General features: G+C 54.5%; 107 protein-coding genes and 2 tRNA genes (2 of these 109 only partly in view). 57 read left to right on the top strand and 52 right to left on the bottom strand.

Going from position 1 to position 114,131, the window contains the following annotated elements; all coding sequences use genetic code 11:
- Together RCF31_RS10595 and aspA are read right to left on the bottom strand one after the other, a co-directional pair.
- Positions 1 to 659, bottom strand: the 5' portion of a protein-coding gene (locus tag RCF31_RS10595) for an anaerobic C4-dicarboxylate transporter (protein WP_416410288.1). The gene continues 643 nt to the left of window position 1, outside the view; 659 of the gene's 1,302 nt are visible here — the first part of the coding sequence; the start codon lies at positions 657 to 659; its stop codon lies off the left edge, out of view.
- Positions 660 to 763: 104 nt separating this feature from the next.
- A complete protein-coding gene (gene aspA / locus RCF31_RS10590; RefSeq protein ID WP_084872109.1) occupies positions 764 to 2,200 on the bottom strand; it encodes an aspartate ammonia-lyase in 1,437 nt (478 codons plus the stop codon).
- 385 nt (positions 2,201 to 2,585) lie between these two features.
- On the opposite strand from aspA, the gene RCF31_RS10585 reads away from it, so the two are divergent.
- From RCF31_RS10585 to RCF31_RS10570, 4 genes are all read left to right on the top strand, one after another.
- Complete coding sequence (locus RCF31_RS10585; protein WP_416410286.1) at positions 2,586 to 3,041, top strand: FxsA family protein; 456 nt, start codon at positions 2,586 to 2,588, stop codon at positions 3,039 to 3,041.
- A 195-nt stretch (positions 3,042 to 3,236) separates the two neighbouring features.
- Entirely contained in the window at positions 3,237 to 3,530 is a 294-nt protein-coding gene (locus RCF31_RS10580; RefSeq protein WP_013507632.1) for a co-chaperone GroES, read from the top strand.
- Between the two features lie 48 nt (positions 3,531 to 3,578).
- Positions 3,579 to 5,228 (top strand): chaperonin GroEL, encoded by a 1,650-nt coding sequence (groL, locus tag RCF31_RS10575; protein ID WP_416410283.1) that lies wholly within the window; start codon positions 3,579 to 3,581, stop codon positions 5,226 to 5,228.
- Between the two features lie 195 nt (positions 5,229 to 5,423).
- Positions 5,424 to 5,771 carry a DUF4156 domain-containing protein gene (locus tag RCF31_RS10570; RefSeq protein ID WP_299457920.1) on the top strand — a complete coding sequence of 116 codons (348 nt, stop codon included), beginning with the start codon at positions 5,424 to 5,426 and terminating at the stop codon, positions 5,769 to 5,771.
- Positions 5,772 to 5,821: 50 nt separating this feature from the next.
- Here the strand turns inward: RCF31_RS10570 and epmB are convergent, their stop codons facing one another.
- Complete coding sequence (gene epmB, locus RCF31_RS10565) at positions 5,822 to 6,850, bottom strand: EF-P beta-lysylation protein EpmB (protein WP_416410281.1); 1,029 nt, start codon at positions 6,848 to 6,850, stop codon at positions 5,822 to 5,824.
- A gap of 41 nt (positions 6,851 to 6,891) precedes the next feature.
- Between epmB and efp the strand changes: the two genes are divergently transcribed.
- The 4 genes from efp (at position 6,892) to epmA (ending at position 9,071) form a co-directional block, all read left to right on the top strand.
- Positions 6,892 to 7,458, top strand: coding sequence for an elongation factor P (gene efp, locus RCF31_RS10560; protein ID WP_084872120.1), 567 nt, complete (start codon positions 6,892 to 6,894; stop codon positions 7,456 to 7,458).
- 55 nt (positions 7,459 to 7,513) lie between these two features.
- Positions 7,514 to 7,645: an entericidin A/B family lipoprotein gene (locus RCF31_RS10555; RefSeq protein ID WP_013507637.1), complete on the top strand. Its 132-nt coding sequence runs from the start codon at positions 7,514 to 7,516 to the stop codon at positions 7,643 to 7,645.
- Between the two features lie 102 nt (positions 7,646 to 7,747).
- Complete coding sequence (locus tag RCF31_RS10550) at positions 7,748 to 7,882, top strand: entericidin A/B family lipoprotein (protein ID WP_299457914.1); 135 nt, start codon at positions 7,748 to 7,750, stop codon at positions 7,880 to 7,882.
- 211 nt (positions 7,883 to 8,093) lie between these two features.
- Entirely contained in the window at positions 8,094 to 9,071 is a 978-nt protein-coding gene (gene epmA / locus RCF31_RS10545) for an elongation factor P--(R)-beta-lysine ligase (RefSeq protein ID WP_416410278.1), read from the top strand.
- A gap of 144 nt (positions 9,072 to 9,215) precedes the next feature.
- Here epmA and degS read toward each other — a convergent pair whose 3' ends face one another.
- The 3 genes from degS to zapG form a co-directional block, all read right to left on the bottom strand.
- A complete protein-coding gene (gene degS / locus RCF31_RS10540; protein WP_416410276.1) occupies positions 9,216 to 10,277 on the bottom strand; it encodes an outer membrane-stress sensor serine endopeptidase DegS in 1,062 nt (353 codons plus the stop codon).
- A gap of 86 nt (positions 10,278 to 10,363) precedes the next feature.
- Positions 10,364 to 11,737 (bottom strand): serine endoprotease DegQ, encoded by a 1,374-nt coding sequence (gene degQ, locus RCF31_RS10535; RefSeq protein ID WP_299457910.1) that lies wholly within the window; start codon positions 11,735 to 11,737, stop codon positions 10,364 to 10,366.
- 108 nt (positions 11,738 to 11,845) lie between these two features.
- Entirely contained in the window at positions 11,846 to 12,250 is a 405-nt protein-coding gene (gene zapG, locus RCF31_RS10530) for a Z-ring associated protein ZapG (protein ID WP_299457908.1), read from the bottom strand.
- A gap of 184 nt (positions 12,251 to 12,434) precedes the next feature.
- Here zapG and zapE point away from each other — a divergent pair, with 184 nt between their 5' ends.
- The 5 genes from zapE to sspB all read left to right on the top strand — a co-directional run bounded on the left by zapE (position 12,435) and on the right by sspB (position 16,093).
- Positions 12,435 to 13,562 (top strand): cell division protein ZapE, encoded by a 1,128-nt coding sequence (gene zapE / locus RCF31_RS10525; protein WP_416410273.1) that lies wholly within the window; start codon positions 12,435 to 12,437, stop codon positions 13,560 to 13,562.
- A 236-nt stretch (positions 13,563 to 13,798) separates the two neighbouring features.
- Positions 13,799 to 14,227 carry a 50S ribosomal protein L13 gene (gene rplM, locus RCF31_RS10520; protein ID WP_084872133.1) on the top strand — a complete coding sequence of 143 codons (429 nt, stop codon included), beginning with the start codon at positions 13,799 to 13,801 and terminating at the stop codon, positions 14,225 to 14,227.
- 15 nt (positions 14,228 to 14,242) lie between these two features.
- Positions 14,243 to 14,635 carry a 30S ribosomal protein S9 gene (rpsI, locus tag RCF31_RS10515; RefSeq protein WP_013507645.1) on the top strand — a complete coding sequence of 131 codons (393 nt, stop codon included), beginning with the start codon at positions 14,243 to 14,245 and terminating at the stop codon, positions 14,633 to 14,635.
- A 327-nt stretch (positions 14,636 to 14,962) separates the two neighbouring features.
- Positions 14,963 to 15,604 (top strand): stringent starvation protein SspA, encoded by a 642-nt coding sequence (gene sspA, locus RCF31_RS10510; RefSeq protein WP_416410270.1) that lies wholly within the window; start codon positions 14,963 to 14,965, stop codon positions 15,602 to 15,604.
- A gap of 3 nt (positions 15,605 to 15,607) precedes the next feature.
- Positions 15,608 to 16,093: a ClpXP protease specificity-enhancing factor gene (gene sspB, locus RCF31_RS10505; protein ID WP_084872135.1), complete on the top strand. Its 486-nt coding sequence runs from the start codon at positions 15,608 to 15,610 to the stop codon at positions 16,091 to 16,093.
- A 79-nt stretch (positions 16,094 to 16,172) separates the two neighbouring features.
- Here sspB and RCF31_RS10500 read toward each other — a convergent pair whose 3' ends face one another.
- The 4 genes from RCF31_RS10500 to RCF31_RS10485 form a co-directional block, all read right to left on the bottom strand.
- A complete protein-coding gene (locus tag RCF31_RS10500; protein ID WP_416410268.1) occupies positions 16,173 to 17,966 on the bottom strand; it encodes a fibronectin type III domain-containing protein in 1,794 nt (597 codons plus the stop codon).
- Positions 17,967 to 18,182: 216 nt separating this feature from the next.
- Positions 18,183 to 19,940, bottom strand: coding sequence for a sulfite reductase subunit alpha (locus RCF31_RS10495; protein ID WP_299457898.1), 1,758 nt, complete (start codon positions 19,938 to 19,940; stop codon positions 18,183 to 18,185).
- A 67-nt stretch (positions 19,941 to 20,007) separates the two neighbouring features.
- Positions 20,008 to 25,539: a glutamate synthase-related protein gene (locus RCF31_RS10490; RefSeq protein ID WP_299457897.1), complete on the bottom strand. Its 5,532-nt coding sequence runs from the start codon at positions 25,537 to 25,539 to the stop codon at positions 20,008 to 20,010.
- 750 nt (positions 25,540 to 26,289) lie between these two features.
- Positions 26,290 to 26,418: a hypothetical protein gene (locus RCF31_RS10485; RefSeq protein ID WP_416410265.1), complete on the bottom strand. Its 129-nt coding sequence runs from the start codon at positions 26,416 to 26,418 to the stop codon at positions 26,290 to 26,292.
- Between the two features lie 28 nt (positions 26,419 to 26,446).
- On the opposite strand from RCF31_RS10485, the gene arcB reads away from it, so the two are divergent.
- Entirely contained in the window at positions 26,447 to 28,792 is a 2,346-nt protein-coding gene (gene arcB / locus RCF31_RS10480) for an aerobic respiration two-component sensor histidine kinase ArcB (RefSeq protein WP_416410263.1), read from the top strand.
- Positions 28,793 to 29,678: 886 nt separating this feature from the next.
- Positions 29,679 to 30,401 (top strand): monofunctional biosynthetic peptidoglycan transglycosylase, encoded by a 723-nt coding sequence (gene mtgA / locus RCF31_RS10475; protein WP_084872148.1) that lies wholly within the window; start codon positions 29,679 to 29,681, stop codon positions 30,399 to 30,401.
- Positions 30,402 to 30,406: 5 nt separating this feature from the next.
- Here the strand turns inward: mtgA and npr are convergent, their stop codons facing one another.
- The 11 genes from npr to RCF31_RS10420 all read right to left on the bottom strand — a co-directional run bounded on the left by npr (position 30,407) and on the right by RCF31_RS10420 (position 38,417).
- On the bottom strand, positions 30,407 to 30,679 hold the full coding sequence (gene npr / locus RCF31_RS10470) for a PTS phosphocarrier protein NPr (RefSeq protein ID WP_013507653.1): 273 nt from the start codon (positions 30,677 to 30,679) through the stop codon (positions 30,407 to 30,409).
- On the bottom strand, positions 30,676 to 31,530 hold the full coding sequence (rapZ, locus tag RCF31_RS10465) for an RNase adapter RapZ (RefSeq protein ID WP_084872149.1): 855 nt from the start codon (positions 31,528 to 31,530) through the stop codon (positions 30,676 to 30,678). Before rapZ ends, npr begins: the two co-directional genes overlap by 4 nt.
- A 52-nt stretch (positions 31,531 to 31,582) precedes the next feature.
- Positions 31,583 to 32,065 (bottom strand): PTS IIA-like nitrogen regulatory protein PtsN, encoded by a 483-nt coding sequence (gene ptsN / locus RCF31_RS10460; protein WP_208617305.1) that lies wholly within the window; start codon positions 32,063 to 32,065, stop codon positions 31,583 to 31,585.
- Positions 32,066 to 32,238: 173 nt separating this feature from the next.
- Positions 32,239 to 32,526, bottom strand: a complete 288-nt coding sequence (hpf, locus tag RCF31_RS10455; protein WP_013507656.1) for a ribosome hibernation promoting factor — start codon at positions 32,524 to 32,526, stop codon at positions 32,239 to 32,241.
- 21 nt (positions 32,527 to 32,547) lie between these two features.
- Positions 32,548 to 33,981 carry an RNA polymerase factor sigma-54 gene (gene rpoN / locus RCF31_RS10450; protein ID WP_416410260.1) on the bottom strand — a complete coding sequence of 478 codons (1,434 nt, stop codon included), beginning with the start codon at positions 33,979 to 33,981 and terminating at the stop codon, positions 32,548 to 32,550.
- A gap of 48 nt (positions 33,982 to 34,029) precedes the next feature.
- Entirely contained in the window at positions 34,030 to 34,755 is a 726-nt protein-coding gene (gene lptB / locus RCF31_RS10445) for an LPS export ABC transporter ATP-binding protein (protein ID WP_299457887.1), read from the bottom strand.
- Between the two features lie 5 nt (positions 34,756 to 34,760).
- Complete coding sequence (gene lptA / locus RCF31_RS10440) at positions 34,761 to 35,315, bottom strand: lipopolysaccharide ABC transporter substrate-binding protein LptA (RefSeq protein WP_299457885.1); 555 nt, start codon at positions 35,313 to 35,315, stop codon at positions 34,761 to 34,763.
- Entirely contained in the window at positions 35,284 to 35,862 is a 579-nt protein-coding gene (gene lptC, locus RCF31_RS10435; RefSeq protein ID WP_084872164.1) for an LPS export ABC transporter periplasmic protein LptC, read from the bottom strand. Before lptC ends, lptA begins: the two co-directional genes overlap by 32 nt.
- Positions 35,859 to 36,425 carry a 3-deoxy-manno-octulosonate-8-phosphatase KdsC gene (gene kdsC, locus RCF31_RS10430; RefSeq protein ID WP_416410257.1) on the bottom strand — a complete coding sequence of 189 codons (567 nt, stop codon included), beginning with the start codon at positions 36,423 to 36,425 and terminating at the stop codon, positions 35,859 to 35,861. The genes lptC and kdsC overlap by 4 nt, the downstream gene beginning before the upstream one ends.
- Positions 36,426 to 36,438: 13 nt before the next feature.
- Positions 36,439 to 37,419, bottom strand: coding sequence for an arabinose-5-phosphate isomerase KdsD (kdsD, locus tag RCF31_RS10425; RefSeq protein WP_084872170.1), 981 nt, complete (start codon positions 37,417 to 37,419; stop codon positions 36,439 to 36,441).
- A gap of 17 nt (positions 37,420 to 37,436) precedes the next feature.
- On the bottom strand, positions 37,437 to 38,417 hold the full coding sequence (locus RCF31_RS10420; protein WP_299457879.1) for a calcium/sodium antiporter: 981 nt from the start codon (positions 38,415 to 38,417) through the stop codon (positions 37,437 to 37,439).
- A gap of 226 nt (positions 38,418 to 38,643) precedes the next feature.
- On the opposite strand from RCF31_RS10420, the gene mlaF reads away from it, so the two are divergent.
- The 7 genes from mlaF to murA all read left to right on the top strand — a co-directional run bounded on the left by mlaF (position 38,644) and on the right by murA (position 43,430).
- Positions 38,644 to 39,459 (top strand): phospholipid ABC transporter ATP-binding protein MlaF, encoded by an 816-nt coding sequence (gene mlaF / locus RCF31_RS10415; RefSeq protein ID WP_416410254.1) that lies wholly within the window; start codon positions 38,644 to 38,646, stop codon positions 39,457 to 39,459.
- 4 nt (positions 39,460 to 39,463) lie between these two features.
- Complete coding sequence (gene mlaE / locus RCF31_RS10410; protein WP_084872177.1) at positions 39,464 to 40,246, top strand: lipid asymmetry maintenance ABC transporter permease subunit MlaE; 783 nt, start codon at positions 39,464 to 39,466, stop codon at positions 40,244 to 40,246.
- A gap of 4 nt (positions 40,247 to 40,250) precedes the next feature.
- Positions 40,251 to 40,778, top strand: coding sequence for an outer membrane lipid asymmetry maintenance protein MlaD (gene mlaD / locus RCF31_RS10405; protein WP_084872179.1), 528 nt, complete (start codon positions 40,251 to 40,253; stop codon positions 40,776 to 40,778).
- Between the two features lie 18 nt (positions 40,779 to 40,796).
- The gene (mlaC, locus tag RCF31_RS10400; RefSeq protein WP_416410251.1) at positions 40,797 to 41,429 is read left to right on the top strand and encodes a phospholipid-binding protein MlaC; all 633 of its coding nucleotides are present in this window, start codon (positions 40,797 to 40,799) and stop codon (positions 41,427 to 41,429) included.
- Positions 41,429 to 41,734, top strand: coding sequence for a lipid asymmetry maintenance protein MlaB (gene mlaB, locus RCF31_RS10395; RefSeq protein ID WP_313687536.1), 306 nt, complete (start codon positions 41,429 to 41,431; stop codon positions 41,732 to 41,734). The genes mlaC and mlaB overlap by 1 nt, the downstream gene beginning before the upstream one ends.
- Positions 41,735 to 41,849: 115 nt before the next feature.
- Positions 41,850 to 42,107, top strand: coding sequence for a BolA family iron metabolism protein IbaG (ibaG, locus tag RCF31_RS10390; RefSeq protein ID WP_007886637.1), 258 nt, complete (start codon positions 41,850 to 41,852; stop codon positions 42,105 to 42,107).
- 63 nt (positions 42,108 to 42,170) lie between these two features.
- Positions 42,171 to 43,430, top strand: coding sequence for a UDP-N-acetylglucosamine 1-carboxyvinyltransferase (gene murA / locus RCF31_RS10385; RefSeq protein ID WP_416410248.1), 1,260 nt, complete (start codon positions 42,171 to 42,173; stop codon positions 43,428 to 43,430).
- A 67-nt stretch (positions 43,431 to 43,497) separates the two neighbouring features.
- On the opposite strand, the gene RCF31_RS10380 is transcribed toward murA, so the two are convergent.
- A complete protein-coding gene (locus tag RCF31_RS10380) occupies positions 43,498 to 43,782 on the bottom strand; it encodes a helix-turn-helix domain-containing protein (protein WP_416410246.1) in 285 nt (94 codons plus the stop codon).
- A gap of 237 nt (positions 43,783 to 44,019) precedes the next feature.
- A complete protein-coding gene (gene ispB / locus RCF31_RS10375; protein ID WP_084872191.1) occupies positions 44,020 to 44,991 on the bottom strand; it encodes an octaprenyl diphosphate synthase in 972 nt (323 codons plus the stop codon).
- Positions 44,992 to 45,246: 255 nt separating this feature from the next.
- Here ispB and rplU point away from each other — a divergent pair, with 255 nt between their 5' ends.
- From rplU to RCF31_RS10355, 4 genes are all read left to right on the top strand, one after another.
- A complete protein-coding gene (rplU, locus tag RCF31_RS10370; RefSeq protein ID WP_013507673.1) occupies positions 45,247 to 45,558 on the top strand; it encodes a 50S ribosomal protein L21 in 312 nt (103 codons plus the stop codon).
- A gap of 15 nt (positions 45,559 to 45,573) precedes the next feature.
- On the top strand, positions 45,574 to 45,831 hold the full coding sequence (rpmA, locus tag RCF31_RS10365) for a 50S ribosomal protein L27 (RefSeq protein WP_006121751.1): 258 nt from the start codon (positions 45,574 to 45,576) through the stop codon (positions 45,829 to 45,831).
- Positions 45,832 to 46,078: 247 nt separating this feature from the next.
- The gene (gene cgtA / locus RCF31_RS10360) at positions 46,079 to 47,254 is read left to right on the top strand and encodes an Obg family GTPase CgtA (protein WP_299457846.1); all 1,176 of its coding nucleotides are present in this window, start codon (positions 46,079 to 46,081) and stop codon (positions 47,252 to 47,254) included.
- A 270-nt stretch (positions 47,255 to 47,524) separates the two neighbouring features.
- Entirely contained in the window at positions 47,525 to 50,389 is a 2,865-nt protein-coding gene (locus tag RCF31_RS10355) for an SET domain-containing protein-lysine N-methyltransferase (RefSeq protein WP_416410241.1), read from the top strand.
- A gap of 33 nt (positions 50,390 to 50,422) precedes the next feature.
- Here RCF31_RS10355 and RCF31_RS10350 read toward each other — a convergent pair whose 3' ends face one another.
- From RCF31_RS10350 to RCF31_RS10330, 5 genes are read right to left on the bottom strand one after another with little or no spacing between them, the layout of a single operon-like run.
- Entirely contained in the window at positions 50,423 to 50,839 is a 417-nt protein-coding gene (locus RCF31_RS10350; RefSeq protein WP_299457840.1) for a hotdog fold thioesterase, read from the bottom strand.
- Between the two features lie 3 nt (positions 50,840 to 50,842).
- The gene (gene dhbA / locus RCF31_RS10345) at positions 50,843 to 51,601 is read right to left on the bottom strand and encodes a 2,3-dihydro-2,3-dihydroxybenzoate dehydrogenase (RefSeq protein WP_416410238.1); all 759 of its coding nucleotides are present in this window, start codon (positions 51,599 to 51,601) and stop codon (positions 50,843 to 50,845) included.
- On the bottom strand, positions 51,601 to 52,452 hold the full coding sequence (locus RCF31_RS10340; RefSeq protein ID WP_299457834.1) for an isochorismatase family protein: 852 nt from the start codon (positions 52,450 to 52,452) through the stop codon (positions 51,601 to 51,603). The genes dhbA and RCF31_RS10340 overlap by 1 nt, the downstream gene beginning before the upstream one ends.
- A 17-nt stretch (positions 52,453 to 52,469) precedes the next feature.
- The gene (locus RCF31_RS10335; protein WP_416410236.1) at positions 52,470 to 54,086 is read right to left on the bottom strand and encodes a (2,3-dihydroxybenzoyl)adenylate synthase; all 1,617 of its coding nucleotides are present in this window, start codon (positions 54,084 to 54,086) and stop codon (positions 52,470 to 52,472) included.
- A 10-nt stretch (positions 54,087 to 54,096) separates the two neighbouring features.
- Positions 54,097 to 55,275, bottom strand: a complete 1,179-nt coding sequence (locus tag RCF31_RS10330; RefSeq protein WP_299457828.1) for an isochorismate synthase — start codon at positions 55,273 to 55,275, stop codon at positions 54,097 to 54,099.
- A 176-nt stretch (positions 55,276 to 55,451) separates the two neighbouring features.
- On the opposite strand from RCF31_RS10330, the gene fepB reads away from it, so the two are divergent.
- On the top strand, positions 55,452 to 56,417 hold the full coding sequence (fepB, locus tag RCF31_RS10325) for a Fe2+-enterobactin ABC transporter substrate-binding protein (RefSeq protein ID WP_299457825.1): 966 nt from the start codon (positions 55,452 to 55,454) through the stop codon (positions 56,415 to 56,417).
- On the opposite strand, the gene entS is transcribed toward fepB, so the two are convergent.
- On the bottom strand, positions 56,412 to 57,662 hold the full coding sequence (gene entS / locus RCF31_RS10320) for an enterobactin transporter EntS (protein ID WP_416410233.1): 1,251 nt from the start codon (positions 57,660 to 57,662) through the stop codon (positions 56,412 to 56,414). The genes fepB and entS overlap by 6 nt on opposite strands.
- 182 nt (positions 57,663 to 57,844) lie before the next feature.
- On the opposite strand from entS, the gene fepD reads away from it, so the two are divergent.
- From fepD to RCF31_RS10305, 3 genes are read left to right on the top strand one after another with little or no spacing between them, the layout of a single operon-like run.
- A complete protein-coding gene (gene fepD, locus RCF31_RS10315) occupies positions 57,845 to 58,801 on the top strand; it encodes a Fe(3+)-siderophore ABC transporter permease (RefSeq protein WP_299457819.1) in 957 nt (318 codons plus the stop codon).
- A gap of 32 nt (positions 58,802 to 58,833) precedes the next feature.
- Positions 58,834 to 59,769: an iron-enterobactin ABC transporter permease gene (gene fepG, locus RCF31_RS10310; RefSeq protein WP_416413242.1), complete on the top strand. Its 936-nt coding sequence runs from the start codon at positions 58,834 to 58,836 to the stop codon at positions 59,767 to 59,769.
- Complete coding sequence (locus tag RCF31_RS10305) at positions 59,766 to 60,560, top strand: ATP-binding cassette domain-containing protein (RefSeq protein ID WP_416410230.1); 795 nt, start codon at positions 59,766 to 59,768, stop codon at positions 60,558 to 60,560. Before fepG ends, RCF31_RS10305 begins: the two co-directional genes overlap by 4 nt.
- A 76-nt stretch (positions 60,561 to 60,636) precedes the next feature.
- On the opposite strand, the gene RCF31_RS10300 is transcribed toward RCF31_RS10305, so the two are convergent.
- From RCF31_RS10300 to fes, 3 genes are read right to left on the bottom strand one after another with little or no spacing between them, the layout of a single operon-like run.
- The gene (locus RCF31_RS10300; RefSeq protein ID WP_416410228.1) at positions 60,637 to 64,554 is read right to left on the bottom strand and encodes an enterobactin synthase subunit F; all 3,918 of its coding nucleotides are present in this window, start codon (positions 64,552 to 64,554) and stop codon (positions 60,637 to 60,639) included.
- Positions 64,547 to 64,768 carry an MbtH family protein gene (locus RCF31_RS10295; RefSeq protein ID WP_310617865.1) on the bottom strand — a complete coding sequence of 74 codons (222 nt, stop codon included), beginning with the start codon at positions 64,766 to 64,768 and terminating at the stop codon, positions 64,547 to 64,549. Before RCF31_RS10295 ends, RCF31_RS10300 begins: the two co-directional genes overlap by 8 nt.
- Before the next feature lie 16 nt (positions 64,769 to 64,784).
- Positions 64,785 to 66,002 (bottom strand): enterochelin esterase, encoded by a 1,218-nt coding sequence (gene fes, locus RCF31_RS10290; protein WP_416410225.1) that lies wholly within the window; start codon positions 66,000 to 66,002, stop codon positions 64,785 to 64,787.
- A 255-nt stretch (positions 66,003 to 66,257) separates the two neighbouring features.
- On the opposite strand from fes, the gene RCF31_RS10285 reads away from it, so the two are divergent.
- Positions 66,258 to 68,510 (top strand): TonB-dependent siderophore receptor, encoded by a 2,253-nt coding sequence (locus RCF31_RS10285; RefSeq protein ID WP_416410223.1) that lies wholly within the window; start codon positions 66,258 to 66,260, stop codon positions 68,508 to 68,510.
- Here the strand turns inward: RCF31_RS10285 and pmrB are convergent.
- The 3 genes from pmrB to dacB are packed head-to-tail and all read right to left on the bottom strand — an operon-like array spanning position 68,507 to position 71,657.
- Positions 68,507 to 69,565, bottom strand: a complete 1,059-nt coding sequence (gene pmrB, locus RCF31_RS10280; protein ID WP_299457797.1) for a two-component system sensor histidine kinase PmrB — start codon at positions 69,563 to 69,565, stop codon at positions 68,507 to 68,509. The genes RCF31_RS10285 and pmrB overlap by 4 nt on opposite strands.
- Positions 69,562 to 70,224 (bottom strand): two-component system response regulator PmrA, encoded by a 663-nt coding sequence (pmrA, locus tag RCF31_RS10275; RefSeq protein ID WP_084872237.1) that lies wholly within the window; start codon positions 70,222 to 70,224, stop codon positions 69,562 to 69,564. Before pmrA ends, pmrB begins: the two co-directional genes overlap by 4 nt.
- Positions 70,224 to 71,657, bottom strand: coding sequence for a serine-type D-Ala-D-Ala carboxypeptidase (gene dacB, locus RCF31_RS10270; RefSeq protein WP_299457793.1), 1,434 nt, complete (start codon positions 71,655 to 71,657; stop codon positions 70,224 to 70,226). The genes pmrA and dacB overlap by 1 nt, the downstream gene beginning before the upstream one ends.
- Before the next feature lie 247 nt (positions 71,658 to 71,904).
- Between dacB and greA the strand changes: the two genes are divergently transcribed.
- Complete coding sequence (greA, locus tag RCF31_RS10265) at positions 71,905 to 72,381, top strand: transcription elongation factor GreA (RefSeq protein ID WP_084872242.1); 477 nt, start codon at positions 71,905 to 71,907, stop codon at positions 72,379 to 72,381.
- A gap of 108 nt (positions 72,382 to 72,489) precedes the next feature.
- Here the strand turns inward: greA and yhbY are convergent, their stop codons facing one another.
- Positions 72,490 to 72,786 carry a ribosome assembly RNA-binding protein YhbY gene (yhbY, locus tag RCF31_RS10260; protein WP_208717052.1) on the bottom strand — a complete coding sequence of 99 codons (297 nt, stop codon included), beginning with the start codon at positions 72,784 to 72,786 and terminating at the stop codon, positions 72,490 to 72,492.
- Positions 72,787 to 72,912: 126 nt separating this feature from the next.
- Here yhbY and rlmE point away from each other — a divergent pair, with 126 nt between their 5' ends.
- The 17 genes from rlmE to RCF31_RS10175 all read left to right on the top strand — a co-directional run bounded on the left by rlmE (position 72,913) and on the right by RCF31_RS10175 (position 91,126).
- Positions 72,913 to 73,542 (top strand): 23S rRNA (uridine(2552)-2'-O)-methyltransferase RlmE, encoded by a 630-nt coding sequence (gene rlmE / locus RCF31_RS10255; protein ID WP_084872247.1) that lies wholly within the window; start codon positions 72,913 to 72,915, stop codon positions 73,540 to 73,542.
- A 174-nt stretch (positions 73,543 to 73,716) separates the two neighbouring features.
- A complete protein-coding gene (ftsH, locus tag RCF31_RS10250) occupies positions 73,717 to 75,645 on the top strand; it encodes an ATP-dependent zinc metalloprotease FtsH (RefSeq protein WP_036627470.1) in 1,929 nt (642 codons plus the stop codon).
- 85 nt (positions 75,646 to 75,730) lie between these two features.
- Positions 75,731 to 76,564, top strand: a complete 834-nt coding sequence (gene folP / locus RCF31_RS10245) for a dihydropteroate synthase (RefSeq protein ID WP_416410220.1) — start codon at positions 75,731 to 75,733, stop codon at positions 76,562 to 76,564.
- 6 nt (positions 76,565 to 76,570) lie between these two features.
- Complete coding sequence (gene glmM, locus RCF31_RS10240; RefSeq protein WP_084872251.1) at positions 76,571 to 77,905, top strand: phosphoglucosamine mutase; 1,335 nt, start codon at positions 76,571 to 76,573, stop codon at positions 77,903 to 77,905.
- Positions 77,906 to 78,123: 218 nt separating this feature from the next.
- Positions 78,124 to 78,456 carry a preprotein translocase subunit SecG gene (gene secG / locus RCF31_RS10235; protein ID WP_013507698.1) on the top strand — a complete coding sequence of 111 codons (333 nt, stop codon included), beginning with the start codon at positions 78,124 to 78,126 and terminating at the stop codon, positions 78,454 to 78,456.
- Positions 78,457 to 78,503: 47 nt separating this feature from the next.
- A tRNA-Leu gene (locus RCF31_RS10230) sits at positions 78,504 to 78,590 on the top strand.
- A gap of 59 nt (positions 78,591 to 78,649) precedes the next feature.
- Positions 78,650 to 78,726, top strand: a tRNA-Met gene (locus RCF31_RS10225).
- A 213-nt stretch (positions 78,727 to 78,939) separates the two neighbouring features.
- Positions 78,940 to 79,392 carry a ribosome maturation factor RimP gene (rimP, locus tag RCF31_RS10220; protein WP_031279732.1) on the top strand — a complete coding sequence of 151 codons (453 nt, stop codon included), beginning with the start codon at positions 78,940 to 78,942 and terminating at the stop codon, positions 79,390 to 79,392.
- Between the two features lie 24 nt (positions 79,393 to 79,416).
- The gene (gene nusA, locus RCF31_RS10215; protein ID WP_084872254.1) at positions 79,417 to 80,904 is read left to right on the top strand and encodes a transcription termination factor NusA; all 1,488 of its coding nucleotides are present in this window, start codon (positions 79,417 to 79,419) and stop codon (positions 80,902 to 80,904) included.
- Between the two features lie 17 nt (positions 80,905 to 80,921).
- Positions 80,922 to 83,615, top strand: a complete 2,694-nt coding sequence (gene infB / locus RCF31_RS10210) for a translation initiation factor IF-2 (RefSeq protein WP_299457771.1) — start codon at positions 80,922 to 80,924, stop codon at positions 83,613 to 83,615.
- A 65-nt stretch (positions 83,616 to 83,680) separates the two neighbouring features.
- On the top strand, positions 83,681 to 84,088 hold the full coding sequence (gene rbfA, locus RCF31_RS10205) for a 30S ribosome-binding factor RbfA (protein WP_084872258.1): 408 nt from the start codon (positions 83,681 to 83,683) through the stop codon (positions 84,086 to 84,088).
- Positions 84,088 to 85,032 (top strand): tRNA pseudouridine(55) synthase TruB, encoded by a 945-nt coding sequence (gene truB, locus RCF31_RS10200; protein WP_416410215.1) that lies wholly within the window; start codon positions 84,088 to 84,090, stop codon positions 85,030 to 85,032. The genes rbfA and truB overlap by 1 nt, the downstream gene beginning before the upstream one ends.
- Before the next feature lie 126 nt (positions 85,033 to 85,158).
- Positions 85,159 to 85,428: a 30S ribosomal protein S15 gene (gene rpsO / locus RCF31_RS10195; protein WP_299457756.1), complete on the top strand. Its 270-nt coding sequence runs from the start codon at positions 85,159 to 85,161 to the stop codon at positions 85,426 to 85,428.
- Between the two features lie 309 nt (positions 85,429 to 85,737).
- Positions 85,738 to 87,876: a polyribonucleotide nucleotidyltransferase gene (pnp, locus tag RCF31_RS10190; protein WP_299457753.1), complete on the top strand. Its 2,139-nt coding sequence runs from the start codon at positions 85,738 to 85,740 to the stop codon at positions 87,874 to 87,876.
- 252 nt (positions 87,877 to 88,128) lie between these two features.
- Positions 88,129 to 89,013: a lipoprotein NlpI gene (nlpI, locus tag RCF31_RS10185; protein ID WP_084872267.1), complete on the top strand. Its 885-nt coding sequence runs from the start codon at positions 88,129 to 88,131 to the stop codon at positions 89,011 to 89,013.
- A gap of 105 nt (positions 89,014 to 89,118) precedes the next feature.
- Positions 89,119 to 89,175: a protein YrbN gene (yrbN, locus tag RCF31_RS10180; protein WP_100229640.1), complete on the top strand. Its 57-nt coding sequence runs from the start codon at positions 89,119 to 89,121 to the stop codon at positions 89,173 to 89,175.
- A gap of 16 nt (positions 89,176 to 89,191) precedes the next feature.
- Complete coding sequence (locus tag RCF31_RS10175; RefSeq protein ID WP_299457750.1) at positions 89,192 to 91,126, top strand: DEAD/DEAH family ATP-dependent RNA helicase; 1,935 nt, start codon at positions 89,192 to 89,194, stop codon at positions 91,124 to 91,126.
- Positions 91,127 to 91,194: 68 nt separating this feature from the next.
- On the opposite strand, the gene RCF31_RS10170 is transcribed toward RCF31_RS10175, so the two are convergent.
- On the bottom strand, positions 91,195 to 91,941 hold the full coding sequence (locus RCF31_RS10170; RefSeq protein ID WP_299457748.1) for an SDR family NAD(P)-dependent oxidoreductase: 747 nt from the start codon (positions 91,939 to 91,941) through the stop codon (positions 91,195 to 91,197).
- Between the two features lie 183 nt (positions 91,942 to 92,124).
- Here RCF31_RS10170 and RCF31_RS10165 point away from each other — a divergent pair, with 183 nt between their 5' ends.
- A complete protein-coding gene (locus tag RCF31_RS10165) occupies positions 92,125 to 93,039 on the top strand; it encodes an AraC family transcriptional regulator N-terminal domain-containing protein (protein ID WP_416410211.1) in 915 nt (304 codons plus the stop codon).
- A 5-nt stretch (positions 93,040 to 93,044) separates the two neighbouring features.
- On the opposite strand, the gene RCF31_RS10160 is transcribed toward RCF31_RS10165, so the two are convergent.
- From RCF31_RS10160 to ubiU, 3 genes are all read right to left on the bottom strand, one after another.
- Positions 93,045 to 94,055: a luciferase-like monooxygenase gene (locus RCF31_RS10160; RefSeq protein WP_313683314.1), complete on the bottom strand. Its 1,011-nt coding sequence runs from the start codon at positions 94,053 to 94,055 to the stop codon at positions 93,045 to 93,047.
- 118 nt (positions 94,056 to 94,173) lie between these two features.
- Entirely contained in the window at positions 94,174 to 95,058 is an 885-nt protein-coding gene (locus RCF31_RS10155; protein WP_416410209.1) for a U32 family peptidase, read from the bottom strand.
- Between the two features lie 9 nt (positions 95,059 to 95,067).
- Positions 95,068 to 96,063 carry a ubiquinone anaerobic biosynthesis protein UbiU gene (ubiU, locus tag RCF31_RS10150; RefSeq protein ID WP_208713862.1) on the bottom strand — a complete coding sequence of 332 codons (996 nt, stop codon included), beginning with the start codon at positions 96,061 to 96,063 and terminating at the stop codon, positions 95,068 to 95,070.
- A 205-nt stretch (positions 96,064 to 96,268) separates the two neighbouring features.
- Here ubiU and ubiT point away from each other — a divergent pair, with 205 nt between their 5' ends.
- Positions 96,269 to 96,793: a ubiquinone anaerobic biosynthesis accessory factor UbiT gene (gene ubiT / locus RCF31_RS10145; protein WP_416410206.1), complete on the top strand. Its 525-nt coding sequence runs from the start codon at positions 96,269 to 96,271 to the stop codon at positions 96,791 to 96,793.
- Positions 96,787 to 97,293 (top strand): GNAT family N-acetyltransferase, encoded by a 507-nt coding sequence (locus RCF31_RS10140; RefSeq protein ID WP_299457739.1) that lies wholly within the window; start codon positions 96,787 to 96,789, stop codon positions 97,291 to 97,293. The genes ubiT and RCF31_RS10140 overlap by 7 nt, the downstream gene beginning before the upstream one ends.
- Here the strand turns inward: RCF31_RS10140 and RCF31_RS10135 are convergent.
- Entirely contained in the window at positions 97,277 to 97,564 is a 288-nt protein-coding gene (locus RCF31_RS10135) for a GIY-YIG nuclease family protein (RefSeq protein ID WP_084872293.1), read from the bottom strand. The two genes, RCF31_RS10140 and RCF31_RS10135, sit on opposite strands and share 17 nt — an antisense overlap.
- Positions 97,565 to 97,665: 101 nt before the next feature.
- Here RCF31_RS10135 and RCF31_RS10130 point away from each other — a divergent pair, with 101 nt between their 5' ends.
- On the top strand, positions 97,666 to 98,097 hold the full coding sequence (locus tag RCF31_RS10130) for a YhbP family protein (protein WP_084872295.1): 432 nt from the start codon (positions 97,666 to 97,668) through the stop codon (positions 98,095 to 98,097).
- A gap of 88 nt (positions 98,098 to 98,185) precedes the next feature.
- Here RCF31_RS10130 and RCF31_RS10125 read toward each other — a convergent pair whose 3' ends face one another.
- Entirely contained in the window at positions 98,186 to 98,710 is a 525-nt protein-coding gene (locus tag RCF31_RS10125; protein ID WP_299457732.1) for a type 1 glutamine amidotransferase domain-containing protein, read from the bottom strand.
- A gap of 130 nt (positions 98,711 to 98,840) precedes the next feature.
- Between RCF31_RS10125 and RCF31_RS10120 the strand changes: the two genes are divergently transcribed.
- Complete coding sequence (locus RCF31_RS10120) at positions 98,841 to 99,878, top strand: permease (RefSeq protein WP_416410202.1); 1,038 nt, start codon at positions 98,841 to 98,843, stop codon at positions 99,876 to 99,878.
- Here the strand turns inward: RCF31_RS10120 and nrdG are convergent.
- Positions 99,771 to 100,337 carry an anaerobic ribonucleoside-triphosphate reductase-activating protein gene (gene nrdG / locus RCF31_RS10115; protein WP_416410200.1) on the bottom strand — a complete coding sequence of 189 codons (567 nt, stop codon included), beginning with the start codon at positions 100,335 to 100,337 and terminating at the stop codon, positions 99,771 to 99,773. The genes RCF31_RS10120 and nrdG overlap by 108 nt on opposite strands.
- Positions 100,334 to 102,472, bottom strand: a complete 2,139-nt coding sequence (gene nrdD / locus RCF31_RS10110; RefSeq protein ID WP_416410198.1) for an anaerobic ribonucleoside-triphosphate reductase — start codon at positions 102,470 to 102,472, stop codon at positions 100,334 to 100,336. The genes nrdG and nrdD overlap by 4 nt, the downstream gene beginning before the upstream one ends.
- Positions 102,473 to 102,740: 268 nt before the next feature.
- Between nrdD and RCF31_RS10105 the strand changes: the two genes are divergently transcribed.
- Positions 102,741 to 105,125, top strand: a complete 2,385-nt coding sequence (locus RCF31_RS10105; RefSeq protein WP_416410196.1) for a beta-N-acetylhexosaminidase — start codon at positions 102,741 to 102,743, stop codon at positions 105,123 to 105,125.
- A gap of 45 nt (positions 105,126 to 105,170) precedes the next feature.
- On the opposite strand, the gene ridA is transcribed toward RCF31_RS10105, so the two are convergent.
- From ridA to argF, 4 genes are all read right to left on the bottom strand, one after another.
- Positions 105,171 to 105,557 (bottom strand): 2-iminobutanoate/2-iminopropanoate deaminase, encoded by a 387-nt coding sequence (gene ridA, locus RCF31_RS10100; protein ID WP_299457724.1) that lies wholly within the window; start codon positions 105,555 to 105,557, stop codon positions 105,171 to 105,173.
- Between the two features lie 81 nt (positions 105,558 to 105,638).
- Entirely contained in the window at positions 105,639 to 106,103 is a 465-nt protein-coding gene (pyrI, locus tag RCF31_RS10095) for an aspartate carbamoyltransferase regulatory subunit (RefSeq protein ID WP_013507722.1), read from the bottom strand.
- 13 nt (positions 106,104 to 106,116) lie between these two features.
- Positions 106,117 to 107,052 carry an aspartate carbamoyltransferase gene (gene pyrB / locus RCF31_RS10090; protein WP_084872316.1) on the bottom strand — a complete coding sequence of 312 codons (936 nt, stop codon included), beginning with the start codon at positions 107,050 to 107,052 and terminating at the stop codon, positions 106,117 to 106,119.
- Between the two features lie 243 nt (positions 107,053 to 107,295).
- Positions 107,296 to 108,303, bottom strand: coding sequence for an ornithine carbamoyltransferase (gene argF, locus RCF31_RS10085; protein ID WP_313683305.1), 1,008 nt, complete (start codon positions 108,301 to 108,303; stop codon positions 107,296 to 107,298).
- Positions 108,304 to 108,467: 164 nt separating this feature from the next.
- On the opposite strand from argF, the gene rraB reads away from it, so the two are divergent.
- Together rraB and miaE are read left to right on the top strand one after the other, a co-directional pair.
- On the top strand, positions 108,468 to 108,887 hold the full coding sequence (gene rraB, locus RCF31_RS10080) for a ribonuclease E inhibitor RraB (RefSeq protein WP_013507725.1): 420 nt from the start codon (positions 108,468 to 108,470) through the stop codon (positions 108,885 to 108,887).
- Positions 108,888 to 108,944: 57 nt separating this feature from the next.
- A complete protein-coding gene (miaE, locus tag RCF31_RS10075) occupies positions 108,945 to 109,706 on the top strand; it encodes a tRNA isopentenyl-2-thiomethyl-A-37 hydroxylase MiaE (RefSeq protein ID WP_416410192.1) in 762 nt (253 codons plus the stop codon).
- Positions 109,707 to 109,711: 5 nt separating this feature from the next.
- Here the strand turns inward: miaE and RCF31_RS10070 are convergent, their stop codons facing one another.
- The 4 genes from RCF31_RS10070 to pepA form a co-directional block, all read right to left on the bottom strand.
- Positions 109,712 to 110,215 carry a GNAT family N-acetyltransferase gene (locus RCF31_RS10070; RefSeq protein ID WP_299457711.1) on the bottom strand — a complete coding sequence of 168 codons (504 nt, stop codon included), beginning with the start codon at positions 110,213 to 110,215 and terminating at the stop codon, positions 109,712 to 109,714.
- A gap of 68 nt (positions 110,216 to 110,283) precedes the next feature.
- Positions 110,284 to 113,139, bottom strand: coding sequence for a valine--tRNA ligase (locus RCF31_RS10065; RefSeq protein ID WP_416410189.1), 2,856 nt, complete (start codon positions 113,137 to 113,139; stop codon positions 110,284 to 110,286).
- Positions 113,140 to 113,144: 5 nt separating this feature from the next.
- Positions 113,145 to 113,603, bottom strand: coding sequence for a DNA polymerase III subunit chi (locus RCF31_RS10060; RefSeq protein ID WP_084872332.1), 459 nt, complete (start codon positions 113,601 to 113,603; stop codon positions 113,145 to 113,147).
- Positions 113,604 to 113,671: 68 nt separating this feature from the next.
- A protein-coding gene (pepA, locus tag RCF31_RS10055; RefSeq protein ID WP_084872334.1) for a leucyl aminopeptidase crosses the window boundary here: on the bottom strand, positions 113,672 to 114,131 show its end. 1,052 nt of this gene lie beyond the right edge of the window; the window shows 460 of its 1,512 coding nt (coding positions 1,053–1,512); the start codon falls outside the window, past its right edge; its stop codon occupies positions 113,672 to 113,674.

Raw genomic sequence — 114,131 nt, 5'->3', positions numbered from 1 at the left:
TTGAGGTCAAACACCTGCGCACCGCGTAACGACACTTCCCCCTTCGCCAGCCGGGCCTGGTAGACTTCATCGTCTTTCAGTTCCTTACCAAGGAAATTGGTCGCTATGGCGGCGCAGAAGATCGCCAGCATAGTCGAGGGCACCGCGACGCCGAGCAGAGCCAGATAACTGACGCCGCGCGGTTCCAGCAGTGAGGCAAAAAACACCACGGCGGCTGAAATCGGTGAGGCGGTAATCGCAATCTGCGACGCCACCACGGCGATGGCCAGCGGGCGCGAAGGGCGCACACCTTGTTCTTTTGCCACTTCCGCAATGACCGGCAGCGTCGAGAAGGCGGTGTGCCCGGTGCCCGCCAGCAAGGTCATCAGATAAGTCACCAGCGGTGCCAGCAGGGTCACGTAGCGCGGATGGCGGCGTAGCAGACGCTCGGCCAGACTCACCAGATAATCCATGCCGCCTGCCACCTGCATAGCGGCAATCGCGGCGATCACCGCCATGATGATTTCAATGACATCGAAAGGGATTGCGCCGGGTTTCATGCCAAAAAAAAGCGTCAGCACCAGCACGCCGAGACCCCCGGCGAAACCAATGCCGATCCCGCCGAGACGCGCACCCAGCCAGATCGCCAGCAGGACGATCAATAACTCCACTACCACCATCTTTTTCACTCCCTGAAATGCGACATCTGTTAGTTGTAGTCGCCAAAAAAAAGCACGCCCGCATTTTATACGGGCGTGCTTACGACAACGTGATCCAGAATGGATTATTGTTCGTTTTCGTCGGTGTAGCGGCGGGCTTTATAGGCCGGGAACATCAGGTTCTGAATGGAGAAGATATCGTCCAGTTCGGCTTCGGTGAGCAGGCCACGTTCCAGCACCACTTCCCGTACGCTTTTACCGGTTTCGGCACAGATCTTCCCGACGATGTCACCGTTGTGGTGGCCGATGTACGGGTTGAGGTAAGTCACGATACCGATTGAGTTGAACACGTAGGCTTCACACACCGCTTTGTTGGCGGTGATGCCATTCACGCATTTCTCCAGCAGGTTGTAACAGGCGTTGGTCAGGATGCTGATGGATTCAAACAGCGCCTGGCCGATGACCGGCTCCATCACGTTGAGCTGCAACTGGCCCGCTTCGGCTGCCATAGTCACTGTGGTGTCGTTGCCAATCACTTTGAAGCACACCTGGTTGACCACTTCCGGCACCACCGGGTTGACTTTGGCTGGCATGATGGATGAACCGGCTTGCAGTTCAGGCAGGTTGATCTCGTTCAGACCGGCGCGAGGACCCGATGACAGCAGGCGCAGGTCGTTACAGATTTTCGACAGTTTCACCGCCAGGCGTTTCAGAGATGAATGCACCATGACGTAGGCACCGCAGTCTGAGGTGGCTTCAATCAGATCTTCCGCCGGGACCACCGGGAGGTTACTGACTTCCGCCAGACGCTGCACAGCCAGCTGCTGGTAGCCGTCAGGCGTGTTCAGACGTGTACCAATAGCGGTTGCGCCAAGGTTCACTTCCAGCAACAGTTCCGCCGTACGCAGGACGCTGCGCGTCTCTTCATTCAGCAGCACGTTGAAGGCATGAAACTCCTGACCGAGGGTCATCGGCACGGCATCCTGCAACTGGGTACGGCCCATCTTCAGAATATTTTCGAACTCGACCGCTTTGCGCTGGAAACCTTCACCCAGTTGATTGATAGCATCAATCAGTTTCAGGATGGAGGTGTAAACGGCAATACGGAAACCGGTGGGGTAAGCATCGTTGGTAGACTGACACTTATTCACGTGATCGTTAGGGTTCAGATACTGGTAGTCACCTTTATGGTGCCCCATCAGTTCCAGACCGATGTTGGCCAGCACTTCGTTGGTGTTCATGTTGACGGAGGTACCGGCACCGCCCTGGTAGACGTCAACCGGGAACTGGTCCATGCATTTGCCATTGTTCAGTACTTCATCGCAGGCCTGAATAATGGTATTGGCGATATTGCGCGGGATGGTTTGCAGCTCTTTATTAGCAAGGGCGGCGGCTTTCTTTACCATCACCATACCGCGAACGAATTCGGGTATGTCACTGATTTTACTGTTACTGATATAGAAATTTTCAATCGCACGCAGAGTATGAACACCGTAGTAGGCGTCGGCAGGTACTTCACGCATGCCTAGCAGGTCTTCTTCGATACGAATGTTGTTCGCCATGATTACCTTCTTATTATTGCTGCTGAGTGGCTGCCGGGCGTACTCTGAGGCGATCAGATTCGGACGGCGAGTCACGTGCAGGTGATGCAATTATATTGTCGTGGAATACCAGCGCCGACATTTTATCCATCTTCGGTCTGGCGAGCACGATCATATTCTGTCATTCCAGAAAAGCCTGTGCACAGATCACTTTACGGGGTTTTGCAGACGTACCGGTAATAACGATACGTGATGTTTGTCACAATTTTAACCCGGCTGGAAAAATTCGGCAGGATCGGTTGAAAACAGCGGTCCGGATGACCATCTCTTTTTATACGGTCCCTTTGACCATCCCATTCTGCTGCCTGGCATGAAGCGAGGTAGCCCTAACTCACAGGAGATATCGGTGCGCTGGTTACCGTTTGTGATTTTTTTTGTACTGGCCTGGATTGAGATCACGCTTTTCATCAAGGTCGCGCATGTGCTGGGCGTGCTGCTCACTATGCTGCTGGTGATTTTCACCTCCTGTATCGGGGTGTCACTGGTCAAAAATCAGGGCGTGAAAAACTTCATGCTGATGCAGGAGAAGCTGGCGCGTAACGAAAGCCCGGCAGCGGAGATGGTGAAAAGCGTCTCGCTGATTATTTCCGGCTTTCTGCTGCTGTTGCCGGGTTTTTTCACCGACTTCCTTGGCCTGTTACTACTGCTGCCTCCGGTGCAGAAACACCTGACGCTAAAACTGATGCCACATCTGCGCGTCTGGCGTGGGCCGGGAGCCGGGCCGGACAGTGGTTTCACCGTTGATGGTGAGTATGAGCGTAAAGACAGTGACCGTATCGGCCACGACAAAGACCAGCAATGAAAATACAAGGCGGCGCAAGCCGCCTTTTTGCTCCGTTTTTCGCCGTCTGTTACAAAAACGAAAATTTTTTCTGTTTTCCCCCTTGAAAGCCTTCTTATTAGCCCTAATCTCTTCCACCACGAGGCCGGAAGCCATGTAGCCCGGCGTTCAACCCCTAAAACTGAATGATTGGACTTTCTAAAGGAGAGCTATCACATGTCAATTCGTCCGTTACATGATCGCGTGATCGTCAAGCGTAAAGAAGTTGAAGCAAAATCAGCTGGCGGCATCGTTCTGACCGGTTCTGCGGCAGGCAAATCTACTCGCGGCGAAGTGGTTGCAGTAGGTAAAGGCCGTATCCTGGAAAACGGCAACATCCTGCCACTGGACGTTAAAGTGGGCGACGTGGTGATTTTCAACGAAGGTTACGGCGCAAAAACCGAGAAGATCGACAACGAAGAAGTCCTGATCATCTCTGAAAGCGACATTCTGGCAATTGTTGAAGCGTAATTTTTACGCGTAATTCACTGAACGAAACGAATTTAAGGGATATTTGAAATGGCAGCTAAAGACGTAAAATTCGGTAATGACGCACGCGTAAAAATGCTACGTGGCGTGAACGTACTGGCAGATGCAGTAAAAGTTACCCTGGGCCCGAAAGGCCGTAACGTGGTTCTGGATAAATCTTTTGGTGCACCGACCATCACCAAAGATGGTGTTTCTGTTGCGCGTGAAATCGAGCTGGAAGACAAGTTCGAAAACATGGGTGCGCAGATGGTGAAAGAAGTTGCCTCTAAAGCGAATGACGCAGCAGGCGACGGCACCACCACCGCTACCGTACTGGCGCAGGCTATCGTTAACGAAGGTCTGAAAGCGGTTGCGGCTGGCATGAACCCGATGGACCTGAAGCGTGGTATCGACAAAGCGGTTGTGGCTGCTGTTGAGCAGCTGAAAGCGCTGTCTGTTCCGTGCTCTGATTCCAAAGCGATTGCTCAGGTTGGTACCATTTCTGCTAACTCCGATGAAAGCGTCGGTACCCTGATCGCTCAGGCGATGGAAAAAGTGGGTAAAGAAGGCGTTATCACCGTTGAAGAAGGTACCGGTCTGCAGGACGAGCTGGACGTGGTTGAAGGTATGCAGTTCGACCGTGGCTACCTGTCTCCGTACTTCATCAACAAGCCGGAAACCGGTGCTGTTGAACTGGAAAGCCCGTTCATTCTGCTGGCTGACAAGAAAATCTCTAACATCCGCGAAATGCTGCCGGTGCTGGAAGCTGTTGCCAAAGCTGGCAAACCGCTGCTGATCATCGCTGAAGATGTGGAAGGCGAAGCGCTGGCGACGCTGGTGGTTAACACCATGCGCGGCATCGTGAAAGTGGCTGCGGTGAAAGCACCGGGCTTCGGCGACCGTCGTAAAGCGATGCTGCAGGATATCGCTATCCTGACTGGCGGTACCGTGATCTCTGAAGAGATCGGTATGGAGCTGGAAAAAGCGGCACTGGAAGATCTGGGCCAGGCAAAACGCGTTGTGATCAACAAAGACACCACCACCATCATCGACGGTGTGGGTGACGAAGTTGCTATCTCTGGTCGCGTGACGCAGATTCGTCAGCAGATCGAAGAAGCGACTTCTGACTACGACAAAGAAAAACTGCAGGAGCGTGTAGCGAAACTGGCAGGCGGCGTAGCCGTGCTGAAAGTGGGTGCCGCAACTGAAGTTGAAATGAAAGAGAAGAAAGCTCGCGTTGAAGATGCCCTGCACGCAACCCGTGCTGCGGTAGAAGAAGGCGTGGTTGCTGGTGGTGGTGTTGCCCTGGTGCGCGTTGCTGCTGAGCTGACTGAGCTGACTGGCCAGAACGAAGACCAGAACGTCGGTATCAAAGTTGCGCTGCGCGCTATGGAAGCTCCGCTGCGTCAGATCGTGTCTAACGCCGGTGAAGAGCCGTCTGTGGTTGCCAACAACGTGAAAGCGGGTGACGGTAACTACGGTTACAACGCGCAGACCGAAGAATACGGCAACATGATCGACTTCGGTATCCTGGATCCGACCAAAGTAACCCGTTCTGCTCTGCAGTACGCGGCTTCTGTGGCTGGTCTGATGATCACCACCGAATGTATGGTTACTGACCTGCCGAAAGGCGACGCACCTGACTTAGGCGGCGGCGCTGGCGGTATGGGTGGCATGGGCGGTATGGGCGGCATGATGTAATCGCCCCCCGGCTGCTTTTGTTATCTGAGAACCCCTGATCGGAAACGGTCAGGGGTTTTTCTTTTGCTGGCGAAAGGGTATAAGTAAGGGCGCAATACTTCGGCTTTCCGGGTTAGGGCAATGAATGTTCAGAAAAAATATGCGCTTTTCTGCTACGCTGCCGCCCGATACAGATGATAATAAATGGGGATTACAATGCGGATTAACCTCTTGCTCGGACTGGCAGTCGGTAGCCTTCTGCTGGCGGGCTGCAGCAGCTCAAATCAACTGAGTTCTGGCGGCGAGCGCGTGACCTTCGTCGATCAGCAGCCGGGCAGCCAATGTCAGCTTCTGGGAAATGTCACCGGTTCACAGAGTAACTGGCTGAGCGGTTCTGGCGGTGAGGGCAGTTCACTGCGCGGTGCAGCCAATGACCTGCGTAACCGTGCGGCCGAAATGGGTGGCAACACCATTTACGGTGCAACCAGCCCAACGCAGAATCTGCTGTCTGCTTTTGCCCCGCTCGACAGCAAAATGACTGGCCAGGTTTACAAGTGCCCATAAGGGTAGCGTTGTAAAAAAAGCCGCTGATGCGGCTTTTTTTTATTGGTGGGTTACTCCTGGCGTAGCTGCAAATCCAGCGGGGTTTTGCTCGGTTCGCCACCAATCTCACGGGCCAGCTTCGGCACCAGATAACCCGACACCATGGTCAGCAGCTCGCGCACCAGCGCACGGGCTTCATTGTCTGGCACAAAGAAATGCGCGGCTCCCTGGACCTTGTCCAGCACATGCAGGTAATAAGGCAGGATACCGGCATCGAACAGCGCATTGCTGAGGTCGGCCAGGCTCCGCGCATTATCGTTAACGCCACGCAGCAGCACGCTCTGATTCAGCAGGGTAACGCCCGCCCGTTTCAGCATCTGCATGCCATAGCGCAGTTCATCATCAATTTCCTGCGCATGATTGATATGGCTCACCAGCAGCACCTGCAGGCGTGTATTGGCCAGCAACTGGCACAATCCTTCGGTGATGCGCGCCGGGATAACCACCGGCAGACGGCTGTGAATGCGTAAACGCTTCAGATGCGGAATTTTTTCCAGCGCATCAACCAGCCACGCCAGTTCGTGATCCTTTGCCATCAACGGATCGCCACCCGAGAAGATGATTTCATCCAGCTCTGGATGGTCCGCAATATAATCAATCGCTACCTGCCAGTTACGCTTGTTGCCCTGATTATCCTGATAAGGGAAATGGCGACGGAAGCAGTAACGACAGTTGACCGCGCAGCCGCCTTTTACCAATAACAGCGCGCGGTTTCTATACTTATGCAGTAAACCCGGCACCACGCTGCTCTGCTCATCAAGCGGGTCGGTGCTGTAACCTGGCGCATCATTGAATTCCTGACGGCTGGTTAATACTTGCAGCAGAAGCGGGTCCTGAGCATCGCCTGTTTTCATGCGCTGAATAAACGCCCGTGGCACGCGCAGGGCAAAAAGTCGCCTTGCATCAGCGCCTTCGGCCAATTCCGCATGGCGTTCGAGAGCTAAAAGTTGCAGTAATTCAGCAGGATCGGTGACAACATCAGCAAGTTGCTGCAACCAATCTTCTCTGGAAGGGGGATTTAGGGTTACAATGTGTGCCATTTTTTTGGCTATTACCAGTTCAATATTTACAGAGGGCCTTTATGGCGACTTATCTTAGCAACGATTTTCGTTCCGGTCTTAAAATCATGTTCGAAGGCGAGCCGTATTCCATCGAATCCAGTGAGTTCGTTAAGCCGGGTAAAGGCCAGGCATTCGCACGCGTAAAAATGCGTCGTCTGCTGACCGGGTCTCGCGTTGAGAAAACCTTCAAATCAACCGACTCTGCCGAAGGCGCAGACGTTGTTGATATGACCCTGCAGTATTCTTACAACGACGGTGACTTCTTCTACTTCATGCACCCGGAAAGCTTCGAACAGTATCAGGTTGAATCTAAGGTACTGGAAGACGTGCAGAAGTGGCTGCAGGACAACGCAGATTGTATCGTTACCCTGTGGAACAACAAAGCCATTGCTGTTCAGCCGCCGAACTTTATCGAAGCTGAAGTTATCGAAACCGATCCAGGCCTGAAAGGTGATACCGCAGGTACGGGTGGTAAGCCAGCGACCCTGGCAACTGGCGCAGTGGTTAAAGTGCCGTTGTTCGTACAGATTGGCGAAGTGGTTAAAGTGGACACCCGCTCTGGCGAATACGTTTCTCGCGTAAAATAATCGTCAAATCAGGCGCATCCTTCGATGCGCCTTTTTTTTAAGTGAGTTCAGAATAATGAAAAAGCTGGCAAAATTCGTCGCCTTTGCGTTGCTGGTCTCCTCGGCATTGAGTGCCTGCAACACCTTTCACGGCTTTGGTGAAGATGTCTCCCATTTGGGTGGCGCGATCTCACGGGCTGCTAAATAAGCGACAGGACAACGCCTTTTTCTGCGGCTGACGCCGCAGCGTTGCGTATAAAGACTATGCTTTAAAAGCTGTACTTTTACTGCAACCAAAAAGGATATTGTTATGTTAAAGAAAAGTATTGTCGCGATTTTCTCGGTACTGGTCCTCTCCACCCTGCTTTCTGCCTGCAACACCACCCGTGGTGTAGGGGAAGATGTAGAAGCGGGCGGCAAGGCGATTCAACGCACCGCACAGTAAGGTTTTACCGGTGCGGAATACGTTTCGTACCGGGTTTTCATCCCACCTCTGTTTTATCTCAAATGTCTTCTGCTCCTGCCTTTGCGACTTTTAAACCCTCTGACCCTGTGGTGATATGGAATGTTCTCGTGACCGGTAAGCGCTGCGGCGTTGTTTGCCCTCGCCATTACGGGTAGACTTCCACCCCTTATCTGTATAAGGAGTCATCAACATGAGCGAAACGGCAAGCTGGCAGCCGAGCGCACCCATTGCCAATTTGTTGAAACGTGCCGCTATCATGGCGGAAATTCGACGTTTCTTTGCCGATCGCGGCGTGCTGGAGGTCGATACCCCGGCGATGAGCCAGGCGACCATTACTGACATCCATCTGGTACCGTTCCAGACGCGTTTTGTTGGCCCCGGTGCCAGTGAAGGGCGTGATCTGTGGCTGATGACCAGCCCGGAATACCATATGAAGCGCCTGCTGGCGGCGGGCAGTGGCCCGATTTACCAGATGGGGCGCTGCTTTCGTAATGAGGAAGCCGGACGTCACCACAACCCTGAATTCACCATGCTGGAGTGGTATCGCCCGCACTACGACATGTATCGCCTGATGAATGAAGTGGACGATCTGCTGCAACAGGTGCTGGAGTGCGATAGCGCAGAATCACTGTCATATCAGCAGGCGTTTATTCGCCATCTGGAACTGGACCCGTTATCCGCAGATAAAGCGCAGTTGCGTGAAGCGGCGGAAAAACTGGGTGATGGTGAGCTGGCGCGTGATGAAGAAGATCGCGACACGTTGCTGCAGCTGTTGTTTATGCTGGGCGTTGAGCCGAAAATTGGTATCGATAAGCCGACGTTTGTCTACCATTTCCCGGCCAGCCAGGCGGCACTGGCTGAGATCAGCACCGAAGATCACCGCGTCGCGGAACGTTTTGAGGTGTATTACAAAGGGGTAGAGCTGGCGAACGGTTTCCGTGAGTTAACCGACAGCCGCGAGCAACGTCAGCGCTTTGAGCAGGATAATCGCCGTCGTGTGGCGCGTGGTCTGCCACAGCACCCCATCGACACCAACCTGCTGGATGCCCTGGCGCACGGTATGCCTGCGTGTTCTGGCGTGGCACTGGGTGTGGATCGTCTGATTATGCTGGCGTTGAAAGCCGACTCGTTGAGTGAGGTTATCGCCTTCCCGGTTGATCGCAGCTAATCCCCGTCATACTTCACGCTACAGGTGCGTTGGCTACGTGTACTCACCCCAGTCACTTACCAGAGTAAGTTCCTGGGGATTCTCACCTTTACCGCCTTCCTGTAGCGTGAATTATTTAGGGGATTAGACGGGGGTTCTGCCCGGTCAGTTACCGCTTTGCGGGAACTCTTCGATTGTCACTGGCAGCGTCATTTTCTGTTCATTACGCAGAATCTGCACATCAATCACCGAGCCGGGGCGAATCTCGGCGACCTGATCCATGGTTTCCTGGGCCGAAACAGCCGGTTTACCATTGACGCTCAGCAGTACATCGTTGGTCTGAATCCCGGCACGGTCGGCGGGGCCACCTGGCGCGACGTCGCTGACAATAATGCCCTGCACGCGATCGAGAGTACTGCCCTGGCCGTGTAGCGGCGGCAGCTCACGTCCGGTAATGCCGATATAACCGCGGATTACCCGGCCATCACGAATCAGCTTATCCATGATTTTGGTTGCCAGTACGGTTGGAATGGCAAAGCCAATCCCTTCTGGTGTCTCGCCATCGTTACTTTTATCAAACGTCAGGGTGTTGATGCCCATCAGCTCACCGAGTGAGTTGATCAGAGCGCCACCGGAGTTGCCCTGGTTGATTGAGGCATCAGTTTGCAGGAAGTTCTGGCGACCAGAGGAACTGAGGCCAACGCGGCCTGTGGCGCTGATAATACCCTGGGTCACCGTCTGACCGAGGTTGTATGGGTTACCGATGGCCATCACCACATCGCCGATATGTGGCACGCGTTTGGGGTTGATCGGAATCACCGGCAGATTTGATGCACTGATCTTCAGCACTGCCAGATCGGTCATCGCGTCGGAACCGACCAGCGTCGCTTCGAAGAACCGGCCATCCTGTAAGGCGACGATAATCTGATCGGCATTATTGATGACATGCTTATTGGTAAGGATGTAACCTTTGCCGTTCATGATCACGCCGGAACCCAGCGTGGTAATACCGCGATTGTTATTACCATGCGCACTGCGGTTATAGACGTTGACTACCGCAGGCACAGCACGACGCACACCCGGATTAAAGCTGAAGGGTGCCTCATCATTGCTGCTGTCATGTTCAATCAGGGCACTGGTGCCCATACGGAGTGTTGGGATCGCTGCCAGCAAAATACCTGCAACGATCAGGCCCATCACCACAGAACGCAAAAGTTTAAGAAACATGGTGTTAGTTTAAGCCGGATATGATCGCAGGGCAGGATAGCATGAGAAAGGCGGACAAACACCTGCTTGTCCGCCAGTTATGATGATTATCGTAAGAGCAGGTAAATGCTGTCTTCGCCGCGCACCACATTGAGTGCCAGCACCGGCGGTTTAGTTTCCAGCACTTTGCGCATTTCTGCCAGGCTTTCGGTCCGGTTGCGGTTCACGCCGACAATCACATCATCTTTCTGCAGACCCACCTGTTCAGCCGGTGTGCCTTTCTCGACGGTATCGACTTTCACCCCTTTATCGCCCGCTTTGGTATTACCATCGCTTAGGGTTGCGCCCTGCAATGCCGGTGACAGCAGCTGTGCACTGGCGGTGGTTTGCGCACTTTGATCCAGCGTGACGTTAACGGTGATCGGTTTACCATCGCGTAACAAGCCCAGTTTCACCTGCTGCCCTGGGGGAGTCGTACCGATTTTCACTCGCAGTTCAGAAAAGCTGGTGATGGCCTTGTCATTCACTGAGGTGATGATATCGCCAGCCTTAATCCCCGCTTTTTCAGCTGCGGATTTCGGCAACACTTCAGAAACGAAGGCACCACGCTGGGCATCGACGTTAAATGCCTTCGCCATATCGGCGGTCATTTCCGTCCCTTTGATACCCAACTGCCCACGTCGCACTTCGCCGAACTGAATCAACTGTTGCGCCAGATTCATCGCCATATTGCTCGGGATCGCAAAGCCGATACCGATATTGCCGCCACTGGAAGCCAGAATCGCGGTGTTGATACCGATCAACTCGCCGTTGAGATTGACCAGCGCACCACCGGAGTTGCCACGGTTAATGGCGGCATCAGTCTGGATAAAGTTTTCCAGGCCTTCCAGATTAAGGCCACTGCGACCCAGTGCCGAGATGATGCCAGAGGTGGCAGTCTGACCAAGGCCAAACGGGTTACCGATGGCAACGGCGAAGTCACCCACTCTGAGGGTATCGGAATCGGCGATTTTCACCTGGGTCAGGTTTTTCGCACCCTGTATTTGAATCAGGGCGATATCGGTCTGCTCATCATGGCCAATCAGTTTGGCGTCATACTCGTTGCCATCGCTCAACTGGACGCTGATTTTGTCTGCACCATTCACCACATGATTGTTGGTCAGCACATAGCCTTTGGCGGCGTCAATAATAACGCCAGAGCCAAGCCCTTCAAAAGGCTGAGGTTGCTGGTTTTGTCCCGGCAACTGACCAAAAAAGCGTTTCAGTGGCTCAGGCAGATCCTGCCCCTGCGCGGCGGTTTCGGTGCCTTCCACATGCACACTGACCACTGCTGGTAACACTTTTTCCAGCATCGGTGCCAGGCTCGGCAGTGCCTGCCCCTGGATTTGCGCCGGGAGAGTGGCCAGTGCGTTTGGCGCGGCGACCAGACTCATCCCAATGCTCAAGGCTAATGCGCTTAACAGTCGTGCTTGTTTTTTCATTGCTACAACGCTCTCGCTACGAAAAGGGGGATTAAAAAAGTGTGACAGTTGTTTGGGGCAAGGGTTCGACAAACAAAAAGGGCACAGCGTCGCTGTGCCCCAAAAAGATTAATTACGCGGTGCGCGTTCGCCGCCACGTAACAGGCCGGAAGCGCCATCAGAATAGTCGCGCGGGATTTGCACCGGCGCCTGATCGTTATCCGCTTCCGCTTCCGTCAGCTGGTAGGCAAACGGATTTTTCTCGCCCGGCAGATTCGGCAACAGGTCGTTAGAACCTTTTGCCATATGCTGATACAGCTGGCGGTAATCACGCGCCATGTTATCCAGCAATTCTGCGCTGCGCGCGAAGTGGTTAGTCAGCTCTTCGCGGTAATCCGCCAATTCAGCCTTGGATTTTTCCAGTTCGTACTGCATGGTGCGCTGTTCGCGCAGTTTTTTGTTGCCAAAACGCATTGCGACTGCGCCGACAATAATGCCAATCACTAAACCAATCAGCCCGTATTCCCAGGTCATAATGACTCCCGTGTAATTTCCGTTGCTTCGTAGGGCATTGCTTCTGTTTCAACTTCAATAGTAGCCACTATACCCGTTAATCTATTGGAAGTGGAACTCTGGAGCGGCATCGCTTAGTGTAGAGCGGCCTAATTTTCGACAACCGACACATGAATCGGACTTTTTCAGGGACTCTGAGAGAACAATGCAAACCTCATCTCCGCTTGCGCGCTATGAGCAAGCGCTGTCGCAGGGCGAATTTCGCCCGGATGACGTACAACGGGAAGCCATCACCCGCTTAGATGCCATTCAGCAAGGATTGGTGGCGCGCCAGACAGCCGCGGCCCCCGCCAGCAAAGGCTTGTTTGGCCGTCTTTCTAAACTGATGAATAAAGAGAAAAGCAGTAAGGAAGCGCCGGTGCGTGGCCTGTATATGTGGGGCGGCGTGGGGCGTGGAAAAACCTGGGTGATGGATCTGTTTTTTCAGTCTATTCCTGGCGAGCGTAAATTACGCCTGCATTTTCACCGCTTTATGCTGCGTGTCCATGAGGAACTGACGCAGTTGCAGGGGCACAGTGACCCGCTACTGATCGTTGCTGACCGCTTTAAAGCCGAAACCGATATTCTCTGTTTCGACGAGTTTTTCGTCTCCGATATCACCGATGCCATGTTGCTTGGCACGCTAATGGAGGCGTTGTTTGATCGTGGTATTGCGCTGGTGGCGACCTCGAACATCCCACCGGATGACCTGTACCGCAACGGTTTGCAGCGTGCGCGTTTTTTGCCTGCTATCGAGCAGATTAAGCGTCACTGTGATGTGATGAACGTGGATGCGGGTATCGATTACCGTTTGCGTACCCTGACGTCGGCGCATCTGTGGAGTTTCCCACTGAATGAGGAAACCCATACGGAAATGGAGCGGATGTTCCGCGCCTTGTCCGGTAAAGCCCGCCATGATGCCCCGGTACTGGAAATTAACCATCGCAGTATGCCAACGCTGGGCGTACAGGACGGCGTCCTGGCGATTGATTTTCTGACGCTGTGCGGAGAAGGGCGTAGCCAGCATGACTATATCGAGCTATCACGCCGTTTCCACAGCGTATTGCTGTATGATGTGCCAGTGATGATTTACAAGACGGAAGATCAGGCGCGCCGCTTTTTGGCGCTGGTGGATGAATTCTACGAACGCCATGTGAAACTGGTGGTGGCCGCTGAGACGTCGTTGTTTGAGATTTATCAGGGCTCGCGTCTGAAGTTTGAATATCAGCGCTGTCTGTCGCGCCTACAGGAGATGCAGAGCGAGGAGTACCTGCGTTTACCGCATCTGCCCTGATTCGGCGCAAAAAACCTGACGTGGGGGCGTAAAAAAGTTCGATCTTTACGGGCGACTTCTCTATAATCTTGCGACCCCACGTTACGGCAGAGGTTTTTCTTCCCAGAAACCTTTGTGATCCGGTAACTCTACCTGAGGGGGTGGGCTTGCTGGGCGAAATGGTCGTGTGAGCCTCAATCGTTAACTTAGCGTTTGGGATTTCACCAACGTGTAACTTTATTTGGGTAAGCTTTTCAATGAAAACTTTTACAGCTAAACCAGAAACCGTCCAACGTGACTGGTATGTTGTTGACGCAACCGGCAAAACCCTGGGTCGCCTGGCGACTGAACTGGCGCGCCGTCTGCGTGGTAAGCATAAAGCGGAATACACTCCGCACGTTGATACCGGTGATTACATCATCGTTCTGAACGCAGAAAAAGTTGCTGTAACTGGCAACAAGCGTACTGACAAGATCTATTATCACCACACTGGTCACATCGGTGGTATCAAGCAGGCGACCTTCGAAGAGATGATTGCCCGCCGTCCTGAGCGTGTGATTGAAATCGCGGTTAAAGGCATGCTGCCGAAAGGCCCGCTGGGTCGTGCTATGTACCGTAAACTGAAAGTTTACGCAGGCAACGAGCACAACCATGCGGCGCAGCAACCGCAAGTTCTTGACATTTAATCGGGATTACAGGCAATGGCTGAAACTCAAAACTACGGCACTGGTCGCCGCAAAAGCTCATCCGCTCGCGTCTTTATCAAGCCGGGTAGCGGTAACATCGTAATTAACCAGCGCTCTCTGGAGCAGTACTTCGGTCGCGAGACTGCACGCATGGTCGTGCGTCAGCCGCTGGAGCTGGTTGATCTGGTTGGTAAACTGGACCTGTACATCACCGTTAAAGGTGGTGGTATCTCTGGTCAGGCCGGCGCGATCCGTCACGGTATCACCCGCGCTCTGATGGAGTACGACGAGTCTCTGCGTTCTGAACTGCGTAAAGCGGGCTTCGTTACCCGTGATGCGCGTCAGGTTGAACGTAAGAAAGTCGGTCTGCGTAAAGCACGCCGTCGTCCGCAGTTCTCCAAACGTTAATTGTTGCTGCTTCGGCAGTCACAGTTGGCACAAAAAACCCGCTTCGGCGGGTTTTTTGCTTTTGCCTAACAGGGATTGTTGCCACAAAAACGCGAGCTTTACCCGCATTTTGCCTGCAAATCACTTTCCCCGCCCCACAAGCTGCTTAAAATCTGGTAAACTGACTGTCACTTTGCGCCCGCGAGCCGGAGCGTTATGCGTATTATTTCCGCCAGGATGGGCGAAAAATGCCGCAAACGCTGGCTGTGTGCGAATCTGATAAGCAGGTGAGTCGCCGTGTGGTTGGCTATTCGCAGTAATTTTTTGTGAACAAACTTGGAGGTTTTCATGGCTGTCGCTGCCAACAAACGTTCGGTAATGACGCTGTTTTCTGGTCCGACTGACATTTTCAGCCATCAGGTACGTATTGTACTGGCTGAGAAAGGCGTCAGCGTGGAGATCGAGCAGGTTGAAACGGATAACCTGCCGCAGGATCTGATTGACCTCAACCCGTACCGCACAGTGCCAACGCTGGTAGATCGTGAACTGACGCTGTATGAATCCCGCATCATCATGGAATATCTTGATGAGCGTTTCCCGCATCCGCCGCTGATGCCTGTCTATCCGGTTGCTCGTGGCGAAAGCCGTCTGATGATGCACCGTATTGAGCAGGACTGGTATAGCCTGATGCGCATCATTGAAAACCGCACCGGTGCAGAAGCCGATGCCGCGCGTAAACAACTGCGTGAAGAACTGCTGGCCATTGCGCCGTTGTTCTCACGTACTCCGTTCTTTATGAGCGAAGAGTTCAGCCTGGTTGATTGCTATCTGGCACCGCTGCTGTGGCGTTTACCGTCTATGGGTGTTGAACTGGCTGGCGCCGGATCGAAAGAGCTGAAAGGCTACATGACCCGCGTATTTGAGCGTGACTCTTTCCTCGCTTCACTGACTGAAGCAGAACGTGAAATGCGCCTTCAAGCCCGGGGCTAATCTATGGAAATGTCGCAATTAACGGCCCGTCGCCCTTATCTGTTGCGTGCGTTTTATGACTGGCTGCTTGATAACCAGCTGACGCCGCATCTGGTGGTCGACATCAATCTGCCTGGTGTACAGGTGCCGCTGGAATACGCGCGTGATGGTCAGATTGTGCTGAACATTGCACCGCGTGCTGTCGGCAACCTTGAACTGGGTAACGAACGTGTGGAGTTCAATGCACGCTTCGGTGGGGTACCGCGTCAGGTTTCAGTACCGATGGCGGCAATTCTGGCTATCTATGCCCGTGAGAACGGTGCAGGCACCATGTTCGAACCGGAACCGGCCTATGAGCTGGCAGCCCAGGACGAACTGGAGGGTCAGGAAGAAACCATGATGTCAGTGATTGATGGCGATCGTCCTGACGATTCAGCTGACGATGAAACCCCACCAGATGATGAGCCGCCGCCGCGTGGTGGTCGTCCATCGCTGCGCGTGGTGAAATAAACGCCAGTTGACCGACGAGGTCAGTATAAAAAAATCCGGGAACATGACGTTTCCGGATTTTTTTTATGCGACGTAAAAATTAACCTTTATACGGCTCCCAGGCCTGTGACCAGTGTTGACCTGCATCAGGCTCGTAAGCCCATGCCGCAGCCCCACACCAGCTGGTATACGGCCAGGGTTTGCACTGATAAAGACCACCTTTATTGGACACCACATCGCCAGCTTTGTAGTTGGTGCCTTCTTTATAAGCGGGATGCTCAGAAGGGATCGAGTCACCGGCTAATGTCGTCACTTCCAGCGTTTGGCTCTTGTCAGAAACACGGTTGGTCACGCTGACAGCCGCAACCTGATACTGATATTTTGTGGCGGCAGATAATCCGCTATCAGTGAGGCGAGTCTGCGTCGTTTCTTTAATCTGCACGCCGTTACGGTAAATAACGTAGTGTTTGATCGCCACATTACCCACGGCTTCCCAGCTCAGCGTTGCACTGTCTTTATCGATAGTTTCCGCTTTTAATCCCTGAGGCGCTGCAGGTGTACAGTCTTCGCACTCAATACCCGGCGTGGTCACTGAGGTGGTCTGGCTGGGTAAAGAAACATTGCCCTGCTTATCCTGAGCAGTGACGAAATAATCGTATCTTGTCTCGGCCTTAACATTATTATCCACATAGGAAGGGATAGGGGTTGAAGCGATATTCACATCATTACGCCAAACTTGATACTGGCTAACGCCCTTGTTATCCGTTGAGGCTGTCCATGAAAGCGCGATCTTGTTGGCAGCAACATCATGAGCGATGGGATGGCCCGGTTGGCTTGGGGCTTCATGATCAATATCAGGAACAGAATTTTCATGCACCATTGCTGCATAGCGTCGCACAAATTCGTTACCGTATTGGTTGCCATTGGCACTCGAACCCGCATCCCAGTTAATTGACCAGGTCATCAAGCCTTTAATCGGCGTACCCTGAGCGTTGAGCTTGTCCCATGCAGAGCGAAGATCCGCTTCGTTACGCACATAACCGTTAGCCGCGGCATCTGGGTTACTGGGCAGGCCAATCGCCAGTTTATTCGCCGGGATCTGCATATAGGTACGGGTACCGTGGATCAAGGAGTCGGTCATATAATACAGGAAATCAGCTTTACGTGATTCGTCCCCCTGAGTAACCGATCCACCTGGGATATCATCTCCCCATATTCCAGCTCCACCCTGGTTGTAATATTGTGGAGCGATAACATCATAGTAGCCTTCTAATGACTTAATGATCGGTTCATATGCTGCGCCTCTTGCCAGGTAGGGAAACTCAGGAGCCATGCTGATAATAAATTTGGGGTACTGATTTTTAACGATTTTTAATGCCGCAGGAATTTCTGTCTGATTGGACGCTGCGGTAATCGAGTGACCTTCTAAATCAATATCGATTCCGTCGATACCATAGAGGTTAATCAGACGAATAATCTCAGTGGCAAACTTCTGTCCATCACCCGGTTTCAGTGCGATATTACGTGCTTCTGCTCCTCCCAGTGACAGCATTACAGCTTGTCCACGTCCATTAAGGATGGCGACTTCGTTACGAAACTCTTCGTCACTCATGTTATGAGGTTCAAAAGTCGGGATGCCGTTATCAGTCATAAATGCGACCGTCACAACATCATATTCCGCCGGGACTGATGATAATTTCATATAAGGCGCGGTTCCGCCTTGATAACCATCATCTTTACTTGCCCAGTTATGCCAGAAACCAATCATAATTGGCTTCTGACTAATATCCGGCATAACTGATTCGGCACCGGCGGCAAAAGCAGCCTGGCTGCCGAGTCCTGCAGCTAATAAAATAGCACCCGCCAGAAATTTCTTTTTGAAAATGTTCTTCATGAAGATTAAGACCTTTTAAATAAGCGAAATGATCTCCTGTAGTGTATTTAAAAAGCGAAACAGGCTATTTAGGGGGTATCCCTGAATAAAAGCGAACTGTCTTTATTTGATCGGTGGTATGACGGATGGGGTGAAGAATTCTCTTAACGCCAAAGAAAAATGCCAGTCAGCATTCACTGACTGGCATTCAACAAACGAAGCGCTTATGTCGCCGTCTTAGTAGACGTCACGCAGGTAACGCTTGTCTTTCTTCAACTGGTCGATATAGGCAGCGGCACGCTCGCTGGACAAGCCACCGAACTGACGAACCACTTCATACAGCGCGGAATCGACATCTTTCGCCATGCGTGATGCATCACCACACACGTAGAAATACGCACCTTCCTGCAGCCAGGCGTACAGCTCAGCGCCTTTCTCCAGCATGCGGTTCTGCACGTAAATTTTTTCTTCCTGATCGCGAGAGAACGCCAGATCAAGATGCGTCAACAGGCCACTTTGCTGCCACTCGTTCAGCTCATCCTGATAGATGTAATCGTGTTCCTGATGCTGGTCACCAAAGAACAACCAGTTTTTGCCTTCGGCACCGGTGACTTTGCGTTCCTGCAGGAAAGCACGGAACGGCGCAATACCGGTACCTGGGCCAACCATGATCAGTGGTGCATTGTTGTTGGCGGGTACGCGGAAAGCTTTATTCGGTGAAATAAAGATTGCCGGTTTCTCGCCGCGACGCACACGTTCAGCCAGGTAGGTGGAGCAAACGCCGTTACGGGCGCGGCCAGCGCTGTGATAACGCACAGACGCGATGGTCAGATGGACCTGGTTCGGATGCGCTTTCGAGCTGGAAGAGATGGAATAAGCACGGTGTTGCAGCGGACGCAGCATCGCCACAAATTCCGGCACCGACAGGCTACGCGTCAGCTCCAGTTGCAGCAGGTCCAGGGTGTCTTTGCCCCACAACCACACGCCAAGGGTATCTTTGTCATCGTGCTGTAATACGTGGCGCAGTTCCTGGTTAGTGGTGTTCTGGCCCACCCACTCAATCAGTTTGCGTGACGGTTCCGAGATTTCGAACTGATAAGTCAGCAAGTCACCGAGGTTACGGTCAAAGCCCGGCACCGGCGTTTCATAATCAGCGTTCAGCTGGGTCAGCAGCAGCGTCACCAGCGCAGGGTCATTTACTGGGATCACGCCCAGTGCATCGCCCGCTTCGTACTTTAGTCCGCTGTCCGTCAGATCAAACTCAAAGTGACGGATATCTTTGCCTGACTGCTCACCGGAAAGACGTTTATTGGTCACCAGCGCAGCGGCATACGGGTTCTGTTTATTGCTACCCGGAATGACCGGTGCTTCCGGCGCGCTCTCCAGCACCGTGCCGCTGCTGCCCGCACTGGCGGCAAACTGTGGCATGGTGCTGCCGATCCAGGCGCTGGATGGTTCTTCGTAATCAATATCACAGTCGATACGGTCAACGACGCGTTTCGCACCCAGCTGCTCCAGACGCATATCGATAAATTTACCGGCCTGACAGAAGCCGTCATAACCGGTATCACCAATCGCCAGTATGGCGAAGTGCATCTGCTCCAGACGTGGCGCAGTGCTGGCAGAAATGGCCTGCCAGAACAGCTGTGCGTTGTCCGGCATTTCGCCTTCACCGTAGGTAGACGTGACGATCAACACATGACGCATGGTGGCGAAGACATCAATATCCACTTCACCCAGCGCCTGAACCACCGGCACCAGGCCTTTGGCACGTGCTGCTTTCGCTGCCGTCTGGGCCAGCGCTTCGGCATTGCCGGTCTGCGAACCGAACAGGATATGCAACTGGGTGGTGGTCGCCGCACCAGCCGCCGGAGCAGTCTGCTGCTTGTCTTCTAACACCAACAGGCGCGAGTGGAGACCGGCGAGAAAACCCGCCAGCCAGTATTTTTGATCACCATTGAAAGGTGCATCTTCAGGAATGTAAGGAATCTTCATGGGTACTTTTACTCAATCCCGTTCAGTCATATTCAGTCGATAATACACAAATTCAATAGCTCAGCTATCAGGATAATTTTCCGACAGCCGCTGCGATTTCCGGCAACGCCGCGCGGGCGAACAGCTCTTCAAAATCAGGCAGATGACCCAGAACATCACGGTTGCGCGCGTCCTGATAGATGATCCAGCCATAGGTCGCCAGGCTATCCATTGAGCGGATATTACGTTGCGTCAGTGCCGCTTTGTAATCCGACATACGTTTGGAGGCGATCAGGCTTGCCAGTTCGTCATCGTTGTAGTTCTCGATAGCGGAGCGCGCATGACGTTGCAGCTTGCTCACCAGCGAGAAATCTTCTGTCATCAGCAGGTTACGCACCGCTTTCTCAACAGCCGGATCTTCCACCGAGGTTCCTTTTGGCAGCTTGCTCAGTGCCAGCTGCTGCGCGAAGCTCAGCACGGTGTAGTTGTTGAGCAGCACGAACATTTCCAGCGTATCGGTGGCACCGTAAGCCGGGACGGCACCATTAGCGATGGTTTTACCGGCACGCCAGGCCGCTTTAAACTTCGCAACCTGATGTGCAGCCAGCGACGTTGACAGCTCTTCCAGCAAATCTTTACGTGACTTGGCCTTCAGAATCTCACCGCCATCCTGATAGAGCAACAGCGAACGCGGCATGACATAGACAAAGTGGTGACACTCAGTTTCCCAGTTCGCCAGCAGCCATGCGGCACGCGGCGAGTTGGTCGCTTCCAGATGCCAGTTCAGCATGGTCAGCACCGCTTGTTTGTGCACTTTCGCCATTTCGTCTTCATCGGCGATGGAGCCAAACAACACCGAGTCTCCGGCGGCGTGCGCAGCCAGCGACCCGTACGGATCGTACTGGTAAGCAAAACCGCCGCTCATGCCGTTACCAAAGCCTTTACCGAAGGTGCCGAGGTTGAGAATGGCACCGTTGGTCATGTATTCACAGCAGAAGTCACCGACGCCTTCAACCACAGCGGTCGCGCCTGAGTTACGTACCGCGAAGCGGTCGCCCGCCTGGCCCTGTACAAACAGACGGCCACCGGTGGCGCCAAACAGCGCAAAGTTACCGATCAGCACGTTACCATCGCTGTCCTGTGCGCCGCCGCCTGGAGACATTACCACCAGTTCGCCGCCGCACTGACCTTTACCGACGCCATCGTTACAGGTGCCATAGTGTTTCATCTGCATGCCATCGTTGCAGAAGGCACCAAATGACTGTCCGGCGGAACCGGAGGTATGGATCTGTACGGTGGCCGGAGCCAGATAATGACGACCGCGATCGTCTTTAAACACTGCCGGGATGGCCGCTAATTGTTGCGCTGACAGCTCATGGTTCAGCATGCGTTCGATATCGATCGCCAGCTGGCCGCCCACGCTTTTGTTACGGTTGTTAAGGGTGATGCCTGCGCCCAGTTCAATGGCACGGCTGCCTTTGGCAACCAGTTGATCTTTCAGTTCTTCCACCCAGCCATCATCCAGGGAGAAATCTTTTTCCAGATACACCGGTTTGGCGATCTTCTGCTCCGGGACCACGGTCAGCATGGCGCGCAGGTCCAGCTTGCCGACTTCCAGCGGGTGATCCATCAGGTGCAGCAGGTCAGAACGGCCACGTGCTTCACGCAGTGAACGCAGACCGAGGCGTGCGAGGAACTCACGCACTTCCTGCGCCACGTTGATGAAGTACTGCGCCAGCTGACGCGGGTCACCATCAAAGGCTTCGGCGTTGGTGGTCAGACCGGCCGGGCATTTCACGTTACAGTTTTTCGCCATGACGCATTTCAGCATCATCAGCGCAGTGGTACCAAACTCGAAGCTGTCGCCGCCGAGCAAGGCAGATTTGATCACGTCGCTACCGGTCTGCTGTGCGCCGGAGCAACGCAGCTGGACTTTATCGCGCAGACCATTGGCACACAGCGCCTGATGGACTTCCGCGATGCCGATTTCCGCCACACGACCGGTATATTTCAGGCTGGTAACGGATGCCGCACCGGTACCACCGGTGTTACCGGCGACGTTGATGACATCCGCACCTGCTTTGGCTACGCCAACCGCGATGGTGCCGATACCTTCGGAGGACACCAGCTTAACGATGACGCGCACGCGTGCTGCTTTACAGTCGTGAATCAGCTGCGCCAGGTCTTCGATGGAATAGGTATCGTGATGTGGCGGCGGTGAAACCAGCTCCACACCCGGTGTACCACCACGAGCAGCCGCAATTTCTACCGTTACTTTCGGTGCCGGTAACTGGCCGCCTTCACCTGGTTTTGCCCCCTGGCCGATTTTAATCTCCAGCTCTTCCAGCATCGGATCGGCAAGGTAGGCCGCCCAGACGCCGAAGCGACCAGATGCCAGCTGTTTGATGCGTGAGGCACGGATGGTGCCGTGGCGTGAATAGTGTTCGCCACCTTCACCACAGTTACTCATGCCGCCAACCATGTTGGTGCCGTGAGCCACCGCTTCGTGTGCCGGTGCCACCAGCGCACCATGGCTCATCGCACCCGACGCGAAGGTACGGGTGATTTCGTGCGCCGGCTGAATCTCTTCCAGCGGCAGCGAAGGCAGGGCAGTAAACAGGCGTGACAGGTAGTCAGCGGCTTTGCCGTAAGCGGTGATGTGCAATGCGCTATTCACCACTTCGCTACTTTCAATCTCGTCGGCGAAACGGGTTTTCAGTGCGCGCGCCAGTGCTGCCAGACGCTCGCTTTCCGGTTTCAGGCCCGCGATGGCATCAACCAGACGCAGGGTAAACTGGTTCAGGCTACCGTTAACCGCTTCACATTGCAGGCCGCGCGTTGCGAAACCGTTGTTGACCAGCGAATAGCGACCCAGTTTGCGGCCAAATTCGGCTTCGCTATCAACGTGGGTCAGGTCACACGGCAGCGCAAGGATATCGCGCAGCGCCGCCGGACGGCGTTTACGTTCGGCATACATCAGGCTGGAGAACTGACGATAATCCGGCGTGATGGCAAAGTTATCGATGACATCGTTCGGAATGCGTTCGAAGCTGCTGTCTTTAAAGGAGTCAGCTTTAATGCTGAAAGCGTTATCCAGTTTCGCCAGCGTCATCAGACGAATAAAGTTATCCTCTTCGCGTGCTTTGTCAGCAAAGCGAATCGGCTGCTCCGTCATATCAATAAAGGTACGCACGGCGATGGTGCCGTAAGAGTGGCCTGCGCCTTCGGCACGTTCTTTAAACAGGCCGAGCAACGGCACTTCTGCCTCACCCTGAATTTTCAGCGAGCTTTGATGCCAGTCAACCGCCATCTGGGCGATAGCCGGGAAGCCCGCGCCACCGACCGGCGTTTTGATATTCGGGAAGTATTTTTTCAGCACCGGATCATTGGTATCGAGGAAGTTCGGCTCGAAGAACTCACCGCAGCTGTAGCTTTCCACGGTACACAGACCCACTTTGCCCATGGTTTTCATCAGCGCTTTTTCTGCGGCTTTGGCATAGCGTTTAAAGGCTTTGTTGCCTTCTTCGCCTTCGCCAAATTTCTCTTCGGCACGCATCTGCACGCCCAGCGGGTACACGGCGGATGCGCCGAAGCCCAGTGTGGCGGCGATATGGTGTGAAGAGATGCTCTGGCCGCTTTCCACCACCAGTGAAACATCCAGACGCAGACCTTCCTGCACCAGACGCTGGTTGATGGCAGACACCATCAGCAGCATCGGGATCGCTGCATGGGTCGAGGAGATATGGCGGTCAGTCAGTACCGCGATACCGCCCTGTTGACGGGCGAAATCCACCACCTGCTGTGCCAGGTCATCAATGGCTTTTTCCAGTGCCGCCGCGTTAGCCGCACGGCTGACGATATCTTTGCCGATAACCGGTTGGTACAGCATCTCAAAGCGCTGGTACGGAGCCACTTTCTGCTCGCGCAGACGCAGCATATCGAGGTGAGTCAGGATGGGGGTCGGCACCACAATCTGCTGGCCTTTGCTGCGGCCCAGATGCGGCTTGGCTCCCAGGGCCACGCGCAGCGTCATACCGTCCGCTTCACGGATGGAGTCGAGCGGTGGGTTGGTGACCTGAGCAAAGCGCTGCGAGAAGTAATGCGCCATACCACCTTCATGATCGGACAGGCCATTAATGGCATTGCCGTAACCCATGGCTGAAATTTTCTCAGCACCGGTTTGCAGCATCGGATCCATCATGAATTTGAAGCTTTCCTGGTTGTAGTAGTAGGCGACAAAACGCTGATAGGTTTTGAGGTCTCCACTATAACGCAGCGGCGATCCGAGTTTCTCCGCCGGGATCTCCGGCAGATCTTGCAGGTCAATACGGGCTGCACTCAGCAGGGCCGGGTAGTCTTTCTCAGCGGCCAGCTTTTCCAGTGCTTCAACCGTGGTGAAGGAGCGTTTTTCACGGTGATCGTAATACAGCATACCGCCCGCTTCGATACGACCACGGCGCAGGACGCTTTCCGGCGGGAAGGCAATCTGGCCCGCTTCAGACATGGCACCGATATATTCTGCGGTCTCGACGGAACGCAGTGGACGCAGACCGAGACGGTCCAGACGCGCGCCAATCACTTCACCGTTACCAAAGATCAATGCTGCCGGGCCATCGTTCTTCTCTTCATACAGGGAGAAATATTCCAGCATGGCGCGCACTTCAGTTGAGAGCGAGGTGTCGTTCTCCCAGGCTGGCGGCATCATGGAAACCACGGCGTTGATCAGGTCAAGATTGTCTTCCATCAGGCGGCTGTGGATGCTCTGGTCCAGACGTGAGCTGTCTGACTGGCCGTTCGGACGAACGATCTTTTTACCACGCGCCAGCGCCAGTGCGGATTCGGCAATGCGGTTTTTACGGTCAGTGTTCAGTTCACCGTTATGGGCCATCAGGCGGAACGGCTGCGCCATGGTGGTGTGTGGGTCGGTGTTAGTCGAGAAACGAGTATGGAAAAACAGACCGCGAACATGGTGGTCCGGGTCGGTTAAATCTTTAAAATACGGAATGACTTCATTGGAGTTCAGGCGCGCTTTAAAGACCTGGGTGCGCGAGGAAAGCGACAGCGGGTAGAGACCGCCGAATTCGCTTTCAGTAAAGGCCTGAGCTTCAATGTCCAGCAGCGCACGATAGATGCGTTGCTCAAATTCGTTCTGGCTGGCGATGTCCTGCGGGGCAGCAAACACCCATTGCACAATCGGCAGCTGGAATTGCAGGGCAGCCGGGCGCGTTACGCTGCCGTCCAGCGGCATGTCGCGTTTTACCAGCACCGGGAAGTTATAGGCTGCCAGGGTTTCTTCGACCAGACGTTCGGCATTGGCGCGCAGTTCGCCATCTTTAGGCACAAAGAAGTTACCCACGCCAAAACGGCCGGCTTCCAGCGGCTGGCCCGTGATTTTGCGGAAGAAGTGCAGAGAAAGGTCGACGTTTACGCCAGCACCATCACCCACGCCTTCTGCCGACATCCCGCCACGGTGCGGCACTGTGCATAGTGCGCTGTGCGCCATTTGCAGGATCTCATGAGTCTGCTCGCCGTCCTTACGTGTAATGAAACCTACACCACAGCTATCACTGCCCGCTGTTGGATCATACAAGCCATAGGGATAAGGTTTTTGAGTGGACATTGAGGGTTCTCCTTAAACAAACTGCTTTGACATTACCTGCATTATTTCAAGCACAGAGCACTGCTGAGTCAGCTCACAGGCGCTGTATCAATTTCTACCCCGCCCGGCAATGAGCGGGCGTCGCAACACCGAGCAATTCCTCTCAAGACATAGTATGGACGTCCTTGGTGAGTTGCTCTTAAATCCGGGTCTCTTAACTGGAGATAACTTGCATCTAGAGGGAGTCTTCTTGCTGCATAGATATGCCGAGACACTGGCCCGACAGGAAAGCATCCAGCGGAGTTCCAACTTATCGGGAAAGCGTACTCAGGTCAAATTGCCAGCTTTATTGAGGGTAATCTGCTTTTTTGTTGGTTAAAGATATGATTTTAATGGGTTATTTAAGAAAAAAGTTGTCGATGTACCGGTTGGCAATCCCGCAAGAAGTGTGAGCCGTCTCACTGTGGTGCAGCCTTCAAATCTCTGCACCATGCTGGGGCTGGTGGTGTTTTCAGCATAAAATGCTGTTAAGGACACTTCGTGCACAGGATGTATCTGTTTTTCTTATGGCGTCATATTTGAATCAGGATAGGGGGTGTCATTAGTAAAATTAATCATGCTGGGCGTGCTTAAAACATCGCTTAAGTTGAATGGATATGCAAAAAGGAACAGCAACCATTGGACAATATGGCTGCCAGGGTACTGATTAGCACGGCGTGCTGAGAAATGGGCCGCAAAAGCGCGGCCCTCCAGATTATTCAGTTGGCAGAATTAGTCAAGCGCTTTACGCATAAACACCGTAACGTCGGCGAAATTGCGCTGCAATGCACCATTACGGGGCATAACAACAGCGATACGGCGCGGCCAGTCAGCGCGTATCCCCAATAATTGCGCTATCATGAGCCAGATTTCGTTCAGGGAGTGGGTAATGAAACAGATTCGTCTTTTAGCGCAATACTACGTTGATTTGATGGTCAAACTGGGGCTGGTGCGATTTTCGCTTCTGCTGGCCTCGGCACTGGTGGTGCTGGCGATGGTGGTACAGATGGCCGTCACTATGGTGTTGCGTGGCCATGTCGAGAGCATCGATGTGGTGCGTTCGGTATTCTTTGGTCTGCTGATTACACCCTGGGCGGTCTATTTCCTCTCAGTGGTGGTTGATCAACTGGAAGAGTCGCGTCAGCGCCTCTCACGGCTGGTGGATAAGCTGGAAGAGATGCGCACGCGCGATCTTGAGCTGAATCAGCAGATGAAAGAAACGATTACTCAGCTCAACCAGGAAATCGCTGACCGTATTAAAGCCGAGCAGGCGCGTGAGCAGGTGATGGATAAGCTGCGCGAAGAAATGGCGCGCCGTGAGCAGGCACAAATCGAACTTGAACAGCAATCCTCCTTCCTGCGTTCTTTCCTTGATGCTTCGCCGGACCTGGTGTTTTACCGCAATATCGATAAGCAATTCTCTGGCTGTAACCGCGCGATGGAGCTGCTCACCGGATTGAGTGAAAAGCAGCTCATTGGTCTGACGCCACGTGATATCTATGATGAAGATGCCGCCACCAAGGTGCTGGAAACCGATGAGAAGGTGTTCCGCCATAATGTGTCGCTGACTTACGAACAGTGGCTGCAATATCCCGATGGGCGCAAAGCCTGCTTCGAAATCCGTAAAGTCCCTTATTACGATCGCGTCGGGAAGCGCAGTGGCCTGATGGGCTTTGGCCGCGATATTACCGAGCGTAAGCGCTACCAGGACGCGCTGGAGAATGCCAGCCGTGAAAAGACCACCTTTATTTCCACCATCAGCCACGAGTTGCGTACCCCACTGAACGGGATTGTCGGGCTGAGCCGTATTCTGCTGGATACCGATCTGAATCAGGAGCAACTTAAATACCTGAAAACCATCCATGTGTCGGCCATCACCCTCGGCAACATCTTTAATGATGTGATCGAGGTGGACAAGATTGAGCGGCGTAAAGTGCAGCTGGATAACCAGCCGCTCGATTTCACCGGTTTCCTGTCCGATCTGGAAAACCTCTCCGGCCTGCTGGCGCAGCCGAAAGGGCTGAAGTTCGTCATGTCACCTGAGCTGCCGCTGCCACACAAAATTTGTGCCGATGGCACGCGCCTGCGACAGATCCTGTGGAACCTGATTGGCAATGCAGTGAAGTTCACCCAGCAGGGCGAAATCGTGGTGCGTGTCGCTTATGGTCAGGATGAAACCCTGCGTTTTGAGGTGGAAGACTCCGGCATGGGTATCCCGCAGGAGGAACAGGACAAAATCTTCGCCATGTATTATCAGGTAAAAGACCAGCATGGTGGCAAACCGGCAACGGGCACCGGTATCGGGCTGGCAGTGTCACGCCGCCTGGCACAGGCGATGGGCGGCGATATCAGCGTGCGTAGCGTGCAGGGGCAGGGTTCCTGCTTCATTGTCGAGATCAAGGCTCCACGCGTCGCGGAAGAGGTTGAGGATGACAACCTTGACGACAGCATGCCGCTGCCCGCGCTGCACGTCCTGTTAGTGGAGGATATTGAGCTGAACGTGATCGTGGCACGTTCGGTGCTGGAGAAACTGGGTTGCAGCGTTGAAGTGGCGATGACCGGTACCGCAGCACTGGAGATGTTCGATCCTGAGGAGTTCGATCTGGTGCTGCTGGATATTCAGCTGCCGGACATGACAGGCCTTGACGTATCGCGCGCCATTCATCAGCGTCATGCGGGTGAGATATTGCCACCGCTGGTGGCACTGACTGCCAACGTGCTGAAAGACAAAAAAGAGTATCTGGATGCGGGCATGGATGAGGTGCTGAGTAAACCGCTGGCGGTACCGGCGCTGACGGCGATGATTAAGAAGTTCTGGGATTATCAACCTGAAGCGGATACGCCGGAGGCAGCCCCTCAGGCCGAGGAGAAAACCCGTGCGCTGCTCGATGTGCCGATGCTGGAGCAATATATCGAGCTGGTGGGGCCAGGATTGATCACCCAGAGTCTGACGATGTTTGAAAAGATGATGCCGGGTTATCTTGATGTGCTGGATTCCAACATGATGGCGCGTGACCAGAAAGGCATTGCGGAAGAAGGGCACAAAATCAAAGGCGCAGCGGGTTCTGTTGGTCTGTTGCATCTGCAAAAGCTGGCGAAACAAATTCAGTCACCGGAGTTACCTGCATGGTGGGATAATGTTCAGGAATGGATTGATGAGTTAAAACAGGAATGGCGACACGACGTGAACGTATTACGTGAGTGGGTAGCCGCGCGGGAAAGTAACAAACCCTAGAAAAAAATGACCCCAGTCGAAACTGGGGTGCGCGAATACTGCGCCAACACCAGGGAAATTGTCGCTGTTGCTATTATTTGAGGTCTATCCTGAGCAACAGCGTGGTATTGGTTAACGCTTCCAAAACACCTTAGCAAATTCGTCATCAGTTGTGACAAGATTCATTAAATTGTGTGATGTTGAGCAGCGTTTAAATACAGAAAACATTAATTTGATGACACAGTCAAGCAAGGAATCAATTTCTTTGCCTCATTGTGTTATTTTTGACCAAATGTTCTATTTTTGCTGCGATCATAACGTGCTGAAGCGGCAGAAAAACCCGACAAGCGCAGCGAAAGCCAGCTGGTGGCAAAATTTTTGTTTTTTTTCAGGTTAACTGACTGAAAAATGGTGCGAATATGGGAAGAGTGCCCAGGTTATCCAAAACGTTTTGGAAACCGTCGACAGAAAGTTCCGGTTTATGGTTTTAACCCTGTATGTAAACCAAATGTCATATAAAATGCTTTACCACAAATGGCGGAAGTCACAGAGTATCTGCTGCGAAATTACACATTTTTTTCATCATGCTTTCGTTAATCAATGAACATGCTCAAACGCTGAGAAGGCTTAATGTTAAGTACAGTGAATCATTTGGCGTGACTCATATCACATTCGGTTAATTGTCCATAACGAACTCTTCCGATGAGAGTTTGAACATGGAACCGATTCCTTAATAGCGGAAGTGATTGATGTATTTGGCTCTATTAAAGGAACGATGGTTGCGCAGGTAATGACTTTGTTTGATAAATCAACTGGTCACTGAGTAATTTTTAGCACCCGGGTGTCGCTGAGTGTTATCGTGACCGGAGTGATTGATTAATACAGGGAACAGGTAAGAGTAAATTTGATGAGTAAGAATAAAGGGAAACTTCGGCAACGTATTAAAGTGATAATGGCAAAATTCCTGCTCGCCTGGTTGGGTATTTGGCTGGCGGCAATTTTGTTGTTTTCTTTTTTGCCGGTACCTTTCTCCGCGGTGATGGTGCAACGACAGGTCGGGGCCTGGCTGAGCGGCAATTTTGATTACGTGGCGCATTCCGATTGGGTCAGTATGGATCAGATCTCTCCGTGGATGGCGCTGGCGGTGATTGCTTCTGAAGATCAAAAATTCCCGGTCCACTGGGGATTTGATGTGCAAGCGATCCAGTCGGTGCTCGATAACGAAGGGGATGAACGCATGCGAGGTGCGTCGACGCTTTCACAGCAGACCGCAAAAAATCTGTTCCTGTGGGATGGGCGCAGTTGGGTGCGAAAAGGTCTGGAAGCCGGGCTGACGGTGGGTATTGAAACCGTATGGACCAAGCGCCGGATTCTGACGGTCTATCTGAATATCGCGGAATTGGGCAATGGGGTATTCGGTGTGGAGGAGGCGTCACAACGTTATTTCCACAAACCCGCCAGCCGTCTGACGATGTCGGAAGCGGCTCTGCTGGCGGCAGTCCTGCCGAATCCGATCCGTTTCCGCGCCGACGCGCCTTCAGGCTATATTCGTCAACGCCAGCAATGGATCATGCGGCAGATGCGCCAGCTGGGTGGGGAAGGTTTTCTGAATCGCTACAAGTTGCACTGAGGCAATTAATCTTCGTCGAAACCCGCTTCAAACAATTCGATCACCGCAGCCAGTGCCTGAGTCTCTTCCGGTCCGCTGGCTTCGATCTCAATATGGCCCCCTTTAGCGGAATCCAGCATCAGCAGTGCGATTACGCTGCTGGCTTCGGCTTCCGTTCCGGCTTCATTGCGTAGTAGTACTTCAGCGTCGAAACTCTGCACCAGCTCAAACAGTTTCATGGCCGGGCGGGCATGCATCCCCAGCTTGTTACGAATCTCAACGGTCTGCTTCACGGTCATGATTTGCGTTTTTCCAGGGTGCGATGACGGGACTGCACATTTTTTCCACGTGAGCGGAAGTAATCGGCCAGCTGTTCGGCAATGTACACCGAACGGTGTTTACCCCCGGTACAGCCAATGGCGACAGTGAGGTAACTGCGATTATTGGTTTCCAGCATCGGCAGCCACAGCTCAAGGTAACTGCGCGTCTGGTAGATAAAGTTATGTACTTCGGTATGTCGATCGAGAAATGCTGCCACCGGACGATCGAGGCCGGTCATCGGACGCAGTTTCGGATCCCAGTGCGGGTTAGGCAGAAAACGCACATCAAAGACATAATCGGCATCGATTGGAATACCATGTTTGAAGCCAAAGGATTCAAACACCATGGTCAGTTCACGTTCGCGTTTACCCAGCAGACGGGTCCGCAGCATCTCGGCTAACTCATGCACCGACATCTCTGAGGTGTCGATAATCAGATCGGCGCGTGAGCGCAGCGGCTCCAGCAGATCGCTTTCCTCATCAATGGCGCTCTCCAGTGACAGGTTTTTACTGGAAAGCGGATGCAGGCGGCGGGTATCGCTGTAGCGACGAATCAGCGTGTTGCGATCGGCATCGAGAAACAAAAGCTGCGGCGCAAAGGACTCCGGCAGATTATTGAGGGCAGTTTCAAAAATCTCCGGCGATTCGGGCATGTTCCGCACGTCAATACTGACGGCGGCTGAGATATTGCGTTCGGTTAACGTATTTGCCAGTTCGGGCAGCAGCACCACTGGCAGATTATCGACACAGTAAAATCCCATGTCCTCAAGCGCACGCAACGCGACTGATTTTCCTGAGCCTGACCGACCGCTAACGATCATCAGCACCATCACATTTCTCCCGTTTTAAACCGGCACCCTGGCCGGTAAAAGTGTCTGTCGCTTAAGGATGGTCGTCCTGCGCTTCTGTGATAATGGCATAGAGTTCTTCATCGCTCTGCGCTGCGCGCAGACGGCGACAGACGGTTTTATCTGCCAGGCGTTTTGCCACCAGCGATAGCGTATGCAGATGGGTTTTACACTGGTCCGCCGGCACCAGCAGCGCAAACAGCAGGTCTACTGGCTGATTGTCGACCGCGTCAAAGGCGATCGGCTGATCGAGGCTGATAAACACACCTACGGCGCGCAGGGTGTCTTCCTCCAGCTTGCCATGCGGAATAGCAATGCCATTGCCAATACCGGTACTGCCCATGCGTTCACGGGTGAGGATTGCTTCGAAAAGCGTCTGGTGAGGCAGATTGAGCTGCTTAGCTGCCAGCTCGCTGATTATTTCCAGCGCACGTTTTTTACTCTGGCAGTGTACGCCGCTGCGGGTGCAGTCCAGCGTGAGGACCGAGCTCAATTCCAGTGTCAGATCGTTGTTCATCATCGTTTCACTTGCGAGTTCACATAGCCGCGAGGATCACCCACTTTAACCCGTTAGCGGGGAAAATGCAGGTTCTCCTGTTGGCGCTTGCGCAGATGACAAAACGGGGCGGTCAGCCCGCCCCATTCTGTGCTCTGAGTGCCGAACCGGTCAGCACTCTGCAAGCGTGAAGGTTAGTGTTTTTTCAGTTTGTCTTTATGTTTAGTCAACTGACGGGAAAGCTTGTCGATCAATCCGTCAATGGCCGCGTACATATCTTCCGCTTCCGATGTCGCGTGCAACTCCCCGCCGTTAACATGCAAGGTTGCATCAGCAATCTGCGTTACCTTCTCCACTTTCAGAACAATATAGACCTGATTGATACGATCAAAATAGTGTTCCAGTTTGGCAAATTTGCTATTTACAAATTCGCGCAGCGGTTCGGTAATCTCTACATTCAGTCCGGTAAGGTTTATCTGCATAGGTCTTCCTTCTCAATACATTCAAACCAGCTGTTTACGCTGATTCGAGGGCGGGATGGACAAAGACTCGCGATACTTAGCAACCGTACGGCGGGCCACCATGATGCCCTGTTCAGATAACATGGAGGTCAGTTTGCTGTCGCTCAAGGGTTTTGCGGGGTTTTCCGCAGAGATCAATTTTTTTACCAGCGCACGTATTGCCGTGGAAGAAGCTTCGCCACCGCCTTCGGTGTTCACATGGCTGGAGAAAAAATACTTCAGTTCAAAGATGCCACGCGGGCTATGTAAATACTTCTGCGTGGTGACGCGCGAAATCGTGGATTCATGCATATCCACGGCTGAGGCGATATCCGCCAGCACCATGGGGCGCATATACTCCTCGCCCTGCTCAAAGAACGCCTGCTGCTGCTCGACAATACAACGTGTTACTTTCAGCAGTGTGTCGTTGCGGCTCTCCAGGCTCTTAATCAGCCATCGGGCTTCCTGTAAGTTACTGCGGATGAACTGGCTATCGCTGTCGTTACGCGCAGCTCCGCCCATCGCGGCATAATGCTGGTTGATTTTCAGACGTGGCACGCTGTCAGCATTCAGTTCGACCGTCCAGCGCGTGCCGATTTTGCGTACCAGCACATCAGGAATGACATATTCTGGTTCGCTGGTATTCACCGACTGGCCCGGACGCGGATCGAGCGACTGAATCAGCAGCATGGCATCTTTCAACACATCTTCTTTCAGACGCGTCACCCGCATCAGACTGCGGAAATCATGATTGGCCAGCAGGTCGAGATGTTCACTGACGATGAGGCGCGCTTCGGCCACCATCGGTATATCACTGGCATATTGTGAAAGCTGGACCAGCAGACAATCACGTAAATCACGTGCACCGACACCGACCGGGTCAAAACGCTGCACGCGTTTCAGTACCGCTTCCACTTCGTCCAGCGTCAGCTCCTCATCGCCAATGCTGTCGCAGATATCCTGCAACGTCACGGTGAGGTAGCCGGTATCGTCAATCGCATCCACAATCGAGGTCGCAATGGCACGGTCAGTATCAGTGAAGGGCGTCAGCTCGACCTGCCACATCAGGTAGTCCTGCAATGACTGCGTCGTCTCCCCTTGGTACACCGGCAATTCATCATCCTGATAATCGGTCCCGGTGCCTGAAGGCGTACCGGCGGTGTAGATCTCATCCCAGGTGGCGTCGAGCGGTAACTCTTCCGGCATATCCTTTTGTTCGAGTGCCTCTCGGGTGTCGAGCGCTTCGCTCTCCTGATATTCGCGTGTGTCTACTTCTTCATGAAGATCTGATTGTTCAAGCAATGGATTGCTTTCCAGCGCCAGTTGTAATTCCTGCTGGAGTTCAAGCGTAGAGAGTTGCAGCAAGCGGATTGCCTGCTGCAGCTGGGGTGTCATCGCCAGCTGTTGGCTGAGCCTGAGTTGCAAACCTTGCTTCATAATCCGGATTGAATTTCCTAAGCAAACGTCGGAGGTTACGACACCTTATCAGAGTCTGAACTCTTCGCCCAAATAAACACGCTTAACCTGCTCATCTGCAAGTATTTCATCGGGGGTGCCGTGGGCAATCAAATGCCCCTGGCTGACGATGTAAGCGCGTTCACAAACGGCAAGGGTTTCGCGCACGTTGTGGTCGGTGATCAACACGCCCAGCCCGCTATCGCGCAGATGCTCAATGATCTTCTTGATATCAATGACGGAAATGGGGTCGACACCCGCAAATGGTTCATCCAGCAGGATGAATTTAGGGTTGGCGGCCAGTGCACGGGCAATCTCCACACGGCGGCGTTCACCACCGGAAAGCGCCTGACCCATGCTGTCACGCAGGTGCTCAATGTGGAACTCTTCCATTAACTCATTGGCACGGTCCTGGCGCTGTTCTTCGCTAAGATCATCACGAACCTGCAATACCGCCATCAGGTTGTCGTAAACGCTCAGGCGACGGAAAATCGATGCTTCCTGCGGCAGATAACCAATGCCACGGCGCGCACGCGCATGCAGTGGCAGGATACTGATGTCTTCATCATCAATGACGATGCGACCGGCATCACGCGGCACAATACCTACCACCATGTAGAAGGTGGTGGTTTTACCGGCCCCGTTGGGACCCAGCAGGCCGACGATTTCGCCGGATTTCACCTGCAGGCTAACGTCTTCTACCACGCGGCGGCCTTTATAGGCTTTCGCCAGGTTTTCAGCGATCAGTGTGGCCATAGAAATTAGTTACTCTTCTTTTGGCTCTGGGATGAACCGTTTTTGTCCTGCAACTGCGACGGCACCAGTACGGTGGTCACGCGTTTGCTCTGGCCCTGACTGAAGGCCTGCATTTTCTGTTCTTTCACCAGATAGGTGATGCGATCACCTTTGATATTGCTATCCAGCTGCTCAATGTAAGCGTTGCCGGTCAGCTCAACAAAGTCATTGGCCAGTTCGTAGTGCAGCTTGGCAGCATGGCCTTGTACCGGCTTGCCGTTATCCTGCATTTGATAGAAAGTCGCGGGGTTGCCCCAGGCATCAACGATGGTTTTTTTGCTATCGCCGCCCGGACGGGTCACCACCACTTTGTCAGCGGTGATTTTGATCGATCCCTGGGTCACGATCACATTGCCGGTGAAGGTGGCGACATTACCCTGCAAATCCAGCGCCTGGTTTTCTGAAACGATATTGACGGGTTTGTCCGAGTCTCCTGTTAATGCCAGAGCGGGCAGACTGGTGGCTAACAGGGCGCTGACCAGCAGTAACTTAAGGCTGTTTTTGTTCATTTTGGATTTCATAGGAGGATTTGACCTTTTCAATCAACTCGGCATTTTTTGTCCGTAAGTTGCCGCGCATCTTCATGCCAGTAGAGTTAAAACTGCGGCCATAAAGGGTGACCTGATCGTCTGAAGTGACATCCTGGGTAACCAGATTGACTACCGCATTATCCGTTTTGATGCGCTGTAACTCGGAATCCTGCGTCAGGGTGTTTACTTCAACGTGGCCGTATAGATAAAGCATACGATCTTTGGTGAGCTTTGCCTTATCCGAGCGAACAGACCAGGTTGGAATTTTGTTCACGTCATAGGTGGTCATCACCGGATTTTCGAACCAGCTCAGTTGATCGGCATCAAAGTAGGTAACTTTATCCGAAATCAGCTTATAGGCCAGCGCACCATCGGGATTGTATACCACGGTGTGAGAAGTCGAGCTGGTATAGGTCGGCTCCTGATCGTTGGTGGCAACCGGTGTTTTGCTCTCATCCTGGTTGGTAAGATTCCAGCCGATTAGCACCAGAGCGATTAAGGCCAGAATCAGCGTTATCCAACGCCTGCTTTTACTCATACTGATTGCCCTTTGGCATCCTCAAATTTATTCTGCGCCATTAAGATCAGATCGCAAAGTTCACGTACTGCACCGCGGCCACCGGCAATGCGGGTGACGTAATGCGCGCGCGGCAGCAGAATCGGGTGCGCATCGGCAACGGCGACACTGAGACCGACTCGCGCCATGACCGGCCAGTCGATCAGGTCATCACCGATATACGCTACCTGTTCGGCAGATAATGACAGTTTATCCAGGAGTTCACGCCAGGCCAAAAGCTTATCCGATTGTCCCTGGTAAAGATGCGTAATGCCGAGGGTTTTACAACGATCTTCCATCAGTCTGGCATTGCGGCCGGTAATAATAGCCACTTCGATGCCCGAGGTCAGCAGGCAACGAATGCCATAACCATCGCGTACGTTAAAGGCTTTCAATTCTTCGCCGCTGTTGCCCATGTAAATCAGGCCGTCTGACATCACACCATCAACGTCACAAATCAGCAGGCGGATTTGCGCTGCCCGCGCCATGACTTCTGTGCTCACCGGACCATAGCAGGTTTCCACTGCTGGTGTTTCAACACTCATGTTCTTTTCCTGTTCAGACCACACCGGCGCGCAGCATGTCATGCATATGTACCACACCGAGCAGGCGATCGTCATCGGCCACCAGCAATGCAGTGATGTTTTTGTTTTGCATCAGGTTAAGGGCATCCACCGCCAACAGATTGGGGCGTACGCGGATGCCACCACGGGTCATCACATCCTGAATGCGGGCTGACTGGAAATCGATACCCATATCAAACACCCGGCGTAAGTCACCGTCGGTGAAGATACCTTCAATTTTCATCAGATCATCGACGATCACCGTCAGACCGAGATTTTTCCGCGTAATTTCCAGCAACGCATCACGCAATGATGCATCACGCGTGACATGAGGGATCTCGTCGCCACTGTGCATGATGTCACTGACATGCAGTAACAGTTTACGCCCCAATGCGCCACCTGGATGGGACAATGCAAAATCTTCCTGCGTAAAGCCGCGCGCTTCCAGCAGTGCCACCGCCAGCGCATCCCCCATCACCAGCGTGGCGGTGGTGCTGGTGGTGGGGGCCAGGCCGAGCGGGCAAGCTTCCTGCGGCACTTTCACGCATAGATGGACATCGGCGGCCCGGCCCATTGCGCTATCGGCACGGCTGGTGATACAGATCAGCTGAACTTTCTGGCGTTTCAGCACCGGTACCAGCGCGAGGATCTCGTTTGACTCACCGCTGTTCGAAATGGCAATCACCACATCGTTGGTACTGACCATCCCCAGATCGCCATGGCTGGCTTCTGCAGGATGAACAAAGAATGCGGGCGTGCCGGTGCTGGCGAAGGTCGCGGCGATCTTTTTGCCAATATGTCCCGACTTGCCCATCCCCATCACCACCACTTTACCCCGACAGGCAAAGATCATTTTGCAGGCGCGTGAGAAGTCGTCATTTATATATTGATCGAGTTGTTCCAGGCCCTCACGCTCAATACGCAGCACCGCTCTGCCTGCCTGTTGAAAGTCAAAATCCGGTTGCTGATGTGACATACTCAGTCTGTCCTTTATTAACCTGTGATAAACATGGGGCTAAGCCACAGCCAGCACACCCACACGATAAATCCTGCTAACAATAAGGCACCTGCCGCCCGGCCAATTCGGCGTCGGCGTTGCAGGCACAACAGGGCGAACAGCACGCTGACACCCAACATCACCCAGTAATCACGGGCAAAGGCATGGGGATCAATGCTGCCCGGATGAATCAACGCGGGCAGGCCCAGAACAATGGCCAGATTAAAAATATTGGCACCGATCAGGTTTCCGATGGCGATATCGTCCTCGCCTTTCATTGCACCAGCGATGACGGTAGCCAGTTCCGGCAGGCTGGTGCCTACGGCGATTAACGTCAACCCCATCACCAGTTCGCTTACGTCGAAGTAATCGGCAAATACGGTCGCGTTATCGATCACCATGCGGGTAGACATCGGCAGGATCAGCAGTGCAACGGCGAGCCACAGGAAGGCCACGGTGTTGCCGCTCTCGTCACGCGGCAGCTCCGCCAATTGTTCGCGCGTTAAGGTGTCGTTATTTTCACGCTCGGCCCGCCGTGCGATCCGGATCGCCACCAGCAGATAACCTAGCGCAATCAGCAGCAAGGCTACGCCATCAAGGCGGCTGAGGTAATTATCAAACAACATAATCCCGCTCAGCAATGAGACCAGCAGCATTAACGGGAGTTCGCGGCGAATCAGATTGGAATGGACGGTTAAAGGATGCAGCAGGGCCGCTCCGCCGAGGATTAACAGAATATTGGTGATGTTCGAACCCAGCGCAGTGCCTACTGCTAAATCCATCTGTCCGTGCTGCGCCGCTGAAAAAGAGACGATCAATTCAGGGAGCGAAGTGCCGATGCTGACCACGGTCATGCCGATGATTAACGGGGGTATGCCGAAGGATCGACTGAGGATCGCGGCACTGAATACTAATCGGTCAGCGCCGTAAGCCAGTAAAATCAATCCAATGAACAGCAGGGCAGTGGCTACGAACATGAAAAATCCTTGATGGCCAGATGTGTCGGCACGCGTTGCCCGACGGGTATAAACATTAGTGCAGTGAAACAGGCGCTGATTTTGACTGTCTGAGAGGCAAAAGTAAATTTTAAGGCTATTTTCGCCAAACCGGGTGGGTAAGTTTCTGTAAAACTCTCGTGCATCGTGGACTTACAGGCTACCATCCCGGGATACGATAACGCCCGATCCCCATTAAGAGGTAAAGATGATCCAGCAGCAAACGAATCTGGTTGAGGTTCGTGGCGTGAGCTTTTCGCGCGGAGATCGCACCATCTTCGACGACATTTCATTAACGGTGCCCGAAGGTAAAGTGACCGCCATTATGGGGCCATCAGGCATTGGGAAAACTACGCTGTTGCGCCTGATTGGTGGCCAGCTCCAGCCAGATAAAGGTGAAATCTGGTTCCGTGACGAAAACATTCCCTCACTTTCACGCCGCAGATTGTATGAAGTGCGTAAAAAAATGAGCATGTTATTTCAGTCAGGTGCACTTTTTACCGATCTCAACGTCTTTGATAACGTGGCCTGGCCGCTGCGGGAACATACGCAACTTCCGCCATCGCTGCTGCACAGCACGGTGATGATGAAGCTGGAAGCGGTAGGATTGCGTGGTGCGGCACAACTCAAACCGGCGGAACTTTCCGGCGGGATGGCGCGCCGTGCAGCGCTGGCGCGTGCGATCGCGCTGGAACCGGATCTGATCATGTTCGATGAACCCTTTGTCGGCCAGGATCCGATCACCATGGGGGTATTGGTAAAATTGATCGACGAGCTGAACCACGCGCTGGGGGTGACCTGCATCGTGGTTTCGCACGACGTGCCAGAGGTCTTGAGCATTGCCGATCATGCCTATATTGTTGCCGGGCAAAAAATTATTGCTCAGGGAAGCGCGCCTGAATTGCGGACTAACCCCGATCCACGCGTGCGCCAGTTTATTGAAGGGCATGCGGACGGCCCGGTGCCGTTCCGCTTTCCGGCCGGGGATTATCTGGCCGATTTGACCCACGCAGGGAGAACCTAAGCTGATGTTGTTAAAGGCGCTGGCGTCACTTGGACGTCAGGGGATTAACACCTGTGCGGCATTTGGCCGGGCAGGGATGATGCTGTTTCATGCGCTGGTGGGAAAACCGGCGTTTCGCAAACATGCACCGTTGCTGATCAAGCAACTCTACAGCGTGGGCGTAATGTCTCTGCTGATCATTATGGTCTCTGGGCTGTTTATCGGCATGGTGCTTGGGTTGCAAGGCTATCTGGTCCTGACCACCTACAGCGCGGAAACCAGTCTCGGCATGTTGGTGGCGTTGTCGCTGCTGCGCGAACTCGGCCCGGTGGTTACCGCGTTGTTGTTCGCCGGGCGTGCCGGTTCGGCGCTGACCGCAGAAATTGGTCTGATGAAAGCCACAGAGCAGCTCTCCAGCATGGAAATGATGGCGGTTGACCCGTTGCGACGCGTGGTATCACCACGTTTCTGGGCCGGTTTTATCAGTATGCCGCTGCTGGCGCTGATTTTTACGGCGGTGGGGATTGCCGGTGGTGCGCTGGTTGGCGTCAGCTGGAAAGGTATTGATCCTGGCTTCTTCTGGTCAGCGATGCAGAACGCGGTGGATTTCCGCACTGATATTATCAACTGCATTATCAAAAGCGCGGTTTTCGCCATTACGGTGACATGGATTGCGCTGTTCAACGGTTATGATGCTATCCCCACGTCGGAGGGGATCAGCCGGGCAACGACGCGTACCGTGGTACATGCTTCACTGGCGGTACTCGGTTTGGATTTTGTGCTGACAGCACTGATGTTTGGGAAATGATGCAATGCAAAGCAAGAAAAACGAAATTTGGGTAGGCGTCTTCATGCTGCTGGCACTACTGGCACTGCTGTTTCTCAGCCTGCGTGTTGCTGACCTGAAATCACTGGGGACTGAACCCACATGGAAACTGTATGCCACCTTCGATAACATCGGCGGCCTGAAAGTGAGCTCGCCGGTCAAGATTGGCGGTGTGGTGATTGGTCGTGTGACGGATATTTCGCTGGATGACAAAACCCTGTCGCCGCGCGTCACCATGGACATCAGCGACCAATACGCCAACAAAATACCGGACACCAGCTCACTGGCGATTCGTACCCAGGGATTACTGGGGGAACAGTTCCTGGCGCTCAATCTTGGCTTCGATGACCCGGATCTGGGGTCGTCTATGCTGAAAGATGGCGGCACGCTGCGTGATACCAAATCAGCGATGGTGCTGGAAGATTTGATTGGCCAGTTCCTTTACAAGAGCGGCGACAACAAAAACGATAACAAACAACAGGGTGCGGAGAGCGCGCCTGCAGCAACTGAATAACCCCAGAGGTAAAACACGATGTTTAAACGTTTACTGATGATTGCCATGCTGGCCATCGTTCCACTGGCCGCGACGGCAGCGGACCAGAGCAATCCCTATAAACTGATGGATGAAGCGGCGGCGAAAACCTTCACTCGCCTGAAGAACGAGCAACCGAAGATCAAGCAGGATCCTAATTATCTGCGTGATATCGTGCGTCAGGAATTGCTGCCCTATGTGCAGATCAAGTATGCGGGTGCGCTGGTGTTAGGTCGTTACTACCGTGATGCCACACCGGCACAGCGTGATGCTTACTTCGCGGCCTTTGGCGATTATCTGGCACAGGCATATGGCCAGGCGCTGGCACTCTACCACGGTCAGACCTATCAAATTCAGCCTGAACAGCCGATTGGCGATGCCGATATTGTGGCAATCCGTGTCACCATTCTCGATCCGAGCGGCCGCCCACCGGTACGCCTTGATTTCCAGTGGCGCAAAAACAGCCGTACGGGTAACTGGCAGGCCTACGATATGGTGGCAGAAGGCATCAGTATGATCACCACCAAACAGAATGAGTGGGGCGATTTGCTGCGTACCAAAGGTATCGATGGTCTGACCGCGCAGTTGAAAGCCTCTGCGGCTCAGCCAATCACTCTGGATAAGCAGCAATAATGAGCGAACCGTTACGCTGGCAGCGTACTGCCAGCACGCTGGCCCTGAGTGGGAAGCTGGACCGTGACACCTTGCTGTCCTTGTGGCAGGAACGGGAAACGGCCATGGTGGATATTGAGACCATTGATGTGGCTGCACTCGACAGGGTGGACTCAGCCGGACTGGCGCTGTTGGTTCATTTGCGCGAGATTGCCAGGGCGCAGGGCAGCACGCCGCTGTTTAGCGGTATCACGGATAAACTTCAGTCACTGATTACGCTGTATAACCTGCAGCAGATTATTGTTTCTGCGGAAAAAATAGCCTGATTATTGCCCTTAATGATAAAGCCCCTGATTTTTTCAGGGGCTTTTGCGTATTTAAGAGTCAGACGCTTTCCTCTAAGATGTCTGCCTTATTATTATCAACTTGAAGCAAAGAGCGATGGAAAATAGTGAAGTTCAGGCGGTCCTGATGCAGGCGTTGCCATTAGAAGAAGTGCATGTTCTCAGCAACGACGGTAGCCACTTTCAGGTAATTGCGGTCGGCGAGATGTTCGGCGAGCTGAGCCGGGTTAAAAAACAGCAGGCTGTGTATGCGCCACTGATGGAATACATTGCGGATAATCGCATTCATGCGGTTTCCATAAAAACTTATACTCCTGCCGAGTGGGCGCGCGATCGTAAACTTAACGGTTTCTAAGCGCACTGCTTTGGTGCGCCCGCGCAGGCGGGCTTGTTTGATTGATAATTGAGAACCGTGTTAATGGACAAATTTCGTGTGCAAGGCCCCACCCGTTTGAGTGGTGAAGTGACCATTTCCGGGGCGAAAAACGCTGCGCTGCCAATTCTGTTTGCAGCGCTGCTGGCAGAAGAGCCGGTAGAGATTCAGAATGTGCCGAAACTGCGTGACATCGACACCACCATGAAGCTGCTGAGTCAGCTGGGTGCGCAGGTCGAGCGTAATGGTTCGGTGCACGTTGATGCGCGCGAAGTTAATGTCTTCTGTGCGCCTTATGACCTGGTGAAAACCATGCGTGCTTCGATTTGGGCGCTGGGACCGCTGGTTGCGCGTTTTGGTCAAGGGCAGGTTTCACTGCCGGGTGGTTGTGCCATTGGCGCACGTCCGGTTGATCTGCACATCACTGGCCTTGAGCAACTGGGTGCAGAGATCAAACTGGAAGAGGGCTATGTTAAAGCCTCAGTTGATGGTCGTCTGAAGGGCGCGCATATCGTGATGGACAAAGTGAGCGTCGGTGCCACGGTGACCATCATGAGTGCGGCAACGCTGGCAACAGGCACTACTATCATTGAAAACGCTGCGCGTGAACCGGAAATTGTTGATACAGCGAACTTCCTGAACACCCTGGGTGCAAAAATCAGCGGTGCTGGTACCGATAAAATCACCATTGAAGGCGTAGAACGTCTGGGTGGCGGTGTTTATCGTGTCCTGCCGGACCGTATCGAAACCGGTACTTTCCTCGTTGCTGCTGCGATTTCGCGTGGCAAAGTGGTGTGCCGCAACACTCAGCCTGACACCCTGGATGCGGTACTGGCTAAACTGCGTGACGCCGGTGCGGATATTGAAACCGGTGCCGACTGGATTAGCCTCGATATGCACGGTAAGCGCCCAAAAGCGGTTAACGTTCGCACTGCACCGCATCCGGGTTTCCCGACCGATATGCAGGCGCAATTTACGCTGCTGAACCTGGTGGCTGAAGGCACCGGTGTGATCACCGAGACCATTTTCGAAAACCGCTTTATGCACATCCCTGAACTGATTCGTATGGGCGCGCATGCGGAGATCGAAAGCAATACCGCAATTTGTCACGGCGTGGAGACGCTGTCGGGTGCGCAGGTTATGGCGACCGATTTACGTGCATCAGCCAGTCTGGTGCTGGCGGGTTGCATTGCGGAAGGTACTACGCTGGTCGATCGTATTTACCATATCGATCGTGGTTACGAGCACATCGAAGATAAACTGAAAGCCATGGGTGCCAATATCGAGCGCGTTAGCGGCGAATAATTGTCTTCCAGGCTTTAATAAGAAAACCAGCCCCTACTGCGGCTGGTTTTTTTTGGCTACGCGAGCATCACTCTGAAGATTGAGGCACCTTTTTTGGCTTCGGGCGCCCCGTGCGTTTCCGCAAACGCTGAGTCTTAGGATCAAAATAACGGCTTGGCCAGATCTCCGCAGGGTGTACACCCAAGGCGTTGGCAATCAACCACTCTCCTTTTGGCCAGGAACGGGAAATGGTATTCGCCAGAGTCGATGAACTCAGGCCCGATTTACGCGATAACGCTGCCATTGTGGTTCCTTTCTTACGCAGCTTTGCAATGATGTCTGCCGGGTGCCAGTCTTGTTTCCATGCATGCATAAACGCTCTTCTCCATGTCCATGTTGTCTTCTCATCCTTCGGGTGAGGGATTCTTTCCGGTGTAGGAATATCTGGAAATATACGGAAGTATATAGCAAATGACTCCAGTAAATTTCCAGTAAAATCGTAACCATTGCTTGTAACTGCGAACTGTTTCGCAAAAGCACTGCAAATAATGAAAAGACGTACAAGAGAAGTGAGAGCAGGAAAAGGGGGCCAGAGCTGGCCCCGCAGGGATCAATAATCGCGTTGTACAGACATGTGGGCTAATGCTTCAAGGGCGCTACGCCACGGGCTTTCTGGCAGTGCTTCCAGGGCAGCAATGGCTTTGTCAGCTTCTTCTTCCGCGCGCTGCCGCGTCCATTCCAGCGAACCACACTGGCGCATTGCTTCCAGCACCGGTTCCAGTAAATGGCGACCATTACCTTCTTCAATCGCGCGGCGAATCATCTGCGCTTGTTCTGGTGAACCGTTACGCATCGCATGCAGCAGGGGCAGGGTGGGTTTGCCTTCGCTCAGGTCATCGCCGGTATTTTTGCCCAGCGTCTCGCCGTCCGCGCTGTAATCCAGTAAATCGTCAATTAACTGGAAAGCGGTGCCAATATAGCGTCCATAATCCTGCAGCGCTTTTTCCTGCGCCGGAGTGGCTTCGGCCAGAATCGCTGATGCCTGTGAAGCGGCTTCAAACAGACGGGCGGTTTTGCTGTAAATCACCCGCATGTAATTTTCTTCAGTGATGTCCGGATCGTTGACGTTCATCAACTGCAAAACCTCGCCTTCGGAGATGACGTTCACCGCTTCAGACATCAGCGCGAGGATCTTCAGGGATCCCATGCTGGTCATCATCTGGAAAGCACGGGTATAGATAAAATCACCCACCAGCACACTGGCCGCATTGCCAAATGCGGCATTGGCTGTGGCTTTACCACGGCGCATATCGGATTCATCCACGACATCGTCATGCAGCAGCGTGGCGGTGTGGATAAATTCGATCAGCGCCGCATTGGTGACATGTTGCGAACCCTGGTAATTCAGTGCACGTGCAGACAACACGGCTATCATCGGGCGAATGCGTTTTCCACCGCCACTGATGATGTAATGGCCCAACTGGTTAATCAGCGAGACATCTGAATTCAACTGGTCGAGGATGGTCTGGTTGACGGCCGCCATGTCCTGCGCGGTTAATTCATTAATCTGTTCTAAGTTCATTCGTCTGTTCAGCTATGACTCGTTTCTCGGCATGGTAAGCGCTTTTACCCAGCGTGAGTTCAGGTAATCTGTTACTGATTGTACTTGAAAAATCGGGTTGATAAACGTTTGCATTCATCCTGCGCTTTTTTTCTGCAAGAGAGTGCAAAGTGCACTTGTCTTCTGCCGGAGATTTGCGTAGAATTCGCGCCCTATTGTGAATATTTATAGCGCCGCCTGATTAACAGAAAGGCAAGCGCAGAAGCGGAGTTTTATATGTACGCGGTTTTCCAAAGTGGTGGTAAACAACACCGAGTAAGCGAAGGTCAGACCGTTCGCCTGGAAAAGCTGGACATCGCAACCGGTGAAACCATCGAGTTTGACCAGGTTCTGATGATTGCAAATGGCGAAGACGTGAAAATCGGCGCGCCACTGGTTTCAGGCGGTGTGATCAAAGCAGAAGTCGTTGCTCATGGTCGTGGCGAGAAAATTAAAATTGTTAAGTTTCGTCGTCGTAAGCACTACCGTAAGCAGCAAGGCCACCGTCAGTGGTTCACTGATGTGAAAATCACTGGCATCAGCGCCTAAGAGGAGATCTGACAAATGGCACATAAAAAGGCTGGTGGCTCGACTCGTAACGGTCGTGACTCCAACGCAAAACGTCTGGGTGTAAAACGTTTCGGTGGTGAATCTGTTCTGGCAGGTAGCATCATCGTTCGTCAGCGTGGTACCAAATTCCACGCCGGTAACAACGTAGGTTGTGGTCGTGACCACACTCTCTTTGCTACCGCAGACGGCAAAGTGAAATTCGAAGTTAAAGGTCCGAACAACCGTAAATACATCAGCATCGTTGCTGAGTAAGGTTGTCGTGACGCAGACGGTTAACGTCTGAACGAACGAATGAAAGGCCCCGCAGCTTTGCGGGGCTTTTTACATTCTGTTGCGGAGTGCACGTAAGCCCAGCACCCTTGCGCAGATTGCTGTACAATTTATGTACACATGGCATTGCCAATCCTGTATTATCCGCCGCCGGTCAGCGCAGAAGACCCTGGCGGACCCGTTCGTCGTCAGAGTTCTGCCGCGAACGACAGTGTGACGGAGAAAGAAAATGAAGTTTGTTGATGAAGCGACGATCCTCGTGGTTGCGGGTGATGGCGGTAATGGTTGCGTGAGCTTCCGCCGCGAAAAATACATTCCGAAAGGCGGCCCGGACGGCGGCGATGGCGGTGATGGCGGCGACGTCTACCTGCTGGCGGATGAAAACCTTAATACCCTGATCGATTATCGTTTCGAAAAATCTTTCCGTGCTGAACGTGGCCAGAATGGTCAGAGCCGTGACTGTACCGGCAAACGCGGTAAAGACATCATTGTTAAAGTCCCGGTGGGTACGCGTGTTATTGACCAGGGCACAGGCGAAACGCTGGGCGATATGACGCGCCACGAGCAGCAGCTGATGGTCGCCAAAGGCGGCTGGCATGGCTTGGGTAACACCCGTTTTAAATCTTCGGTTAACCGCACACCACGCCAGAAAACCATGGGTACACCGGGTGAAAAGCGTGACCTGCAGCTGGAGCTGATGCTGCTGGCTGACGTTGGTATGCTTGGCTTACCGAATGCCGGTAAATCGACCTTTATTCGCGCCGTTTCTGCGGCCAAGCCGAAAGTGGCAGATTATCCGTTTACCACCCTGGTGCCGAGCCTCGGCGTGGTGCGTATGGACAGCGAAAAGAGCTTCGTGATTGCCGACATCCCAGGCCTGATTGAAGGTGCTGCGGAAGGTGCAGGCCTCGGTATTCGCTTCCTGAAGCACCTCGAACGCTGCCGTGTCTTACTTCATCTGATCGACATTGCACCGATTGACGAGTCAGATCCGGTTGAAAACGCGCGCATCATCCTGGGCGAGCTGGAAAAATACAGTGATAAACTGTATCAGAAGCCGCGCTGGCTGGTGTTTAACAAAACTGACCTGCTGAGCCGCGAAGAAGCGGAAAGCCGCGCTAAAGCCATTGCAGAAGCACTGGGTTGGGAAGAGAAATACTATCTGATTTCTGCTGCCAGCCGTGATGGCGTCAATGAGCTGTGCTGGGACGTGATGAGCTTTATTATCGCCAATCCCAAAGAAGCGGAAACAGAAGAGAAGCAGCCGGAGAAAGTGGCCTTTATGTGGGATGATTACCACCGCGAAGCCATGGAAAACGCCCAGGAAGTGGAAGAAGACGACGACTGGGATGATGACTGGGACGAAGATGACGACGAAGGCGTCGAAATCATCTATCAGCGTTAATCTGCGTTATCTCTGCTGTAAAAGTTAAAATCTGTTCTGGCAGTTACTCCGGTAACTGCCAGATTTTTTTTCGCGCTGTATAAGATATTCATCAGCGTTTGCCCACCGTTCACCCTCCCTTCATCTGCATTTTATGGCTGGTTTTGTGCATAAGGCACCGTTTCGTTACGGAATATTGTGCCAGGATCGACATCGTTCAGAACAGTCAGCATAAGCGACCAGGATAAGGACGCTTCGGTAATCATATCTGTGTATTTAAAAGGAGTTTAAATGCAACCTGTTGAAAGATTAGCACCTTCTGTTCCCTCACCAGTTCCAGCATCAATGAATATAGAATCAGCCCTGGTTGAAAATGTATCTTTTATTCACCAGGCGAATATATCTGATACCCCATCGATTAATCAAACCATTAATATAAAAAAAGAACCGTTAGAAGAGGAAGATATTCATCTTTATCATCAGCATCGGCCCGGAAATTTACCGGTTTTGTTGCACAAAGATGATGAGCTGGAAGCCTTAGGGATAAAACAGGGACCCTTGCGTGAGGAGTTAATGCATGTTGATGCCGAAAACTTAGAAATTAGCATTGCTGATAAAAAGCGCCTGTCAAAAAAAATCGCAGATTCCGCTACGCGACAGATACGGAATCTGGTGAAGAATATTCAGGAGGGAAAGACCGGAGATGCAGGCGCGGATTGCTATCATATATTTAGTGATGAAGAACATCCTGAATTAGGTTTCGGATTAAAGGCTGCCAGAGCTATCAGGTTAGGTGAAGTGTTACCGGATTTGTATGGCGGATTTATTCTGAGGAATCGCACGCAATGTGATGAAATGTATGTAAGCAGTGACAGTTACTGTCCGACCTATTTTTTTGAAACCAAAGGACACCGTCCCAGATCTAAAAGAGGTTTTCGACGAAAGCCAGTGAATGTATATAGTGGCATTGCAGGTCATTTAAAAAATACGAATCTGGCCCTTGTTAATACCGCCCTGGTGCAGGGCGATAAAGTTGTGCCTTCTGATAAAAATAATTTGATCGCTATTCGGGCGGGCGAAAATATTATTGTTTATATGGCTATTCGTGATATCAAAAAAGATGAGTCATTACTGATAAATTATGGCTCCAGATACAGAATAATGAAACATCATCCCCCGATAGTTAAGACAGAACCCGACTCTATTTCTGTCGGAGATGGACAGCCAGAAGGACTTCCCAGCGGACTATCATGGCTGGCAGACAACATTGGCAATGCTGACAGCTGGGTTGATGCCAGTTTTGAAGTGTTGCCGCAGTTGATCGCACTATCAGAAAGCTTTCGTAAACAAAATGCCTTGCTTGTGATTACCAAAAAAGAGCATGAGGACGATGAAAAGCAACGGGGTGATATGGTTGTTTCTGTTATTGATTCCTCAAATGGTGAGTTTGTTGATCATAAAGAAATCATTAATTCAGATCGTCATTTGGCTGTGATTCAATATGTCCCAAATGAAAATCATTATAATGCGGTCTGGTCTCCAGCGGGCAATGTGCATTTTACTCTGGTAGAAAATATTTACAGGCTGAGCACGGAAAAATGCAGAGTTCAACCCATTGGAAAAACAGGCTTTTGTATGACGGATGCCGCAGCCTTTGCGTTATTCAAAGGGCGAAAAGATAAAACCCTTGCGGGTAAACCTCTCACTGATACGATGTTAACAGGAATTTATGGTCATGATTTACGGGAAGATATAAAAAATCTTATTAAGATCCTGCCCCAAAAAAATAAGCAGTTAACTGAAGATTTAGAAAAAAAGATTCAAAGCATAAAATTTTTTGAAAAAAATAGAGTTTCCGAGGATGATCAAGTTAGCCAGGGAACAGAAATTGATTCCAGTGATGATTCATCAGTAAAGGAAAAAATCCCTTCGCAGAAAAAGGGAAGGATCACTGCGGATCTTTTGCGGCAGTTTAAAAAATTACCCAGAAAGGAAAGAAATCGCAGGAGGTTTATTAAAAAAAATCAACTTGTTCCTGTCACTGCAATGAAATATATCTACGAAGATGGTAAGTTGACATTGCGAGGGAAACAAAAAATTCAGCTGGATGAAGGACATAAATTCTCAAACCCTAAAGAAGCGATTAATGAATGGCTGAATAAAACGGAAGAAGAACGCGCGATACCTGGGGCAAGAGAAACATTGGCGATAAAATATAATGTGCTTTTTGAAACGCTTGATTCAGTGCTGCGCAGGTCAGGGGTCAATACGCGTGGCCTGAAAAGTCTGCAAAGAATAGAAAGTTATGCCCGCAATCAGATAGAGGAGAAAAATCATGTTCAACCCGGGCATATGAAAGAACTTCATGGCATGTTAATGCAAAATAATTCTGAATTATCTCAGGAAGCCGTGCATGCATTCTGTATAAAGAATAATCTTGATGAGAGCAAGTTACCTTATTTTTTCAAAGACAATAAATTTACGGCACGTGGCAGAGCGGTACTTAACCGCCAGCAAGGTCAGGATGACAGGATAACCGCAGATCTTATCCGGGAATGGATGGCGTTGGGGGATGTCCGAAAAAATTATGGCACGAAGACCACGTTTTGTGAAAGGAACAATATAAGCCGTCATACATTGCAGGTTTATGCTACCGCTGATGACCTTAAAGAGGCGGGTGAAAAAATTATGCAAGTTGAGCAGCAAAATGAAGAAATGATGGCTGCAATGGTAAAATGGGCGGCTCTCACTCAGGAGCAACGTAATGGAAACAGATCTATTGAAAAATTTAGTCGGGAATACAAAGTAAGCTATGAACCTTTCCGACAAAAGGTGATGGTCAAAAATGTTTTTAAAGATAAAGGACGAAAGTTTTTAATAGAACGGGGAATGACCCGTGAGGAAATTAATGCCCTGATCGCTCAGAGTGGCGGGAATCTCAACCCTTCTTCTTATAAAAAAATTACCACAGAAATTATTGATGGCTATCGAATATCAACCAATGAGCATAATCAAAAGGCGTTTACAGAATATTGCAGAAAGGTGGGTTTTGAGACTCGCCGCCTTGTGCGATATATAGGTTTTAACGGACAGCTGACACTCAGAGGTAAAGCGAAATATAACAAGAAGAAGCCGCTTGCCGGATCGGGTAAATAATGAAAGGTGAGCACTTTAGTGCTCACCCACGTTCTAACCCAGCACCGCCACCGTCAGACGGGTACTACAGCACAGCTGATCGCGGCCATTGCGAATCTCAATCTGCCAGCTTTGATTACGTGCGCCGAGATGCAGTGGACGGCAGATACCGCGTACCTCGCCGCTGCTGACGGCGCGATGGTGGCTGGCACTCACCTCAATCCCCACCACGCTTTTTCCCTCTTCCACGCTAAGGTAGCCAGCAATCGATCCCATCGATTCCGCCAGCACCACCGATGCGCCGCCGTGCAGCAGGCCAAACGGCTGTTGCGTGCGGGCATCAACTGGCATGGTGGCTTCGAGGTAATCGTCGCCAATCACGGTAAACACAATGCCAAGGTGCCCCACCAGTGAGTTTTCACCGATTTTATTGAGTGCTGCCAGATCGAACGGTCGTTTCCAGATAGCCATGCATCAGGCTCCCAATGTTGCGCCACCATCGACCACAATATCCTGCAACACCACATGGCTGGCAAGATCCGATGCGAGGAACAAAATATTGGCCGCGATCTCTTGTGGTTGTGCGATCTTGCGCAACGGGATCCCCAGTTTGTATTGATCCTGGAAGCCGTTGATCATTTCCTGTTCCGCTTCCGGCGTATGCCACAGGCTGCGCTGCATATCGGTATCGGTAGAACCGGGTGAAACGATATTGCAGCGTACGCCGAGCGGGGCCATCTCCAGTCCGACAGTCAGGCACAGGCTACGTAGTGCGGCTTTTGATGCGCCATAGGCGGACATGCCGAGGCGCGGCGCATGGGCGGCATTGGAGGCGATAGTGACGATGGCGCCAGCACGTTGCTGACGGAATACCGGCAGCGTTTGCTGGAACATATTGAATGCCCCGCCTGCATTGACGGCCAGGCACGCCTGCCAGTCCTCAAACGCCAGTGCTTCGGTGCTGCCGATGCGCAGGATCCCGGCACCGTTTACCAGCACATCGAGACGCGGCTGCTCGGCCAGTAGCCGCTGGCACACGGTTTTCACCTCGGCGGCATCAGCCACGTTCATGACCTGGCAGGAGAAGGGATAATCAGCCTGATCAAAACGCAGATCGAAGCCAACCACCTGCGCTCCCGCCTGATGGAAGGCGAGGGCTGTATGGTAGCCGATACCTTTACCGGCACCGGTGACCCAGACAATTTTCCCGCAAAAATCGAAAGGCAGACTCATTACGCGCGCTCCCGTGACAGCAGCGCCCACCAGCCATCAATGCTGGGATTTTTCGCCAGGCTGACGAAATCAATATCGCTATGTACCTGACGCCAGCGAGCGGCCAAAGCCATCACGCGTACCGAATCGAGACCATAATCAATCAGGTTCTCATCATCTTCCGGCACATCATCATCTTCCAGCAGCGGCAGAATCAGCGCGCGCAGTTCATCTTTGGAGAGCGGCAGTGGCATCAGATCAGCCGTCATCACCACTTTGCCACTGCGGCCTGCGGTATAGGTCAGCGCCATCATATGTTCTTCGCGGGTGAAATCAGCCAGCGCATCGGCCACCATAAATGGCTGGATATTGCGCATAAAGGCATCGGTCGCGGTGGTCAGGCAGCCGATGTGGGCGTACACGCCGGTGATGATCAACTGATCACGGCCCATCTCCTGCAGGATCGACTCCAGCGGCGAACGATGGAATGCGCTATAGCGCCATTTGGTCAGTACCTGATCATCCTGATCCGGGGCCAGCGCATCGACGATCTTCTGTTGATCGGGATGTTTGTTCAGGCCCGGTCCCCACATATCGTTGAGCAGAGCGCGGTCCGCATCGCTCTGCTCATTCGGCTGCGCGGTGTAGAACACCGGAATGCCTTGCGCTTTGCAGTACGCACGCAGACGCGCAATGTTTTCGACGATCTGATTCACCAGCGGGCTGTTTTCGCCCCAAAAGTTAAGGAAATAGGCCTGCATATCGTGAATCAGCAGCGCCGCGCGTTGCGGCTCCAGGCTCCACTTCACCTTGTTGGCAGGCAACTCGGTGGCGGTCGGCAGCGGATAAGAGGTCAATTTTGGAATAGCCATACAATCTCCGGAACAGGTCAGGCTTGCGCTTGTTGGTCGGCAAGCTGTTGGCGCAAACGTTTTTTATCCACCTTGCCAACCGGGGTCAGCGGCAGGGCGTCTACGCAGGTAATACGGTCGGGTAATTTGAACTCGGCAACGCCCAGTTCGCGCAAATGGCGACGCAGCGCCACCGGTTTAATCGGCTGGCTGGCGACAATAAAGGCGCAGCTTTTTTCACCCATTAGCTCATCGTTCATCGACACCAGCGCGGCGTGGATGACATCCGGGTGACGTTGCAGCAGGTTTTCGATCTCTTCTGCCGCGATCTTCTCGCCGCCACGGTTGATCTGATCTTTCTCGCGACCCTGCACGGTGATGAAACCCTGTGGGTTGATCTCAATCAGATCGCCGGAACAGTAAAATCCATCGGCATCAAAGCTGGCAGCGTTGTGCTCCGGACTGCGGTAGTAGCCACGGAAGGTATAAGGTCCGCGCGTCATCAGACGGCCCACTTCACCGCTCGGCAGGGCGTTGCCCTCGGCGTCGGCTACCCAGACTTCATCGTCGTCAGAAATCGGGCGTCCCTGGGTGGTGAGGATGGTTTTTTCGTCATCGTCGAAGCGGGTGTAATTCACCAGGCCTTCAGCCATGCCGAACACCTGTTGCAGCTGGCAACCGATTTCCTGCTGAATCCGCGCGGCGAGGGTTTCACCCAGCTTGGCTCCGCCCACCTGCATACGTTCGAGCGAGGCCAGCTGTTTATTGCTGCCCCATTCCTGAATCGCCTGCAACCACAGGCTTACCGCCGGTGGCACCAGGCCGGTGTCGGTGATTTGGTGTTTTTCGATCAGCGGAAAGCACAGCGTGGCGCTGGGGTCGGCAGCCAGCACCACCTGGCCCCCAGCATAAAAGACGCCGAGTGCGCCCGGCGAACTCATCGGGAAGTTATGTGCAGCGGGCAGCGCCACCAGATAACGGGTGTGCTCAGTCACGGCGCAAATCTCAACGCTGCCGCGAATGCTGTAATAGTAATCATTGTGGGTGCGTGGGATCAGTTTTGGCGTGCCGGTGCTGCCGCCCGAAAGCTGGAAGAACGCCACTTCATCGCCGGCGCTCGGCGTGGGGATGAAGTCACCGGCAGCTTCAGCCAGCAATGCGTCGAGGGTGTTTTCCGGCTGATGATCGTTGCGCAAAATCACCTGTTGTAGTGACGGATGCGAGCGGCACAGCGTATCGATAAAGCTGTCATCGGCAAACAACGGATGGCTGCGATCGGCAATCAATAGCGCCGGTTCAATCTGCGCGGCATAGGCGGTCAGTTCGGTACGTTGATGGCTGAACAGCGCATTGACCGGTGCCACCCCGATTTTGAACAGGGCAAAAAGCGTCAGGTAAAAATCCGCCACGTTGCCGAGCTGTACCAGCGCAGTATCGCCGGTTTTCAGGCCGCGACGTTGCAGCGCCGCGGCCAGGTTGTCAGTCAGACGATGTATTTCGCGATAGCTGATGTGACGATCGCCATCGATAACCGCGATCGCCTCATTGTGCTGCTGACGCGCCAGGATGTCGGTCATCGGCACATCGAGCCAGTAGCCTTTCTCGCGGTAACGCGCGGCCAGGTCATCCGGCCAGCGGTTGTAGGGAATACTCATGGTCTTTCCTTTATTGCAGTCCAAAGGCGCGCAGCATGGTATCCAGCTTCACGCCGGTTTCACGCCATTCTGATTCGGGTTGTGAGTCGGCAACGATGCCTGCGCCAGCGAACAGACGCACGTGTGTATCGTGCACTGTGCCGCAGCGAATAGTGACTACCCATTCGCCATTGCCTGCCTCATCGCACCAGCCCACAATGCCGCCGAACAACTGGCGATCAAAGGGCTCCAGCGCCTGAATCAGTTGCTGAGCACGCTGATGCGGGAAACCACTCAGCGCCGGGGTTGGATGCAACAGGCAGGCCAGCGACAGCGCATTGTCGCGCTCGTCCTGCACTTCGCCGTCTATCTGGGTGGCGAGATGCCATAAGGTTGAGGTGGTAATCAGCGTCGGCACCGTCGGCACCGACAACCGGCGACTACGTGGTTGCAGTGTTCCGCGCATCGCATCGGTCACCAGCTGATGTTCGTGCCGATCTTTACCGGAGTTCATCAGGGTGTCGCCTGCGGCACGATCACGCTGGCTATCATTATCCCGGCGCGCAGAACCGGCGAGCGGGCAGGAGCTGAAGTCACGGCCGTGCTTACGCAGCATCAGTTCCGGGCTGGCACCGAGCAGTACGCCGCCTTGCGGCAAGGGCAAATGGAAATGGTAGCTGTTGGGGTTTAACGCAATCACCCGCTGCATCAGCGCAGCGCTATCCACCGGTTGTTCCGTGACAATATCCATCAGGCGCGACAGCACCACTTTGTCGAGATCGCCCCGTTGGGTAGCGGCAACAGCTTCGGCCACCATGTTGAGAAAAACATCGTGATCCGGTACGGCAGCACGGCGACGCACCTCAGGCAGCGCACCGGGTTGGGTGGGCAGCGCGGCCAGCAGATCGGCACGGTTAAAGGTTTGATAAGATTCAGGAATAAACAAGGCCGCAGGCTGGCTGGCATCAAACGGGATGGCACCCACCAGAATCGGTTTCTCAATACCTTGCTTTTTGGCCGCAGCAAAGTGCTGACGCAGCTGCTGCTGAAAATGGCCCTGTAAATCGGCAGCATCCTGCACTGATTCAGTCAGGGTGGTGTAACAACCCTGCGTCACCAGACTCTGCCAGGGAGAGGTAAACAGGAATCCGCGGCAAAGTGCGGAAAAATCCTGCAGCCAGGCATTTTCAAACGTGGACGATTCCACCATAATTTCCACCTTTAAATGATAAGATTATTAAGAATGATTATCATTTTTATTATGGCCCAGTAACCTACGTCGAACGGGCGAAAGAGTCAATCGATTCGCGGGAGTTCCCTTATCTTTAGGCGTTTTCCGGCGCTGATGCCGGACGCCGAATTAAGCTAAACGGTGGATGAAAACTTATGAATAAATGCGGATTATGGGGCACGTTTGTCCTGTTGTTCATTTTGCAGGCTTTCAGCAGCATGGCGCGCGCTGACCAGGGCTGGCCGCGCAAGATTCAAACCGAGCAGGGCATCGTCACGCTCAGCAAAGCGCCGCAGCGCATTGTCTCGACCAGCCTCACGCTGACCGGTTCGCTGCTGGCGATTGATGCCCCGGTCATCGCCTCGGGGGCTACCGCACCCAACAGCCGCCTCTCCGACGATCAAGGTTTTTTCCGTCAGTGGGGCGAGGTGGCGAAACAGCGTGGCGTGAAGCGTCTGTATATCGGTGAACCCAGTGCAGAAGCCGTTGCGGCGGAAGCGCCGGATCTGATTATCGTCAGCGCCACCGGTAATGACTCCGCCATCAAACTGGTGAGCCAGCTGTCTGCCATTGCCCCGACCCTGGTGATCAATTACGACGATAAAAGCTGGCAGGATTTAGTGACGTTGCTTGGCGATGCTACTGGCCACGAAGCGCAGGCGACACAGCGCATTAAGGCTTTCGACGATCGTGAAGCGGCACTGAAAAAAGCCATCACGCTGCCACCGCAGCCAGTTTCTGCCATGGTGTGGAACGGCGACGGGCGTGCTGTGAATCTGTGGACGGCAGAATCAGCCCAGGGCAAATTGTTGCAGCAGCTCGGTTTCACGCTGGCGATGCCCCCGGCCAATATTCAGCAGAGTCACAGCATGGGGCAGCGCAAAGATATTATTCAGCTATCGGGTGAAACCGTCGCCAGCGGCCTGACCGGCCACAGCTTCCTGCTATTTGCTGCCGATGATAAAACCGCGCAATCGGTACTGAGCAATCCATTCCTGGCACAAAACGAGGCGGTCACGCATAAGCAGGTGTATGCGCTGGGGGCGGATACCTTCCGCCTTGATTACTACAGCGCCAGCAATCTGCTGGCGCGCCTGGAAAAATTGTTCGTTAAATCATGATGCGTCTTCCGCCAGCGTGACCGCAGGCGGTTGATAACGGCGTAAGCGCCCCATCAAAAACCACATCAGCACACCCAGCACCGCCGCCGCGAAGCCAAACATCGTTGCGGCCTGCGGTGGCAGCAGCCATGACCCCATCGCGCCAATCATTGCTGCCCCCAGCGCATCACCCGTGACATTCTGTGCCGTCCACAGACTGTTGATACGACCAAGGAGTGCATCCGGCGTTAACGCCTGGATCAGGGTGTACTGCACCAGGCTGGTAATTGAACTGAAGTAGCCAAAAGCCACCAGACACAGCAGGGCGAGGGGGAATGATGGCATCTGGCCAAACAGCCCAAGCGCAACGAAAGCGGCAATCGCGCTGCTGAGAATCAGCAGCCCCGGGCGGCTGGCATGCGCCAGACGGCCACTGGTTAATGCCCCTACTGCCGCGCCGAGTGGCACCGCGGCAAACATCAATCCCAACCGATCGGCGCTGACCTCCCAATGCGGTGCCAGGGCCGGGTACAGCACGCGGATGGCACTGGCCAGCGTCACCAGCGCGCCGATCAGCGCCGCCATTCCCACCAGCGGCGTGCTAAACAGGAACTGCACACCAACGGCGAGTGATTTCAATGGGTTCTCACGCGGCTGCGGCGGTAGCGGCAATGGCGGGAGTTTGAGCAGAGTCAGCACGGTCAGCAGTGTACCCGCCGCTGCCAGCGCGAAGTTCCACACCACACCACCGCTGGCAATCACCATACCGGCAATCGCCGGGGAGAGAATCGATCCGAAGCGCACGGTCAGCATGGTCAGGGCACCGGCCTGCATCAGGTTTTCGCGCCCGACCAGCGCTGGCGTCGCGGCCAGCAGCGCGGTCACGCCAATCGCACCAAAGAAGCCATCCCACAATCCCAGCAGATACACCGCCATCAGTGAGGGTTGTGGTAATGCAGCGTTAATCGCCAGCCCGACAAAGCCAAGGCCACAGGTAGAACGGGCGAATAAAATCAGCTTTTTACGTTCATAGCGATCGGCCAGCACGCCCCCGGTCAGCAAACCGATAAACATGCCGCAGGCCGCCACGGTCACCCCCAGACCGACCAGCCAGGATGACGCCGTCATTTGCTGAATTTGTACCGGTACCGCCACCGCCAGCATGCCGAGGGCGACAATCGAGATAAAACGGGCGATAAACACCGCGCGAAACGCCGGGTGGGATTTAAGCAGGGAGAGATCAATAAAGTGGGAGGGTTTGTTCATTTCTTTGCCTTTTTGCACCAATTTTCCTCATCTTCCGTGAGGCGAGTCATGATAACATAGACAAATACGAGTAATAACGATAACAAATATCATTATCATATTTCCCTTACGCACGCGAAAACGTTGTTAAGTAGAAGGTTCAGAACGCTATGCGCCAGACTCGTGCACTCGCAGGATCAGGGATGCTGCTGGTGCTCCTTATTGTTCTCAGTTTGATGCTGGGAGCAAAATCTATTTCTTTTTCCGATGTTTATCATTCGCTTATTTCAACCTGTTCTGATGCGGATTGCGTGATTGTGCGCGATGCACGTCTGCCACGTACGCTGGCCGGATTGCTGGCAGGCGTTGCGCTGGGGCTGGCGGGTGCGTTGATGCAAAGCCTGACGCGCAACCCACTGGCCGATCCGGGGATTCTGGGGGTGAACGCCGGGGCAGGTTTTGCTGTGGTGCTGGGCATTGCGCTGTTTGGTGCTGACTCACCGGTTGCATGGCTTGGTTTTGCCTTTGGCGGCGCGCTGCTGGCTTCGCTGCTGGTGGCGATGACCGGCGCGATGGGTGGCGGACGCGTGAATCCGGTGCGTCTGACTCTGGCGGGGGTGGCACTGGGGGCGGTGCTGGAAGGGTTAACTTCGGGGATTTCGCTGCTCAATCCTGACATCTACGATCATCTGCGTTTCTGGCACAGCGGTTCGCTGGATATCCGCAATTTCACCATTTTGCGTACCCTGTTTCCGGCGGTGCTGGTGGGCAGCGTGGTGGCCTTTTGCCTGTCGCAGGCGCTTAACAGCCTGAGCATGGGGGGCGATATGGCGACGGCGCTGGGAACCCGCGTGGCGCGTACCCAACTGCTTGGGCTGCTGGCGATAGCGCTGCTGAGCGGCGCGGCAACGGCAGCGGTCGGGCCGATCGCTTTTCTCGGTTTAATGACACCGCATCTGGCACGCTGGCTGGTGGGCAATGATCATCGCTGGTTGCTACCTGCCACCGCGCTGCTGACGCCGATCCTGTTATTAGCCGCAGATATTATCGGCCGCCTGCTGGTGCCTGGTGAGCTGCGGGTGTCCATCGTCACCGCGATGCTCGGCGCGCCAATGTTGATCGTGCTGGTACGACGCAAATTAGGGCGAGGTGCGGTATGACGCGGCGCGCACTGATGAATTCGCTCTGGCTAATGCTGGGATGCGGACTGCTGGCTTTTCTGGCGCTGACACGTGGCACACTGCCGATCAGCGGTGAACAGGTCTGGCAGGTGTTGCGGGGCGAAGGCGCCAGCAACGTGAAACTGATTCTGCTGGAATGGCGCTTGCCGCGCGTGCTGATGGCGTTGCTGATTGGCGCGGCGCTCGGCATCAGTGGCGCGATTTTTCAGTCGCTGCTGCGTAACCCGCTCGGCAGCCCGGACATTCTGGGTTTTAACACCGGTGCCTATAGCGGTGTGCTGGTGGCGCTGGTGCTGTTTAATCAAAATGCTTCGGCGATAACCCTTGCCGCGCTGCTGGGCGGCATTATCACCGCAGCGCTGGTGTATCTGTTTGCCTGGCGTCATGGCGTAGAAACCTTTCGTTTGATTATTGTCGGCATCAGCGTGCGTGCCTTGCTGATGGCGCTCAACAGCTGGCTGATTATCAGCGCGTCGCTCGAATCTGCGGTCAGCGCCGGTTTATGGAGTGCCGGGTCGCTCAACGGCATCACCTGGGCGAAGACACCGCCGGTGATTGCTGTGTTATTGCTGAGTCTGCTGCTGGTGGCACTGCTGGCACGACGGATGCGTTTGCTGGAGATGGGTGATGACACCGCCTGTGCGCTTGGCGTACCGGTGGAGCGTAGCCGCCTGTGGTTAATGTTGCTTGGTGTGGTGCTGACCGCGGCCTCGACCGCACTGGTCGGACCGATTTCGTTTATCGCCTTGCTGGCACCGCAGATAGCCCGTCGTCTCGGCGGTGGCATGCCGCTGACCGCGCTGTGTGGTGCGTTGCTATTGATCGCTGCGGATTTCGCCGCGCAGCATCTGTTCCTGCCTTATCAATTGCCGGTTGGCGTGATTACCGTCAGTCTCGGTGGACTTTATCTGATTGCTTTACTGGTGCGGGAGGCGCGACGCCAATGACCGAAATTCCTTCACGTCTCTATGGCGAAGGACTGACGCTGGGCTACGACAAAAAAGTGGTGGCGGAAAATTTGTCGGTGGCGATCCCGGAAGGGGAGCTGACGGTGATTATCGGCCCCAATGCCTGTGGAAAATCGACCCTGCTGCGCACCCTGAGCCGCCTTAACGCCCCGCTGAAAGGCCAGGTTTTTCTCGATGGTGAAGCCATCAATCGTTATCCGACGAAAGAAGTGGCGCGCCGTCTCGGCCTGCTGCCGCAAAGTTCCAATGCCCCGGCGGGGATCAGCGTGACTGAACTGGTCGCGCGTGGGCGTTATCCGCATCAGCAGCTGTTTGGCCGCTGGCGAGCCGAAGATGAAGCGGCGGTGCAGCAGGCGATGCTGGCGACTGGCGTGGCTGATCTGGCCGAGCAGCAGGTGGATACGCTCTCCGGTGGGCAGCGTCAGCGGGTGTGGATTGCGATGGTGCTGGCACAGCAGACGCCGTTATTGCTGCTGGATGAACCTACCACCTGGCTGGATATCACCCATCAAATTGAGCTGCTGGAGTTGATGCAGGATCTTAATCAGCAGCATGGACGTTCGCTGGTGGTGGTGCTGCATGACCTGAATCATGCCTGTCGTTATGCCACGCACCTGATTGCGATGCGCCATGGACGGATCATTGCCGAAGGGAAACCGGCAGAGATTGTCACCCCGGCGCTAATTGAGCAGGTGTATGGCTTGCGCTGCGTGATTGTGGAAGATCCGGTGGCGCATACGCCGATGATCGTGCCGCTGGGACGATCGTAGCGGCGCGATTTATCGCGCAATTTCGTGCGCGATGCCGGAAAAATCTGCGCGATAAATCGCGCCGCTACATTCTGGATTACCGTTCGCTCAGCAGCCGCTGCAACAAGGGGCCAATCTGCTCGAACATCTGCGGTGAAATGATATCCACGTGGGCGCAATCCATCGGCCACACCGCCAGTTCACCGACATACGGTGCCCAGGCGCGTCGCGCGTCCTGCCCCGGTTGCTGCGTCTGCTCCGCAAGGAATAGGGTTGCGCGTCCGGTAAAGTGGGCGCTGCGGGCGGTCGCCAGCAGGCGAACCGAGCTGGCGTAGTTGGCTTCGATGGTATCGAACATCGCCTGCATCTCTTCACCCGCCTGATGACGCTGCGCAGCAATAAACTGCTCACGCTCACGGTTCACTTCTTCCAGCACCGCCGGGTCCAGGACGTTCTCGCCGCGTTTTTCATCCCAGTTCTGCGTTTCCGGCGGCCAGGTATCGAGCAGGCCAAGGAACGCCACCTCTTCTCCGGCAGCTGTCAGCCGTGCGGCAATGCCCTGCGCCAGGGTGCCACCCAGCGAATAGCCAATGAAGTAATAAGGACCGTGCGGCTGCACTTCGCGCAGGGTACGCAGATGGGCGTCACAAACCTCATCCAGATGCGCACTTTGATTCAGCGGGCTATCGGTATCCGGTGACTGAATACCCATCAGCGACCAGCGTGGATCCAGATAGCGTTGCAGGATGCTGAACTGCCAGGCAAAACCGGAGGCCGGGTGGAAGCAGAACAGCGTGGGTCCATTACCCTGACGCAGCGGCAGCACCGCTTCAAAACCGGCCTGTTGGTGAGATTGTTCATCACTCAGCAGTGCAGCCAGTTTTTCGACGGTGGAAGCAACCATGATCTGGCCCACGGATACCGGCTGTTGCAGCTCACGACGTAGCTGTGCAGCAAGACGCATCGCCAGCAGCGAATGGCCGCCAAGGGCAAAGAAATCATCCTGCGCGCTGATACTGTCGCACGCCAGCAACTGGCAAAACGCCGCTGCCAGTTGGCTTTCCAGCCCCGGATGAGGCGCGCGTCCGGCACTGGCCATGGCGGCCTGCGGCAGCGGTAAGGCTTTGCGATCCAGCTTGCCATTGCTGCTGAGCGGGAAGGCTTCCAGCTGTACAATCGACACCGGCACCATATGGGCGGGCAATTGCTGCTCCAGCGCATGGCGTAGCGCTTCGCCATCAACCGCATGATCGGCAATCACATAACCGACCAGCTGGCGGGCATCGCCCTGCGCCGCAGCTCCTCCCAGCACCACCGCGTGCGTGACAGCCTGCTCAATGCCAGGCTGCGCGCACAGCACATGATCGATTTCATTGAGTTCGATGCGCTGACCACGAATTTTTAACTGATCGTCGCTGCGGCCAAGATATTCCACTGCGCCATTGTCCAGCCAGCGTGCGACATCGCCGGTGCGATACATCCGTTCACCGTTGCCCGCCGGATCAGCGACAAAACGGCTGGCGGTAAGATCAGGACGTCCCAGGTAGCCGTGTGCCAGCTGAATACCGGTAAGATAGAGATCACCTGCCACACCCGGCGGCACCGGTTGCAGACGGGTATCAAGAATACGCAGACCGGTGTTCCACACCGGATAACCGATGGGCACGCTGGCACCTTCAACCGCTGCCAGCGCTTCGCCAAATGCCGGATACCAGCTGACATCCACCGCCGCTTCCGTCGGGCCATACAAATTGTGCAGCGGCACCCGGGTCAACTGTTCCCACTCGCGTGACAGGTCGGTCGGCAGTGCTTCACCGCTACAGAAGACGCGGCGCAGGCTGGCGCAGCTATTGATGGCCGCATCATCCTGCAATGCCGCGACAAAGGCCGCCAGCATGGAGGGAACAAAGTGGGTGGTGGTCACTTTGTGCTGCGCGAACAGCTGTTGCAGCGCTTCCGGATCGCGATGGGCTTCCGGCGGAGCCATCACCAGCTGCGCGCCGACCAGCAGCGGCCAGAAGAATTCCCACACCGAAACGTCAAAGCTGCTCGGGGTTTTCTGGAGCACCACATCATCTGGTTGCAGCGGGTAGTGATCCTGCATCCACAACAGACGGTTGACGATGGCTTCATGGCCGACCAACACCCCTTTGGGACGCCCGGTGGAACCCGAGGTATAGATGATATAAGCCCCGTCCTGCGGCTGCGGTGCGCTGACGGGAGCAGGGGCATCCGGCACCGTGGAGAGCGCATCGAAATGCAGCTGGTTGACCTGAGCAATCGCCGCGAAGCGTGTGGACAGCGAGGCCGAGGTCATCAGGGTTTTGGGTGCTGCGTCTTCCAGCATCAATTGCAGACGGTCGTCGGGATAACCGGTATCGAGTGGCAGATAAGCGGCACCCAGTGTAACAATCGCCTGTAACGCCAGCGACAGCTGCACTGAACGCGGCAAAGCCACCGCCACGATGTCACCGCGTTGTACGCCAGCGGCACTTAACTGCTGCGCCAGCGCAAAGACCTGCTGCTGCATCTGGCGATAGCTAAGCTGATGCTGCGCATCGGCCAGTGCCGGGGCATCCGGGGTGCGCGCGGCCTGCCGGGCCAGCAGCGATGCCAGCGTGTCCGCCGGGAGCGGATGCGCGGTGTGATTGATATCAGCCAGCTGGCGATGTTCCTCAGCCGTCAGTAGATCCAGCTCACCGCACGGGCGCTGCGGATCTGCCGCCAGTTGCGCCAGTAATAAGGCGAAACGACGGCTATGGCGTTGCAGGGTGGGCAGATTGTAGCGTGCTGCATTCGCCAGCAGCTCCAGCGTCAGTTCACCCTGTTCGCTGATGTAGATGGCAATTTCCAGATCGCGCACCGGGCCAGATGCCAGCTGATGGGTAATCCCTTCAACACCGGCGAAATCCAGCTGGTAGTCAAACATCTTCAGGTTGATCACCGGGCCATAAAGCGGATCGCCATCACCGAGACGCCCGAGATCGCGCATCACCTGTTCGGCATCGTAGCGCTGGTGGCGGCGCATCTTTTTCACTTCACCGGCCAACTGATTCGCCAGCGTAGCCAGCGGTTGTGCCGGATCGTAGTGGATCGCCATCGGTAGCACGTTAATCACCGGACCTGTGGCGCACAGCGCAGCCGAACCGATACGGCGCATAAAGATAAAACCAGCGGAGAGATCGTTTTGCCCGCTCAGGCGGGCCAGCCATAGCCCCACCAGCGCGAAGGCAAGATCGGCGGCGCTATGCTGAGGATGCTGGCTCACCAGCTGCTGGAAGGTGGCGCGATCCAGTGTCAGGCTGTGACGCAGCAAATCGGTACTGGCGCTTTGTCCTGCCAGCGGCTGGGGCGACAGTGAGGCGGGCGCAGGCAGGCTGGCACCTTTTTCGCGCCAGAACTGGCTGTCACGCGTGAAGGAAGTGGATTGCTGATAGCGCTGATACTCTTCCACCACTTCGCTAAAAGGGATAAAGGGGGTGGGTTCCGCTTGCTGTTGCTGTGCCCAGGCGCTGTACAGATTGGCGATGCGGCGCGTCAGGGCGGTAAAACTGAACCCATCCACCACCAGATGGTGATAACGCTGATACCAGAACCAATGCTGCTCACCCAGCCGGAACAGGCAATGATGATACAGCGGTGCGCCGCTCAGCACGCGCAAATCGCCGTTCATATCGGCGCGCATCAGGGCGCGGGCTTTGGCGGCGGGGTCGGCTTCTGCACGCAGATCGATGAGCTGCGGCTGGCTAAAGTTCTGCGCCTGCGGCCATTGCATTGCTTCGCCGTCCACTTCGCCAAACGCCATGTTTAGCGTATCGGCTTCCTGCATACCCGCAATAATCGCTTTGCACAGCAGGGCGCTATCGATATCACCCTGCAATTCAATAAAGTGCGCGACCGCATAGGCATTGTGATGGCGGGACAGCTGATCGGCAATCCAGATGCCGGGCTGGGCCGCCACCAGCGGCAGGGTTTGCTGTTCGGTGAGGTGTCGGTTCATCAGGGATTCAGACATTGTCGCTCCGGTTGGTGTCCTGCGTCAGCGGCCGGATATCCTGCCAGTTCTGTTCCAGCCAATTCAGGCAGGCGGGTTGCGGCTGTGGGCCAAACACCGTTTGCCAGCCAGAGGGAGGGGCGCTGAACGCGGGCCATAAACTGTATTGTTGCTGCGGATTGCACAGCACCAGACAATCCTGCTGCGGATCGTCAAAGGGATTGCGATGTTCCATGTCGGCTCCTGCTTGTTTAATGCGGGGTCGGATTGCGCCACAGCGCTTGCAGGCCATCCAGCAGACCACCACGCCAGCACAGCGCATCGTGTCCACCTTCCACCGGCTGGTAATCCACCTGATAACCGGACGCCTGCAACAACTGCTGCAATTGCTGATTCGCCTGCAAAATCAGCCCTTCACGTTTTCCTGCTTCCAGCCAGAAACGCAGTGGCTGACGCGGTGCCAGACCCTGCTCCAGCTGCTGGATCAGCCAGCCGTGCGCATTACCGCGCTCCGGCCACCAGAAGGAGCCGGACAGGCTGATGGCATTGCCAAACTGCTGTGGCCAGTGCAATGCGGCGAATACCGAGGCGAGTCCGCCGAAACTTTGCCCGGCCACCACGGTGCTGTCGGCCTGCTGCCGATAAGGTGCCCACTGCGCCACCTGAGGCAGCAACTCTTCCTGCAAGGCCTGCCAGAACAGGGCGTTGCACGGTAGTTCGCGACTGCGATGTTCGCGGTCAATGATGTCGATAAACAGATAAACCGCCGCAGGCAACGCGCCCTGGTCGGTAAGTTGTTGCAGCGGGCCGGCAATCGGCATGCTGTGTGCCCAGAACTGCCCATCGAGCAAAATGGCCAGCGGTCGCTGCCGGGGTTCAGCCTCGCCGGTACAATACAGCCAGACGGAACGGCTGTTGCCCAGTAAGGCACTGTCCCAGTGATAGTGTTGCAAGGCGATTTCAGAGGCGTGGCCTTCATCAATGGCGCGCCATACCTGCTGACTGGGGGCCTGCGGCAGATGCAGCGGGGATACGCCCATGCCACGTCCACCGGACCAGCCACGCAGGGTATTAAGCGGATCGGCCTGGGCCGTCGGGAATTTATCGCGCCACCAGTTGCGCAGGGCATACATGTCGGCATCCCCGGCGAAATCGGTCGCCTGTTCATCCGGCATCAGGCAGTAGCTGCCGCGCCAGTTGGCTGGCAGGAGGGTCTGCCAGTACCAGACATCGGTATTGGCGACACGTACCAAAGATTGCGGGGGGCGGTGCTGGTGGTGATCGGTTACGCCGGTGATGTTGATCCACACCCGCTGCGTGCGCGACTGCGTTTCATTGCCCTGCGGATCGCGCCAGAAGAAAGTGACCTGACATGCGCCATCCACCTCTCCCTCGACATACGGGATGCCTTTACGTTGCTGCTCCTGCCACCAGGCTTCACTGCCGGTTATCTCGTTTAGCCAGGTCATAGGTGCTGCCAGTCGCCGTTTACTCAAGGATCTTTTCACAAAGGTTACAGATAATACTATTGATAATTATTTGCATTTGCAATAGGGTGTTTCCGCTCATAAATGAGCACGCTCGTTCCGCCTGTCACCTTTCTCATATAAGGAAGGGATGCGCGACGGATGGCACTGCCAGGTTTGGGACAGGGCGACGATAAAGGATTGTGACTTTCTCACCGGCGCGCCAGTTACGTTTGCTGGCAATCCAGGAACGAAAAAATGAAAAAATATTCGCGTTTATCATTAGCCATTCTGATTGAACTGGGGCTTCTCTCCGGTACCACCTGGGCAGCAGAGACCTCCAGCAGCACGACTACCAGCACAGACGCCGCTTCCGTGGATGGGGGCACCATGCTGGTGACCGCCCAGCAGCAAACGTTGCAGGCTCCAGGCGTTTCTACCATTACCGCCGATGAAATCAAAAAGCATCCGCCAGCGCGCGATGTGTCTGAAATCATCCGCACCATGCCGGGCGTTAACCTGACCGGTAACTCCACCAGCGGCCAGCGCGGCAACAATCGCCAGATCGATATCCGTGGCATGGGCCCGGAAAACACCCTGATCATGGTTGATGGTATGCCGATCACCAGCCGTAACTCGGTACGCCTTGGCTGGCGTGGCGAGCGTGATACGCGCGGTGATACCAACTGGGTACCGCCAGAGTTGATCGACCATATCGACGTGATTCGTGGTCCGGCCGCGGTGCGCTACGGCAACGGCGCGGCGGGTGGCGTGGTGAACATCATCACCAAGAAATACACCGACCAGCAGTGGCACGGTTCCTGGAACAGCTATTTCAACGTACCGCAGCACAAAGATGAAGGCGCAACCAAACGCACCAACTTCAGCCTGCAAGGGCCGCTGGGTGATGACTTCAACTTTCGGTTGTACGGTGGCTTAGCCAAAACTCAGGCGGATGCCTACGATATCAACGAAGGCCATGCTGCAGACCGTACCGGGACTTATGCGGGCAGCTATCCGGCTGGACGCGAAGGTTCCGTCAACAAAGATATCAATGCGTTACTGAGCTGGGCGTTTGCGCCGATGCAAACCCTCGAATTGCAGGCAGGCTACAGCCGTCAGGGTAACCTTTATGCCGGTGATACGCAGAACACCAACACCAGCACGCTGGTGAAAAGCCTGTACGGTGATGAAACCAACCGCCTGTATCGCCAGAACATCTCGCTGAAATGGACCGGTGCCTGGGACAACGGTGTCAGTACCAGTACCTGGGGACGCTACGAGAAAACCCGTAACACCCGTATCAATGAAGGCCTGGCGGGCGGGACCGAAGGGATCTTCTCCAACAGCGGCTTTAACACCATCCAGCTCGACGACATTATGCTGCACAGTGAAGTCAGCATTCCGTTTGAATGGCTGATTAACCAGACCGCAACGTTGGGCACTGAGTGGAATCAGCAGCGCATGAAGGATCCTTCTTCCACCACCCAGGCGGCCAGCTACGGTAGCGTGCCGGGCATCTCGAGTACCGGACGCAGCCCGTATTCCCAGGCTGAAATCTTCTCACTGTTTGCTGAAGACAACATGGAGCTGACAGACAGCACCATGCTGACGCCGAGCCTGCGTTTCGATCATCACTCGATTGTGGGCAACAACTGGAGCCCGTCACTGAACCTGTCGCAAGGACTGGGTGATGACTTCACGCTGAAGATGGGGATTGGTCGTGCTTATAAAGCGCCGAGCCTGTATCAGACCAACCCGAACTATCTGTTGTACAGCAACGGTCAGGGTTGTGCTGATGCGTCCAGCGCCTGTTATTTGCAGGGTAATAAAGACCTGAAAGCAGAAAACAGCATCAACAAAGAGATTGGTCTGGAGTGGAAACACGAAGGCTATCAGGCCGGTCTGACCTGGTTCCGCAACGATTATCGCAACAAAATCGAAGCGGGTATGGTCTCAACCGGTACTGCCTCTAACGGCACCACCAACATCTACAAGTGGGAAAACGTACCGAAAGCGGTGGTTGAAGGGCTGGAAGGCACCATCAACATCCCGTTCTCTGACACCGTAACGTGGAATAACAATTACACGTATATGCTGCAGAGTAAGAACAAAGAGACCGGCGACCGTTTGTCGATTATCCCGCAATATACCCTGAACTCGACGCTGAGCTGGCAGGCAACAGAGGATCTGTCGCTGCAAACCACCTTTACCTGGTACGGTAAGCAAGTGCCGAAAAAGTATGACTATCATGGCAACCCGGTTACCGGCAGCGCCACCGATCAGGTTAGCCCATACTCCATTATCGGCATGAGCGGCACCTACGATATTAACAAGTATGTTAGCGTCACCCTGGGTATCGATAACCTGACTGACAAGCGTCACTGGCGTCAGGGTAATGCCCAGACCACCGGCAACGCGACGACCGGTGCGTATCTGTATGGTGCTGGTGCGAACACCTACAACGATTCAGGCCGTACTTACTACATGAGCCTCAACACGCAATTCTAATTGAGATGATGAGGCAAACGGCAGCGGGCAATCAGTCCGCTGCCGTCTTTCCGGTTAACCAGTTCCAGGCTGCCGTGATGCATTTGCACAATGCGCAGCACAATATTCAGACCCAGACCGCTGCCACCGTAGCGTTGATCGCGACGTCGGAAGGCCTTAGTCAGTTCCTCTGCCGCACTGGCTTCAATGCCTGGTCCCTGATCCCACACTTCAACGATCACCTGCTGTTCTTCTTCACGTAACAACACCTGCACTTCACTGCCTTCCGGGCTGTAGCGCGAGGCATTTTCCAGTAGGTTACGCAGCATAAGACGCAGCAAAACCGCCTCACCCTGTTGTGGTACATCCGTGCCCTGCGGCCAGAACAATTGCTGCTGACGTTGTGCGTAAAGTTCGGCCATCTCCGGCTGCAATGGTTGCATGATGTCCTGTTGCCAGTGCAACTGCTGATAGTGACCGCCAGCCAGCGCCTGGCCAGCACGCGACAGCATCAGTAATTGTTCAACCGTGTGCATCAGCTGATCGATACGTTCCACCAGCATTTCACTTTGCGGTACGTTTTGCTGTTGCAGCAGCTCCAGATGCAGGCGCAGTCCGGCCAGTGGCGTGCGTAATTCGTGGGCGGCATCGGCGGTGAACAGGCGTTCCTGTTGCAGCGTATGATCGAGACGCGACAGGAGCTGATTGATCGAGGTGGTCACCGCCACGATCTCTTCCATCTCGGAATAGAGCGGCAGCGCGGACAGATTATCGGCGGAGCGATGGGCAAGGCTGCTTTGCAACAACTTCAGCGGGCGGATAATCCAGTTGATGGCCCAGAAGGAGAACAGCAACGTCAGGCACACCATCACCAGCGACGGCAACAGCAGTGAGGCAATGGCTTCGCGGATTTCGTTTTCGACGTGATCGTTACGTGCTTTGGCGGTGAGCGTTTCATTCACCAGAAAGCCAATCTGTTCGCGGCTTTCGTGCCACAGCCAGACGGCGCTCATGATCTGGCAGGTGAGCAAAATCAGCGCCAGCATAATCAGCAAGCGCTGACGCATGCTATTCATTCACGTTCTTCCAGCCGATAACCGACGCCACGCACGGTCTTGATACGATCTTTACCGAGTTTGCGGCGCAGATTGTGAATATGGACTTCCAGCGTGTTGGAGCCGGGATCATCGTTCCAGCTGTAGAGATCCTGTTGCAGGGTTTCGCGGTGCACATTCTGCCCGACGCGCATCAGCAAACGGGTTAGCAGCGCGAACTCTTTCGGCGTGATTTCCAGCGGCTGGTTCTCCAGCAGTACCTGCTGAGAACTGAGGTTGAGAGTGAGGTCACCCTGCTGCAACAGGTTGTCGCTATGGCCCTGATAGCGGCGAATCAATGCCCGCACGCGTGCCTGCAGTTCCACCAGGGCAAAGGGCTTCACCAGATAGTCATCGGCACCGGCATCCAGCCCATCCACCCGATCTTCCAGCGCATCACGCGCGGTGAGAATCAGTACCGGTACGGCGATGCCATCGCGACGCCACTGACGCAGTAGCGCAGCACCGTCACGATCGGGCAGACCGAGATCCAGTACGATCAGGCTGTACTGGCCACTGCGCAGCAAGGCATTGCTTTCTGCGGCGCTGGCGGCACAGTCGACGGCGTACCCCTGGGCGCTCAATGCCTGGGCCAGGCCCGATTGCAGCAGCGCATCATCCTCAACGATTAACAGTTTCATCAGTTGTTCTGGTAAATGTCCTTGTAGAGGCGGCTTTCAAAACGCACCAGCGGAATGCGGCGTGTCTTCTGGTCTTCCGGTGGAACAGCATAACCGGACAGATACTGGACAAAGGCAACGCGCGCGCCGCTGGCAGTAGTAATGAATCCTGCCAGATTATAGACGCCCTGCAGCGAACCGGTCTTCGCCGATACCTTACCATCAACGCCCGCTTCATGTAGACCACCACGATATTGTAGCGTGCCATCGTAGCCCGCCAGCGGCAGCATAGAGATGTAGTTCAGCGTTGAATCATTTTTGGCGATGTATTGTAGCACCTGCATCATGGTACTGGGCGCGACCAAATCATGACGTGACAGGCCGGAGCCGTCTACCTGAATGGTGTTGCCGAGATCGACACCGGCTTTTTCGCGCAGAATGCGGCGCACCGCATCAGAACCGGCACGGAAGGTGCCCGGGACATTGAAGTAATGATGGCCAATGGTACGGAACACGGTATCGGCAATCATATTGTCCGATTTCTTCAGCATGGTGTGCAGCAAATCGTGCAACGGTGCGGATTGCGTGGAGGCCAGCACGGTACCCGGCGACGTGACCTGCGTCTGACGCACCAGATGGCCGCTGTAATCAATATCCGCAGCGCGCAGTTCATCCTTCAGGATCTCGCCCGCCCAGGCTGCGCCATCCTGCACGGCAAAGGCCAGTGGCAGCGGTTCAGCACGCTGACGCATGCAGCCGGTCAGGGTGTAGCGGTTCAATTCGCCTGGCACCACATCCAGCTCGCAATATTGTCCCTCGCCGCTGTTAGGGCCGAGGGTACGTACCTGGCTGAACATATGTGCCGGGTAATAGGAAGCGATGCGCACAAAGGCGGTTTCGCCCGGCTTGCTGGCGCTGTAGAGCGAAACAGAGAAACAGTTTTTATCGACGATGGCCGCCCCTGGCGGTGCGCTGAAGCATTGCGTCAGATCGTTCCACGGCCAGCCTGGTGCCATATCGTGGCTGGCGAAGACCGAGGTATCGATCACCAAATTGCCTTTAATATGGGTGATGCCCTGCTTTTTCAGCGTGGCGACCATGTTGCGCAGATCCTGGCGGCTTAAGGTCGGATCACCGGCAAAGCGTGCCACCAGATCCCCATTCAGGGTGCCATCGCTGACTGCGCCTTTGGTTTCCAGCGTGGTCTGGAAACGGAAGTCAGGCCCCAGCTCCAGCAACGCCGCCAGCGCGGTCACAACCTTCATGGTACTGGCGGGTAACGCCATTTGTTTGCCATGAAAATCGATTATCGGGGTTGATGCGCCCACTTTTTGTACCATCAGCGCCAGGTTTGCGCCGTCTGGTAAATACTGCATGTATTCCTCAACGGGGGCTGCTTGTGCCTGCAGCATAAACGCACAGGTTAATCCGGTAACAAGTCGTGAAAATCGCATAATCTCGCGGTAACTGACGGGTGAAGGCGACAATACTACGTCCCCGGACGGTGCAAAGTAAACGATGACCCACAGGGAACTCTGGGGTAAAATACGTATCAAAATGCAAAACCCATCCTGACCCGGAAACCTTTCCGGGTCAGGATTCTTTTGCTTGTGAAAATGAGGTAACGCGCCGCAGAAGCCGTTTTCTGCTGTCACCGGTCAGGATGACGCTGTTAACCAGGAAAGATGACGAGGAGCCAAAATGAAACAGATTCCGATGACTTTAAAAGGCGCTGAAAAGCTGCGCGAAGAGCTGAACGAACTGAAAACCGTTAAGCGTCCGCGCATCATCGCCTCTATCGCCGAAGCCCGTGAGCACGGCGATTTGAAAGAGAATGCCGAATACCATGCTGCCCGCGAAGAACAAGGGTTCTGCGAGGGACGCATTCAGGAGATCGAAGCGAAACTCTCCAATGCACAAGTGATTGATGTGACTCAGATGCCGAAAACCGGTCGCGTCATTTTTGGTGCTACCGTGCAGGTGCTGAACATCGATACTGATGAAGAATCGACCTACCGTATCGTGGGCGATGACGAAGCCGACTTTAAACAAAATCTGATTTCAGTGAACTCGCCGATGGCGCGTGGTCTGGTCGGGAAAGAAGCGGATGACGTCGCGATCATCAAAACACCGGGCGGGGATGTGGAATATGAGATCCTGAAGGTGGAATACATCTAATATATTGCTACGCTTTGAAATGCGTTGCTGCATATTGTAAAGAAAGGAAAAAGGCCGCGTAGCGGCCTTTTATCCCATGCAGGAGCATGGCACTTTCTCTGCCCGCCGTTACGAACGGGGGAGAGAAATCTTGCTCTCTTTTGCAGGGCGATACAGCACCAGCGTTTTGCCGATGACCTGTACGTTGCAAGCTTTGGTTTCGCGGACGATAGCGTCAACGATCAGGAGCTTAGTTTCACGATCTTCCGAGGCAATTTTTACCTTGATCAATTCGTGATGTTCTAGCGCCTGTTCGATTTCGGCGAGCACGCCTTCAGTCAGGCCATTGCCACCCAGCATAACAACGGGTTTAAGCGGATGCGCAAGGCCTTTCAGGTGCTGTTTTTGTTTGGTACTCAGATTCATCGTATTTTTTTGCTTACTTAGGGATTGAAAACGGTTCATTCTACCGCCATCTCGGGTATATCGCCAAATCAACGCAACCCATGCGTGCTGATTTATCGCTACGATGACGATTTAACTGGAAAAATTATGACGGGTAAAAAGCGTTCGGCCAGTTCCAGTCGCTGGCTTCAGGAACACTTTAGCGATAAATATGTGCAACAGGCACAGAAAAAAGGGTTGCGTTCGCGCGCCTGGTTTAAACTTGAGGAAATACAGCAGGGTGACAAGCTGTTCAAACCCGGTATGACAGTGGTCGATCTGGGAGCTGCACCCGGTGGCTGGTCGCAATATGTGGTACAACTAATTGGCTCGAATGGCCGTATCATTGCCTGTGACCTGCTGCCTATGGACCCGATTGTCGGTGTTGATTTTCTGCAAGGCGATTTTCGTGACGAAGCAGTGCTGAAGACGCTACTGGAACGCGTTGGTGACGAAAAAGTGCAGGTGGTGATGTCGGACATGGCGCCGAACATGAGCGGTACACCTGCAGTTGATATTCCGCGTTCGATGTATTTGGTAGAATTGGCGCTGGAAATGTGTCGGGATATCCTGGCCCCAGGCGGCAGTTTTGTGGTGAAAGTGTTTCAGGGAGATGGCTTCGATGAATACCTGCGGGAAATTCGCTCCCTGTTTACGAAAGTGAAAATTCGTAAGCCGGATGCTTCGCGATCACGTTCGCGCGAAGTGTACATTGTGGCGACAGGGCGCAAACTATAACCCGATTTACCGGAATCAAAGCAAGGCGAGCAATGCGTTTACACCGATGAGAATTCTGACTTTCAGGGTAAACAAGCAAAATCATCAGCGCCGCGATTCCAGGTATGAAGGATATATAGTACCCTACGCTGTCTGTTAACACCGTTGTAATATGAGGTTAATCCCTTGAGTGACATGGCGAAAAACCTGATTCTCTGGTTAGTCATCGCGGTCGTGCTGATGTCAGTATTCCAGAGCTTTGGGCCCAGCGAGTCGAATGGCCGTAGGGTTGATTATTCAACCTTCCTGTCGGAAGTGAACCAGGATCAGGTCCGCGAGGCACGTATTAACGGGCGTGAGATTAACGTTACCAAAAAAGACAGTAATAAATACACGACCTATATTCCTGTCAACGATCCCAAGTTACTCGATAACCTGTTGACCAAAAACGTCAAAGTGGTTGGCGAACCGCCGGAAGAACCGAGCCTGCTGGCTTCGATCTTCATCTCCTGGTTCCCGATGCTGCTGCTGATTGGCGTGTGGATCTTCTTTATGCGTCAGATGCAAGGTGGCGGCGGGAAGGGCGCGATGTCCTTCGGTAAGAGCAAGGCCCGCATGCTGACGGAAGATCAGATCAAAACCACTTTTGCTGATGTAGCCGGTTGTGATGAGGCTAAAGAAGAAGTGGGTGAGTTGGTCGAGTATCTGCGTGAACCGAGCCGTTTCCAGAAATTGGGCGGTAAAATTCCCAAGGGCGTCCTGATGGTGGGTCCGCCGGGTACCGGTAAAACGCTGCTGGCGAAAGCTATCGCCGGTGAAGCAAAAGTGCCTTTCTTTACTATCTCCGGTTCTGACTTCGTTGAAATGTTCGTGGGTGTTGGTGCATCTCGTGTGCGTGACATGTTCGAACAAGCGAAAAAGGCGGCACCGTGCATCATCTTTATCGATGAAATCGATGCGGTGGGTCGTCAGCGTGGTGCCGGTTTAGGCGGTGGTCACGACGAACGTGAACAAACGCTGAACCAGATGCTGGTTGAGATGGATGGTTTTGAAGGCAACGAAGGCATTATCGTTATCGCGGCAACGAACCGTCCTGACGTGCTTGACCCGGCGCTGCTGCGTCCAGGCCGTTTTGACCGCCAGGTCGTGGTTGGCCTGCCAGATGTTCGTGGTCGTGAGCAGATCCTGAAAGTGCATATGCGTCGTGTGCCGCTGGCAACCGACATCGATGCAGCCATCATCGCGCGTGGTACCCCGGGCTTCTCCGGTGCTGACCTGGCGAACCTGGTGAACGAAGCAGCTTTGTTTGCTGCGCGCTCCAACAAGCGTGTGGTATCGATGGTTGAGTTCGAGAAAGCGAAAGACAAAATCATGATGGGTGCGGAACGTCGCTCCATGGTGATGACGGAAGCGCAGAAAGAATCTACCGCCTATCACGAAGCTGGCCATGCGATTATTGGTCGTCTGGTGCCGGAACACGATCCTGTACATAAAGTGACCATCATTCCGCGCGGCCGCGCACTGGGTGTCACCTTCTTCCTGCCGGAAGGCGATGCAATCAGCGCCAGCCGTCAGAAGCTGGAAAGCCAGATTTCTACGCTGTACGGCGGTCGCCTGGCGGAAGAAATCATCTACGGTGTTGAGCACGTATCTACGGGTGCATCTAACGACATCAAAGTGGCGACTAATCTGGCGCGCAACATGGTGACCCAATGGGGCTTCTCCGAAAAACTCGGTCCGCTGCTGTATGCAGAGGAAGAGGGTGAGGTGTTCCTCGGTCGTTCTGTGGCGAAAGCTAAGCACATGTCTGATGAAACGGCGCGTATCATCGACCAGGAAGTGAAACACCTGATCGACAGCAACTATCAGCGTGCACGCCGTATTCTGGGTGAAAACATGGACATCCTTCACGCGATGAAAGACGCGCTGATGAAGTATGAAACCATCGACGCACCGCAGATTGATGACCTGATGGCGCGTCGCGAAGTGCGTCCACCAGCTGGCTGGGAAGACCCGGGCAGCAACTCTTCTGATAATAACGGTACGCCGAAGGCGCCACGTCCGGTTGATGAACCGCGTACGCCAAATCCGGGCAACACCATGTCAGAACAGCTCGACAAGTAAGAGGCACCAACCTCAATTTAAACCCCGGCCGGTCCGGGGTTTTTTACATCCCGCAGTTCAGTAATTCCTCAAGGAGACTCTCACCATGAAGTTGTACGCCCGTGATTCCCATCTCGATCTGTCGTTTCCCCATGTGATGGGTATTTTGAATGTCACGCCGGACTCCTTCTCCGATGGTGGTAAGCATAACTCGTTGGTGGATGCGTTAACGCATACCAATGAGATGGTTAACGCGGGGGCGACCATTATCGATGTGGGTGGTGAGTCGACGCGCCCTGGTGCGGATGAGGTCAGTGTTGAAGAGGAACTGGAACGTGTGATTCCGGTCGTGGAAGCCATCGCCCAACGTTTTGAAGTGTGGATTTCGGTTGATACTTCAAAAGCCGAAGTCATCCGTGAATCTGCGCGAGTGGGCGCTCACATCATTAACGATATTCGTTCTCTGACGGAGCCCGGTGCGTTGCAGGCGGCGGCGCAAACCGGGCTGCCGGTGTGCCTGATGCATATGCAGGGTGAACCGCGCACCATGCAGCAGGCTCCGCAGTATCAAAATATCGTCAGCGAAGTTGACGCTTACTTCACTGAACAGATTGCGCGCTGTGTGGCGGCGGGGATTAAAAAAGACAATCTGCTGCTCGACCCCGGCTTCGGTTTCGGTAAGAATCTCAGCCACAATTATGAACTGCTGGCCGAACTGGGCCATTTCCACCATTTCGGTTTGCCGCTGTTAGTGGGAATGTCACGTAAGTCGATGATTGGCCAGCTGTTAAATGTCGGTCCAGCGCAGCGTCTGACCGGCAGCCTGACGTGTGCGGTGATTGCCGCCATGCAGGGTGCACACATCATTCGCGTGCATGACGTGAAAGAAACCGTTGAGGCGATGCGCGTTGTGGAAGCAACACGCAGAGCAAAAGGATAAAAAGGCATGAGTGATCGTAAATATTTCGGTACGGATGGTATTCGCGGCAAAGTGGGTGAAGCGCCGATCACCCCTGATTTCGTACTGAAGCTGGGTTGGGCGGCAGGTAAAGTACTGGCGCGTCACGGTTCCAGAAAAGTACTGATTGGCAAAGACACGCGTATTTCAGGTTATATGCTGGAATCGGCGCTGGAAGCTGGACTGGCGGCGGCTGGCCTATCTGCTGCGTTTACCGGACCGATGCCAACACCGGCGATTGCCTATCTGACGCGCACTTTCCGCGCGGAAGCCGGGATTGTGATTTCAGCCTCACATAACCCGTTCGACGATAACGGCATCAAATTTTTCTCTGCTGAAGGCACCAAGTTGCCGGACGAAGTAGAAGAAGCCATTGAGCTGGAGATGGAAAAGCCGATTACCTGCGTTGAATCGGCAGAGCTGGGCCGTGCCAGCCGAATTGTCGATGCAGCCGGTCGTTACATCGAATTCTGTAAAGGCACCTTCCCCAGTGAGCTAAGCCTGAACGGGTTAAAAATTGTGGTGGATTGCGCCAATGGGGCGACTTACCACATCGCACCTAATGTGCTGCGTGAGCTGGGGGCGACGGTCATTGCCATTGCGACCCAACCTGATGGCATGAACATCAATAAAGAATGTGGTGCCACCGATCTGCGCATGTTGCAGCAGCGGGTGCTGGCCGAGAAGGCGGACCTGGGTCTGGCCTACGATGGTGACGGTGACCGCATCATGATGGTTGACCACCTGGGTAATAAGGTCGATGGCGACCAGATCCTCTACATCATCGCCCGTGAAGGTTTACGCCAGGGGCAGCTGCGCGGTGGCGTAGTGGGTACGTTGATGAGCAATATGGGGCTTGAGCTGGCGCTGAAACAACTCGGTATTCCGTTTGTGCGCGCCAAAGTCGGCGACCGCTATGTCCTGGAAAAAATGCAGGAGAAAGGCTGGCGACTCGGCGCAGAAAACTCTGGTCATGTCATTTTGCTGGATAAAACCACCACGGGTGACGGTATCGTTGCAAGTTTGCAAGTGCTTACTGCGATTGTACAAAATCATATGAGTCTGCACGATTTGTGCAGCGGTATGAAGATGCTGCCGCAGGTACTGGTGAACGTGCGCTTTAGCGGCGACAGTGATCCTTTGCAGACCGATGCCGTCAAGGCGGCCAGCGCTGAGGTGGAAAAAATCCTCGCCGGACGTGGGCGCGTATTGTTGCGTAAATCCGGTACCGAGCCACTGATTCGTGTGATGGTTGAGGGCGAGGATGAAGCACAGGTCACCGCGCTGGCGCATCAAATTGCCGACGCAGTGAAGGCCGTTTAATCAGGCCACAGGCGGCAGGATTTTCCCCTTTCCGCCTGTAAAATCACCGTGATGGCGCTTTTTTCCGCAATCAGTCAGGTTCGTGAAAATTGCGCTTGCAGAGGTATGCGCCTTTGGTTAGTATTCACACCCGCTTCTGGTGGGTGATGACGAGACTCCCCATCGATACTGGTTGAAGCTTTAACTGTGCGGGTTACGCGCAAGGAAACAGGTTGATTATGTACGAAGCTCTTTTGGTAGTTTTCCTTATTGTGGCACTGGGCCTTGTCGGTCTGATCATGCTGCAGCAAGGTAAAGGCGCTGATATGGGAGCATCATTTGGTGCAGGCGCTTCTGCGACGCTGTTTGGTTCTACCGGGTCTGGTAACTTTATGACTCGCATGACCGCAGTGCTGGCAACGCTGTTCTTCATCATCAGCCTGATTCTGGGTAACCTGAACACGAATAAAACTTCCAAGGGAAGCGAGTGGGAAAATCTGACTGCGCCGGCGAAATCTGAACAGACTCAGCCAGCGAAACCGGCAACCCCGGGTAACGATATCCCGCAGTAAGATCGTCAGCTTGCAATGCGACAATCTATCGTCGCTGTCAGTGAAGTGCCGAGGTGGTGGAATTGGTAGACACGCTACCTTGAGGTGGTAGTGCCCGATTGGGCTTACGGGTTCAAGTCCCGTCCTCGGTACCAAATCTCAGTATGACTTGCATTTTTCGCAAGTTCGGCGTAACATTCGCCACGTTTTCGGACGCGGGGTGGAGCAGCCTGGTAGCTCGTCGGGCTCATAACCCGAAGGTCGTCGGTTCAAATCCGGCCCCCGCAACCACTTTCCCTTAGAGTTCTTTTTCAAATATACTGTATGCATCGACGGACGCATTCCACAGTGGACTTTGAAAAAAATTCTTCTGGATTGTGCTCCGAGCCGCATCGCGGCATACAGGGTCCAGTCACAAAAAGCCCCGATTTTTCGGGGTTTTTTGTTATCAGGAAATCGCAACACTGGGCTATTAGGCCCTTTTTTTATGTCTTGGGGGTGGGCTTGTCCACATTAGAGCAAAAATTGACAGAGTTGATCTCTGCTCCGGTAGAAGCGCTTGGCTACGAATTGGTCGGTATCGAGTTTATTCGTGGTCGCACATCAACCTTGCGCATCTATATTGATAGTGAAGAGGGTATCAATGTTGATGATTGCGCCGATGTCAGCCACCAGGTCAGCGCTGTGATGGATGTGGAAGATCCCATCACGGTGGCTTACAACCTTGAAGTTTCCTCACCGGGTCTTGACCGTCCTCTTTTTACCGCTGAACATTATGCGCGTTTCGCCGGTGAAGAGGTGAGTCTGGTACTGCGTATGGCCGTGCAGAACCGCCGTAAATGGCAGGGTATCATCAAGTCTGTCGAAGGCGAGATGATCACGGTAACCGTTGAGGGCAACGATGAAGTGTTCGCGCTGAGCAACATTCAGAAAGCGAACCTGGTCCCCCACTTTTAAAAGTCCGGATTGAGGCTAACCAGGATGAACAAAGAGATCTTAGCTGTAGTAGAAGCCGTTTCTAACGAAAAAGCCCTGCCGCGCGAGAAAATCTTCGAAGCGCTGGAAAGCGCTTTGGCCACTGCGACCAAGAAGAAGTATGAGCAGGAAATCGACGTGCGCGTCAGCATTGACCGCAAAAGCGGCGATTTCGATACTTTCCGTCGCTGGCAGATTGTTGAAGAAGTCACGCAGCCAACTCGCGAGATCACGCTGGACGCAGCCCGCTTCGAAGATGAAGCATTCAATCTGGGCGAATATGTTGAAGATCAGATTGAATCGGTCACCTTTGACCGTATCACTACCCAGACGGCGAAGCAGGTCATCGTACAGAAAGTACGTGAGGCTGAACGCGCAATGGTCGTGGATCAGTTCCGCGAGCAGGAAGGCGAAATCATCACTGGCGTGGTGAAGAAAGTGAACCGCGATAACATCTCGCTGGATCTCGGCAGCAATGCTGAAGCGGTGATCGTACGCGAAGATATGCTGCCGCGTGAAAACTTCCGCCCGGGTGACCGTATTCGCGGCGTGCTGTATGCCGTGCGTCCGGAAGCGCGTGGTGCGCAGCTGTTCGTTACCCGTTCCAAGCCGGAAATGCTGATCGAACTGTTCCGCATTGAGGTACCGGAAATTGGCGAAGAAGTTATCGAGATTAAAGCGGCAGCGCGTGATCCAGGTTCTCGTGCCAAAATCGCAGTGAAAACCAATGACAAACGTATCGATCCTGTGGGTGCCTGCGTAGGTATGCGCGGCGCACGCGTTCAGGCGGTTTCCAGTGAACTGGGCGGCGAACGTATCGATATCGTGTTGTGGGACGATAACCCGGCACAGTTTGTGATTAACGCCATGGCTCCGGCTGATGTGGCGTCAATTGTGGTGGATGAAGACAATCACACCATGGATATCGCTGTTGAAGCTGGCAATCTGGCTCAGGCGATCGGCCGTAACGGCCAAAACGTGCGTCTGGCTTCCCAGCTGAGCGGTTGGGAACTGAACGTTATGACCGTCGATGACCTGCAGGCTAAACATCAGGCCGAAGCCCATGCAGCCATCGATATGTTCACCAAACATCTCGACATCGACGAAGACTTCGCCACCGTACTGGTGGAAGAGGGCTTCTCTTCTTTGGAAGAGCTGGCATATGTACCGATCAATGAGTTGCTGGAAGTTGACGGCCTCGATGAAGACACGGTAGAAGCCCTGCGTGAACGAGCAAAAAATGCGTTAACTACCCTGGCGCTGGCGAAAGAAGAGAGCCTTGGTAATCAGGAACCTGCTGAAGATCTTCTGAATCTCGACGGTTTGGACCGTGCTCTGGCTTACCGCCTGGCGGCAAAAGGCGTTTGTACGCTGGAAGATCTTGCCGAGCAAGGTGTCGACGATCTGACAGATATCGAAGGGCTGGATGATGAGAAGGCCGGCGCGCTGATCATGGCCGCGCGTAATATCTGCTGGTTCGGCGATGACGCATAATTACAGGAAGGAACAGCATGACAGATGTAACCGTAAAATCGCTGGCCGCCGAAATTCAGACTCCGGTAGATCGCCTGGTACAGCAATTTGCTGATGCGGGGATCCGTAAGTCTGAAGACGACGCGGTGAGCCAGCAAGAGAAAGAGACCTTACTTTCCCACCTGAATCGTGAACATGGTCAGGCAGGTTCAGGTAAACTGACGCTGCAACGCAAAACTCGCAGCACCTTGAATATTCCTGGCACCGGGGGTAAAAGTAAATCGGTGCAAATCGAAGTCCGCAAAAAGCGCACCTATGTGAAGGGTGATGCAGAAGCTGAGCAACAGGCTCAGGCTGAAGCAGAAGCCGAGGCGCAGCGTGAAGCGGAAGAGAAGGCGCGTCGCGAGGCGGAAGAACAAGCCCGTCGCGAAGCTGAACAAAAAGCGCAACGTGAAGCCGAAGAAAAAGCCAAGCGCGAAGCCGCTGACAAGGCGAAGCGTGAAGCAGCGGAAAATGAGAAAGTGACTAATCAACCAACCGACGAAATGACCAAGGCTACGCAGTCTGACAAAGCCCGTCGTGAAGCTGAAGCCGCAGAACTGAAGCGTAAAGCTGAAGAAGAAGCGCGCCGTAAACTCGAAGAGAACGCGCGCCGTGTGGCCGAAGAAGCCCGCCGTCTGGCAGAGGAAAAATCTGCTGAGTGGGAAAAACCCGACGAAGAAGACACCAGTGACTATCACGTCACCACCTCAACCCATGCCCGCCAGGCAGAAGATGAGAACGATCGTGAGGTAGAAGGTGGTCGCAGCCGTACGCGCACCACTAAAGCTGCTCGCCCGGCTAAAAAAGGCAACAAGCATTCTGAAGCCAAAACTGACCGTGAAGAAGCGCGTGCCGCTGTTCGTGGTGGTAAAGGTGGTAAGAACCGTAAGCCGAGCGCACTGCAGCAGGGCTTTAACAAGCCGGCTCAGGCCGTTAACCGCGACGTTATCATTGGCGAAACCATCACTGTTTCCGAACTGGCCAACAAAATGGCGGTGAAAGGTTCTCTGGTCATCAAAGCGATGATGAAGATGGGTGCAATGGCAACCATCAACCAGGTAATCGATCAGGAAACGGCTCAGCTGGTAGCGGAAGAAATGGGTCACAAAGTGATCCTGCGCCGTGAGAATGAGCTGGAAGAAGCGGTGATGGACGATCGTGATACCGATGCTGCGCAGGAAAGCCGCGCACCGGTTGTGACCATCATGGGTCACGTTGACCACGGTAAAACCTCACTGCTGGACTACATCCGTTCAACCAAAGTCGCTTCAGGCGAGGCTGGCGGTATTACTCAGCATATCGGCGCATACCACGTTGAAACCGATAACGGCATGATCACCTTCCTGGATACCCCGGGCCACGCCGCGTTTACCGCGATGCGTGCACGTGGTGCGCAGGCAACGGATATCGTTATCCTGGTGGTGGCTGCGGATGATGGCGTAATGCCACAGACTATCGAAGCAATCCAGCATGCTAAAGCCGCGAAAGTGCCGGTCGTTGTTGCTGTGAACAAAATCGATAAACCGGAAGCCGATCCCGATCGCGTTAAGAACGAGCTGACTCAGTACGGTATCATCCCGGAAGAGTGGGGCGGCGAAAACATGTTCGTCAACGTTTCTGCGAAAGCAGGTACCGGTATCGACGATCTGCTGAACGCCATTCTGCTGCAGGCGGAAGTTCTGGAACTGACCGCTATCCGTGAAGGTATGGCAAGCGGCGTGGTGATTGAATCGTTCCTCGATAAAGGTCGTGGTCCGGTTGCTACCGTGCTGGTGCGTGAAGGTACCCTGAACAAAGGCGACATCGTGCTGTGCGGCTTTGAATATGGCCGTGTGCGTGCGATGCGTGATGAGCTGGGCCGTGAAGTTCTGGCTGCAGGTCCGTCTATTCCAGTTGAAATCCTCGGCCTGTCTGGTGTTCCGGCGGCCGGTGACGAAGCCACTGTGGTTCGTGACGAGAAGAAAGCGCGTGAAGTCGCACTGTATCGTCAGGGTAAATTCCGCGAAGTGAAACTGGCGCGTCAGCAGAAGTCGAAGCTGGAGAACATGTTCGCCAACATGACCGAAGGCGAAGTGTCCGAGCTGAACATCGTACTGAAATCCGACGTACAGGGTTCTGTGGAAGCGATCTCCGACTCCCTGCTGAAACTCTCCACCGACGAAGTGAAGGTGAAGATTATCGGTTCGGGTGTGGGTGGTATCACCGAAACCGACGCCACGCTGGCAGCGGCTTCCAACGCGATTATCCTTGGCTTCAACGTGCGTGCTGATGCGTCTGCGCGTCGCGTGATCGAAGCGGAAAGCGTGGATCTGCGTTACTACTCCGTCATCTATAACCTGATCGACGAAGTAAAAGCAGCGATGAGCGGCATGCTGGCTCCGGAATATAAACAGCAGATCATTGGTCTGGCTGAAGTCCGTGATGTGTTCAAGTCACCGAAATTCGGCGCTATCGCAGGCTGTATGGTCACCGAAGGCAACATCAAACGTCACAACCCGATCCGCGTTCTGCGCGACAACGTTGTTATCTATGAAGGCGAGCTGGAATCTCTGCGCCGCTTCAAAGACGATGTCAACGAAGTGCGTAACGGCATGGAATGTGGTATCGGCGTGAAGAACTACAACGACGTTCGTGTTGGCGATATGATCGAAGTCTTTGAAGTGATTGAAGTTAAACGCACCATCGATTGATCATCATCTGATGTGTTGCAATTTGGGAGGCCATTGGCCTCCCGAATTATTTGGGAGAAATAATCATGGCGAAAGAATTTGGTCGCCCGCAGCGCGTTTCTCAGGAGCTGCAGAAAGAGATTGCCATTATTCTGCAACGCGAAATTAAAGATCCGCGCCTCGGTATGATGGTGACGGTTTCTGGCGTTGAAGTGTCACGCGATCTGGCTTATGCCAAAGTGTTTGTCACTTTTCTGAACGATAAAGATGAAGAAGCGGTGAAAAACGGTCTGAAGGCGCTGAAAGAAGCTTCCGGCTATATCCGTACTTTGCTGGGTAAAGCGATGCGTCTGCGCATTGTGCCTGAGCTGACCTTCTTCTATGACAACTCGTTGATCGAAGGTATGCGCATGTCAAACCTGGTCACCAATGTTGTCAAAAATGATGCTGAACGCCGTGGCGATCATGCAGCGGACGACGACAAGGAGGATTGATGAGTCGTCCTCGTCGTCGCGGTCGCGATGTGCATGGTGTATTGCTGCTGGATAAGCATCAGGGCGCGTCTTCCAATGACGTGCTGCAAAAAGTAAAACGCATCTTCAATGCGAACAAAGCGGGCCACACGGGTGCGCTGGATCCTCTGGCGACGGGCATGTTGCCCATTTGCCTCGGCGAAGCGACCAAGTTCTCGCAATATCTGCTGGATTCAGACAAGCGTTATCGCGTGATTGCCCGCCTCGGCGAGCGTACCGATACCTCCGATGCTGACGGCAACGTGGTCGAAACGCGTGCGGTGACCTTTACTCAGGCGGATCTTGACGCCGCGCTGGAAAGTTTTCGTGGCGACACCCAACAGGTGCCGACCATGTTTTCGGCGCTTAAGCATCAGGGACGCCCGTTGTATGAGTACGCGCGTCAGGGAATCACCGTCGAGCGCGAACCCCGTCCCATCACCGTATATGAACTGCGGTTTATTCGCTGGGAAGGGGACGAGCTGGAGCTGGAGATTCACTGCTCCAAAGGCACCTACATTCGTACCATCATTGACGATTTGGGTGAAAAGCTGGGCTGTGGTGCGCATGTGACCATGCTGCGTCGCTTGCAGGTTTCCCGCTATCCGGCAGAAAAAATGGTGACGCTTGAGCAGTTGCAGGCTTTGCTGGAGCAGGCTAATGCGGCAGAAATTGCGCCCGCGGATTTGCTTGACCCTCTGCTGCTACCGATGGATAGCCCGGCGGCGGATTTCCCGGAAGTGAATCTCCCCGATGCCATCGCGGTTTACTTCAAGCTGGGGCAACCGGTAGAGGCCGTTGACGTGCCTGCTGCTGGCCTGGTGCGTGTCACCGAAGGTGAGGCGCGTAAATTTATTGGTATGGCAGAGATTGATGACCGGCAGCGCGTTGCCCCGCGCCGTCTGGTGGTGGAGTTTCCACAATAATGCGCCTTGCATAAAGGGGCATTTGCGTTGCAGTTGTACGAAGAGTAGAATAGCGCGGCTTTAAAGCGGGCTGCTGAATTAGAGATCGGCACCCATACATACATTCATTGATAACTGGAGTTTATTATGTCTCTAAGCGCAGAAGCTAAAGCAGAGATCGTTGCCAAATACGGTCGTGGCACCAACGACAGCGGTTCAACTGAAGTTCAGGTTGCTCTGCTGACTGCTCAGATTAACCACCTGCAGGGTCACTTCTCTGAGCACAAAAAAGACCACCACAGCCGTCGCGGCCTGCTGCGCATGGTATCCCAGCGTCGTAAGCTGCTGGACTACCTGAAGCGTAAAGACGTTGCACGCTACACCAGCCTGATCGAAAACCTGGGTCTGCGTCGCTAAGTCTGAAGAATCTGATCAAGGGTGTAGCGCAGACAGTATGCGAAAAAACGCATCTGACGATCAGATTTGTGCGAGTTTCGCGAAAAGGGGGCCTTTATGGCCCCTTTTTTCGAGCAATCGGCAGCAATCCGGTCCAAACTCATGTATTGTTGCTGAGAGTGATCTTCGCTTGCAGAGGTTCGCGCGGCTAATGAGAGGCTTTACCGCAAGGGCGGTTAAAGGTTGTCATTAGTCGCGAGGATGCAGCTGAAGATCGGTAATCCCCGGCGGGCCTGAGATGGGTCTGCCCCGACGTTAAGGACTTTTATTTTGCTGAACCCGATCGTACGCAAATTCCAATATGGTCAGCATACCGTCACGCTGGAAACCGGCATGATGGCACGCCAGGCTACTGCCGCTGTGATGGTGAGCATGGACGACACCGCGGTTTTCGTAACCGTTGTTGGCCAGAAAAAAGCGAAAGCTGGTCAGGATTTCTTCCCGCTGACCGTTAACTACCAGGAGCGTACCTACGCTGCTGGCCGTATCCCGGGTAGCTTCTTCCGTCGTGAAGGCCGTCCGAGCGAAGGCGAAACCCTGATTGCGCGTCTGATTGACCGCCCGGTTCGCCCGCTGTTCCCGGAAGGCTTCGTTAACGAAGTTCAGGTTATCGCTACCGTTGTTTCTGTTAACCCGCAGGTTAACCCGGACATCGTGGCAATGATTGGTGCCTCTGCTGCACTGTCACTGTCTGGTATCCCGTTCAATGGCCCGATTGGCGCGGCACGTGTTGGCTATATCAACGATCAGTACGTCCTGAACCCAACCGCTGACGAAGTCAAACAATCTCGTCTGGACCTGGTGGTTGCCGGTACCCAGAACGCAGTGTTGATGGTTGAATCAGAAGCTGACATCCTGACTGAAGATCAGATGCTGGGCGCAGTGGTATTCGGCCACGACCAGCAGCAGGTTGTTATTGAGAACATCAATGCACTGGTGGCTGAAGCTGGCAAACCGCGTTGGGACTGGCAGCCAGAAGCGGCTAATGATGCCCTGATTGCACGCGTTGCTGCCCTGGCAGAAGCACGTATCAGCGATGCTTACCGCATCACCGACAAGCAGGAGCGTTATACTCAGGTTGGCGTCATCAAAGATGAAACCATCGCTGCACTGCTGGCTGAAGATGAAACTCTGGATAGCGCTGAAATCGGCGATATCGTGCACAGCCTTGAGAAGAACGTTGTTCGTACCCGTATTCTGAACGGTGAACCGCGTATCGATGGCCGTGAAAAAGACATGATCCGTGGTCTGGACGTGCGTACTGGCGTGCTGCCGCGTACCCACGGTTCAGCTCTGTTCACCCGTGGTGAAACTCAGGCGTTGGTTGCTGCGACCCTGGGTACCGCACGTGATGCGCAGAACCTGGACGAGCTGATGGGTGAGCGCACCGACAGCTTCCTGTTCCACTACAACTTCCCTCCGTACTCGGTGGGTGAGACTGGTATGGTCGGTTCGCCAAAGCGTCGTGAAATTGGTCACGGTCGTCTGGCGAAACGCGGCGTGCTGGCAGTGATGCCGAAGCAGGAAGACTTCCCGTACACCGTGCGTGTGGTATCTGAAATCACTGAATCGAACGGTTCTTCTTCTATGGCTTCCGTCTGCGGTGCTTCTCTGGCACTGATGGATGCAGGTGTACCGATCAAAGCGGCCGTTGCCGGTATCGCGATGGGTCTGGTGAAAGAAGACGAGAAATTTGTTGTTCTGTCTGACATCCTGGGTGACGAAGATCACCTCGGCGACATGGACTTCAAAGTAGCCGGTAGCCGTGAAGGTATTACCGCGCTGCAGATGGATATCAAAATTGAAGGGATCACCCGCGAGATCATGCAGGTTGCTCTGAATCAGGCTAAGGGTGCGCGTCTGCATATCCTGAGCGTGATGGAGCAGGCAATCAGCACGCCGCGTCAGGAGATCTCTGAGTTCGCACCGCGCATTTACACCATCAAGATCAATTCTGACAAGATCAAAGATGTTATCGGTAAAGGCGGTTCTGTCATCCGTGCGCTGACTGAAGAAACCGGCACCACCATCGAAATCGAAGATGATGGCACCGTGAAGATCGCAGCGACCGATGGTCTGAAAGCGAAAGAAGCAATCCGTCGTATCGAAGAAATCACCGCAGAAATCGAAGTGGGCCGTATTTACACTGGTAAAGTGACCCGTATCGTTGATTTCGGTGCCTTCGTTGCGATTGGCGGCGGCAAAGAGGGTCTGGTTCATATTTCGCAAATCGCTGATAAGCGTGTTGAGAAAGTGACCGACTACCTGCAGATGGGCCAGGAAGTTCCGGTTAAAGTACTGGAAGTGGACCGTCAGGGCCGTGTGCGTCTGAGCATCAAAGAAGCGACAGAGCAGAAACCGCAGGCGATCGAGACCACCGCTGCGACTGACGCACCTGAAGCTGAATAAGTATTTCCTGATTAACCTCTCCCTGCCTGGCTGGGAGAGGTGTTTGTATACCGCAGGTAATTCAGGTAGCAGTAAGGTGGCAAGCGAGTGAATCCCAGGAAACTTACTCAGGTAAGCGACCAGGATGAATGAGTACAGCCAACGTAGCTGCAATCTGAAGTATGACGGGTATCATCGCGAGGGCGGGAACCCTTGTGCATAGCAGGCGGATGACAGGATGGTTATCCCAATGTTTGTATTCGGGAGTGGGAAATGAAGCCTTTTTTGCGCTGGTGTTTTGTTGCGACAGCTTTGACGCTGGCAGGATGCAGCAACTCCAATTGGCGTAAGAACGAAGTTCTGGCAGTACCTTTGCAGCCCACACTGCAGCAGGAAGTGATTCTGGCGCGAATGGAACAAATTCTTGCCAGTCGTGCCCTGACCGATGATGAACGCGCACAGCTATTATATGAGCGTGGAGTGTTGTATGATAGCTTAGGTCTGAGAGCATTAGCGCGGAACGATTTTTCGCAAGCGCTGTCTATTAGACCGGATATGCCAGAGGTGTTTAACTATCTCGGCATATATTTAACGCAGGCAGGCAATTTTGATGCTGCCTATGAAGCGTTTGATTCTGTACTTGAGCTTGATCCAACTTACAATTATGCGCATTTAAACCGTGGTATCGCCCTCTATTACGGCGGTCGATACAAGTTAGCGCAAGATGATCTGCTGGCGTTTTATCAAGACGATCCTAATGATCCATTCCGCAGTCTGTGGCTCTACCTCGTTGAACACGAGATGGATGCCAGCAAGGCCAAAGTAACGCTTAAACAACGTTACGATAAAGCGGTCCGGGACCAATGGGGATGGAATATTGTCGAGTTCTACCTGGGCGACATCAGTGAAAAAACATTGATGGAACGTCTCAAGGCGGACGCAACGGATAACACCTCGCTCGCTGAACATCTCAGTGAAACCAACTTCTATTTAGGTAAGTACTACCTAAGTCTGGGGGAGAAGGACGACGCGAAAGCGTTGTTCAAACTGGCGGTGGCCAACAACGTCAACAACTTTGTTGAACACCGATACGCATTGTTGGAACTGGCGCAACTCGGCCAGGCACAAGACGATTTATCAGAATCTGACCAGCAATAGCTGACGAACTTTTATTGCCTGAATTACCCGTTAAGTCATCATCTTCCGGGATGAGGGCTTTTCTGTTCGTCGAAACTTCTAATTTGAGCCGGTTCACACTTTTCGATGAAAATGACTGAAAATTTTCATGACGAGTTATGTAGACTGGCCGCCGCAATCTAAGAGGCACGTGTACTACATGACTGATATTCAAACCACTTTTGCTGATCTGGGCCTTAACGAATCCATCCTGTCTGCTCTTAACGACATGGGTTACGTCAAGCCGTCACCGATCCAGGCCGAGTGCATTCCGCACCTGCTGGCTGGCCGTGACGTGCTGGGTATGGCACAGACCGGTAGTGGTAAAACTGCAGCGTTCTCTCTGCCGCTGCTGAACAACATTGACCCGTCGCTGAAGGCACCGCAGATTCTGGTGCTGGCACCCACCCGCGAACTGGCGGTGCAGGTAGCTGAAGCAGCGACTGAATTCTCTAAACATATGCGTGGCGTCAACGTATTGGCCCTGTACGGCGGCCAGCGTTATGACGTGCAACTGCGCGCACTGCGTCAGGGCCCACAAATTGTGGTGGGCACCCCGGGTCGTCTGCTCGACCACCTGAAACGCGGTACTCTTGATCTGTCTAACCTGCGTGGTCTGGTGCTGGACGAAGCCGACGAAATGCTGCGCATGGGCTTTATTGAAGACGTTGAAACCATCATGGCGCAGATCCCGGAAGGTCATCAGACCGCTCTGTTCTCTGCCACCATGCCGGAAGCGATCCGTCGTATCACCAAGCGTTTCATGAAAGATCCGCAGGAAGTGCGCATTCAGTCCAGCGTTACGACTCGCCCGGACATCTCTCAGTCTTACTGGACCGCTTATGGCCGTAAAACTGATGCGCTGGTACGTTTCCTCGAAGCAGAAGACTTCGATGCTGCGATCATCTTTGTGCGTACCAAAAACGCAACGCTGGAAGTAGCTGAAGCGCTGGAGCGCAGCGGCTATAACAGCGCAGCACTGAACGGTGATATGAACCAGGCACTGCGTGAGCAGACGCTGGAGCGCCTGAAAGATGGTCGTTTGGACATCCTGATCGCGACCGACGTTGCGGCACGTGGTCTGGACGTTGAGCGTATCAGCCTGGTTGTTAACTACGACATCCCGATGGACGCAGAGTCTTACGTTCACCGTATCGGCCGTACCGGTCGTGCGGGTCGTGCAGGCCGCGCGCTGCTGTTCGTTGAGAACCGCGAGCGTCGTCTGCTGCGCAACATTGAACGCACCATGAAGCTGACCATTCCGGAAGTTGAACTGCCGAATGCCGAGCTGCTGGGTGAGCGTCGTCTGGCTAAATTTGCTGCGAAAGTACAGCAGCAACTGGAAAGCAGCGATCTGGACATGTACCGCGCGCTGCTCAGCAAAATGCAGCCGGAAGAAGAGCTGGATATGGAAACCCTGGCTGCCGCACTGCTGAAAATGGCACAGGGCGAACGTCCGCTGATTCTGCCAGCAGATGCACCGCGTCCGCAGCGTCGTGAATTCCGCGATCGTGATGATCGTCGTGACAGCCGTGATTCACGTGACTCACGCGGTCCGCGTGAAAGCCGTGATGGCGACCGTCCGCGTCGTGAGCGTCGTGACGTTGGCGAAATGCAGCTGTACCGCATTGAAGTAGGCCGTGATGATGGCGTTGAAGTTCGTCATATCGTGGGCGCAATTGCTAACGAAGGTGATATCAGCAGCCGTTACATCGGTAACATCAAACTGTTTGGTACTCACTCTACCATCGAGCTGCCGAAAGGCATGCCGGGTGAAGTTCTGCAGCATTTCACCCGTACGCGTATTCTCAACAAGCCGATGAATATGCAGCTGCTGGGCGATGCACAGCCGCACGAGCGTGGTGGTGAGCGCAGCGGCGAACGTCGTAGCGGTGGTCGTGATTTCGGTGGTGAGCGTCGTGGCAACCGTGAAGGCGGTGCTGGTGCACGTGGTGAAGGTCGTGAAGGCGGTCGTCGCTTCTCCTCTGAGCGTCGTGAAGGTGGCCGTGAAGGCGGACGCTTCAGCCGTGAAGGTGGACGTGGTCCGCGTCGCGAAGAAGCAGGTGCTGCTGCACCGCGTCGTCGTGACATCTAAGCGACAAAGCTAAATAGCAAAATGGGACGCCTCGGCGTCCCATTTTTTTATCCAGTGTCAGCTAAAGTTTACACCCCGCCAGCAATCAGTACCCGTTCACCACTGACATAGGCCGACTCCTCTGATGCCAGAAACAGCGCAACCTGCGCGACATCTTCCGGCAAACCAAAGCGTCCCAGCGGTGTCGCCGCAATTAACTGTGCTTTCAGTTCCGGATGCATCTTCTTCGCTGCCAGTAAACCTTCGGTCAGGATGATGCCGGGTGCCAGTGCATTAACGCGGATATTACGGGGACCCAGTTCTCGTGCCAGTCCCTGGGTGAGGGTATCAATCGCGCCTTTGGTCGCCGCCCACAGCACCGAGCCTGGGGTGCTACGCTGGCTATTTAGCGCGCTGAGGTTAATGATGCAACCGCCACGCGTGGGGAAATGCCGGGCTGCCTGCTGGCAAACCAGCAACGTACCCAGCAGATTTACATTCAACTGCTGCTGCATCTCAACAACGCTGAGCGCCACAAAATCGCCGTGATGAAAAATGCCTGCGTTGTTGACCACAATATCTGGTGCGCCAAATTGCTCAATACAGGTAGCGAACAACCGCGCCACATCATCTTCACGTGAGATATCGGCCTGAACGGCGATGGCATCACTGCCCAGACCACGAATATCCGTGACGACATCAGCCGCGCCAACTTCGTCCTGACGATAATTCACCACAACCCGGGCACCGGCCGCCGCGAAAGTCATGGCGATAGCGGCACCGATGCCTTTCGAAGCGCCCGTCACCAGCGCAATTTTGCCTTCAAGTGCTTTCATCGTGTCTCTCCACCTGAGGTTTCGGGGAAGCATAAGAATGCGCTGTCCATACAATTAACAGGTAGCGCAATCCTGCAAGCTTTTTGCCCGATCCTGCAAATCTCAGCACCAGAGGCCAGGCGCAACGTCAACGCCAGGTTAGAATAAAAACTCAATGATCCCTCATTGCGGAGCGCTCAACGCATGATTCATCAGGAACAGTGGCAACAGCTGGTTGCTATGATTGCCCGTCACGCCCCGGACGATGGTCGCCATCATAGCGCCATCGATTTTCTCTCTTTTGGTCGCAGCTCCAGGCCAAGCAGTCTGTCACACGTGGCCACCTGGGCCAGTTTTGCGCTGGTGGCACAGGGGCAGAAAGCGTTACGCATGGGTGACGATGTGATGCATTACGGCGCAGGAGATCTGCTGCTGGTGACGCTGGATATGGCGGTACAATCCTGCGTGGTCATGGCGACGCCGGAGAAGCCTAACCTGGGTGTGGGTATCACCATCAATGAAACGCGCCTGATGCGCTATCTTGAGCACTTCCCTATGCAGCAGGCAGGAGCCGCAGCAACCAATGAGCGCGGCATCACGGTACACAAGGTGGCACCTCCGCTGGTAGATGCGGTGATTCGCCTGATCGAGTTACTGGATCAACCACAAGATATTCCGGCGCTGGCGCCGTTGATTGAACAGGAAATTTTCTATCGACTGCTCACCGGCCCGGAAGGCCCACGCATTCTGAATATGGCGCTGGCGGAACGTCCGGGCAACAAAGTGGCGCGTGCGGCCCGCTGGCTGCGGGAAAATTTTCATCAGCCCCTGAAGATGGATCAACTGGCAAGCAACGTGGGTATGAGCATTTCGTCACTGCATCACCACTTCAAAGCAGTTACCGCGATGACGCCGATGCAGTATCAAAAGCAATTGCGTCTCAACGAAGCGCGCCGACTGATGTTGATGGAAAAGCTGGACGCCGGAACGGCAGGTTATCGGGTGGGGTATCAGAGCGCTTCACAATTCAGCCGCGAATACAGCCGCTTTTATGGTCAGTCGCCGGGACGTGATGTGCGGCAGAATGCGGTGGGGGCCGAAGCCTGGCCACCGCAATAACCCGGTTACAGCGAGCGGGCGGCTTCCATCGCCAGTGCAAAGGAGCGCAGACGCGCTTGTGGATCGAATATCTGGCCGTTTACCATGATTTCATCCGCCTGGGTTTCACGCAGCAAGGCCGCAAGTCCATGGCGTACTTTATCGCTATCACCCACAATCGACATACTCAACGCCTGCTGGACGCCATATTGTTCTGATGGCGACCACAGGTTATCCATGTTCTCCACCGGTGCCGGTAGCGGACCGGGTTTGCCGCGACGCAGGTTGATAAACTGCTGCTGCATCGAGGTGAACAGGAAACGCGCATCGCGCTCGCTGTCGGCGGCAACCACGTTCACGCATACCATGGCATAAGGTTTTGCCAGACGCGCGGATGGCTGGAATTTCTCACGGTACACATGCAGCGCCTGGAACAGCAGGTCAGGGGCGAAGTGTGAGGCAAAGGCGAACGGTAAGCCCAGTTGAGCCGCCAGCTGCGCGCTGTAGAGACTGGAACCCAGCAGCCATACCGGAATTTTCGAGCACAGGCCCGGTACTGGCTGTACCGGTGGGCATTCACCGACTTCGGCGTCAAACCAGCTAATCAGTTCGGCAACATCGTCCGGGAAGCTGTCAGCCTGCGCGCCGGAAAGATGGCGACGCAGCGCCAGCATGGTGCGCTGATCGGAACCCGGCGCACGGCCCAGACCGAGATCAATACGTCCCGGATAGAGCGATTCCAGGGTGCCAAACTGCTCTGCAATCACCAGTGGTGAATGGTTAGGCAGCATAATGCCGCCTGAACCGAGGCGCAGGGTTTCGGTGTTGGCAGCCAGATAACCAATCAGCACCGAGGTGGCTGCGCTGGCAATGCCGGTCATGTTGTGGTGTTCAGCTAACCAATAGCGGTAAAAGCCGAGGGCTTCAGCCTGACGGGCCAGGGCCAGCGAATTGTGGAACGCATCACGCGGCGTTGCGCCCTGTGGAATGGGGGCCAGGTCCAGCACGGACAGGCGAACAGTTTTTTTCTCAGACATGGGCACTCCAGAATAAGTATGGCGCAGGTGTTCATTAAGCCTGCGCCATCCAGTATTACGCATCAGTACCCATATTAAAACTGCTAATAAGGGCAGGAATATAGCCGGAACGTGCCTTTCAGCGGCCGCTTTCCAGCGCCATTCCTGCCAGGCGTCGCCAGTAGCCGTTACTGTCGCTGCCGCGGGCCACCATCAGCGGCGCTTCACCTGCTTCGTTGGCGCGGAAGCGATCCACATCCTCCAGCGTACTGTCGTCCTGCGGTGATAAACGTACGATATCGACCCAGTTATGCATGCCGACCAGATCATTGCCAAGGTTGTAGCAGTAGCCACTCATAGTCTGGATACCATTCAGCACAAACACCTGCTGGCCTTCCTGGGACAACACGCGTCGTCCGTTGGGATAGTCGATGCAGCAGGTCTGGCAATCGTCTTTGGCGCGATTTTCCGAGCGTGCGGTGAAGCAGCGCGCGGACAAGGCCAGCGGCAGATAGCCGTAACCCAGCACTTCTACCTCGAAGCGATCGCGTATACCTGCGGTATCGCACTGTTGCAACAGCTGAATCAGCCAGTCGCGAGACATCTCAACCGGCATGCACCAGCGCGTCATGCCTTCTTTCAGCAACAGCTGCAAGGTTTGCGCGTTGTAGACGTTAAGCGTCGGGCCAGCGACAAACGGCAACTGGCGTTCGGCCGCCATATTCACCGTACCGATGTCGTTAGCTTCAATCAGAAACTCGCCGTTTTCCACATAGCGGCGCAGTTCTTTCAGTTCCGATGGCGATTGCAGCAGCGCCAGCGTGCTGATCACCACCTGTTTGCCGTGCTGTGCCAGTGCGCGGCCCATTTCCATCCATTGGGCGAAAGGCGTGGCGCGGCGTTTGCTGCACACTGCCTCACCCAGATAGACGATTTCTGCGCTGGATTGCGCGGCACGCTGATAAAAGTTTTCCAGTTTGTCACTGGGCCAGTACCACAGTACCGGGCCGATTGCGTATTTCATGCTGACTCCTTACTGCCAGTCGCGATGGTAAGCGCCGAGCGTGGTCTGGCTACCTTCAGAAAGTTCGCCCAGCGCCTGCATCCAGGGTTCCTGAACGGCATACTGCTCTGGCGCTGCCATACAACGGTCAATCGCCTGACGCCACACTTTCGCCACCTGCGCCACATAGGCCGGGCTGCGCTGGCGACCCTCAATCTTCACCGATGCCACCCCGGCACGCAGCAGTTCCGGCAGCAGCGACAGGGTGTTGAGGCTGGTGGGTTCTTCCAGCACGTGATAACGCTGGTTATCAACCTCGTAGCGTCCTTTACACAAGGTGGGATAACCGGCACTTTCATCCGGTCCATAGCGGTCAATCAGCACCTCATTCAGGCGTGATTCCATGCCCTGCGGCGTCTGTTGCCAGCGCACGAATTTGGCGGGGGAACAGGCTCCGGCGCTGTTGGGTGATTCCCCGGTCAGCCATGAGGAGAGGTAGCAGCGGCCTTCGGCCATGATGCATAGGCTACCGAAAGCAAACACTTCCAGCGGCACCGGTGTTTCTCGTGCCAGCTGCTTCACCTGGTGCAGCGACAATACGCGCGGCAGCACCACGCGATGCAGCTGAAAATGGCGGTGATAAAAGCGGATCGCTTCCAGATTGGTGGCCGACGCCTGTACTGAAAGGTGGCGTTCAACCTGCGGATAGTGCTTTGCCGCATATTCCAGCGTGGCGATATCGGCGAGAATCAGCGCGTCTGCGCCATTTTGCGCCGCGATATCAATCGCCTGTTGCCAGCGATTCATGCCGTCAGGATGGGCAAAGGTGTTAATCGCGACGTGCAGCTTGCGCCGATGCTGGTGCACAAAGCGCGCCGCTTCGGCCAGTTTTTTGTCGGTAAAATTAAGACCAGCAAAGTGGCGGGCATTGGTATCGTCTTTCAGGCCGACGTAGACGGCGTCGGCGCCATGCTCCACCGCCGATTTCAGCGCGGGTAAATTCCCCGCCGGGCACAGCAGTTCCATACATTTTCCTCCCCCGGGTTCTGGACGGCGTTGAGTGTAGGTAAGCACTCGTCACAGAATGTTGATTTAAGGCAGTGAAACGGCCAATGGTGATGCAGATTGAAGATTTTTCACACAACCAGAGTGCGAATTCCTTGATCTCAGTGGAGGCGAAGCCAAACGGATGTGGCAGAATAGGTAAAATTTTCTGAAGGGAGTGCAGCTGGTGTTTACTCGCTTACGCGGTTTGATTGTTGAAAAAGGGCCAGAATTCTTAGCCTTACCGGTGTCATTAACCCCTTTCGCGCTGAAAAAAGCCGTTTTGCAACAACTCCTAAACTGGCAATTTCGCCATGCTTTGGCTGAAGGTGAGTTAGACTTTCTGGAAGGGCGCTCCCTGGGAATCGAAATCAGCGACATCAATTTGCGCTGGATGACCACGTTACAGGCCGGGCGTCTGACTGTTTCGCGCGACACCAAAGCTGATGTCTGGTTTCGCGGCGAAGCCAACGATCTGTTGCTGGTGGCAGCACGCAAAGCGGACCCCGATATGTTGTTCTTTCAACGCCGTCTGGTGATTGAAGGTGACACGGAGCTGGGACTGGAGGTGAAGAACCTGATGGATGCCATTGAACTGGATGCCATGCCCACGCCATTGCGAACGGGATTGCAGCAGCTGGCTGCTTTTGTTGAGGCTGGACTGAAACAGGACGCGAAGGCCACTGAGTCGCGCGCGGGGATCTCATGTTGATTCGTACTGAAATTGGCGTCGATGCGGCCAGCATCGACAGTCTGTTAAAGCGCTGTTTTGCCAGCGCCGCCGAAGCGGAACTGGTGCAGCAGTTGCGTGAAGATGGTTTGCTGACCCTTGGCGTGGTTGCGACCGATGATGAAGGCCAGGTTTTGGGGTATGCCGCGTTCAGCCCGGTGACGTTGCAGGGCGAAGACCGTAACTGGGTCGCTCTGGCACCGCTGGCAGTGGATGAGACGGTACGCAAACAGGGCATCGGTAAACAACTGGTGTACGAAGGGCTGGATGCACTGAACGAATTTGGTTACAGCGCAGTGGTGGTGCTGGGCGATCCGGCTTACTACCATGACTTCGGCTTTGAACCGGCAGCGCGTCACGGGCTACATTGCCGCTGGCCTGGCTCAGAAGCCGCGTTTCAGGTGTATAAGCTGGCTGACGACGCGTTTGCTGGCGCGGAAGGGCAGATCGAGTTCGCTGCACCTTTCAATCGTTTTGCGTAAACCAGTTGTTCAGGCTGGGCGGCTGTTGCGCCACCAGTTGCAGCTTCTGTGCCCGGCTTAACTGCTTCACCTGATACTCAAGCCGTGATGCGGCAGACCGATCGCCCGCATCACAATGAAACACCAGCGTCAGTGGACCTTTTCCGCGCAATGATCGCGCTCCACGTCCCTGCTGATGCTGCTGTAAACGCCGGTTCACGTCTGTGGTGATGCCGGTGTAGAGTTGGCCTGCGGCGGTTTGCAGCATATAAAGCTGCCAGCCCTGCTCCATGATGATTAACCTCGGAAAAATCGCTGACAGGCAGTGTAGCGCGCATCTGGCGTTGCCGCTATCCGTCAGCACAGGCCTCCGGCCTGCAAGGGAGTTCGATTGTGTCCGACCATTCCCATCTGATTCGCTACCTGAAAAAACAGCATGCGCTGTCGCTGTGCGCGACAGACGGCGACGATCTATGGTGCGCCAACTGTTTTTATGTCTTCGATGAATCCCGCATGGTTTTCTGGCTGATGACCGAGCCAGACACCCGACATGGTCAGCTGATGCAGGCTAATCCCCGCGTGGCGGGCACCGTCAATGGCCAGCCGAAAACGGTGCTGCTGATCAAAGGTGTACAGTATCGCGGTCATATTCAGCGTTTAAGCGATGAAGCTGAACAACAGGCGCGTCACGCCTATCAGCGCCGCTTCCCGATCTCACGTGCTGTCACGGCACCGCTGTGGGAGATTGTGCTGGAAGAAGTGAAGATGACCGATAACGCGCTGGGTTTCGGCAAGAAAATTGTCTGGCAGCGCGGTGATTCGTAGCGGCGCGATTTATCGCGCAATGCCGTGCATGCTGGCGGAGAAAAACGCGCGATAAATCGCGCCGCTACGGTTGTGCAGGCTAAAACTATCAGGCCGTAGTATTGAGAATCCGCAGGGATTCGCGGTTAAAGGCGGGCAGATCATCCGGGGTGCGGCTGGTGACCAGTTTGTCATCATCCACCACCACTTCTTTGTCGTAGAAGTCCGCACCGGCGTTGCGCAGATCAATGGCGATGGCTTTCACGCAGGTCATTTTGCGCCCGCGTACGCCATTGGCACTGATTAATAACTGCGGCCCGTGGCAGATGGCAAACACCGGTTTCCCGCTGGCAACAAATGCTTTGGTGAAGTTGACGAAACGATCGTCACCGCGCAACGTATCGGGTGAATGTCCGCCCGGCAGTAGCAGGGCATCGAACTCTGCCGCGTCCACATGATCAATATCCTTATCGATTTTTACCTCGGCTTTGCCTTGTTTGCCTTTGACCGTTTTACCGGCTTTCATCTCAATGGTGACCACTTCATGGCCCGCTTTGGTGTAAGCCTCCGCGGGTGAGGTAAATTCTGAGTCTTCAAATTCATCGGTAATCAATACCGCAATCTTCTTGCTCATCTTTCTCCTCCTTCATTAATTACCTTGTTGCCAAAAACAGTAGCATCTCAATTTTAGAGCACATCAATATGGAAAAATTCCTTAACCTGATAAACACTCTGGTTAATCAGTCTGGATACGGAACCCTGCCATGAATCAACTCACTTCTGCTGCTCCGGCAACGCGTTTTGCCTGGTGGAAACCGCTGTTGTTTTTGCTGGTGGTGGTCGTTGGCCTCTGGTACGTCAAATGGCAGCCGTACTACGGCAAAGCCTTTACGGCGGCGGAAACGCATTCCATTGGCAAATCGATTCTCGCGGGCGCTGATGCCTCACCCTGGCGTGCCGCGCTGGATTACGCGATGGTGTATTTTCTGGCGGTGTGGAAAGCGGCGGTTCTGGGCGTTCTGCTGGGTTCGCTGGTACAGGTACTGATCCCGCGCAACTGGCTGCTACGGCTGATGGGGCAAAACCGCTTCGGCTCAGCGCTGGTGGGCACCGGCCTCGGGCTGCCCGGGATGATGTGTAGCTGCTGTGCAGCACCGGTTGCGGCCGGGCTGCGCCAGTCACAGGTATCCAGCGGGGCGGCGATGGCCTTCTGGCTGGCGAATCCGGTGCTCAATCCGGCTACGCTGATTTTTATGGGGTTTGTGCTTGGTTGGCAGTTTGCCGCCATCCGGCTGGTGGCAGGGGGCATCATGGTGCTGGGCATTGCCTGGCTGGTGCAGCGCAGCGTGCCAGAGCGCATCGCCTCCCCGGTGGCCATTCAGGACACCGGGCCGGAAGAGCCTTTCCTGCAACGCTGGTTGCGTGTGCTGTGGCGACTGTTCTGGAACACCATTCCGTTGTATATCGTGGCGGTGCTGCTGCTGGGGGCGGCGCGTGTCTGGTTGTTCCCGCACACCGATGGTGCCGTGGGCAATACGTTGTTTTGGGTGGTGGTGATGGCGCTGGCGGGATGCCTGTTTGTGATCCCGACGGCAGCCGAGATCCCGATCGTTCAAACCATGATGCTGGCGGGAATGGGCATCGCGCCAGCCCTGGCGCTGTTGCTGACATTACCCGCCGTTAGCGTACCTTCGTTACTGATGCTGCACCGGGCTTTTCCGGCCCGCGCCTTGTGGATAGCCCTGTTGGGTGTGGCTTTCAGTGGGATGTTGGTCGGGGTGCTCGCCCTGGGGCTGGCGTAAATACCAGATTTTCTGATTGCGGCTGCCGCGCCACAGCAGCCGCGCATCTTTCTCTTCTTCGATAAAACGCCCGTCGATTAGCACGTCAATTTCCGCGATCACCTCACGCTGGGCATCGCTCAGTTCCGCCAGCTGATAGCCGGTCCACAACCAGATATCTTTGTCCGGACATTCGCGCCGTACGCGTTTCACCAGGCGACGTATATGCGGCACGTTATGCGGATGCAGCGGATCGCCGCCGCTCAGCGACAATCCCTGACGCGGAATGCGACGATCCTGCAAATCGGCGATCAATTTTTCTTCCATCGCCAGCGTAAACGGCACACCGGAATCGAGTCGCCAGGTGCTCTGGTTGTAGCAGCCACGGCACTGGTGCTCGCAACCGGCGACAAACAGCGTGCAGCGCGTACCTGGTCCGTTAACGATATCGACGTCATAATAGCGATGGATATGCATCATCCCAGTTGTCCCGTATCCAGGTGTTTAACCCGACGCTGCACCTCTTCCTGCTTACCGGCGTTAAACGGACGCGCATCCGGGCTGCCGAGATAGCCACACACGCGCCGCGTCACCGAAACGCGTGCCGGATCGTGGTTACCACAGCAGGGGCAGGTAAAGCCCTTGCTGGTGCAGCTGAATTCACCGCTAAAACCACATTCGTAGCATTCATCAATCGGCGTATTGGTGCCGTAATAGGGCACGCGGTCGTAGCTGTAATCCCAGACATCTTCCAGCGCTTTGAGGTTGTGCTGGATATTGGGATATTCGCCGTAACAGATAAAACCGCCGCTGGCGAGGGGCGGGTAGGGTGCCTCAAAATCAATTTTGTCGTACGGATTAACCTTCTTCTCGACATCAAGATGGAAGCTGTTGGTGTAATACCCTTTGTCGGTGACACCGGGTACCACGCCAAATTCGGCGGCATCGAGGCGGCAGAAGCGGTCGCACAGATTCTCGCTCGGCGTACTGTACAGGCTAAAGCCGTAGCCGGTTTCGGCTTTCCACACATCGACGGCCTGGCGCAGATGCTCGACAATCGCCACCCCTTTGGCGCGCAGATAATCGGCATCATAGGGATGGACCTCGTTGCCGCTCAGGGCATTGAGGGTTTCATGCAGGCCGATATAGCCGAGGGAGATGGACGCGCGGCCATTGCGGAAAATCGGCCCGATATCGTCATCCGCGTTGAGACGCACGCCACAGGCTCCTTCCATATACAGAATCGGCGCGACGCGCGCTTTGGTTTTTTCCAGCCGGGCGATACGTGTCATCAGCGCGCGTTTTGCCAGCGCCAGACGCTCATCCAGCAGCGACCAGAAACGTGCTTCATCGCCCTGCGCTTCCAGCGCAATGCGCGGCAGGTTGAGGCTGATGACGCCAAGATTATTGCGCCCTTCATGAATCTGCTGACCATTTTCCTTGTACACGCCAAGGAAGCTGCGGCAACCCATCGGGGTTTTAAACGATCCAGTGACTTTCACCACTTGATCATAATTCAGGATATCCGGGTACATGCGCTTACTGGCGCACTCCAGCGCCAGTTGTTTGATGTCGTAGTTCATATCGCCTGCGCGACGGTTGATGCCTTCGCGAATGGCAAACACCAGTTTTGGGAATACCGCAGTTTTATGGTTTTTGCCCAGTCCGGCTATGCGATTGCGCAGAATCGATTGCTGTATCAGGCGCGCGGCCCAGTCGGTGCCGAGGCCAAAACCAAAGGTCACAAACGGCGTTTGCCCGTTAGCGGTATGCAGCGTGTTGACCTCATATTCCAGCGACTGAAAGGCGTCGTAGCACTCTTTTTCTGTACGCGCGCGGGCATACGCTTCGGCATCGTCAATCTGCCATTCAAGTGCGACGGCCCGGTGTTTTTCCAGGCTCAGGGTGACAAAGGGGGCCAGCACTTCGTCAATGCGGTTGATAGTGGTGCCACCGTAAATATGGCTGGCGACCTGGGCAATGATCTGGGCGGTGACGGCGGTGGCAGTGGCGATCGATTTTGGCGGTTCGATCTCTGCATTGCCCATTTTGAAGCCGTTGGTCAGCATGCCGCGCAGATCGATCAGCATGCAGTTAAACATCGGGAAGAAGGGCGAATAATCGAGATCGTGGTAGTGGATTTCGCCGCGCTCGTGCGCCAGCACCACATCACGCGGCAGGATTTGTTGCTGTGCGTAGTGTTTAGCCACGATGCCAGCCAGCAAATCGCGCTGAGTAGGGATCACTTTGCTGTCTTTGTTGGCGTTTTCATTCAGCAGGGCGGCGTTGGTTTGTTCAACCAGGCCACGAATCGCGTGATGCAGTTTTCCGCGCTGCTCGCGTGCCAGATCGCGATCGTGACGATATTCAATATAGGCGCGTGCCAGTTGGGGCCACGGGCCGCTCATCAGCGTCTCTTCTACCGCGCACTGAATGTCGCGAATATCCACTTCGTCGCGGCTAGCCAGCAGCAGGCTTACCTCAGTCGCCACCTGGGTGCACCAGGCGTTATCGTTCACCTGGGCAGCGCGTGCTGCAGCCTGCACCGCACTGGCAATGCGCTGTTCATCAAAAGGCACTTTGCAGCCATCACGCTTAATCACTACCGTTGCCATTTAGCCTCCATGAAACTATATGTTGTGGTTTTAGTGAAGTGTAATATCTACATATGGTGTTTGCGCGGAAATTAATTAGGCCGTTATTGACCAGGCGCAAAGAAGTTCCTGCAAAGCATGAAAGGCGTGCAATCTGCCATCTGACTAAACTGAAAAAGTTTTAACACGCCCATACTTCTGGTTTGCCTGGCTTGATTTGCGTCGCGAAGCAGGTTTAATGGGCTTTTTGCCGGTTTTGGTCCGTCAATTTTCCACAAGGATGCCCTTCATGTCTCTGCCCCGAACGCTGCTTGCCTGTTGTTTAGCAATGAGTTTTTCTGCTTTCGCGACACCGGCAGGTGGCCTGCCGCTCATGCCCTGGCCGCAACAGGTTGAACAGCCGCACAGCGGCGGAGCGTATCAGCTGACACCACAGCTCACGCTGCAAATCTCAGGCGATCATCTGGAGGGGGCGGAGGCGCGCTGGCTGGCACGCATCGCACGGCAAACTGGCTGGCCGTTGTTACCGTCCGCTGCGTCAGACGAAAAGGCCACCATTCGCATCCAGATTGCGGATGCGGTTGATCCGGTCCCCCAGCCGGACAGCGATGAAAGCTATCATCTGGTGGTCAACAGTGACGGCGTGCTGCTGGAGGCCAGGACTCGTTTTGGGGCGATGCGCGGCATGGAGACGTTGTTGCAGCTGATTGAAAACAGCGAAAGTGGCACGGTGATCCCTTATGTCACCATCGACGATCGACCGCGCTTTGCGTGGCGCGGGTTGCTGATCGATTCTGCCCGCCACTTTATGCCGGTGGAGACCCTCAAACGTCAGATTGATGGCATCGCGGCGGCACGCATGAATGTTTTCCACTGGCATCTGACCGACGATCAGGGCTGGCGCTTTGCCTCCAGCCATTATCCCCAGTTGCAGGAGAAAGCCAGCGATGGTCGCTACTACACGCAGCAGGATATGCGCGATGTGGTGCAATACGCCACGCAACGCGGTATCCGCGTGGTGCCGGAAATCGATCTGCCAGGTCATGCGTCGGCCATTGCGGTGGCGATGCCAGAGCTGATGAGCGCACCGGGACCTTATACGATGAAGCGCGGCTGGGGGGTGTTTAAGCCGCTGCTCGATCCGAGTAATGAAGAAGTCTTCAACTTTATTAATACGCTGGTGGGGGAGGTAGCGGCGATCTTCCCGGATCCTTACCTGCATATTGGCGGCGATGAAGTTGATCCCACGCAGTGGAATGATTCCCCAAAGATTCAGCAGTTTATGCGCGATCATGGCCTGAAAGACGCCCATGCTTTGCAGGCGTGGTTTAATCAGCGGGTGGAAAAAATCCTCGAAGCCCACCAGCGGCAGATGGTGGGCTGGGACGAAATCTATCATCCCTCCCTGCCGCATAGCATTCTGATCCAGTCATGGCAGGGGCAGGATGCGCTGGGCGAGGTGGTGAAAAATGGCTATCGCGGTATCCTCTCGACCGGCTTCTATCTTGACCAACCGCAGCCTGCGGCTTATCACTACCGCAACGAACCTTTCCCCCAGGGGTTAAATGGGCAGGATCAGCTGCAACCGGGTGAACAGGCGCAGAGCTGGCAATTCACCCTGCCGCGTCTGAAGGGCAGTGCGGTACAGGGCAGCTTCACCCTGATTGACGGCAAAGAGGGCTGGCGTGGGTTTATCGACTTCAACGGCAAAGCACGGCGTCTGGTCAGCCAGGTTGACTGGTTATCGCCCGGGGAGGTGACGTTCCGTGTCGATAGCTGGATGGGAGAAGTGCAGCCGGTGGTGACGCTGACGGAAAACAACCTGACCGGTTATATGCTGGTGGGTAACGTGCGTTATCCCACGGAAGGTAGCCGCCTGGCGCAGGTACCGGCGGGCATCGCTCCGTCGCTGCCGACAACCCAGCAGCTCAGCGAAAATCTGCTGGGCGGCGAAGCGGCGTTATGGGCAGAAAACGTCAACAGCCAGATTATTGATACCAAACTGTGGCCGCGTACTTTTGTCGTGGCCGAGCGGCTGTGGTCTGCCGCTGATGTGAACGACAGCGACAATATGTACCAGCGTCTGCGTGCTATCGATCGCTGGAGCACCGTGTCGGTAGGGTTACAACAATACCGGCAGGCGGAAGTGCAGATGATGCGTTTGGCCAACAGTACCGATATCACCCCGCTGCGCGTGCTGAGCGAAGTGCTGGAACCGGCGCAATATTACACGCGCCAGCATCTGAAATTCCAGGCGGGGCACTACAACTATTTCGAACCACTGAACCGGCTGGCCGACGTGCTACCTGCGGAGAGTGAAGCGATACGTTTGCTGGATCAACAGGTCGATGCGTTGATTGCCAATCGCGAAAACCATCAGGCCGCCAACGCTATTCGCCAGCAGTTACAACGCTGGTTGAGCAATTGCGACCGGGTAATGCCGCTGACGCTGCATAACTATCAGTTACACGCGTTGCAATCGCAGGTGCAGCAGGTAGCTGAGCTGAGTCGTCTCGGGCTGGATTTAGTGGCGACGTTGCAGCGTAATCAGGCGTATGGCGCAGGCGAAGTGGCGCAGATGCAGGCAAAACTGGATGCGGCTGCGCTGGTGCAGGATGAAACGGTACTGGCTTTAGTGAGACCGTTGGAAAAACTGCTACGTTCTTTCAAATAACAACGGATGTAGCGGCGCGATAAATCGCGCCGCTACGACAAGGGATCAACGACGAATCGCGATCGCTTCGATCTCAATCTTCACGTCTTTCGGCAGACGAGCGACTTCTACGCAGGAGCGTGCCGGGAAGCTGGCGTTGTGTTCGGTGAAAAAGGCTTCATAGGTGGCGTTAACGGTGGCGAAATCGTTCAGATCTTTCACGAACACCGTGGTTTTTACGATATCACCCACTTTCAGGCCAGCGGCTTCAACAATCGCCTTCACGTTGTCCAGCGACTGACGCGCCTGAGCGGAAACATCTTCCGCGACTGCGCCGGTTTGCGGATCCACCGGAATCTGGCCGGAGGTGATGATCATGCTGCCGAGATCCACGCCCTGTACATACGGACCAATCGCTGCCGGTGCTTTTTCAGTACTGATTTCGCGAGACATTGTTTCTCCTTAAGAAAGTGCGCCGCCAGCCACTGCCCGCGACGTGAAAATATCGACCCATTATAGGGACGCAGCCGACGATTACCAGTGACCGAGCACCACGTGGTGCGCGAACTCTTTCTCGCAATATTTGCACTTCAGATGCACTTCATTGTCGCGCTTTTTCACCGCAAAACTGGAGAACACCGGTTCACTGCGGCTGATACAGTTGCCGTTCGGGCAGGTGAGCACGCGCTCGATACGATCCGGTAAAGTCGGGGCGATCTTCGCCACCACTTCATACTCGTCGATGCGGTTGACGGTGGCATGCGGCGCATACACCGCCAGCTGGTTGATCTGATCGTCGGTCAGGAAAGTGTTTTCGATCTTGATCAGATCCTTACGTCCCATTTCGCCGGAAGGCAGATTCAAACCGATGGTGATGCGTTGATCGGTTTCCGTCAGGCGAAACAGCGACAGTAACTTAAAGCCAACCTGCGCCGGGATATGGTCAATCACCGTGCCGCGTTTGATGGCTTCAACCTGCAATTTGTTATCGTGTGTCATGCTGTTTTCCTCCTTACAGGGCCAGGTCGCGATTCAGGACCAGCGCCAGCAGCGCCTGGCGGGCGAAGATGCCATTACCAGCCTGCTGGAAATACCAGGCGTGTGGTGTGCTATCGACGTCGGTGGTGATCTCATCAATGCGGGGCAGTGGATGCAGCACCTTCATATTGTCGCGTGCCCCTACCAGGTCGCTGGCGCGCAGGATGAACTGGGCCTTAACGTTGGCGTATTCCGACGGGTCAAGACGCTCTTTCTGCACGCGCGTCATGTACAGGATATCCAGCTGCGGCAGCACTTCTTCGATACTGTCATGACGTGACCAGCTGATGTTCCGCTCATCCAGCATATCGGTGATGTAAGACGGCATTGCCAGCGCATCAGGGGCGATAAAGAAGAAGCGGTTGCCGTCGAATTTCGCCAGTGCCTGAGTCAGGGAATGCACGGTACGGCCATATTTCAGGTCACCGACCATCGCCACATTCAGGTTATCCAGGCGACTCTGGGTTTCGCGGATGGTGAACAGGTCCAACAGGGTTTGGGTCGGATGCTGGTTGGCACCGTCACCGGCATTAAGAATCGGCACGCCGCCGGAAAACTCGGTCGCAAGGCGAGCAGCCCCTTCCTGTGGATGGCGCATCACGATGGCATCAACATAGGTGCCAATCACCGAGATGGTATCGGCGAGGGTTTCGCCCTTTTTACCGAGCGAGGTGTTGCTGCCATCAGCAAAACCCACCACCGAGGCACCGAGGCGATGGATGGCGGTTTCGAACGACAGGCGGGTGCGGGTCGAGGCTTCAAAGAAGCAGCTGGCAATCACGTTGTGCTTCAGTAGTTCTGGCTGTGGGTGCGCTTTCAACTGCGCAGCGGTATGCAGTACCAGCTCAAGCTCGTCGCGACTGAGATCGTTGATAGAAATAATGTGCTTACGATATAGCGGGTTGGCCATAGCTCTCTCCTCTGCGCTGCCGGATGACGGACAAAAAAAAGCCCCTGCTTAAGGGGCTTTTTTTGCGATCGATTGATGACGGAAAGAAACAGGTGCGCCGCCAGCTTTCTGGCGTAATGGAGCGTCAAATTGTGCGCTGCGCTGTTGCATGCTTCCTCCCGGCAAATTGTGGCGCATTATACGCATTCACTGATTTGCATCAAGCAAAAATCGCGGTGAGGTAAACGTTTGCCCTGACGGCTGTTACGGCTGCCCCAGCGTGGCGACCATCACCGCTTTGATGGTGTGCATACGGTTCTCTGCCTGATCAAATACGATGCTGTGTTCCGACTCAAACACGTCATTGCTGACTTCCATGCCGTCATGCAGACCGTACTGCTCGGCCATCTGGTGTCCGAGGGTGGTTTGATCGTCGTGGAAGGCGGGCAGGCAGTGCAGGAATTTGACCTGCGGATTGCCGGTCAGCGCCAGCATCGCGCTGTTGACCTGATACGGGCGCAGCAGGGCGATACGATCGGCCCATACTGATTTGTCTTCCCCCATCGATACCCATACGTCAGTGTAGATGAAATCGGCACCCTGTACGCCGTCGGCGATATCTTCCGTCAGGGTAATTTTGCCACCGGTTTTCTGTGCCGCCACACGACATTGCTCCACCAGTTGTTCTTCTGGCCAGCAGCCTTTTGGTGCGACCAGACGCAGATCCAGCCCGACCAGCGCTGCCGCTTCCAGCATGCTGTTACCCATGTTGTTGCGTGCGTCACCGACGTACACCAGCGTCATTTCGCTCAGGGATTTCTGCGGCAAATGTTCCTGCATGGTGAGGAGATCGGCCAGCAGCTGTGTTGGGTGGAATTCGGTGGTCAGCCCGTTCCATACCGGTACGCCGGCGTATTCGGCAAGGGTTTCCACCAGCGCCTGGCCGTAGCCACGATACTGGATGCCGTCATACATGCGGCCCAGCACGCGCGCGGTATCTTTCATCGACTCTTTATGGCCGATCTGGCTGCCGCTCGGGCCGAGGTAAGTGACGTTAGCACCCTGGTCGTAAGCGGCAACTTCGAAAGAGCAACGGGTACGGGTCGAGTCTTTTTCGAAGATGAGCGCGATGTTTTTACCTTTCAGGTACTGCGTTTCGCTGGCGTTTTTCTTTGCGTGTTTTAATTCACCGGCAAGGCTTAACAGGTAATCAATTTCTGCTGGGGTGAAATCCAGCAATCTCAGGAAATGACGTTGATTCAGCTGACTCATACAGCTCTCCGTGTGATCATCATAAATGAATTAAAATTCAATCTAACCGGATGAATATGCATTTTCAACCCCAGCGTTAAGAAACTTTGTGTTTTGAGTAGTGGCGCGCGAGGCAGTGTGGGAAAATAATTGCATTCATTGCCGAACATTTTGAGGACATCACCATGGCATACGAAGCATTGCTGGAAGAACAACGCGAAGAGACGCGGTTGATCATTGATGAATTACTGGAAGATGGCAGCGATCCGGATGCGCTCTACACCATCGAGCATCATCTCTCCTGCAACAATTTTGACTCGCTGGAAAAAGCGGCGGTTGATGCCTTCAAGCTGGGCTACGAAGTCACCGAGCCGGAGGAGCTGGAGCTGGAAGATGGCAGCACGGTGATGTGTGTCGATATTCTGAGCGAAGCGGCTCTGAAACCCGAACTGATCGATGCGCAGGTTGAGCAACTGGTGAACCTGGCGGGTAAATACAACGTCGATTACGACGGCTGGGGCACCTACTTCGAAGACCCGGACGCGGAAGACGAAGATGATGACGGCGACTTCATTGATGATGAAGACGACGGTGTGCGTCACTAAGCATGAACGGGCGGCCATGTTGCTGCCCGTATTTTTCTCCCGCAGATAAAGACATTCATGAATTACGCCCCGCTATTAGCACCTATCCATCAGTTTCTACATTGCCGCACGCCGCAGGCGTGGATTGATGAAGCGCGCAAACCAGAAAATCTGACGTTGCTGCTGACCGATCATATGGTGTGCGAGTTAAAAGCGGCACAGACCGCCGTCTGGCTGATTCGCAAATATGTTGCGGATAAGCCCAGTGGTGACGCCATTCTGGCGTGGCTACAGCCTTATGAAGATTTCATCTTTGGTGAAAATCAAGACAGCAACTTTATCAACGCCCATAAGAATCTGACCAAAAGCATCATCGTGCGCAATGAACTGCCGTGGGCGGATGATCTGGTGGAAAAGATGGTGCTGCTGATCAAAGAAGAGCTGCATCATTTTTATCAGGTATGGGAAATCATGCAGGCGCGTGGTCTGCCGTATCGCAAAATCACTGCCAGCCGCTACGCGAAGGGATTGCTGCGCGAGGTCACCACGCATGAACCGGATACGCTGGTGGATAAGCTGATTTGTGGTGCTTACATCGAAGCGCGTTCCTGCGAACGTTTTGCCAGCCTGGCACCGTATCTGGATGAGCAACTGGAGAAATTCTACATCTCACTGCTGCGTTCAGAGGCGCGTCATTACCAGGATTATCTGGCGCTGGCGGCGCAGATCTCCCCGAAGGATATTGCACCACGCGTGCGCGCCATTGGTGAGGCAGAAGGGCGGCTAATCAGCGCACCGGATACGGAGCTGCGTTTTCATAGCGGCGTGCCGGTGTTTTGATGTCGTTACAGGGTACGCAGCATGCGTACCTCACAATCCACATGCCCGGTGCAGCCCAGCGCTTCTTCAATCAGCGTAAAACCGAGCGATTCATATAACTTAATGGCACGTGTCAGGCTGCCGGTGGTTTCCAGATAACAGCGGCGAAACCCCTGCTGGCGTGCGTAATCCATCGCGCGCAGTGCCAAATCCCGCGCCAGGCCGAAGCCGCGCACTTCCGGCATAAAGTACATTTTCTGCAATTCACAAATATCCGGCGCACTGCATGCCAGTGGTGCCACGCCGCCCCCGCCCAGCACCTTGCCCTGATGTTCAACAATCCAGTAGGCGCTGTTCGCCTCGCTATACAATTCAAACAGACGATCCAGGTTGGGATCGGACACGGTATAGCCTTTGTCCGCGGTCAGACCGAACTCGGCAGACACCGCGCGAATTACCTGCGCAATCAGCGGATTATCGGCAGCAGTAATCGGGCGCACCTGAAGATCCAGTGGGGTGACGGTGGTCATTATCATCTCATCCGATATAAAAAAGCCGGGCAGTGCCCGGCTTCGGTTAAGCAGTTGGCCTGAAACGCTTACAATGCCGCAATCACGCCTTGCTGTTCAATCAGTTTTGCTTTCGATTGTTCCAGTTCCGCTGCGCGCTCGCGCTCTTTCGCCACCACCGCTTCCGGTGCGCGGGCGACAAAGCCTTCGTTTGCCAGCTTGGTCTGGATCTTCTCGATCTCAACATCAAGCTTGGTCAGCTCTTTCGCCAGACGATCCAGCTCCGCGTCTTTGTTGACCAGATCCGCCATCGGGATCAGCAGCTCCGCGCCTTCAACGATCTTGGTCACCGATACCGGGCCTTTCTCGCCCGCAGGCAGAATGGTCAGGCTTTCCAGGCGCGCCAGACGCGACAGGAAGTTGCGGTTCTCCTCCACGCGACGCAGCGCCGCAGGGGAGCAATCACGCAGCAGCACATCCAGCGGCTTGCTCAGTGCGATGTTCATTTCCGCACGGATATTACGTACCGCAACAATCGCCTGCTTCATCCACTCGATATCCGCTTTGGCTACGGCATCTTCTTTCGCCGCATCGTACTGAGGGAACGGTTGCAGCATGATGGTATCGTCGCTGATATTTTTCAGGCCTTTAACACGCTGCCAGATGGTTTCGGTGATAAACGGAATAATCGGGTGCGCCAGGCGCAGCAACGCTTCCAGCACGGTGACCAGCGTGTTACGCGTACCGCGCAGTTCCGCTTCGCTGCCGCTGTTCATCACTGGCTTGGTCAGCTCCAGATACCAGTCACAGAACTGGTTCCAGGTGAAGTCGTACAGCAGGTTCGCCGCGATATCGAAACGATAGCTGTCCAGCGCTTCACGATAGGCTTTCACCGTGCTGTTGAACTCGGTCAGGATCCAGCGGTCCGCCAGCGACAGCTTCATTTCGCCGCCGTTCTGACCACAATCCTGCTCTTCGGTGTTCATCAGCACAAAGCGGCTGGCGTTCCACAGCTTGTTACAGAAGTTGCGGTAGCCTTCCAGGCGCTTCATATCCCAGTTGATGTCACGGCCGGTTGAAGCCAGCGCTGCCAGGGTAAAGCGCAGGGCGTCGGTGCCTGATGGCACGATGCCGTCCGGGAATTGCTTCTCGGTACGTTTGCGGATCTTATCCGCCAGCTGCGGCTGCATCATGTTACCGGTGCGTTTTTCCAGCAGATCTTCCAGCGAAATGCCGTCAACCATATCCAGTGGATCGATGACGTTACCTTTCGACTTGGACATTTTCTGTCCCTCTTCGTCGCGGATCAGGCCGGTGATATACACGGTCTTGAACGGCACCTGCGGCTTGCCGTCTTCATCTTTCATGAAGTGCATGGTCAGCATGATCATGCGGGCAATCCAGAAGAAGATGATGTCGAAGCCACTCACCAGCACGCTGGTCGGGTGGAAGGTACGCAGCGCTTCGGTGTTCTCCGGCCAGCCAAGGGTGGAGAAGGTCCACAGGCCGGAAGAGAACCAGGTATCCAGCACGTCTTCGTCCTGGCGCAGCGCGATGTCGGCAGCCAGATTATTTTCCTGACGAACTTCCTCTTCAGTACGACCCACATACACGTTGCCGTGGTTGTCGTACCAGGCCGGAATGCGGTGACCCCACCACAGCTGACGGGAAATACACCAGTCCTGAATGTCACGCATCCAGGAGAAATACATGTTTTCGTACTGCTTCGGCACAAACTGAATGTCGCCGTTTTCCACCGCTTCCACCGCGACTTTCGCCAGCGGGGCAGTGCGCACGTACCATTGGTCGGTCAGCATCGGCTCGATCACCACGCCGCCACGGTCGCCGTAAGGAACGGTCAGATCGTGAGGTTTGACCTCATCCAGCAGGCCGAGTGCGTCAACCGCAGCCACCATTGCTTTGCGCGCGGCAAAACGTTCCATGTTCTGGAACTGCGCCGGGATTTCGTTGCTGTACACATCGGTTTCTTCACCGTTGGTGTCCAGCACCTCGGCGGTGACACGGATGTCGCCATCGAAAGTCAGGATATTGATCATCGGCAGCGCGTGACGACGACCCACTTCGTAGTCGTTAAAGTCGTGCGCCGGGGTGATCTTCACGCAACCGGTGCCTTTTTCCATATCGGCATGATCATCACCGACGATCGGAATGCGACGGTTGACCAGCGGCAGGATCAGTTCTTTGCCGATGAGATCTTTGTAGCGTGGATCTTCCGGGTTCACCGCGACACCGGTGTCGCCCAGCAAAGTTTCCGGACGGGTGGTGGCGACCACCAGATAATCTTTACCTTCCGCCGTTTTGGCACCATCGGCCAGCGGATAGCGGATATGCCACATGGAACCTTTGGTTTCACGGTTCTCCACTTCAAGGTCAGAAATGGCGGTACGCAGTTTCGGATCCCAGTTTACCAGGCGCTTGCCACGGTAAATCAGGTTCTCTTTGTACAGACGTACAAACACTTCTTTCACGGCATTGGAAAGCCCTTCATCCATGGTGAAGCGCTCGCGCTCCCAGTCAACTGAGTTGCCGAGGCGACGCATCTGACGGGAGATATTGCCGCCAGATTCCGCTTTCCACTGCCAGATTTTGTCGATAAAGGCTTCGCGTCCGTAATCCTGACGTGTTTTGCCCTCTTCAGCTGCGATTTTGCGCTCAACCACCATCTGGGTAGCGATACCCGCGTGGTCAGTACCGGCCTGCCACAGGGTGTTTTTACCCTGCATACGCTGGTAGCGAATCATGGTGTCCATGATGGTCTGCTGGAAGGCGTGACCCATATGCAAGCTGCCGGTGACGTTCGGCGGCGGGATCATGATGCAAAAGCTTTCCTGGCTGGTATCGCCATTGGGTTTAAAGTAGCCCTGCTGTTCCCAGTGCTCGTAGAGCGGCTGCTCGATATCTTGCGGGTTATATGTCTTTTCCATTTCTGCTATGTCGTTTGCGGCTGTGGTGGCGTCGCCGTATTCAATTGGAAACCAACGCTGCGATACGCTTTGTAGCGGTCACGCGCCAGTTGTTTCTGGGATTCTTCGTAAGGTACGAAGTCTATCACTTCATGGAAAGCAGTAGCAAAATCTGCAAACTGCGGCAGCAGGCTGATCAGCAAATCGCGTGGCGAGCTGCCACGACGTTGCGGCCACGCCAGTTCAACCGGTGCGCCATAACGCGGCCCTTCACCGGCCAGGTTATGCGGCACAAAGGCGTTGGCCGGGCGCTGCCATAATGCTTCATCCAGACGATTCGCCTGTTGTTCATCGTTGCAGGCAATCAGGATGCGTTTGCCGTCACGCCAGCGTGCTTCGGCCAGATCGCAAACCAGCGCTTCGATGGCGCTCAGGCCGTCGCTGGCAGTATCGGACTCCATCACATAAAAGGTGGCGTTTTTCATGGCGGGCTACATTCCATTAATGACATTGGGGCGCATTATGCGCCCCACAAGTAAGGTCAATCCAGCAATCAATCGTCGCCGTTCAGACCTGCACGATTCAGCAGGAACTGCGACAGCAGCGGCACCGGACGGCCGGTGGCACCTTTGGCTTTACCGGAGCGCCAGGCGGTACCGGCGATATCCAGGTGCGCCCAGTTAAATTTGCGGGCAAAGCGTGCGAGGAAGCAGGCGGCAGTGATGGCTCCACCAGGGCGGCCGCCAATGTTCGCCATATCGGCAAAATTGGATTCCAGCTGTTCCTGGTATTCATCCGCCATCGGTAAACGCCAGGCGCGGTCGCCAGACTGTTCTGAAGCCCCGATCAATTCGTGCGCCAGCGGATTATGGTTCGACATCAAACCACTGACATGATGACCCAGCGCAATCACGCAGGCACCGGTCAGGGTTGCGACGTCAATCACCACTTCCGGCTCGAAGCGTTCAACGTAAGTCAGGGCATCACACAACACCAAACGACCTTCGGCATCG

It is taken from the genome of Pantoea sp. App145, from assembly GCF_047947045.1.
In the GTDB taxonomy this organism is placed as follows: domain Bacteria; phylum Pseudomonadota; class Gammaproteobacteria; order Enterobacterales; family Enterobacteriaceae; genus Pantoea.
Note: the sequence above shows the minus strand (reverse complement) of the source record. Positions and strands in the feature narration are given on the sequence as shown.

What these genes read in the sequence shown, in the direction of transcription:
- aspA (WP_084872109.1), bottom strand. Translation starts at nt 2,200, where the DNA reads ATGGCGAACAACATTCGTATCGAAGAAGACCTGCTAGGCATGCGTGAA.
- RCF31_RS10580 (WP_013507632.1), top strand. Translation starts at nt 3,237, where the DNA reads ATGTCAATTCGTCCGTTACATGATCGCGTGATCGTCAAGCGTAAAGAA.
- groL (WP_416410283.1), top strand. Translation starts at nt 3,579, where the DNA reads ATGGCAGCTAAAGACGTAAAATTCGGTAATGACGCACGCGTAAAAATG.
- RCF31_RS10570 (WP_299457920.1), top strand. Translation starts at nt 5,424, where the DNA reads ATGCGGATTAACCTCTTGCTCGGACTGGCAGTCGGTAGCCTTCTGCTG.
- epmB (WP_416410281.1), bottom strand. Translation starts at nt 6,850, where the DNA reads ATGGCACACATTGTAACCCTAAATCCCCCTTCCAGAGAAGATTGGTTG.
- efp (WP_084872120.1), top strand. Translation starts at nt 6,892, where the DNA reads ATGGCGACTTATCTTAGCAACGATTTTCGTTCCGGTCTTAAAATCATG.
- RCF31_RS10555 (WP_013507637.1), top strand. Translation starts at nt 7,514, where the DNA reads ATGAAAAAGCTGGCAAAATTCGTCGCCTTTGCGTTGCTGGTCTCCTCG.
- RCF31_RS10550 (WP_299457914.1), top strand. Translation starts at nt 7,748, where the DNA reads ATGTTAAAGAAAAGTATTGTCGCGATTTTCTCGGTACTGGTCCTCTCC.
- epmA (WP_416410278.1), top strand. Translation starts at nt 8,094, where the DNA reads ATGAGCGAAACGGCAAGCTGGCAGCCGAGCGCACCCATTGCCAATTTG.
- degS (WP_416410276.1), bottom strand. Translation starts at nt 10,277, where the DNA reads ATGTTTCTTAAACTTTTGCGTTCTGTGGTGATGGGCCTGATCGTTGCA.
- degQ (WP_299457910.1), bottom strand. Translation starts at nt 11,737, where the DNA reads ATGAAAAAACAAGCACGACTGTTAAGCGCATTAGCCTTGAGCATTGGG.
- zapG (WP_299457908.1), bottom strand. Translation starts at nt 12,250, where the DNA reads ATGACCTGGGAATACGGGCTGATTGGTTTAGTGATTGGCATTATTGTC.
- zapE (WP_416410273.1), top strand. Translation starts at nt 12,435, where the DNA reads ATGCAAACCTCATCTCCGCTTGCGCGCTATGAGCAAGCGCTGTCGCAG.
- rplM (WP_084872133.1), top strand. Translation starts at nt 13,799, where the DNA reads ATGAAAACTTTTACAGCTAAACCAGAAACCGTCCAACGTGACTGGTAT.
- rpsI (WP_013507645.1), top strand. Translation starts at nt 14,243, where the DNA reads ATGGCTGAAACTCAAAACTACGGCACTGGTCGCCGCAAAAGCTCATCC.
- sspA (WP_416410270.1), top strand. Translation starts at nt 14,963, where the DNA reads ATGGCTGTCGCTGCCAACAAACGTTCGGTAATGACGCTGTTTTCTGGT.
- sspB (WP_084872135.1), top strand. Translation starts at nt 15,608, where the DNA reads ATGGAAATGTCGCAATTAACGGCCCGTCGCCCTTATCTGTTGCGTGCG.
- RCF31_RS10500 (WP_416410268.1), bottom strand. Translation starts at nt 17,966, where the DNA reads ATGAAGAACATTTTCAAAAAGAAATTTCTGGCGGGTGCTATTTTATTA.
- RCF31_RS10495 (WP_299457898.1), bottom strand. Translation starts at nt 19,940, where the DNA reads ATGAAGATTCCTTACATTCCTGAAGATGCACCTTTCAATGGTGATCAA.
- RCF31_RS10490 (WP_299457897.1), bottom strand. Translation starts at nt 25,539, where the DNA reads ATGTCCACTCAAAAACCTTATCCCTATGGCTTGTATGATCCAACAGCG.
- RCF31_RS10485 (WP_416410265.1), bottom strand. Translation starts at nt 26,418, where the DNA reads ATGATAGCGCAATTATTGGGGATACGCGCTGACTGGCCGCGCCGTATC.
- arcB (WP_416410263.1), top strand. Translation starts at nt 26,447, where the DNA reads ATGAAACAGATTCGTCTTTTAGCGCAATACTACGTTGATTTGATGGTC.
- mtgA (WP_084872148.1), top strand. Translation starts at nt 29,679, where the DNA reads ATGAGTAAGAATAAAGGGAAACTTCGGCAACGTATTAAAGTGATAATG.
- npr (WP_013507653.1), bottom strand. Translation starts at nt 30,679, where the DNA reads ATGACCGTGAAGCAGACCGTTGAGATTCGTAACAAGCTGGGGATGCAT.
- rapZ (WP_084872149.1), bottom strand. Translation starts at nt 31,530, where the DNA reads ATGGTGCTGATGATCGTTAGCGGTCGGTCAGGCTCAGGAAAATCAGTC.
- ptsN (WP_208617305.1), bottom strand. Translation starts at nt 32,065, where the DNA reads ATGAACAACGATCTGACACTGGAATTGAGCTCGGTCCTCACGCTGGAC.
- hpf (WP_013507656.1), bottom strand. Translation starts at nt 32,526, where the DNA reads ATGCAGATAAACCTTACCGGACTGAATGTAGAGATTACCGAACCGCTG.
- rpoN (WP_416410260.1), bottom strand. Translation starts at nt 33,981, where the DNA reads ATGAAGCAAGGTTTGCAACTCAGGCTCAGCCAACAGCTGGCGATGACA.
- lptB (WP_299457887.1), bottom strand. Translation starts at nt 34,755, where the DNA reads ATGGCCACACTGATCGCTGAAAACCTGGCGAAAGCCTATAAAGGCCGC.
- lptA (WP_299457885.1), bottom strand. Translation starts at nt 35,315, where the DNA reads ATGAAATCCAAAATGAACAAAAACAGCCTTAAGTTACTGCTGGTCAGC.
- lptC (WP_084872164.1), bottom strand. Translation starts at nt 35,862, where the DNA reads ATGAGTAAAAGCAGGCGTTGGATAACGCTGATTCTGGCCTTAATCGCT.
- kdsC (WP_416410257.1), bottom strand. Translation starts at nt 36,425, where the DNA reads ATGAGTGTTGAAACACCAGCAGTGGAAACCTGCTATGGTCCGGTGAGC.
- kdsD (WP_084872170.1), bottom strand. Translation starts at nt 37,419, where the DNA reads ATGTCACATCAGCAACCGGATTTTGACTTTCAACAGGCAGGCAGAGCG.
- RCF31_RS10420 (WP_299457879.1), bottom strand. Translation starts at nt 38,417, where the DNA reads ATGTTCGTAGCCACTGCCCTGCTGTTCATTGGATTGATTTTACTGGCT.
- mlaF (WP_416410254.1), top strand. Translation starts at nt 38,644, where the DNA reads ATGATCCAGCAGCAAACGAATCTGGTTGAGGTTCGTGGCGTGAGCTTT.
- mlaE (WP_084872177.1), top strand. Translation starts at nt 39,464, where the DNA reads ATGTTGTTAAAGGCGCTGGCGTCACTTGGACGTCAGGGGATTAACACC.
- mlaD (WP_084872179.1), top strand. Translation starts at nt 40,251, where the DNA reads ATGCAAAGCAAGAAAAACGAAATTTGGGTAGGCGTCTTCATGCTGCTG.
- mlaC (WP_416410251.1), top strand. Translation starts at nt 40,797, where the DNA reads ATGTTTAAACGTTTACTGATGATTGCCATGCTGGCCATCGTTCCACTG.
- mlaB (WP_313687536.1), top strand. Translation starts at nt 41,429, where the DNA reads ATGAGCGAACCGTTACGCTGGCAGCGTACTGCCAGCACGCTGGCCCTG.
- ibaG (WP_007886637.1), top strand. Translation starts at nt 41,850, where the DNA reads ATGGAAAATAGTGAAGTTCAGGCGGTCCTGATGCAGGCGTTGCCATTA.
- murA (WP_416410248.1), top strand. Translation starts at nt 42,171, where the DNA reads ATGGACAAATTTCGTGTGCAAGGCCCCACCCGTTTGAGTGGTGAAGTG.
- RCF31_RS10380 (WP_416410246.1), bottom strand. Translation starts at nt 43,782, where the DNA reads ATGCATGCATGGAAACAAGACTGGCACCCGGCAGACATCATTGCAAAG.
- ispB (WP_084872191.1), bottom strand. Translation starts at nt 44,991, where the DNA reads ATGAACTTAGAACAGATTAATGAATTAACCGCGCAGGACATGGCGGCC.
- rplU (WP_013507673.1), top strand. Translation starts at nt 45,247, where the DNA reads ATGTACGCGGTTTTCCAAAGTGGTGGTAAACAACACCGAGTAAGCGAA.
- rpmA (WP_006121751.1), top strand. Translation starts at nt 45,574, where the DNA reads ATGGCACATAAAAAGGCTGGTGGCTCGACTCGTAACGGTCGTGACTCC.
- cgtA (WP_299457846.1), top strand. Translation starts at nt 46,079, where the DNA reads ATGAAGTTTGTTGATGAAGCGACGATCCTCGTGGTTGCGGGTGATGGC.
- RCF31_RS10355 (WP_416410241.1), top strand. Translation starts at nt 47,525, where the DNA reads ATGCAACCTGTTGAAAGATTAGCACCTTCTGTTCCCTCACCAGTTCCA.
- RCF31_RS10350 (WP_299457840.1), bottom strand. Translation starts at nt 50,839, where the DNA reads ATGGCTATCTGGAAACGACCGTTCGATCTGGCAGCACTCAATAAAATC.
- dhbA (WP_416410238.1), bottom strand. Translation starts at nt 51,601, where the DNA reads ATGAGTCTGCCTTTCGATTTTTGCGGGAAAATTGTCTGGGTCACCGGT.
- RCF31_RS10340 (WP_299457834.1), bottom strand. Translation starts at nt 52,452, where the DNA reads ATGGCTATTCCAAAATTGACCTCTTATCCGCTGCCGACCGCCACCGAG.
- RCF31_RS10335 (WP_416410236.1), bottom strand. Translation starts at nt 54,086, where the DNA reads ATGAGTATTCCCTACAACCGCTGGCCGGATGACCTGGCCGCGCGTTAC.
- RCF31_RS10330 (WP_299457828.1), bottom strand. Translation starts at nt 55,275, where the DNA reads ATGGTGGAATCGTCCACGTTTGAAAATGCCTGGCTGCAGGATTTTTCC.
- fepB (WP_299457825.1), top strand. Translation starts at nt 55,452, where the DNA reads ATGAATAAATGCGGATTATGGGGCACGTTTGTCCTGTTGTTCATTTTG.
- entS (WP_416410233.1), bottom strand. Translation starts at nt 57,662, where the DNA reads ATGAACAAACCCTCCCACTTTATTGATCTCTCCCTGCTTAAATCCCAC.
- fepD (WP_299457819.1), top strand. Translation starts at nt 57,845, where the DNA reads ATGCTGCTGGTGCTCCTTATTGTTCTCAGTTTGATGCTGGGAGCAAAA.
- fepG (WP_416413242.1), top strand. Translation starts at nt 58,834, where the DNA reads ATGCTGGGATGCGGACTGCTGGCTTTTCTGGCGCTGACACGTGGCACA.
- RCF31_RS10305 (WP_416410230.1), top strand. Translation starts at nt 59,766, where the DNA reads ATGACCGAAATTCCTTCACGTCTCTATGGCGAAGGACTGACGCTGGGC.
- RCF31_RS10300 (WP_416410228.1), bottom strand. Translation starts at nt 64,554, where the DNA reads ATGTCTGAATCCCTGATGAACCGACACCTCACCGAACAGCAAACCCTG.
- RCF31_RS10295 (WP_310617865.1), bottom strand. Translation starts at nt 64,768, where the DNA reads ATGGAACATCGCAATCCCTTTGACGATCCGCAGCAGGATTGTCTGGTG.
- fes (WP_416410225.1), bottom strand. Translation starts at nt 66,002, where the DNA reads ATGACCTGGCTAAACGAGATAACCGGCAGTGAAGCCTGGTGGCAGGAG.
- RCF31_RS10285 (WP_416410223.1), top strand. Translation starts at nt 66,258, where the DNA reads ATGAAAAAATATTCGCGTTTATCATTAGCCATTCTGATTGAACTGGGG.
- pmrB (WP_299457797.1), bottom strand. Translation starts at nt 69,565, where the DNA reads ATGAATAGCATGCGTCAGCGCTTGCTGATTATGCTGGCGCTGATTTTG.
- pmrA (WP_084872237.1), bottom strand. Translation starts at nt 70,224, where the DNA reads ATGAAACTGTTAATCGTTGAGGATGATGCGCTGCTGCAATCGGGCCTG.
- dacB (WP_299457793.1), bottom strand. Translation starts at nt 71,657, where the DNA reads ATGCGATTTTCACGACTTGTTACCGGATTAACCTGTGCGTTTATGCTG.
- greA (WP_084872242.1), top strand. Translation starts at nt 71,905, where the DNA reads ATGAAACAGATTCCGATGACTTTAAAAGGCGCTGAAAAGCTGCGCGAA.
- yhbY (WP_208717052.1), bottom strand. Translation starts at nt 72,786, where the DNA reads ATGAATCTGAGTACCAAACAAAAACAGCACCTGAAAGGCCTTGCGCAT.
- rlmE (WP_084872247.1), top strand. Translation starts at nt 72,913, where the DNA reads ATGACGGGTAAAAAGCGTTCGGCCAGTTCCAGTCGCTGGCTTCAGGAA.
- ftsH (WP_036627470.1), top strand. Translation starts at nt 73,717, where the DNA reads ATGGCGAAAAACCTGATTCTCTGGTTAGTCATCGCGGTCGTGCTGATG.
- folP (WP_416410220.1), top strand. Translation starts at nt 75,731, where the DNA reads ATGAAGTTGTACGCCCGTGATTCCCATCTCGATCTGTCGTTTCCCCAT.
- glmM (WP_084872251.1), top strand. Translation starts at nt 76,571, where the DNA reads ATGAGTGATCGTAAATATTTCGGTACGGATGGTATTCGCGGCAAAGTG.
- secG (WP_013507698.1), top strand. Translation starts at nt 78,124, where the DNA reads ATGTACGAAGCTCTTTTGGTAGTTTTCCTTATTGTGGCACTGGGCCTT.
- nusA (WP_084872254.1), top strand. Translation starts at nt 79,417, where the DNA reads ATGAACAAAGAGATCTTAGCTGTAGTAGAAGCCGTTTCTAACGAAAAA.
- infB (WP_299457771.1), top strand. Translation starts at nt 80,922, where the DNA reads ATGACAGATGTAACCGTAAAATCGCTGGCCGCCGAAATTCAGACTCCG.
- rbfA (WP_084872258.1), top strand. Translation starts at nt 83,681, where the DNA reads ATGGCGAAAGAATTTGGTCGCCCGCAGCGCGTTTCTCAGGAGCTGCAG.
- truB (WP_416410215.1), top strand. Translation starts at nt 84,088, where the DNA reads ATGAGTCGTCCTCGTCGTCGCGGTCGCGATGTGCATGGTGTATTGCTG.
- rpsO (WP_299457756.1), top strand. Translation starts at nt 85,159, where the DNA reads ATGTCTCTAAGCGCAGAAGCTAAAGCAGAGATCGTTGCCAAATACGGT.
- nlpI (WP_084872267.1), top strand. Translation starts at nt 88,129, where the DNA reads ATGAAGCCTTTTTTGCGCTGGTGTTTTGTTGCGACAGCTTTGACGCTG.
- RCF31_RS10175 (WP_299457750.1), top strand. Translation starts at nt 89,192, where the DNA reads ATGACTGATATTCAAACCACTTTTGCTGATCTGGGCCTTAACGAATCC.
- RCF31_RS10170 (WP_299457748.1), bottom strand. Translation starts at nt 91,941, where the DNA reads ATGAAAGCACTTGAAGGCAAAATTGCGCTGGTGACGGGCGCTTCGAAA.
- RCF31_RS10165 (WP_416410211.1), top strand. Translation starts at nt 92,125, where the DNA reads ATGATTCATCAGGAACAGTGGCAACAGCTGGTTGCTATGATTGCCCGT.
- RCF31_RS10160 (WP_313683314.1), bottom strand. Translation starts at nt 94,055, where the DNA reads ATGTCTGAGAAAAAAACTGTTCGCCTGTCCGTGCTGGACCTGGCCCCC.
- RCF31_RS10155 (WP_416410209.1), bottom strand. Translation starts at nt 95,058, where the DNA reads ATGAAATACGCAATCGGCCCGGTACTGTGGTACTGGCCCAGTGACAAA.
- ubiU (WP_208713862.1), bottom strand. Translation starts at nt 96,063, where the DNA reads ATGGAACTGCTGTGCCCGGCGGGGAATTTACCCGCGCTGAAATCGGCG.
- RCF31_RS10140 (WP_299457739.1), top strand. Translation starts at nt 96,787, where the DNA reads ATGTTGATTCGTACTGAAATTGGCGTCGATGCGGCCAGCATCGACAGT.
- RCF31_RS10135 (WP_084872293.1), bottom strand. Translation starts at nt 97,564, where the DNA reads ATGGAGCAGGGCTGGCAGCTTTATATGCTGCAAACCGCCGCAGGCCAA.
- RCF31_RS10125 (WP_299457732.1), bottom strand. Translation starts at nt 98,710, where the DNA reads ATGAGCAAGAAGATTGCGGTATTGATTACCGATGAATTTGAAGACTCA.
- RCF31_RS10120 (WP_416410202.1), top strand. Translation starts at nt 98,841, where the DNA reads ATGAATCAACTCACTTCTGCTGCTCCGGCAACGCGTTTTGCCTGGTGG.
- nrdG (WP_416410200.1), bottom strand. Translation starts at nt 100,337, where the DNA reads ATGATGCATATCCATCGCTATTATGACGTCGATATCGTTAACGGACCA.
- nrdD (WP_416410198.1), bottom strand. Translation starts at nt 102,472, where the DNA reads ATGGCAACGGTAGTGATTAAGCGTGATGGCTGCAAAGTGCCTTTTGAT.
- RCF31_RS10105 (WP_416410196.1), top strand. Translation starts at nt 102,741, where the DNA reads ATGTCTCTGCCCCGAACGCTGCTTGCCTGTTGTTTAGCAATGAGTTTT.
- ridA (WP_299457724.1), bottom strand. Translation starts at nt 105,557, where the DNA reads ATGTCTCGCGAAATCAGTACTGAAAAAGCACCGGCAGCGATTGGTCCG.
- pyrI (WP_013507722.1), bottom strand. Translation starts at nt 106,103, where the DNA reads ATGACACACGATAACAAATTGCAGGTTGAAGCCATCAAACGCGGCACG.
- pyrB (WP_084872316.1), bottom strand. Translation starts at nt 107,052, where the DNA reads ATGGCCAACCCGCTATATCGTAAGCACATTATTTCTATCAACGATCTC.
- argF (WP_313683305.1), bottom strand. Translation starts at nt 108,303, where the DNA reads ATGAGTCAGCTGAATCAACGTCATTTCCTGAGATTGCTGGATTTCACC.
- rraB (WP_013507725.1), top strand. Translation starts at nt 108,468, where the DNA reads ATGGCATACGAAGCATTGCTGGAAGAACAACGCGAAGAGACGCGGTTG.
- miaE (WP_416410192.1), top strand. Translation starts at nt 108,945, where the DNA reads ATGAATTACGCCCCGCTATTAGCACCTATCCATCAGTTTCTACATTGC.
- RCF31_RS10070 (WP_299457711.1), bottom strand. Translation starts at nt 110,215, where the DNA reads ATGACCACCGTCACCCCACTGGATCTTCAGGTGCGCCCGATTACTGCT.
- RCF31_RS10065 (WP_416410189.1), bottom strand. Translation starts at nt 113,139, where the DNA reads ATGGAAAAGACATATAACCCGCAAGATATCGAGCAGCCGCTCTACGAG.
- RCF31_RS10060 (WP_084872332.1), bottom strand. Translation starts at nt 113,603, where the DNA reads ATGAAAAACGCCACCTTTTATGTGATGGAGTCCGATACTGCCAGCGAC.